This is a genomic window from Nocardia sp. MH4, from assembly GCF_019266065.1.
In the GTDB taxonomy this organism is placed as follows: Bacteria; Actinomycetota; Actinomycetes; order Mycobacteriales; family Mycobacteriaceae; genus Nocardia; species Nocardia canadensis.
The window spans coordinates 1-89,018 of sequence record NZ_LPNR01000120.1 but is presented as its reverse complement, the minus strand read 5'-3'; the positions used below and the strand labels follow the sequence as shown (position 1 = coordinate 89,018).

Annotated in this window: 84 protein-coding genes, 1 tRNA gene and 1 pseudogene; 41 read left to right on the top strand and 45 right to left on the bottom strand. The window is 70.1% G+C overall.

Features of this window, described 5'->3' with window-relative positions; translation table 11 throughout:
• Positions 1-233 precede the first annotated feature (233 nt).
• Positions 234-530 (bottom strand): hypothetical protein, encoded by a 297-nt coding sequence (locus ATM97_RS27370; RefSeq protein WP_218721073.1) that lies wholly within the window; start codon positions 528-530, stop codon positions 234-236.
• Positions 531-1,211: 681 nt separating this feature from the next.
• Between ATM97_RS27370 and ATM97_RS27365 the strand changes: the two genes are divergently transcribed.
• Positions 1,212-1,550, top strand: a complete 339-nt coding sequence (locus ATM97_RS27365; protein WP_218721072.1) for a hypothetical protein — start codon at positions 1,212-1,214, stop codon at positions 1,548-1,550.
• 564 nt (positions 1,551-2,114) lie between these two features.
• Here the strand turns inward: ATM97_RS27365 and ATM97_RS27360 are convergent.
• Together ATM97_RS27360 and ATM97_RS27355 are read right to left on the bottom strand one after the other, a co-directional pair.
• Positions 2,115-2,188 (bottom strand) — tRNA-Pro (locus ATM97_RS27360).
• A gap of 361 nt (positions 2,189-2,549) precedes the next feature.
• On the bottom strand, positions 2,550-3,788 hold the full coding sequence (locus ATM97_RS27355; RefSeq protein WP_218721071.1) for a CdaR family transcriptional regulator: 1,239 nt from the start codon (positions 3,786-3,788) through the stop codon (positions 2,550-2,552).
• 158 nt (positions 3,789-3,946) lie between these two features.
• Between ATM97_RS27355 and ATM97_RS27350 the strand changes: the two genes are divergently transcribed.
• From ATM97_RS27350 to ATM97_RS27335, 4 genes are all read left to right on the top strand, one after another.
• On the top strand, positions 3,947-5,455 hold the full coding sequence (locus ATM97_RS27350) for an NAD(P)/FAD-dependent oxidoreductase (RefSeq protein WP_218721070.1): 1,509 nt from the start codon (positions 3,947-3,949) through the stop codon (positions 5,453-5,455).
• 71 nt (positions 5,456-5,526) lie between these two features.
• Entirely contained in the window at positions 5,527-6,075 is a 549-nt protein-coding gene (locus ATM97_RS27345; protein WP_308248639.1) for a nitroreductase family protein, read from the top strand.
• 210 nt (positions 6,076-6,285) lie between these two features.
• Complete coding sequence (locus tag ATM97_RS27340) at positions 6,286-6,663, top strand: helix-turn-helix transcriptional regulator (protein WP_308248638.1); 378 nt, start codon at positions 6,286-6,288, stop codon at positions 6,661-6,663.
• Between the two features lie 73 nt (positions 6,664-6,736).
• Positions 6,737-7,195: an AAA family ATPase gene (locus tag ATM97_RS27335; RefSeq protein WP_218721069.1), complete on the top strand. Its 459-nt coding sequence runs from the start codon at positions 6,737-6,739 to the stop codon at positions 7,193-7,195.
• A 206-nt stretch (positions 7,196-7,401) separates the two neighbouring features.
• Here the strand turns inward: ATM97_RS27335 and ATM97_RS34915 are convergent, their stop codons facing one another.
• The 3 genes from ATM97_RS34915 to ATM97_RS27320 all read right to left on the bottom strand — a co-directional run bounded on the left by ATM97_RS34915 (position 7,402) and on the right by ATM97_RS27320 (position 9,000).
• Positions 7,402-8,577, bottom strand: coding sequence for a cytochrome P450 (locus tag ATM97_RS34915; RefSeq protein ID WP_218721068.1), 1,176 nt, complete (start codon positions 8,575-8,577; stop codon positions 7,402-7,404).
• An 82-nt stretch (positions 8,578-8,659) separates the two neighbouring features.
• Complete coding sequence (locus ATM97_RS27325; RefSeq protein WP_218721067.1) at positions 8,660-8,869, bottom strand: hypothetical protein; 210 nt, start codon at positions 8,867-8,869, stop codon at positions 8,660-8,662.
• Positions 8,854-9,000 carry a hypothetical protein gene (locus ATM97_RS27320; RefSeq protein ID WP_218721066.1) on the bottom strand — a complete coding sequence of 49 codons (147 nt, stop codon included), beginning with the start codon at positions 8,998-9,000 and terminating at the stop codon, positions 8,854-8,856. Before ATM97_RS27320 ends, ATM97_RS27325 begins: the two co-directional genes overlap by 16 nt.
• A gap of 164 nt (positions 9,001-9,164) precedes the next feature.
• Here ATM97_RS27320 and ATM97_RS27315 point away from each other — a divergent pair, with 164 nt between their 5' ends.
• From ATM97_RS27315 to ATM97_RS27285, 7 genes are all read left to right on the top strand, one after another.
• On the top strand, positions 9,165-10,379 hold the full coding sequence (locus ATM97_RS27315; RefSeq protein ID WP_218721065.1) for an MFS transporter: 1,215 nt from the start codon (positions 9,165-9,167) through the stop codon (positions 10,377-10,379).
• Between the two features lie 82 nt (positions 10,380-10,461).
• Positions 10,462-10,812 (top strand): Lsr2 family protein, encoded by a 351-nt coding sequence (locus tag ATM97_RS27310; RefSeq protein ID WP_218721064.1) that lies wholly within the window; start codon positions 10,462-10,464, stop codon positions 10,810-10,812.
• Between the two features lie 101 nt (positions 10,813-10,913).
• Positions 10,914-11,429 carry a methylated-DNA--[protein]-cysteine S-methyltransferase gene (locus ATM97_RS27305; protein WP_218721063.1) on the top strand — a complete coding sequence of 172 codons (516 nt, stop codon included), beginning with the start codon at positions 10,914-10,916 and terminating at the stop codon, positions 11,427-11,429.
• Positions 11,430-11,434: 5 nt separating this feature from the next.
• A complete protein-coding gene (locus ATM97_RS27300; RefSeq protein ID WP_374104910.1) occupies positions 11,435-11,926 on the top strand; it encodes an RNA polymerase sigma factor in 492 nt (163 codons plus the stop codon).
• Positions 11,923-12,537, top strand: a complete 615-nt coding sequence (locus tag ATM97_RS27295; RefSeq protein ID WP_218721061.1) for a methylated-DNA--[protein]-cysteine S-methyltransferase — start codon at positions 11,923-11,925, stop codon at positions 12,535-12,537. Before ATM97_RS27300 ends, ATM97_RS27295 begins: the two co-directional genes overlap by 4 nt.
• Complete coding sequence (locus ATM97_RS27290; RefSeq protein ID WP_218721060.1) at positions 12,534-13,265, top strand: 2OG-Fe(II) oxygenase; 732 nt, start codon at positions 12,534-12,536, stop codon at positions 13,263-13,265. Before ATM97_RS27295 ends, ATM97_RS27290 begins: the two co-directional genes overlap by 4 nt.
• The gene (locus tag ATM97_RS27285; RefSeq protein WP_218721059.1) at positions 13,262-13,528 is read left to right on the top strand and encodes an Ada metal-binding domain-containing protein; all 267 of its coding nucleotides are present in this window, start codon (positions 13,262-13,264) and stop codon (positions 13,526-13,528) included. The genes ATM97_RS27290 and ATM97_RS27285 overlap by 4 nt, the downstream gene beginning before the upstream one ends.
• Positions 13,529-13,532: 4 nt before the next feature.
• Here ATM97_RS27285 and ATM97_RS27280 read toward each other — a convergent pair whose 3' ends face one another.
• Positions 13,533-15,329, bottom strand: coding sequence for an FAD-dependent oxidoreductase (locus tag ATM97_RS27280; protein WP_218721058.1), 1,797 nt, complete (start codon positions 15,327-15,329; stop codon positions 13,533-13,535).
• 101 nt (positions 15,330-15,430) lie between these two features.
• Between ATM97_RS27280 and ATM97_RS27275 the strand changes: the two genes are divergently transcribed.
• Entirely contained in the window at positions 15,431-16,111 is a 681-nt protein-coding gene (locus ATM97_RS27275; RefSeq protein ID WP_308248637.1) for a TetR/AcrR family transcriptional regulator, read from the top strand.
• A gap of 15 nt (positions 16,112-16,126) precedes the next feature.
• On the opposite strand, the gene ATM97_RS27270 is transcribed toward ATM97_RS27275, so the two are convergent.
• A complete protein-coding gene (locus ATM97_RS27270; RefSeq protein ID WP_218721057.1) occupies positions 16,127-18,187 on the bottom strand; it encodes an AMP-binding protein in 2,061 nt (686 codons plus the stop codon).
• A gap of 516 nt (positions 18,188-18,703) precedes the next feature.
• Here ATM97_RS27270 and ATM97_RS27265 point away from each other — a divergent pair.
• Together ATM97_RS27265 and ATM97_RS27260 are read left to right on the top strand one after the other, a co-directional pair.
• Complete coding sequence (locus ATM97_RS27265) at positions 18,704-20,326, top strand: AMP-binding protein (protein WP_255588514.1); 1,623 nt, start codon at positions 18,704-18,706, stop codon at positions 20,324-20,326.
• Between the two features lie 191 nt (positions 20,327-20,517).
• Positions 20,518-21,021, top strand: coding sequence for a hypothetical protein (locus tag ATM97_RS27260; RefSeq protein ID WP_218721055.1), 504 nt, complete (start codon positions 20,518-20,520; stop codon positions 21,019-21,021).
• 6 nt (positions 21,022-21,027) lie between these two features.
• Here the strand turns inward: ATM97_RS27260 and ATM97_RS27255 are convergent, their stop codons facing one another.
• Both ATM97_RS27255 and ATM97_RS27250 read right to left on the bottom strand, forming a co-directional pair.
• Positions 21,028-21,789, bottom strand: coding sequence for a glucose 1-dehydrogenase (locus tag ATM97_RS27255; protein WP_218721054.1), 762 nt, complete (start codon positions 21,787-21,789; stop codon positions 21,028-21,030).
• Entirely contained in the window at positions 21,789-22,676 is an 888-nt protein-coding gene (locus ATM97_RS27250; protein WP_218721053.1) for an SDR family NAD(P)-dependent oxidoreductase, read from the bottom strand. Before ATM97_RS27250 ends, ATM97_RS27255 begins: the two co-directional genes overlap by 1 nt.
• A gap of 184 nt (positions 22,677-22,860) precedes the next feature.
• Between ATM97_RS27250 and ATM97_RS27245 the strand changes: the two genes are divergently transcribed.
• From ATM97_RS27245 to ATM97_RS27235, 3 genes are all read left to right on the top strand, one after another.
• A complete protein-coding gene (locus tag ATM97_RS27245) occupies positions 22,861-23,121 on the top strand; it encodes a hypothetical protein (protein WP_218721052.1) in 261 nt (86 codons plus the stop codon).
• Between the two features lie 83 nt (positions 23,122-23,204).
• On the top strand, positions 23,205-23,900 hold the full coding sequence (locus ATM97_RS27240; RefSeq protein WP_218721051.1) for a DUF2993 domain-containing protein: 696 nt from the start codon (positions 23,205-23,207) through the stop codon (positions 23,898-23,900).
• Between the two features lie 241 nt (positions 23,901-24,141).
• The gene (locus ATM97_RS27235) at positions 24,142-25,128 is read left to right on the top strand and encodes a hypothetical protein (protein WP_218721050.1); all 987 of its coding nucleotides are present in this window, start codon (positions 24,142-24,144) and stop codon (positions 25,126-25,128) included.
• Between the two features lie 9 nt (positions 25,129-25,137).
• Here ATM97_RS27235 and ATM97_RS27230 read toward each other — a convergent pair whose 3' ends face one another.
• Positions 25,138-25,533 (bottom strand): RidA family protein, encoded by a 396-nt coding sequence (locus ATM97_RS27230; RefSeq protein WP_218721080.1) that lies wholly within the window; start codon positions 25,531-25,533, stop codon positions 25,138-25,140.
• A 133-nt stretch (positions 25,534-25,666) separates the two neighbouring features.
• On the opposite strand from ATM97_RS27230, the gene ATM97_RS27225 reads away from it, so the two are divergent.
• Both ATM97_RS27225 and ATM97_RS27220 read left to right on the top strand, forming a co-directional pair.
• Positions 25,667-26,665, top strand: coding sequence for a YafY family protein (locus tag ATM97_RS27225; RefSeq protein WP_218721049.1), 999 nt, complete (start codon positions 25,667-25,669; stop codon positions 26,663-26,665).
• 140 nt (positions 26,666-26,805) lie between these two features.
• Positions 26,806-28,191 (top strand): DUF1214 domain-containing protein, encoded by a 1,386-nt coding sequence (locus tag ATM97_RS27220; RefSeq protein WP_218721048.1) that lies wholly within the window; start codon positions 26,806-26,808, stop codon positions 28,189-28,191.
• Between the two features lie 7 nt (positions 28,192-28,198).
• Here the strand turns inward: ATM97_RS27220 and ATM97_RS34595 are convergent, their stop codons facing one another.
• The gene (locus ATM97_RS34595; protein WP_255588507.1) at positions 28,199-28,366 is read right to left on the bottom strand and encodes a hypothetical protein; all 168 of its coding nucleotides are present in this window, start codon (positions 28,364-28,366) and stop codon (positions 28,199-28,201) included.
• Positions 28,354-29,151: a metallophosphoesterase gene (locus ATM97_RS27215; protein WP_308248636.1), complete on the bottom strand. Its 798-nt coding sequence runs from the start codon at positions 29,149-29,151 to the stop codon at positions 28,354-28,356. The genes ATM97_RS34595 and ATM97_RS27215 overlap by 13 nt, the downstream gene beginning before the upstream one ends.
• A gap of 135 nt (positions 29,152-29,286) precedes the next feature.
• Between ATM97_RS27215 and ATM97_RS27210 the strand changes: the two genes are divergently transcribed.
• Positions 29,287-30,051, top strand: coding sequence for a GTP pyrophosphokinase family protein (locus tag ATM97_RS27210; RefSeq protein WP_218721047.1), 765 nt, complete (start codon positions 29,287-29,289; stop codon positions 30,049-30,051).
• A gap of 10 nt (positions 30,052-30,061) precedes the next feature.
• On the opposite strand, the gene ATM97_RS27205 is transcribed toward ATM97_RS27210, so the two are convergent.
• Positions 30,062-30,628: a hypothetical protein gene (locus tag ATM97_RS27205; RefSeq protein ID WP_218721046.1), complete on the bottom strand. Its 567-nt coding sequence runs from the start codon at positions 30,626-30,628 to the stop codon at positions 30,062-30,064.
• A 46-nt stretch (positions 30,629-30,674) separates the two neighbouring features.
• Positions 30,675-31,589, bottom strand: a complete 915-nt coding sequence (locus tag ATM97_RS27200) for a D-alanyl-D-alanine carboxypeptidase family protein (protein WP_255588506.1) — start codon at positions 31,587-31,589, stop codon at positions 30,675-30,677.
• A 220-nt stretch (positions 31,590-31,809) separates the two neighbouring features.
• Between ATM97_RS27200 and ATM97_RS35095 the strand changes: the two genes are divergently transcribed.
• From ATM97_RS35095 to ATM97_RS27185, 3 genes are read left to right on the top strand one after another with little or no spacing between them, the layout of a single operon-like run.
• A complete protein-coding gene (locus ATM97_RS35095; RefSeq protein WP_374104909.1) occupies positions 31,810-32,097 on the top strand; it encodes a hypothetical protein in 288 nt (95 codons plus the stop codon).
• Between the two features lie 47 nt (positions 32,098-32,144).
• On the top strand, positions 32,145-32,750 hold the full coding sequence (locus ATM97_RS27190) for a bifunctional 2-polyprenyl-6-hydroxyphenol methylase/3-demethylubiquinol 3-O-methyltransferase UbiG (protein WP_218721045.1): 606 nt from the start codon (positions 32,145-32,147) through the stop codon (positions 32,748-32,750).
• A gap of 57 nt (positions 32,751-32,807) precedes the next feature.
• Complete coding sequence (locus tag ATM97_RS27185) at positions 32,808-33,086, top strand: hypothetical protein (protein ID WP_218721044.1); 279 nt, start codon at positions 32,808-32,810, stop codon at positions 33,084-33,086.
• 4 nt (positions 33,087-33,090) lie between these two features.
• Here the strand turns inward: ATM97_RS27185 and ATM97_RS27180 are convergent, their stop codons facing one another.
• Together ATM97_RS27180 and ATM97_RS27175 are read right to left on the bottom strand one after the other, a co-directional pair.
• The gene (locus ATM97_RS27180) at positions 33,091-34,464 is read right to left on the bottom strand and encodes an FAD-dependent oxidoreductase (protein ID WP_218721043.1); all 1,374 of its coding nucleotides are present in this window, start codon (positions 34,462-34,464) and stop codon (positions 33,091-33,093) included.
• Between the two features lie 39 nt (positions 34,465-34,503).
• The gene (locus ATM97_RS27175; RefSeq protein ID WP_218721042.1) at positions 34,504-35,127 is read right to left on the bottom strand and encodes a hypothetical protein; all 624 of its coding nucleotides are present in this window, start codon (positions 35,125-35,127) and stop codon (positions 34,504-34,506) included.
• A gap of 461 nt (positions 35,128-35,588) precedes the next feature.
• Here ATM97_RS27175 and ATM97_RS27170 point away from each other — a divergent pair, with 461 nt between their 5' ends.
• A complete protein-coding gene (locus ATM97_RS27170) occupies positions 35,589-36,137 on the top strand; it encodes a dihydrofolate reductase family protein (protein WP_218721041.1) in 549 nt (182 codons plus the stop codon).
• A gap of 96 nt (positions 36,138-36,233) precedes the next feature.
• Positions 36,234-36,686 (top strand): MarR family transcriptional regulator, encoded by a 453-nt coding sequence (locus tag ATM97_RS27165; RefSeq protein WP_218721040.1) that lies wholly within the window; start codon positions 36,234-36,236, stop codon positions 36,684-36,686.
• Between the two features lie 13 nt (positions 36,687-36,699).
• On the opposite strand, the gene ATM97_RS27160 is transcribed toward ATM97_RS27165, so the two are convergent.
• Entirely contained in the window at positions 36,700-36,867 is a 168-nt protein-coding gene (locus ATM97_RS27160) for a DUF4236 domain-containing protein (protein ID WP_218721039.1), read from the bottom strand.
• Positions 36,868-37,009: 142 nt separating this feature from the next.
• Here ATM97_RS27160 and ATM97_RS27155 point away from each other — a divergent pair, with 142 nt between their 5' ends.
• Positions 37,010-37,477 carry a hypothetical protein gene (locus ATM97_RS27155; RefSeq protein ID WP_218721038.1) on the top strand — a complete coding sequence of 156 codons (468 nt, stop codon included), beginning with the start codon at positions 37,010-37,012 and terminating at the stop codon, positions 37,475-37,477.
• Here ATM97_RS27155 and ATM97_RS27150 read toward each other — a convergent pair.
• Positions 37,437-38,444: an FkbM family methyltransferase gene (locus ATM97_RS27150; RefSeq protein WP_218721037.1), complete on the bottom strand. Its 1,008-nt coding sequence runs from the start codon at positions 38,442-38,444 to the stop codon at positions 37,437-37,439. The two genes, ATM97_RS27155 and ATM97_RS27150, sit on opposite strands and share 41 nt — an antisense overlap.
• Before the next feature lie 230 nt (positions 38,445-38,674).
• On the opposite strand from ATM97_RS27150, the gene ATM97_RS27145 reads away from it, so the two are divergent.
• Positions 38,675-38,944: a hypothetical protein gene (locus ATM97_RS27145; protein ID WP_218721036.1), complete on the top strand. Its 270-nt coding sequence runs from the start codon at positions 38,675-38,677 to the stop codon at positions 38,942-38,944.
• The gene (locus ATM97_RS27140; protein ID WP_218721035.1) at positions 38,941-39,090 is read left to right on the top strand and encodes a hypothetical protein; all 150 of its coding nucleotides are present in this window, start codon (positions 38,941-38,943) and stop codon (positions 39,088-39,090) included. Before ATM97_RS27145 ends, ATM97_RS27140 begins: the two co-directional genes overlap by 4 nt.
• 6 nt (positions 39,091-39,096) lie before the next feature.
• Here ATM97_RS27140 and ATM97_RS27135 read toward each other — a convergent pair whose 3' ends face one another.
• The 3 genes from ATM97_RS27135 to ATM97_RS27125 form a co-directional block, all read right to left on the bottom strand.
• Positions 39,097-39,726 carry a LysE family translocator gene (locus ATM97_RS27135; protein WP_218721034.1) on the bottom strand — a complete coding sequence of 210 codons (630 nt, stop codon included), beginning with the start codon at positions 39,724-39,726 and terminating at the stop codon, positions 39,097-39,099.
• A gap of 33 nt (positions 39,727-39,759) precedes the next feature.
• A complete protein-coding gene (locus ATM97_RS27130; RefSeq protein ID WP_218721033.1) occupies positions 39,760-40,620 on the bottom strand; it encodes a DNA/RNA non-specific endonuclease in 861 nt (286 codons plus the stop codon).
• Positions 40,621-40,730: 110 nt separating this feature from the next.
• On the bottom strand, positions 40,731-41,459 hold the full coding sequence (locus tag ATM97_RS27125; RefSeq protein ID WP_218721032.1) for a GntR family transcriptional regulator: 729 nt from the start codon (positions 41,457-41,459) through the stop codon (positions 40,731-40,733).
• A 174-nt stretch (positions 41,460-41,633) separates the two neighbouring features.
• Here ATM97_RS27125 and ATM97_RS27120 point away from each other — a divergent pair, with 174 nt between their 5' ends.
• Positions 41,634-44,927 (top strand): serine/threonine-protein kinase, encoded by a 3,294-nt coding sequence (locus ATM97_RS27120; RefSeq protein ID WP_218721031.1) that lies wholly within the window; start codon positions 41,634-41,636, stop codon positions 44,925-44,927.
• A 14-nt stretch (positions 44,928-44,941) separates the two neighbouring features.
• On the opposite strand, the gene ATM97_RS27115 is transcribed toward ATM97_RS27120, so the two are convergent.
• Positions 44,942-45,172: a LysR substrate-binding domain-containing protein gene (locus tag ATM97_RS27115; protein WP_218721030.1), complete on the bottom strand. Its 231-nt coding sequence runs from the start codon at positions 45,170-45,172 to the stop codon at positions 44,942-44,944.
• A gap of 47 nt (positions 45,173-45,219) precedes the next feature.
• Complete coding sequence (locus ATM97_RS27110; protein ID WP_218721029.1) at positions 45,220-45,576, bottom strand: LysR substrate-binding domain-containing protein; 357 nt, start codon at positions 45,574-45,576, stop codon at positions 45,220-45,222.
• On the opposite strand from ATM97_RS27110, the gene ATM97_RS27105 reads away from it, so the two are divergent.
• Positions 45,545-46,153: a DMT family transporter gene (locus ATM97_RS27105; RefSeq protein WP_218721028.1), complete on the top strand. Its 609-nt coding sequence runs from the start codon at positions 45,545-45,547 to the stop codon at positions 46,151-46,153. The two genes, ATM97_RS27110 and ATM97_RS27105, sit on opposite strands and share 32 nt — an antisense overlap.
• 345 nt (positions 46,154-46,498) lie before the next feature.
• Here ATM97_RS27105 and ATM97_RS27100 read toward each other — a convergent pair whose 3' ends face one another.
• Complete coding sequence (locus tag ATM97_RS27100) at positions 46,499-47,131, bottom strand: maleylpyruvate isomerase family mycothiol-dependent enzyme (RefSeq protein WP_218721027.1); 633 nt, start codon at positions 47,129-47,131, stop codon at positions 46,499-46,501.
• Between the two features lie 215 nt (positions 47,132-47,346).
• Here ATM97_RS27100 and ATM97_RS27095 point away from each other — a divergent pair, with 215 nt between their 5' ends.
• Complete coding sequence (locus ATM97_RS27095; protein ID WP_218721026.1) at positions 47,347-48,282, top strand: alpha/beta hydrolase family protein; 936 nt, start codon at positions 47,347-47,349, stop codon at positions 48,280-48,282.
• A 22-nt stretch (positions 48,283-48,304) separates the two neighbouring features.
• Here ATM97_RS27095 and ATM97_RS27090 read toward each other — a convergent pair whose 3' ends face one another.
• The 4 genes from ATM97_RS27090 to ATM97_RS27075 form a co-directional block, all read right to left on the bottom strand.
• Positions 48,305-51,814, bottom strand: coding sequence for an indolepyruvate ferredoxin oxidoreductase family protein (locus tag ATM97_RS27090; protein WP_218721025.1), 3,510 nt, complete (start codon positions 51,812-51,814; stop codon positions 48,305-48,307).
• A 12-nt stretch (positions 51,815-51,826) separates the two neighbouring features.
• Positions 51,827-53,491, bottom strand: a complete 1,665-nt coding sequence (locus ATM97_RS27085; protein WP_218721024.1) for an FAD-dependent monooxygenase — start codon at positions 53,489-53,491, stop codon at positions 51,827-51,829.
• Complete coding sequence (locus ATM97_RS27080) at positions 53,488-54,003, bottom strand: VOC family protein (RefSeq protein ID WP_218721023.1); 516 nt, start codon at positions 54,001-54,003, stop codon at positions 53,488-53,490. Before ATM97_RS27080 ends, ATM97_RS27085 begins: the two co-directional genes overlap by 4 nt.
• A gap of 90 nt (positions 54,004-54,093) precedes the next feature.
• Positions 54,094-54,663, bottom strand: a complete 570-nt coding sequence (locus ATM97_RS27075; RefSeq protein WP_218721022.1) for a TetR/AcrR family transcriptional regulator — start codon at positions 54,661-54,663, stop codon at positions 54,094-54,096.
• A gap of 102 nt (positions 54,664-54,765) precedes the next feature.
• Between ATM97_RS27075 and ATM97_RS27070 the strand changes: the two genes are divergently transcribed.
• Positions 54,766-55,632 carry a fumarylacetoacetate hydrolase family protein gene (locus ATM97_RS27070; RefSeq protein ID WP_218721021.1) on the top strand — a complete coding sequence of 289 codons (867 nt, stop codon included), beginning with the start codon at positions 54,766-54,768 and terminating at the stop codon, positions 55,630-55,632.
• Positions 55,629-57,512, top strand: a complete 1,884-nt coding sequence (locus ATM97_RS27065; RefSeq protein WP_308248635.1) for an acyl-CoA synthetase — start codon at positions 55,629-55,631, stop codon at positions 57,510-57,512. The genes ATM97_RS27070 and ATM97_RS27065 overlap by 4 nt, the downstream gene beginning before the upstream one ends.
• Before the next feature lie 93 nt (positions 57,513-57,605).
• Here ATM97_RS27065 and ATM97_RS27060 read toward each other — a convergent pair whose 3' ends face one another.
• A complete protein-coding gene (locus ATM97_RS27060; protein WP_218721020.1) occupies positions 57,606-63,071 on the bottom strand; it encodes a carboxyl transferase domain-containing protein in 5,466 nt (1,821 codons plus the stop codon).
• 284 nt (positions 63,072-63,355) lie between these two features.
• Positions 63,356-63,610: pseudogene (locus ATM97_RS27055) on the bottom strand (LysE family translocator); the annotation flags it as partial.
• Between the two features lie 152 nt (positions 63,611-63,762).
• Between ATM97_RS27055 and ATM97_RS27050 the strand changes: the two are divergent.
• A complete protein-coding gene (locus ATM97_RS27050) occupies positions 63,763-64,089 on the top strand; it encodes a co-chaperone YbbN (protein WP_305082665.1) in 327 nt (108 codons plus the stop codon).
• A 6-nt stretch (positions 64,090-64,095) separates the two neighbouring features.
• Here the strand turns inward: ATM97_RS27050 and ATM97_RS27045 are convergent, their stop codons facing one another.
• Positions 64,096-64,686 (bottom strand): TetR/AcrR family transcriptional regulator, encoded by a 591-nt coding sequence (locus tag ATM97_RS27045; RefSeq protein WP_218721018.1) that lies wholly within the window; start codon positions 64,684-64,686, stop codon positions 64,096-64,098.
• Positions 64,687-64,877: 191 nt separating this feature from the next.
• Here ATM97_RS27045 and ATM97_RS27040 point away from each other — a divergent pair, with 191 nt between their 5' ends.
• The gene (locus tag ATM97_RS27040) at positions 64,878-65,888 is read left to right on the top strand and encodes a DUF6670 family protein (RefSeq protein WP_255588504.1); all 1,011 of its coding nucleotides are present in this window, start codon (positions 64,878-64,880) and stop codon (positions 65,886-65,888) included.
• Between the two features lie 15 nt (positions 65,889-65,903).
• Here the strand turns inward: ATM97_RS27040 and ATM97_RS27035 are convergent, their stop codons facing one another.
• The 5 genes from ATM97_RS27035 to ATM97_RS27015 all read right to left on the bottom strand — a co-directional run bounded on the left by ATM97_RS27035 (position 65,904) and on the right by ATM97_RS27015 (position 73,378).
• Positions 65,904-66,461, bottom strand: a complete 558-nt coding sequence (locus ATM97_RS27035; RefSeq protein ID WP_308248634.1) for a TetR/AcrR family transcriptional regulator — start codon at positions 66,459-66,461, stop codon at positions 65,904-65,906.
• Positions 66,462-66,723: 262 nt separating this feature from the next.
• The gene (locus ATM97_RS27030; protein ID WP_218721015.1) at positions 66,724-67,821 is read right to left on the bottom strand and encodes a sorbosone dehydrogenase family protein; all 1,098 of its coding nucleotides are present in this window, start codon (positions 67,819-67,821) and stop codon (positions 66,724-66,726) included.
• A gap of 12 nt (positions 67,822-67,833) precedes the next feature.
• Complete coding sequence (locus ATM97_RS27025) at positions 67,834-70,416, bottom strand: LuxR family transcriptional regulator (RefSeq protein WP_218721014.1); 2,583 nt, start codon at positions 70,414-70,416, stop codon at positions 67,834-67,836.
• Positions 70,417-70,469: 53 nt separating this feature from the next.
• On the bottom strand, positions 70,470-71,564 hold the full coding sequence (locus ATM97_RS27020; protein ID WP_218721013.1) for a catalase family protein: 1,095 nt from the start codon (positions 71,562-71,564) through the stop codon (positions 70,470-70,472).
• Positions 71,561-73,378 carry a peroxidase family protein gene (locus tag ATM97_RS27015; protein ID WP_218721012.1) on the bottom strand — a complete coding sequence of 606 codons (1,818 nt, stop codon included), beginning with the start codon at positions 73,376-73,378 and terminating at the stop codon, positions 71,561-71,563. Before ATM97_RS27015 ends, ATM97_RS27020 begins: the two co-directional genes overlap by 4 nt.
• 220 nt (positions 73,379-73,598) lie before the next feature.
• On the opposite strand from ATM97_RS27015, the gene ATM97_RS27010 reads away from it, so the two are divergent.
• Complete coding sequence (locus ATM97_RS27010) at positions 73,599-74,354, top strand: hypothetical protein (protein ID WP_218721011.1); 756 nt, start codon at positions 73,599-73,601, stop codon at positions 74,352-74,354.
• Positions 74,355-74,357: 3 nt separating this feature from the next.
• On the opposite strand, the gene ATM97_RS27005 is transcribed toward ATM97_RS27010, so the two are convergent.
• Entirely contained in the window at positions 74,358-77,054 is a 2,697-nt protein-coding gene (locus tag ATM97_RS27005) for a hypothetical protein (RefSeq protein WP_218721010.1), read from the bottom strand.
• Between the two features lie 6 nt (positions 77,055-77,060).
• The gene (locus ATM97_RS27000) at positions 77,061-77,345 is read right to left on the bottom strand and encodes a hypothetical protein (RefSeq protein WP_218721009.1); all 285 of its coding nucleotides are present in this window, start codon (positions 77,343-77,345) and stop codon (positions 77,061-77,063) included.
• A gap of 221 nt (positions 77,346-77,566) precedes the next feature.
• Here ATM97_RS27000 and ATM97_RS26995 point away from each other — a divergent pair, with 221 nt between their 5' ends.
• Positions 77,567-78,523, top strand: a complete 957-nt coding sequence (locus ATM97_RS26995; protein WP_218721008.1) for a caspase family protein — start codon at positions 77,567-77,569, stop codon at positions 78,521-78,523.
• Between the two features lie 47 nt (positions 78,524-78,570).
• Here ATM97_RS26995 and ATM97_RS26990 read toward each other — a convergent pair whose 3' ends face one another.
• Positions 78,571-80,553, bottom strand: a complete 1,983-nt coding sequence (locus ATM97_RS26990) for a serine protease (protein ID WP_255588502.1) — start codon at positions 80,551-80,553, stop codon at positions 78,571-78,573.
• Between the two features lie 253 nt (positions 80,554-80,806).
• Here ATM97_RS26990 and ATM97_RS26985 point away from each other — a divergent pair, with 253 nt between their 5' ends.
• The gene (locus ATM97_RS26985) at positions 80,807-81,220 is read left to right on the top strand and encodes a hypothetical protein (RefSeq protein WP_218721007.1); all 414 of its coding nucleotides are present in this window, start codon (positions 80,807-80,809) and stop codon (positions 81,218-81,220) included.
• Position 81,221: 1 nt separating this feature from the next.
• Here the strand turns inward: ATM97_RS26985 and ATM97_RS26980 are convergent, their stop codons facing one another.
• Both ATM97_RS26980 and ATM97_RS26975 read right to left on the bottom strand, forming a co-directional pair.
• The gene (locus ATM97_RS26980) at positions 81,222-81,647 is read right to left on the bottom strand and encodes a hypothetical protein (protein WP_218721006.1); all 426 of its coding nucleotides are present in this window, start codon (positions 81,645-81,647) and stop codon (positions 81,222-81,224) included.
• 217 nt (positions 81,648-81,864) lie between these two features.
• Entirely contained in the window at positions 81,865-83,043 is a 1,179-nt protein-coding gene (locus ATM97_RS26975; protein WP_218721005.1) for a cytochrome P450, read from the bottom strand.
• A gap of 96 nt (positions 83,044-83,139) precedes the next feature.
• Here ATM97_RS26975 and ATM97_RS26970 point away from each other — a divergent pair, with 96 nt between their 5' ends.
• Complete coding sequence (locus ATM97_RS26970) at positions 83,140-83,952, top strand: SAM-dependent methyltransferase (protein WP_308248633.1); 813 nt, start codon at positions 83,140-83,142, stop codon at positions 83,950-83,952.
• Here the strand turns inward: ATM97_RS26970 and ATM97_RS26965 are convergent.
• Together ATM97_RS26965 and ATM97_RS26960 are read right to left on the bottom strand one after the other, a co-directional pair.
• The gene (locus tag ATM97_RS26965) at positions 83,949-84,794 is read right to left on the bottom strand and encodes an alpha/beta fold hydrolase (RefSeq protein ID WP_218721004.1); all 846 of its coding nucleotides are present in this window, start codon (positions 84,792-84,794) and stop codon (positions 83,949-83,951) included. The genes ATM97_RS26970 and ATM97_RS26965 overlap by 4 nt on opposite strands.
• A gap of 47 nt (positions 84,795-84,841) precedes the next feature.
• Positions 84,842-86,317, bottom strand: a complete 1,476-nt coding sequence (locus ATM97_RS26960; RefSeq protein ID WP_218721003.1) for a long-chain fatty acid--CoA ligase — start codon at positions 86,315-86,317, stop codon at positions 84,842-84,844.
• Positions 86,318-86,424: 107 nt separating this feature from the next.
• Here ATM97_RS26960 and ATM97_RS26955 point away from each other — a divergent pair, with 107 nt between their 5' ends.
• The gene (locus ATM97_RS26955; RefSeq protein ID WP_218721002.1) at positions 86,425-87,624 is read left to right on the top strand and encodes a CdaR family transcriptional regulator; all 1,200 of its coding nucleotides are present in this window, start codon (positions 86,425-86,427) and stop codon (positions 87,622-87,624) included.
• Between the two features lie 8 nt (positions 87,625-87,632).
• Here the strand turns inward: ATM97_RS26955 and ATM97_RS26950 are convergent.
• On the bottom strand, positions 87,633-89,018 hold a 1,386-nt coding region (locus tag ATM97_RS26950; RefSeq protein WP_218721001.1), incomplete at its 5' end, for a molybdopterin dinucleotide binding domain-containing protein.

Here is an 89,018-nt window from a genome sequence, read left to right as displayed (position 1 = left end):
CTTCTGCCAGCACAACTGAAGACTGAAACCATCAATCCGACCGGCCGGAGGGGTCAGAATTCAGGTGCCGAAAAGTGTTCAGCTTTCGCATGCCGTTGACACGTTTCGCGGGCCCCGATCCCACCACGAACCCCATCAGGCACATAGAGCATTAGGTCCTCTCAAATCGGGACCATGGTTCCCAAAAGCAAGCCTGCTGACCCTGGATTCTTCGCACACCATCGCGACTCCGACTACATTCTGAGCGCCACATTTTTCGCACACAGCGCCCAACACCCGGGTTCCCGATTTCCCTCCCACCCTTCTATGTTGGCAGAGATTCCATCAGACTCGAACGGGCCGAGGGGGGATCTTCGACCGCCGTTCTTGGGCACAGAATCCACCCAATCCAGCCCCACGCCGACCGATACCAGAAAAATAGCCGCGCTAATCATGAACTCTGCCCCAGTCAGACGATCATCCTCGACGGTCGCCACCATGCCGCACAGCGGTTCATCTATCCGGCAGAAGGTGAGATCTTCTTTAGCCATCGCTACCGCCCCTTGTAGATGTCGCAGTGTGCGAAGCCTGAGGATTCACAAGCGCGGACGGCTTCTGACTGTGTCGGCTAGTTCTCGTCGATAAGAGATGGGGCTGCTGCAGGATCGGGTGCCAGCGTGATCTGTCGTGCCGGCCCGGCACTGCTGGTGTACCCGTGCCCAAGCCCTACCCCAAAGAGTTCCGCGACGACACCGTCCGGGTCGCTCGCAACCGAGGACCAGGCCAATAGCTCAAGCCGATCGCCGCCGACTTCGGGATCAGCGAGTCCTGCCTGGTCAACTGGATCAAACAGGCCGATGTCGAAGACGGCATCAATCCGGAACCACTGCGACCGAGAACGCCGAACTACGCGAAGGACGGAAACGGATCCGATTGCTCGAGCAGGAGAACGAGATGCTTCGCCGGGCCGCAGCCTATTTGTCGCAGGAGACCCGGCGGGACATCAACTACCCACTCGTCCGCGAGCTGGCCGCAGACCGGATCGCCGTCGCGGCGACGTGTCGGGTCCTGATCATCGCGCGCCAACTGTACTACCGGGTGGCTCGCGGCCCGATCACCGACGTCGTACTCGAGCAGACATACCGGGCCAGCGCCTTGTTCGATGCCTACCGCGACGACCTCGAATCGGGTACCGATTCCTCGCCGACAAGGCCGCCGACGCGGGCCAGCCGATGGCTGCCCGGCCCGCGTGGCGGATCTGCTCGGCCAACAAGTGGTCGAGCAGTTTCGGCAAGAAGCGTGGTACCAAGGCCCCCCGATCGGGTCCACCGGTCCATTACGACCTCGTCGAACGGAAGCTCACGACCCAGCCGCCAAATAGGTTGCTGTTCAACGATATTCACGAGCATCATACCGATGAGGGGAAGCTCTACCTTTGCGCGGTCAAGGACGTGTTCTCGAACCGGATCGTGGGCTACTCGATCGATTCGAGGATGAAGGCTCCCTCGCTGTTGATGCTCTGCCGTCGGCGATGGCCCGACGTAGCTCGGACCGCGTTCGAGGCCAGCTGACCACTGAGAAGGTCTCTTACCGGCGGTCAGGCCGACCTCGCCCCTGCAGCGGCCGCTGTCTTCCTGGTCCGACCACTGGGGGGGTCGGCCGGACTGCTGGCCGTTAAGTCTTGCGTGTCTGCGCTGCCGCGAGATGGGTAGGCGTTCGCCCTCGTCTTCCTGGACGGTGTGTTCGTCTCGACCGGTCGACCGGTCGAGGCGAACCTTCCCCGTTCACTTTCGCGCCGCCGACACGTCGCGGGCTTGTCCACCCTATGCGGTTGGGCACTTGGATCGGGCGCGCCACGCTTCGGCCGCGACGCAGAGCGGGACGGAGCCTTCCCCTCGCCACTGCAACCGGCCCGAACAGATCGGCCCCGGATCGCTCTTCCGACCGCAGCCCACGGTGTAGCGCGATCCTCGACTGGCGAACGAAAGAACCGGCCAGACGAGGAGTATCGAACTTCTACTGGGACGGTCGATCAGATTCAAAAATGAGGGGTTTCTGTGGTGGCGGGGCAAAAAACGTCAAATCTCCGAAACGGAGAAACCCCCTCCGACCCAGGTCAGAGGGGGTTTCCACTGTCGGGCTGACAGGATTTGAACCTGCGACCACCTGACCCCCAGTCAGGTGCGCTACCAAGCTGCGCCACAGCCCGTTCTTGCCCCCGTCGCCGGGTGCTCGAAAAGATTACCGCACCACTCTGCGTAGGAACTAATCGGCTGGTAGATGGCTGTTTTTTGCAGGTTTCCGCTGCGGATCCAGTGGAGGTAGGGCGCGGGCGCCCACCCCTCCGAGCGGGTCGACGACTGGGCGTAGGCCGACGCCGGCGGATCGGAGGTTGTCGATGCTCGGGGCGGGGTCCGGAGGATGTTCGTCGAGCGGGGTGGGGATCGCGCGAACGGACCTCCGCCCCTCCGGATTTCGGGGGCCGCTGTGCACCACACTTTCCTCGGTCATCGGAGGTTGATCGTGGCAGGTGGATTCGGTGGCGTTGCGGGCCAAGGGGTTCGGCGGGTTCACCGTGTCCAGCGGAGTACCTCGAGGGCAGCGCCGATGGCGATCGTATTGCTCGCCAGTGGGCGGGGCAGCAGTTCGTCGGCGCGGGACAGGCGGCGGACGACGGTGCTGCGGTGGGTGTAGAGCCGGTCGGCGGTGCGGGTGGTGCTGCATTGTTGTTCGAGGTAGGTGGTGACGGCTTCGATCACGTCCGGTTCGGCGGTGACCAGGGCGCCGAGGGTGTCGGCGACGAATTCGTCGGCGCGGAGCGGGTCGGCGGTCAGGACGGTGACCAGTTGGACGTCTTCGTGGCGGGCCACTCGGCGGTGGGAGGTGAGGCGGGTGAGCATGCGCTGGGTTTCGAGGGCGTCGAGGTGGCTGCGCCGGAATCCGGGGATGCCGAGGCCGGGACGACCGATGGCGACGCGCACGTCCGGTGCGTCGGCGAGCCCGGCGTGCACCGGGTCCAGTTCCGGTGCCGCGTCGACCGGCAACCACAGCCACAGGGCGGCGGCGCCGGCCACGATCGTCAGGCGGTGGGCGGCGCCGGCGACTCGCAGGAGCAGTTCCGCCGCCGCTTCGAGCTGGTCGCTCGCGCCGGGTGAGGTCGCCCAGAGGACGGCCGCGGTGTGGGGTCCGGTCAAGCGGTAGCCGAGTTGGCGTTCGGCTTCTCCGCGCCGGATCGGCGCGCCTTCGAGCAGTAGTGAGACGGTGGCGCGGCGTTCGGCGTTGGTGCCGCGGGTCAGGTCCTCGCGTTCGGCCTTCATCTGCTGGGTGACGGCGGCGACGGTGTCCTCGACGTAGGTCGAGATCGACAGCGACGCCAGTTCCAGCAGTTCGCGGAGTTGAGCGGGGTCGTCGGTCAGCCCGAAGCAGATCTCCATGCAGCGGTTCCAGACAACGCTGTAGCTGGAGCGATAGGCGTCGAGGGAGGTCTCGTCCAGGCCGCGCCGGACCAGGTCACGGGCCGCGGAGAGGGCTTCGGGGCCCAGGTTCGGCGGGACCCGGCGACCGGGGTGCTGCACATTGGACCAAGCCCAATGGGTGATGTTGGCCAGGTTCGCGCGGCGCACCGCCGCGGCGAGGACGGGGTCTTCGGCGATCCGGCGCATGCGCTCGCCGGCGAGCGAGGCCGCGTGCAGTTCCTCCAGCCACTCCCCCGACGGCCGCAGTGCCGACTCGGCCGCCTGCCGGATGAGGGTGACGATCTCCGGACCGGGCTCGGGCCAGCGTGCGTCGCGTGCATCATTTTGCCGCATCAGTTGATGATGCTGCGTCGTTATGTCGTAGCGCAAGCACGTCGTGTTGCCCGACTCTGGACAACACACCCCGCCCCGGCGCAGTTCCGCCCGGCGCGGCCACGTACCTCGCCCTCCGCGCAGGCACTCGCGCAACGGAGCCGGACCAAGGAGCCGCTATGACATCCACGCCGACCGCCGCCGATCATGTCGACGTCCTGATCATCGGCGCCGGGATCTCCGGTATCGGCGCGGGCCGATATCTGCGAACGCTGCTGCCGCACAAGACCTTCACCATTCTCGAAGCCCGCGCGGGCCTCGGCGGCACCTGGGACCTGTTCCGTTACCCCGGTATCCGCTCGGACTCCGATCTGCACACCTTCGGCTACGAGTTCAAGCCGTGGCGCGACGAGCAGTCCATCGCCGACGGCGCGCGCATCCTGGACTACCTGCGCGAAACCGCCACCGAGAACGGGCTCGACGAGAGCATCCGCTACCACCACAGGGTCGTCAGCGGGTCGTGGTCCTCGGAGCGGGCGCGCTGGACGGTGCAGGTCGACCGCACCGATACCGGCGAACGCCTCGAGCTGACCGCGAGCTGGATCTTCTCGGCCGCGGGCTACTACCGCTACGACGAGGGATTCACCCCCGAGTTCACCGGCCGGGACCGGTTCCAGGGCACCGTCGTGCATCCGCAGCAGTGGCCCGAGGACCTGGACTACACCGGCAAGCGTGTCGTGGTGATCGGCAGTGGCGCGACGGCCGTGACCCTGGTGCCCGCGATGGCGGAGTCCGCGGCGCACGTGACGATGCTGCAGCGCACCCCGACCTACATTCTGCCGGTGCCGAGGAAGGACGCGATCGCCAACGCGATGAAGCGGGTGCTCGGTGACGAACGCGGCTACGCCCTGACCCGACGCAAGAACATCGCCCAGCAGAAGCTGGTCTGGAGCCTGTCGCAGAAGTACCCGAGCGTGATGCGGCGGATCATCCGGTGGACCAACGCCAAACAGCTGCCGGCAGGCTATCCGGTCGACGAACACTTCAACCCGCCCTACAACCCGTGGGAGCAGCGGCTGTGCACCGTGCCCGACGGTGACCTGTTCACCTCGATCAGGCGGGGCCAGGCCTCGGTGGTCACCGATCGCATCGACACCTTCACCGAGAACGGGATCCGGCTGGTCTCGGGCCGGGAACTCGACGCGGACATCATCGTCACCGCGACCGGCCTGAACGTGCGGGCGTTCGGTGGTATCCCGGTGACGGTCGACGGCCGCGCGGTCGACGCGGCGAACACGGTGGCCTACAAGGGACTGATGCTTTCGGGTGTGCCGAATCTCGCGTACGCCATCGGCTATACGAATTCCTCGTGGACGCTGAAGATCGGCCTGCTGTGTGAGCACTTCTGCCGCCTGCTGGCCCACATGGACGACAACGACTACCGGATCGCGCGCGCCGAGGTCGCGGACCCGTCGATGCCGACCCGGCCGTTCCTGGACTTCGCCGCGGGCTACATCCAGCGGGCCGTGGCCGAGCTGCCCAGCCAGGGCGACCGGATGCCGTGGCGGACGTCGATGAACTACCAGGACGATGTGAAGCTCCTGCGCGAGGCCGCCGTTCTGGACCCCGAACTGCATTTCGAGACCGCGCGTCAGCGGGCCCGGCGCACGGCGACGGTCCCCGCGTAGCCGCCACGTGCGACCGGCCCGCCGTCCGCGTGGTGGGCATAGGACTGCGCGGCGCGGGGTTGGCAGTGGACGTGTCTTCCGAACAGCCCCGCCCCACCCGCTTGCATCCCCTGCTGGCCGACCGCTACAGCCCGCGCGCGTTCGATCCGGCGGGAACCGTCGACGACGAGAGCCTCGAATTGCTGCTCGAGGCGGCGCGGTGGGCGCCCTCGGCGGGCAACTCGCAACCGTGGAGCTTCTATCCGGCTCGGCCGGGCGAGGTCGAGCACAAGCGGATCGCCCGGTATCTGGCGCCGAGTTCGGCGCGCTGGGCGTCCGCCGCGGGACTGCTGATCGTCACGCTGACCCGGCGATTCGTCGACGACACCGATCTGCCCTACTCGGAATTCGCCGACTACGACCTGGGGCAGGCCGTCGCCCACCTCACCGTGCAGGCCCAAGCGCTCGGGCTGGCCTGTCACCAGTTCCGCGCCTTCGACCGTGACGCGATCACGGCCGAGCTCGCCCCGAACCCGGGCTGGGTCGTGATGTCGATGATCGCGGTCGGTCGCGCCGCCGACACCGCGAGCGGACGCACCCGACACGACATCGCCCAGCTGCGCGCGGCACCCTGGCAGTGAGTCGGCGCCGCCAACGCTCCGCCTTGTCGCGATCCCGCTGGGCCGCTGGTCCCGCAGACCTTTCCGAGCTCCCCGGGTCCAGCGGTCGGCGCGGGGCAGGCGAACGACGAGTGCGATCGAGCCGGTCCGGGGGCCGCCACAGTCCGCGCCCGGCCGCCTGGCCAGGATGGCCGGACTCGTCCGCGCGACCGCCCACGCGGACGAGTTCGGGTGATCGAAGTCGTCAACCGGATGCAGGCGTCGAAGGAGGTGTTCTCGGCGACCTCGTCGGCGCTCACGCCCTGGTCTTCGACGCGCTGCAGGCCGGTGCCGGCGCCGCGGGTCACCCGCCGCCTCCTCGGGCAGTTGACCGCGCAGCGCCGGCTGCCGCGCCCGCGGATCGGCTGTCGGTGCTCACCCGACCGTGAACGCGAGGTCCTCGCCCTGGTCGGCCGGGGCATGAGCAACGACGAGATCGGGGCGGCGATGTTGCTCCGTCTCGCCACCGCCCGCACCCACGTCGGTCGCGCGATGACGAAACTCGGTGCCCGGGACCGCGCCCAGCTCGTGCTCGCCGACCAGACCGGACTGACGACCCCCGACGGGTGATCGGCGCTTTCGGCCGGTCGCTAAGGTGAGTCGGTGCAGCGGATTCTGGGCGGGGAAAACGACATTGGCGGGCGTGCTTGCCGAGCGGCTCGGGATACCCCGGCGGGAACTGGATGCGTTGCATCACGGGCCGGGATGGGTGAAGCGGCCGGAGTTCGAGGTAGAGGTCGAGGGGTTCACCGCGGGTCCGCGGTGGGTGACCGAAGACCAGAATCGCCGATGGCTGGGCGATCTGCTGTGGACGAGGGCCGATACCGTTGTGTGGCTGGACCTTCCGAAGCGGACGGTGATGCGGCGGGTACTGTGGCGTTCGTTCACGCGCGCGATCACCGGGCAGGAATTGTGGAACGGTAATCGCGAATCGTTCCGCAACTGGCCGGCTCGGGACCACCCCATTCGGTGGGCGTGGGACCAGTACGAGGCCCGGCGACTGCGCACCGAGGAGCTGATCGCCCGCTTCCCCGAGGTGACCGTGGTGCACCTGGCATCGGCCGCCGATGCGCGACGCTGGGTCCGCGGCCTGGGGTCGTGATGACGGAAACGTTCTCGACCCGTGCTGCGCGGTCTCCCGAGGCCCTGCTCGGCGATCGTGACAGCGTGAAGACCGCTCTCCCCTCTAGCCGCCTCCGCGCACACGACTCCCACCGACCTGCCGAGTGATCGGTCGGTGGGGCTGTTCGCCCTCGGGGCGCTGCGGCTCGGCACGGCGGCGCGGGGCTGACGCGGCAGCGGCACCGATCAACTCCGGACGCGGTCGAACTGGAGGTGCAGTTCGCGGGGCGCGCCGACGCTGATGCCTACCGAGCGAGCGATCTGGGTGCCTGGGGCGAGGCGGAAACCGGTGAGGCGGTCCAGGAGGCGGGTGATGCCGATGTCGAGTTGCATGCGGGCGAAGTGGCGGCCGACGCAGCGATGGATGCCGATGCCGAAGGCCAAGTGCGGGTTGTGGTTACGGTCGAAGTCGAGCTGTTCGGGATTGTCGAAGCGGACGGTGTCACGGTTGGCGGAGCGCCAGTGCACCGCGATCCGATCGCCCTTCACCAGGGGGACGCCGAGCAGGTCGTTGTCCTCGGCCACTACTCTGCCCATGACGCTCACGGTCGAGGTGTAGCGCAGGATTTCGTCGAGATCGCGTGTCGCCCAGTCGGGTTCGCGCAGTCGCGCTTCCAGGCCGGGCACTTCGGTGAGATATTCGGCGATATAGGCCAGGGCGCCGCGGGTGGTGTCCAGACCGCCCAGCAGGAGCACGGTGACGACTCCGAGCCGTTCTTCCATGGTGAGTGGACGGCCACCCTCGACCGTGGCATCGACGATGGATTGCAGCAGGTCATCGCGGGGTGCCGCGGCCCGCTCCGCCATGAGTTCGGCGGCCAATCCCGCGACAGCGGCGAAACTTTCGGGTGTGTTCTGCACCGAGACCTGGGTGACGGCATCGACCGCGCGGGCCAGCCTCTCCTCGTTGTCGTCGTCGAGCACGATCTTGGCCAGTGCGCCCGCGGTGAACGGGATGGCGAACTCGCTCACGAATTCGACCTGCCCGCGATCGGCGAATCGGTCGATGAGTTCGTCGGCAAGCTGCCGCAGCACGGGTTCGTACCGGCGCAGTGCGGGCTTGGCGAACGGGCCGTTCAGAAACGCCCGGAAGTCGTGGTGCAGTGGCGGATCCACGTCGATGGGCGGCAGCGCGACCGGGACCGTCGTCAGTCCGGGCATGGCCGAACTGAAGATCTTGGGATGCGCGGCCACCGTGACCAGATCCTCGTACCGCGTCACCACATGCATGCCACCGCCGAATCCGGTGTGCACGACCGGACAGTGCTCGCGCGCCCACGCCAGCTCCTCGTCCAACCTGGCACAGTGCCCCTCGTCGAACCAGTCGAGATGATCGAAAAACCCTTGGCGACTGACGTTCACGGCCAACCCTTCCCACCCCGAAGCAGCAACCCCACCGATGGTCCGCCCGCACCGTCACCGCGTCAACCCTCGGGTGCGCCGGTCAGGGCGCCTTGGAGTGGAAGACGCGCTCGATCAGGCCCCGCAACGGTCGATCCAACGGTTTTCCGCCCGTATCGAAGCCGGGAACGGGGTTGCCGCTGAATCCACCGATGAGTTCGCTGTTCCCGTCGGCCGCGGTGGCCCAGACCTCGGTGTCGGCAGGCCGCCAGAGGACCACCCCGTCGGGATAGTGGGTCAGTTCGGCCAGCATCGCGTCGGGCCACGGAAGACCCGGACGACCTTGCCCTCCGCGGGAAACCCGTAGGCCATCCCCTCCGGCTCGACCATGACGACGAACCGATGACTGTCGGGCCGAGCCGACATCGCAAGCTGGAACTCCATCCACCGATCATGCCGCGGTCGAGGCGAGTCGGGGGCAATCACGGGGGGCCGCTCGACTCGCGGCGCGTGGATCGGTGAAAGCTTGGCCGCGATAGGAGCTTTAGGGTCGCTGACCCTGGACGGAGTGGACGCCCCGAGACTGGGAGCATGCTGGGTGGGCCGCGATGAGCACCGGAGTCGATGTCGACGCGCGAACCGGGGCCGGGCCGCGGAATCTGACCGTCGCCCACCTGCTCGTCCTCACCATCGGCACCTTCACCCTGGGGGTGGACGGTTACGTGCTGGCGGGGCTGATCCCGGAGGTCGCCGCCGATCTGCACGTCTCGATCAGCACGGCGGGACAGCTGACCGCGCTGTTCGCGGTCGTGTACGCGGTGGGGTCGCCGGTGATCGCCGCGCTGACGGGTAGCTGGGATCGCCGAGTGCTGCTGGCGGGTGGAATGGTGGTGTTCGTTGCCGGGCTGGTGGTGCAGGCCGCGGGACCGAATTTCGCGACGGTGGCCGCCGGACGCGTGGTCGCGGCATTGGGGGCGGCCGCATATCAGGCGAACGCCTTCAGCACCGCGGGTCTGCTGAGTGACGACGCGCATCGCGCCCGGTCGCTGGCCATCGTCTCCGGCGGTGGTTCGCTCGCGCTGGTGGCGGGGCTCCCCTTCGGGATCCTGCTAGGCCAGGCCTGGGGGTGGCGGACCGCCGTGTGGATCCTGATGGTGCCCGCGGTGATCGCCCTGTGCGCGGTGGCGTTGCTTCCGGCCGCGCACGCGCCGAGACTGTCGCTGCGCGATCGGCTGCGGGTGCTGACCGATGCGCGGGTGCGGGCAATCCTGCTCGGCACCGTGACGGTGATCGTGCCCGCGTTCCTGCTCATCGCCTACCTGCCCGCGGTGCTGGAGGTCTCCGGCACGCTGGTCGTGGCGGCGATGCTGGCCTTCGGCGGCGGGCAGGTCGTCGGCACCACCGTCGTAGCACGACTCATCCGCCTGCGCGGTGCGCCGTCCACGCTGGTGCTCGGCGCGAGCGGGATGGCCGCCTGCGCGGTCCTGCTGGCCGTCGGCCGCACGAGCGCGCTCGGCGCGGTCGTCGCCATGACCGGGCTCGGCGTCGCCGTGGGCATCGCGATCGTGCCGCAGCAGCACCGCTTGTTCGCCCTGGTCCCGGCGCTCGCGCCGATCGCGATGGGCCTCAACGGGTCCGCGGTCTACCTCGCCGTCGCGCTCGGGACCGGCCTCGGTGGCGGCGCGCTGGCCCTGGTCGGGGCGAGCGCGCTGGCTCCCACCGCGGCCGTTCTCGGTCTGCTCGCTGTCACCGTCGGCCTCGCGGTCCGCCCCGAAGGACAAGGGTCGGCCGGAAACACTCGTGGTGTTCGGAGAGCGAAATGACCGGAATTGTGGGGCGACCGAGGCGCTTGTCGGGCTCGCATTACGATCACTGAGGACACAGCCCCTCACGAACAGGATCCTCATGGCGCGCAAAGTCGTTGTCACCCTCGTCGATGATTTCGACGGCGCCTCCGCCGCCGATGAGACCGTCTCGTTCGGCATCGACGGCGCGAGCTACGAGATCGACCTGTCCGAGACGAACGCGGCCAAGCTCCGCGATCTGTTCGATCAGTGGATCCCGGCGGCCCGCCGCACCGGGCGCGTCAAGACGAGCGGTCGCCGGTCCGAGGTGAGCGGTACGGCCGCCGCGCCCACGCGACGCAACGACCTGACCGCGATCAGGACCTGGGCCAGCAACAACGGCCACACGGTCTCGGCGCGCGGCCGAATCGCCGCCGACATCATCGCCGCGTACGAAGAGGCGAACGCCTAGAACACACCGCGGCCCGAAGGCCCCACCGGTTCCGATCGACAGTCGGATCTCACGTTTTCCCGATGCGCAACGTCTTCACGGTGTCAGCGAAAGGAAAGCAGATGAATACTCGACACCTCGTTGTCGATGCCGGTGTCCTCGGGCCGATCACCCTCGTCGCGTCCGGCGCCGCCGTGACGGGCTTGTACTTCCGTCACCACGTGCGCGGGCCCGCGGCCGAGACCTTCGGGCGCGCGGTATCCGGGACCGAGGACGAACTCCTGTCCGAGGCGGCCGCGCAGGTGCTGGACTATCTCGCGGGTCGCCGTCGGAACTTCGAACTGCCCCTGCACGCGACCGGTGACGAGTTCCGACAGGACGTGTGGCGGATCGTGGCCGAGATCCCCTTCGGCGAGCGCACCAGTTACGGCCGGATCGCCGAGCGGCTCGGCGATCGCCGGCTCGCCCAGGCGGTCGGCAAGGCCGTGGGCGCCAATCCGCTGTGCCTGTTCGTGCCCTGCCACCGGGTCGTCGGCGCGGACGGGTCGCTGACCGGCTACGCGGGCGGCCTCGCGCGCAAACGAGCTCTGCTCGACCTCGAGGAACCGGCCGCGGTCGGCGCCGGTCGCCTATTCTGACCGGGGTGCCCGTGAAGCAGCCTTTCGAGCAGGTCGTCACCCGGCACGGGCCCACCGTGCTGCGGGTGTGCCGGGTCGTCCTCGGCGTCCACGATGCCGAAGACGCCTGGTCGGAGACGTTCCTGGCCGCGATGCGCGCCTACCCGGACCTGCCCGAGGACGCGAATGTCGAAGCGTGGCTGGTGCGCATCGCCCATCGCAAGGCGATCGATGTGGTGCGCGCGGCCACCCGCCACCCACTGCCCGTGGACCGGCTACCCGACGCGCCGAGCCCCGTCGTCGACCCCGAGGACACCGAGCTGTGGACCGCGGTGGGCGGATTGCCCACCAAACAGCGCCAGGCGATCGCCTACCGCTATGTCGCGGGGTTGTCCTACGCCGAAATCGCCGAGGTCCTCGGCGGCAGTGTCGATGCCGCCCGGCGAGCCGCGGCCGACGCGGTGAAGACCTTGCGCAAGACCTACCCGGGCGCGAACCCGGAAGGAGCACCATCATGAGCGATACCCGTCGCGATGACGACATCGTCGCCGCACTGTCGGCGCCCGTGGACGCCGACGTGCTGTCGCGCCTGCATCGGCGGCTCGAACAGCGGGCCGACGCCGCCGGCCTCGTCGACGTCGCCTACACCACCATCGACTCCCCCGTCGGCGAGCTGCTGCTGGCCGCGACCCCGCGCGGCCTGGTGCGGGTGGCCTATGCCGGCGAGGACCACGACCGGGTCCTCGCGGTGCTGGCACAGAAACTGAGCCCGCGCATCCTGCGGGCCCCCCGCCGGCTCGACGACGCCGCGCGCGAACTCGGCGAATACTTCGACCGCCGCCGCCGGGTCTTCGATCTGCCCCTGGATCTGTCGTTGTCGCACGGCTTCCGGCAGCTGGTGCAGCGCCATCTGCCCGAGATCGAGTACGGCCACACCCGCAGCTACCGCGAGGTCGCCGAACTCGTCGGCAATCCGAAGGCCGTGCGCGCGGTCGGTACGGCGTGCGCGACCAACCCCCTGCCCGTGGTCGTGCCCTGCCATCGGGTGCTGCGGGCCGACGGCAGCCTCGGCGGCTACATCGGTGGCGCACAAGCCAAGACGACACTGCTCGAACTGGAGGCCGCGTGACCGCCGCGAGCCGACGCACCGATCCGTGGCGCGAGCGCGTGGACGCCGGCGATTGGACGGCGATCACGGCCGAGCTCGACGAGTTCGGCGGCGCGCTGCTGCCCGAGCTGCTCACCGCCGGCGAGACCGCGCGGATCCGAAACCTCTACCCCCACGACGAGCTGTTCCGCAGCACCGTCGACATGGGCCGGCATCGTTTCGGGCAGGGGCAGTACCGGTATCTGCGCGCGCCCTACCCCGAGCCCGTCGAACGCCTCAAACAGGCGCTGTACCCACACCTGCTGCCGATCGCGCGGGACTGGTGGGCCCGGCTCGGCAGGTCCGCGCCGTGGCCGGACACCCTCGACGAGTGGCTGACGATGTGTCACGCGGCGGGACAGCACAAATCCACGGCGATCCTGTTGCGCTACCAGACGGGCGACTGGAATGCCCTGCACCGGGATCTGTACGGCGACTTGGTCTTTCCGTTGCAGGTCGTCATCAACCTGAACGAACCCGGCGTCGATCACACCGGCGGGGAGTTCCTGCTGCTCGAGCAGCGGCCCCGCGCCCAATCCCGGGGTACCGCAACGCTGTTGCCGCGTGGACACGGCTACGTGTTCACCACCCGCGATCGTCCCGTCCGCTCCGCGCGCGGCTGGTCGGCCGCCCCGGTCCGGCACGGAGTGTCGGTTGTCCGTTCCGGACATCGGACGACCTTGGCGCTGGTCTTCCACGACGCGGCATGAGCACCCCGCTACCGTACGTGCTGCTCGACCGCGCCGGCCGCCCCTTTCGGTCCGCGAGCGCGGGCCGCTGGGGTGGCCATCGGCGGTCGAAGATCTACGGCCGCTTGGACTGCCCGTCGGCGCGGCGGGCGATCGCGCGCGGCGGTTACGTCTGCCACCGGGTGTTCTTCGCCGACGAGACCACCGCCGTCGCCGCGGGCTACCGACCGTGTGCGGTGTGCTGTCCCGACCGCTACCGGGCGTGGCGCAACGCCCGGCGCTGACCGATCACCCGAGATCGAACAGGTTGGGCTGACCCGCGCGGAAGCGGGCGGCATCGGCCAGGCGCAATGGTTCGAACGCCGGAATCGACTCCCGGGTGAACAACCGCGCGGGCGTGGCCGCCGAGCCCGCCGCGGCGAGCAGCGCGTTGGCGGCGCTGCGGCCCGCTTCGTTCGCGCCCTCCATGGTGGCCAGGTCGAAGTTGGTCTGCACGTAGTCGGCGGCCAGGAACAGGTTGGGGACGCGGGTCCGCGCGGTCGGCCGGTTGTCCCAGGAGCCGATCGTGTTCACCAGCAGCGGTTCGTCATTGGTGTTCTCGCTGCCGGTCCACACGATGCCGGGATCGATCATCCATGCGCGGACGATGCCGTCGGGCAACTGGATCCGGCCGTCGTCGTTGAGCGCGGCGGTCAACTGGGCCCAGGTCTCCTGGTAGATCTCCTCGTGGGTGCAGTATTTCGCGGGTTTGCCGAACAGGATGCCCGGGGTGTCCCAGTCGGCGATGTCGATGGTGAGGCCGTCGGCGACGGCGCCGTCACCGTAGACGGCGGGATAGTCGACGTCCCAGAACGCGCGCTGGGTGTAGGAGGTCAGCCGCCACGGCGCGTCGAGGTAGATGTTGTAGCCCTTGCCGAGGTCGAGTCGCTCGCTGACGAACATCTGCATGCCGTTCATCCAGTCCAGGTTCAGCGCGTCCATCCGGCCCAGCGCCGGATCCAGTTCCCGCAGTTCGGGTGTCCAGAGCGCGCGGGCCCGGTCGGTCGGCACGGCGCACACGTACCAGTCGGCCTCGATCCGCGTCGACCCGCCGTGCGCACCGCGGATCCGGGCACCACCGATCCGGCCGTCCGCGACCACGAGTTCCTCGAGCGCTTCCCCCGGCCGGAACCGCACCCCCATGTCTTCGAGCAGCGCGATCCACGGATCCAGCCAGGCCTGGTTGGTCGGCCCGTTGAGCACCTCGTAGACCTTCGGCCCGCCGGTGAGCTCGCGCATCAGCGCGATGAAGAACCCCTCCATCATGTTGCCCATGGTGCGGGTGCTGGCCACGTACTCTTTGGCGGCGACCAGCGCCCGCGTCAGGCCGGTCGCGGCGAGCGCCTGGAACTGCGCGGACCTGGTGCCCGCGCCGATGAAATCCCACCAGCTGACGTGCTCCCACTGCCCGAAGCGACGTTCCTCGCTCGAGGTCAGGTAGGTGACCACCCGCCCCGCCATGTGGATGGCCTCGGGCAGCGGGACGAGATCGTTCTTCATGAACACCTCGGTCAGAATCCGTTGCAGGCCCCTCGGTGTGAGCGCTTCGGCCGGATCGAAGTAGAAGCCGAACATCAGCGGGAAGCCGTCGGGCAGGTTGCCCGAACGCGGGTAGCGCGGATCGGTGACCGAGAACGGAATCAGGTTGTCGTAGACGGTCTTGCGCGTTCCCGGTACCGGGATGCGGCGCATGGTGTCGTGGACGTGGTGATAGAACGAGGTGAACCCACGCGCGCCGTGTTCGCCCGGCAGGGCCGCCCGGCCCCCGGCTCCGGTGCCCGCCATCGGGATCGTGCGCGACTTTCCGCCGAGTTCCTTGCGGTCGTAGACCGTCACCGCGAAGCCGCGTTCGGCCAGTTCGTGCGCCGCGGTCAAGCCCCCGATCCCCGCGCCGAAGATCGCGACGGTGGTGCCCGCCGGACCGTTGCGCCTGCGTGGACTCGCCTGCGCGGTACCGGCCGCCAGCCCCGCGCTCGCGGCCGCCGCGGCGGCTCCGCGCAGCACCGCACGACGGCTGACCAGGTGGTTCTGATGTCGAGCTGCCATTGATCGACCCCGTTCTCAATCTGACGATCGCGATCGTCACATGCTGACACAGAGTCAGCGCGCATGGGAGACAATGCCGACATGACGATCACGGTGACGCGGTGAGCACCCCGGCCCGGCCGGGCCGCACCTACGGTGGCATGGGCGCCCAGGAGCGGGCCGCCGCCCGACGCGAGAAGCTGCTCGCCGCCGGGCTCACGCTGTTCGGCACCCACGGCTACGCCGCGACCGGCGTGAAGGACCTGTGCCGCGAGGCCGGGCTCACCGACCGCTACTTCTACGAATCCTTCAGCGGCACCAGGGATTTGTTCGCCGCGGTCTTCGACCGTGTCATCGACGAGCTGTACCGCGCGGTGTCGGCGGCCGTCGCCGCGACCCCCGCGCGGGGCACCGACAAGCTGCGCGCCGGCATCGGCACCTATCTCACCGCCCTGGATCGCGATCCACGCACACTCCGGGTCGTCTTCGTCGAACCGGCGGGGGCGGGCGCCGAAGACCGTATGCGCGAGGCACTGTGGCGTTTCGCCCGGCTGGTCGCGGCGACCGGCACGAGTGCCCGGCCCGAGGAGCACCCGGCCGCCGAGGTGATGGACATCTTCGCGCTCTCGGTGGTCGGCACGCTGGAGCGGGTCATCGTCGAGAAGCACAGCGGACGGCTGGAGGTGCCGATCGCGGACCTGATCGACTACTGCGCCGCCTTCGCCGCGACGTCCCTGCGGGCGATCTACAGCGGCCGGATCGCCGTGCCCGGCACCGCGGGCGGTGAGGATCGGCCGCGCTGAGAGCTCGCCCCGGACTCAGCCCGCCAGTCCCTCCGGATCGACCAGCAGCCGCTTGAGTACCTTGCCGGTCTCCCCGCGCGGCAGCGAGTTGAGGAAGGTGACATCGCGCGGCACGGAGAAGCGGCTGAGCCGGTTGCGCACGTAGGTGCGCACCATGTCCGAATCGAGGCCGGAGCCCTCGTGTTTGACCAGGAACGCGGCCAACCGCTGCCCGAACTCACGATCCGGCACACCCACCACCGCGACATCGCTGACCTGCGGCAGGTACGACAGTGCCTCCTCGACCGGGCGCGGGAAGACGTTCTCGCCGCCGGAGATGATCATCTCGTCGTCGCGCCCGGCCACGAACAGCCTGCCTTCGGCGTCGAGATAGCCCAGGTCACCGGTGTCGAGCATGCCGTCGGACTCCTCCGGCGGGGTATCGCTGACATAGCCGTCGAACAGCATGTGGTTGCCGACGAAGATCCGCCCGATCATGCCGATCGGTACCGGCGAGCGATCGGGGTCGAGAACGGCGATGCGGGTGCCCAGCGGCGGCCGACCGGCCGTGGTGGGTGCGGCCCGCAGGTCCTCGGGGCCTGCCACGCTGGCCCAGGAGACCTCGGTCGAGCCGTAGAGGTTGTACAGGACGTCGCCGTAGTCGGTCAGGAAGCGGTCCACCGTGATCGCCGCCAGCGGCGCGCCACAGCTGATCACGTGCCGCAGGCTGCTCAGGTCGTAGCGGGCGCGGACCGCCTCGGGCAGGTCGACCATGCGCTGCACCATGGTCGGCACCGCGATCAGCGTCTGGACCCGGTGTTCGGCGATGCGGCGCAGACAATCCTCGGCGTCGAAGCCCTGGGTCAGCACCACGGTCGCGCGGACGGCGGTGCTCAGTTGCAGCGCGGACAGTCCCCACGTATGGAACAGCGGCGCGGGGATCATCATCGTGCTGCCCACGTGGATCGGAATCCGCGACAGCAGCGCGACGAGGGTGTCGAAGCCCTTCGCGTGCGGACGGCGCGCTCCCTTGGGGGTGCCGCTGGTGCCCGAGGTGAGCACGATCTGCCTGCCGGGCACCGTCGGCACCGGAAACTTGGTGCGGCGCAGAGCGATCAGGTCCTCGATGGAGGTCCGGCCCGGGTGCGCGGGTACGTCGTCGGTGACGAAGCGGGGCAGATCGCGGTGCAGGTACTGCACGAGATGGGCCAAGCCGGTGTCGACGAACAGTGCCGAGAGACGGTGCCGCTGCACGATCTCCTCGATGCGCCGTCCGGACAACCCGGCATTGAGCAGCGCCACGTCGACACCGAGCTTCCCGGCGGCGACCATGGTTTCGACCATGCCGCAATGGTTTCCGGCCAGCAGGCCGACCGCGTCGCCCGCGCGCAGGCCGACCTCGTACATCGCGCCCGCCAGCGCGGTCGTGCGCTTGTCGGTCTCGGCGAAGGTCACGGTGCTGACGTCGTCGAGCAGCGCGAGCTGGTCGGGGCTGTGCGCGGCGCCCGCGGCGTAGCCGCCCGCCAGGTTGAATCCCCACCGGTACAGCGACCGCAGTTGCCGGGCCGAGGTCAGCGGCGGGGCGACCAGGCCAGAGTTCACCCACCACCGCGCGATTTCGGTGGTGCGCCGGATCGGGGCCCGGTCGCCGTTGGCCACCACCGAGGTCCGCGCCCCGCGCACCAGGTCGGCCGCCCGGCGCAGACCGTCTTTGACCCAACCGATGACGGTGGCATTGGTCGCGCCTTTCAGCGCCGGATGCAGGCGGGGTGCGGCGAACACGGTCACGCTCACCGAGGTGCGGTCCTCGGCGCCGGTGAGCCGCACCATGGCGAAGCTGCCGGTCTCCGGATTGTGCAGTTCGAAGCTCTCGTACCAGCGGCCGATCGTCAGGGCCAGGCCGACGGTCCGGACGCCGAGGGCCGCGTCGCCGATCCTGACCTGCCAGACGGTGCCGCCGTCGGGGTGCAGAATCCGCTCGCACCCACCGATTCCGGTCCACAGGCGCGGATAGCTCTGCGGCTCCAGCAGCACATCCCACAGCGGCCGACGCGGGACGGCGAAGTCCACGACCACATCGACGACGTCACTCGGCATTTCTTCGCGCTTTCGCCGGCCCGGCCACACTGCCGGGAAGTGCCTCGTCGCCGCGGCCCCCGTGCCACGGCGGTGCCCGGTCGGCAGGCACTGCACCAGAACCCATCGTGGCGCGCCCGCTCGTGGGCGAATGGAAGATCTACGGATTCTTGCGACCCTACGAAACCAGACCGGTCGCGTTGGTGACAGTGACCAAACTTTCGTGGGCCGCGCGAGCGATTCCGGTCACCGTGGTGCGCGGGCCTCGATGAGATAGCGGGCGAGCCTAGCCCACGCCCGACTTCGGCCCGTGCCATCCAGCGGGACAACCGGGGTGGAAAGCGGCGGCGACCCGGCATGCTGCTGACAGTCTGGTCGACAGTCCCCGCCAGTGGAGGTGCCGAGATGGATGCGAACGATACCGCGCCGCCGCCGGGTGAGCTCGCCGCCGGACTCGCCGATCCGGCGTTGCTCGAGGTGGAGCTGTCGGAGGATCAGACGGAACAGCCGAGCCCGCACCGCGCGGATATCGCGACCATGCTGCTCGACCGGCTCGGCGATCAGCATCTCGGCCTGCGCACCCGCGACGCCGACTGGACCTGGGACGCGGTCGTCCGCGAGTCGGCCGCCCGTGCCGAACTGGCCCGCGCCCTGCGCCGCGCGGGTCCGTTCCACCTCGGCGTGCTGCTCGACAACGTGCCCGATTTCGTCTTCTGGCTGGGCGCGGCGGCCCTGGCGGGCGCCACCGTCGCCGGGCTCAATCCGACCCGCGGCAATGCACAGCTGGCCGAGGACATCCGGTACGTCGACTGTCAGCTGATCGTCACCGACGCGGCGGGGATGACCCGACTGCGGCAGCTCGATCACGGCCTCACCGAGGACCGGTTCCTGCTGGTCGACAGCCCGGACTACGCCGACCGCGTCACTGCCCACCGGGTCGAGCCCACGGCGCTGGGCGGGCCGGCGGATCTGCTGCTGCTGTTGTTCACCTCCGGCACCACCGGGACCTCGAAGGCGGTGCGGTGCACCCAGCGCCGTCTCGCGGTGGTCGGGTACGCGGCGGCGGCGAAGTTCGGGCATGTCCGTGACGACGTGGACTACTGCTGCATGCCGCTGTTCCACGGCAATGCCATCATGGCGCTGTGGGCGCCCGCGCTGACGGTCGGCGCGACGGTCTGCCTGACCCCGAAATTCTCGGCGTCGCAGTTCCTTCCGGATGTGCGGTACTTCGGCGCGACCTTCTTCACCTATGTCGGCAAGGCGCTGGGCTACCTGCTCGCGACACCCGAAACCGCGCTGGACGCCGACAATGCGCTGGTTCGCGGTTTCGGGACCGAGGCGTCGGTGGCCGACCAGCGCGAGTTCCGGCGCCGCTTCCGCGCGGAACTGCACGAGGGCTACGGCTCCAGCGAGGGACCGAGCCTGGCGGCGCTGGATCCGGCCGCACCGCCGGCCGCGCTCGGCAGACCCGCGCGTCCCGGTGTCGCGGTGGTGGACCCGGACACGCTGCGCGAGTGCGCGCGGGCCGAGCTCGACGAGTACGGCCGGGTCCGCAATCCCGACGAGGCCATCGGGGAGATGATCGACAAGGCGGGCGCGCTCGTCTTCGAGGGCTACTACAAGAACGAGGCCGCCGACGCCGACCGGATCCGCAACGGCTGGTACTGGACCGGCGATCTCGGCTACATCGACACCGACGGATTCCTGTACTTCGCGGGCCGCAAGGGTGATTGGCTGCGGGTCGACGGCGAGAACACTTCGACGCTGCTGATCGAACAGGTGCTGCGCCGCCACCCCGCCGTCATCGCCGCCGCGGTGTTCGGGGTGCCCGATCCGCGCTCCGGCGATCAGGTCATGGCCGCGGTCGAAGTCGCCGATCCGGACCACTTCGATCTCGACGAGTTCACCGCGTTCCTCTGCGCTCAGGACGATCTCGGGTCCAAGGGCATGCCGCGATTCGTGCGGGTCTCGGCGAATCTGCCGGTGACCGGATCGAACAAGGTCCTCAAGCGCGAACTCCAGGAGCAGGCCTGGCGCACCGACGAACCGGTCCACCGGTGGGCGGGCCGCGGCCTGCCGCGCTACCACCACATGACCGAAGCCGACAGAGCGGAACTGGCAGCCGAGTTCGCCGCCCACGGCAGGCAACGCCTGCTGTGAACGGGCGCCGAAAACCGCTGGCGTGCTGTGCTTCAATGGGCTGGTGACGATGACAGCGCAGGAGTGGTGGCCGCGATAGCGGCCGTCATCGACTGTGCGTGCGGCCGCCCTCCGAGCGGCCGCATCCCGTCCTCGCGTCGGACCCGCGCTCCGCGCCGGTCGGCGGCCCCGACGAGAACGGGGTACCGGCCATGACTTCCGACGACACCAGCGATCAGCCGTTCGGCGGCTTCCTGATCAGCTCTCGCTCGCTGAGCGAATATCGGTCGATGTTCGCCCTCACCGACGCCGACCTGCGCCGCCGCCTCCTGGACTGTCCGGGCGGCGCGGCCGGGTTCACCGCCGAGGTCCGCGGGCTCGGCGGGGACGTGACGGCCTGCGACCTGGCCTACGAAGACGACGGCACGACCGCGGTCGCCGCCACCGCGGTCAGCGAGGCCGTGCGCGGCAACGACTACGTCCGCGCGCATCCGGAGCAGTTCCGGTGGACGTTCTTCGCCGACCCGGCCGAGCACCTGACAGTCCGGCAGCGCGCGGCGGAGTTGTTCGGCGCGCACAGCCGCTACCGCGATCTCGACCGGCTCCGCGCGGATCTGCGCGAGCGCGGGGTCCGGACACGGATCGTCGATGTCGGATACGAATTCCAGGCGGGCGCCGATCAGATGCTGGTGTGCCGCCGCGCTGTTCGACGCTGAGTGCGGCTAGCCGTCGACGCGGACGACCGGCGGGCCCGCGGTCCAGCCGCCGTCGACGGCCAGCTCGGCGCCGGTCGTGTACGACGCGGCGTCGCTGAGCAGGTAGGTGACGGCACCGGCCAGTTCCTCGGGACGGCCCACCCGGCCCAGCGGGGCGTTCGGGAAACCGCCGTCCGCGAGGCCGATGCCGGTCGGCGCGGTCATCGGGGTGAGCACCATGCCGGGGTGGACCGAGTTCACCCGGATCCGGTCGCTCGCGAGTTCGATCGCGGCCACCTTGGTCAGCCCGCGCACGCCCCACTTGGCCGCGCCGTAGGCGCCCGTATGCGCCAGGCCGACGAGTCCGGCGGCCGAGGAGATGTTGACGATCGAGCCGCCACCGGCCGCCCGCAGTGCGGGCACCACCGCGTGGATGCCCATGTTGACCGAGACCAGGTTCACCTGGATCACCCGCTGGAAGGTCTCCAACGGCTCGTCGACCAGCGGAACGCCCGAGGCGGTCACTCCGGCGTTGTTGACCAGCCCGGTCAGCGCGCCGAACGCCTCCACCGCGGTATCGACCGCATGCTGCCACGAGGCCGGGTCGGTGACGTCGAGGTGCACGAAGCGGGCGCGCTCCCCCAGGTCCGCCGCGACGGCGGCACCGTCGGCGTCCAGCAGGTCACCGATCACGACGCTGCCGCCCGCGGCGACGATTCCGTGCGCGAAGGCCGCGCCCAGACCGCGCGCACCACCGGTGACCAGCACTACCTTGCCCGAAAGATCCATCACTGTTCCTCTTCTTCTCGAATGCCGAAGACCGCGCCGCCGCCGAAGGCCGCGCGATGCGAGACCGGTTGTCCACCGTCGATGTCGGTGATGCCGTAGTCGAGCGCCGCCTCGGCCGTGATCACCGTGGCGCCGCTGCGGTCGCCGATCGACGGATCGGTGGCCAGTGCCAGCACGACCCGCCCGACGAATTCGGGCGTCTCCGCGCCGGCGATCGGGAAACCCTCGATGTCCTCGACGCCGAGGGCCAGCACCTGCTCGGTGCGCACGATGCCGGGCCACAGCGACAGGGTGCTCACGCCGGTGCCGCGCAGTTCCACCGCCATATCGGCGGCCATCTTGTCCAGGCCCGCCTTCGACATCCCGTACAGCACCGAATGCAGGTAGCCGCGGGTGCCGAACGAGGAGATATTGGCGATGACGCCGCGACCGCGCGCGACCATGAGTCGTGCCGCTTCGACCGCGGCGACGTAGTGCGCGCGCAGGCCGACGCCGATCAGCGAATCCCAGTCGCCGACCGGTCGGCGCCAGAACGGATCGCTGAAACCGGCGAAACCGTCGGGATTGGCCCAGACATTGTTGACCAGCAGATCGAGGCCGTCCTGTTCGCCGGCGATGCGGGCGAAGACGGCGGCGATCTGCGCATCGTCGCGGTGATCGCAGCGCACGGCGATGCCGGTGCCGCCACGGGCACTCACCTCGGCGGCGGCCACCTCCAGCGGACCGCCGTCACCGGCGCTGCCCCGGCCGGTCAGGTAGACGGTCCAGCCCGCGGCGCCGAGCGCCAGCGCGATGCCTTTGCCGACGCCGCGGCTGGCACCGGTCACCAGGGCGACTCCGGGCACGACTGTGCTCGCCACGCCGTCGGAGTGCGATGTTGCTGTCATGTCGCTCACCGTAGGACCGGGCCCGCGCACCTGCCTGCGGCCCTTCCCGCTCATCGGGAACGGCGTCCGGTCCGGTTGCCTGGGGTTTCCTGTGCGCGGCCGGTGGGTAAGAAGACTCCGATACCCGCTCGCGAGACGGCGGCGGGACGCGGGTTTTCGCGATGGACACAACTGGAGACACACAGTGTTAGGTTTGCTCGGCGGCCAGCGCCGCAAGAACACGATCGAGAGTTGCCCCGGCGCCGCCACCTCGGCCGGACTGCTGCGCACAGGCGATGTCGTCCTCACTCCGCGCCGCAGCTTCCGGGTGATCAGCACGAGCTTCGTCGGTGGCGCCCATCACGCCGGACGGGTGATCGCCGACACGATCGACTTGGTCAACGGTCGGCTCCGGGTGATCGAATTCCCCAGCACCGACACCGTGGTGACCGTCCGAGCCAGCTAGCGGTTCCCACTTTTCGGTGTCGCCCTGCCCGCACTCGGGCCCGATCCACAGCATGATGGTGGGATGGCCGAGAGGGTGAGCGTATGCGCGCGTTGCTGATACTGATCGTCGTCCTGGCGATCGGACTGGTCGTCGGCGACCGGGTCGCAGTCGTGTTGGCGCAGAACGAGATCGGCCGCGCGATCGCCGCCGAGTACGACCTCGCCCAGCCACCCGAAGTCGAGATCAGGGGTGTTCCGTTCTTGACCCAGGCCATCGACGGCACCTACCGCGACATCGACATCCGCGTCGGCGACTGGCGCGGCCAGGACCTGTCCGTCCACGATCTCGATGTCGCCCTCGCCGACGTCTCCGCCCCGCTGGCCGACGTGCTCGGCAACCGCACCTCGAACCTCGTCGCCGCCACGGCGACCGCGACGGCCGTGGTCCCCTACGACGTCGTCCAGGGCTTCGCTCCCGCGGGTGTGGAGTCGATCTCCCACAGCCCCGAGGGACTGCGTGTCACCGGCACCTTCCCGGTCGCGGGCTTGTCGGTGCCCGCGACGGTCTTCGTCACCGTCGCGCCCACCGACAGTGGCATCGAAGTCACCCCGGTCTCGGTCCGCTCCACCCTCGGCGGCCCCACCGTCCCCCTCTCCCTGTTGCGCAGCACCCTCACCTTCGTCGTCCCCCTCCAGCAACTCCCCCTCGGCGCCCGCCTCACCGCCATCCAGCCCGCCGCCGACGGCCTCCACGCCACCGCCGTTGCCCACGATGTCCACTTCGCCGACCTCCCCTGATCAATTCGACGGCGAGACGTCCGACACAGGGCATCCATTGTTTTCGTTACGGAACCGATAACCCCGGTGACGATCTCCCCGGTCAGCTCGATAGGTGGCCGAGCGAGCGCGGAGCAATTTCAGGGTATTTGAAACGTTATGGGTTCGCTTATTCGATGGGGTCGACTTATGGTCGATTACGGCGCGTCTGGACGAGCGAATGACAAACGCGTGCCGCAATCCCGTCAGGAGGGATCGTGAAATGACACCGTTGATATTCGATGTGGATACGATGACCGCCGCCCTGGAGCTCGCGGTGAAGGCGCCGTCTGTGCACAACACCCAGCCCTGGCGCTGGCAGGTCGGCGACGGGCGGATCGACCTGTTCAGCGATTCCGACCGGCAGTTGCCGGTGGAAGACCCCGACGGGCATGCCATGGTCGTCAGTTGTGGCGCGGCCCTCCATCATTTGCGCGTCGCGCTCGCCGTCACCGGGTGGTCGGCGAGTCCCGAATTCCTACCCGACCCGGATGATCCGACCCATCTGGCACGGGTGACCGTTTCGCCGCGGCCGCCCGCCGATTCCGATATTCAGCTCGCCGCCGCGATTCTGCTGCGGAAATCCGAACGTCGCCGATTCGCGCCGCTACCGATCCCGGCGGGCGCCTTGCGCGCGTTGTCCTCCTCGGTTGTCGAATTCGGGGCGGTCGCCCGGAATATCCCCGAACAGATGCTCCCCCTGCTGGCCGAGCCGATGCGAGCCGCGGCGGCACGGCACCGCACCGACGCGGCCTATCTCCGCGAACTCGCGTCCTGGAGCGGGCACACCGGTCACGACGACGGCGTGCCCTCGCACACGACGGTGCTGCCGCGGCGGACCGACGCCATCCCGCTGCGCGCCTTCCGCGACCCCGGCATCGACGACCCCGGCGAGGGCCCCGACCATGCCGGCTGGGTCGTGATCTGCACCGCGACCGACGACCGCCGGGCCCAGCTCCGAGCGGGCGAGGCGACCAGTGCCCTGCTGCTGGGCGCCACCAGCATGGGCCTGTCGACTTGCATCCAATCCGAGCCGCTGGGCATCCCCGAACTCCGTGACACCATCCGCCGCACCCTGTTGCACGACTGCGCGCACCCCCAGGTCGTGGTCCGGGTCGGCCGGATGCACCACACCGCGCCCCCGGTCTCCCCGAGCCCTCGCCGTCCGCTCGCGGAGGTGCTGGAACGCCCGTCCCGCCGCGTCGCCTGACGCGAGCGCTCAGTCCACGGCGGTTCCCTCGAGTTCGACCAGCTGGCCGGGAATCGCCAGGCGGGTCACGCCGAGCATCGTGGTGGCCGGTGCCACCGCGGCCGCGCCCAGCCGGGCCGCCAGCACGCCGTAGTGCTGCAACAGCACGTCGACATCGGTCGTGTAGACGTTGAGGCGGACCAGATTCGCCAGTGACATGCCCGCCTCGGCGAGCACGGCCGCCAGATTGTCGAGGCTCAGCGCCAGCTGCGCGGCCATATCGCCGTCGTGCCGCGGCGTGCCGTCGCCGCTCATCGCCGTCTGCCCGGAGCAGTACAGGGTCCGGGTGTGCCCGGCGACGAGTTCGCCCTGGTTGAATCCCATAGCCACCGACCAGGTCACCGGGTTGACCGCAGTTCGTTCCAGTACCACTTCAGCTCCATTCGATTCGTCGAAGTACCGGCGCCCTCGGTCCGATGACCGATGTCCGTGCCGCCGTGGTGGTAACCCTCGCAAGCAATCACGACATCCTGTGTCGTGTATTCGGTAGGGTTTTCGGGTGCGCGCAGACCGGTTGGTGTCGCTGGTGTTGTTGCTGCGCCAGCGCGGTCGCCTGACCGCGACCGAGCTCGCCGACGAGCTCGAGGTGTCCACCCGCACCGTGCTGCGCGATATCGAGGCGCTGTCGTCCGCGGGCGTCCCGGTCTACGCCGAACGCGGGAGACACGGCGGTTTCGCCCTGCTTCCCGGCTTCCGGACCGAGCTCATCGGGCTGAACCACGAGGAGGCGCTGGCCCTGCTCGTCGCCGGATCACGGCGCGGCACACAGGCTTTCGGTCTCGGCTCGGCGCTGGCCTCGGCCATGCTCAAAGTTGTCGACGCACTGCCGGACACCTACCGTGATACCGCCGCCGAGGTGGCCGAGCGCCTGCTCATCGATCCGGAGACCGATCTGCTGTCGCGTCGGCTGGTCGACGACGAGGTCCCCGGCGACATCTCGGCCGAGGTCCGCCGCGCGGTGTTCGCCGGCCACAAGCTGCGCATCCACTACGCGGCGGTCGACCGGGCGCCTTCCTGGCGGACGGTGGACCCGATCGGCATCGTGATCGTGCGTGACCAGGCCTATCTCCTGGCCACCAGGTCCGGCGCGGACCGCACCTACCGGCTCTCGCGGGTGCTCGCCGCCCAGGAGCTGCCCGAACCGGCACAGCGACCGGACCGGGTCGATCTGGACCGGGCCTGGCAGGAACGCAGCACCCGGTTCCGCACCGGCGGTGACCAGATCGCCGCGCTGGTCCGGGTACACCCGGCGCGCAGAGAGGAACTGGTGCGCACCGCGCTGGCCGTCCGTTCCGAAGAGCCCGACGGCGACGGGCTGCGGCTGGAGGTGACCTTCCAGGACTCGCGGCACGCCGAATGGGCGCTGTGGCAGCTCGGCACCGACGCGGAGGCGCTGGCCCCGTTGTCGTTACGTGCTTCGCTACGTGCGCGCGCCACCGCCATCGCCGCCCGATACGGCGCGACAACGGCTCGGCAACCTGCCGGCGGGCCGGAGTGACCGCGCGAATCGGCCGACAGGCGAGGCGAGCCCAGCGGCACCGGAGCGCGTGGTTCATCCGTTTCGGGTGAAGCGTGCTGGTGCGCGCCTGCCTAACGTCGGCGACGAGGGGCCGATGCTGTCGACGAAAGAGGTCGGGCATGACTGCACCGCAGTACATTCGTGGCGGCTATCCCAGCCCGGACGCTGTCCGCCGCGCCTACGACGAACTGGACTACCACCGGGCGCTGGCGATGTATCGGTTCTTCTTCCCCACCGTCTCGCTGGAGGCCACGTGGCGCGAGTATCTCGCGGCGGGGGCGGTGCCGAACCGGGTGATGGCGCTGCTGGTCGGCACCCCGGATCAGTTCGCCTTCACCGCCGATTCCGATACGCCGTACGCCGGACTCACCATCGACCTGTCGGACGGACCGATGGTCGTCGACGTGCCGCCGGGCACGCTCATGGGCACCGCGAACGACCTCAACCAGCGGTGGGTACTCGATCTGGGGCTGCCCGGACCGGCGGGCGCCGAGGGCGGCAGACATCTGCTGCTGCCGCTCGGCTACGACGGGCCGATACCGGACGGCTGTTTCACCGGCACCGCGACGACCAACCGGGTGCTCGTGCTGGTGCGCGCACTGCCGCACGGCACCGAGGTCGACCCCGCGATCGAGCTCGTGAAGCAGGTGCGGGTATATCCGCTGGACGCCGACGCCGAGTCGAATCCCCTGGAGTGGGTGGATCTTTCGGAGCAGAAGGGGCTGGACTTCTCGCCGGTGCGGTGGGAGGAGACCCTCGACTACTGGCGAGTCCTGCACGAGATCCTGAACTCCGAGCCGCCCAATCCCGACTTTCACTACCAGTACGGCGAACTCGCGGCGCTCGGCATTCTGCGCGGCGCCCCGTTCGCCCCCGACCGGCGGATGACGGCCATCCTCACCGACGCGGCCCGCCGGGGTCATCTGCACCTGTGCGTGCAATCGTTCGCCGATCGTCGACCGGACAAGCAGGTGTGGCCCGACAGCCGGTGGGAATGGGCTGTCCTGCGCCCGGCGAACGGCACGTTCGACGCCGCGGGCTACACCGACCTGTACGCGCGCGGGAAGTGGTTCTACCAGGCCCAGATCGTGTCACCGGCGATGCTCGCGCGCAGTCCCGGCGCCGGCTCGCTGTACTGGCTCGGCCTGCGCGACTCCGCGGGGGCCTACCTCGAGGGCGCGGGCTACTACAGTCTCACCGTCGCGCAACCGGTTCCGGCGACACTGTCCTGGTCGATCACCGCCTACGACGCGCGCACGCGCAGCCAACTGCGGAGCCCGCAGAACCGGCCCGTGCTGCGCTCCCTGTACGAACTCGCCGATGTAGACACGACCGCGCCCCTGACCCTGTACTTCGGGCCGACCCCGCCACCGAACACGCCCACCGATCGCTGGATCCAAACCGTGCCGGGCACAGGCTGGTTCACCTACTTCCGCATCTACGGCCCCGACGGGCCGGCCTTCGACGGCAGCTGGCAACTGCCGGACTTCCGGCGTCACGGCTGAGCGTTCCTCAGCGGGCCCGCAACGTCACCACGGTGATGTCGGGCGGCGCGCCGACGCGGACCGGCGGGCCCCACGCGCCGATACCGCGCGTGGTGTACAGCTGCAGGTCGCCGATGCGGCTCGCACCGGCGACGGTGCCGTTGATCCAGCCGACCGGATACCTCAGCGGCCACATCTGACCACCGTGGGTGTGTCCCGACAGTTGCAGGTCGACCCCGCGCTCACTCGCCCCGGCGCCCTGCAGGGGCTGGTGGGCGATGAGCATCTGTTGCGCAGGGTGGTGAGACCGAGGGCGTCGTAGTAGTCGAGCCAGTTGTCCGGACGGTCCACGTACCCTTCGTGATTACCCGCGACGACGAACTTCCCGCTCTTCGCGCGCAGCCCCGCGAGCGGATCGATATCGGGGCCGACATGGACGACCGCGCCGTCGAGCAGATCACCGGGCAACACGATCACATCGGGCTGCTGGGCATTGACCAGCTCGACCACCCGCCGGGTGAAGTCGGCGCCACGCGCCGCGCCGACATGGATGTCGGCGACGACCGCGACCCGCAGCCCGTCGGCCGCGCGCGGCAGCTCGGCGAAGGACAGGTCGGTCTCGAGCACCCGCAGGTCGTTCGCCTCGGTGACGCCGTAGGCGACCGTCCCGAGGGAAGCCACGACCAGCACGCCCGAGGCCACCTGGATCAGCCCGCGACGGTGCCGGAACTCCAGCAACCGGGCCACCGCGAACACCACGCCGAGCACGGCCAGCCCGATCAGCAGGTAGAAGATCACCGCGAGCCAGACCTCGCCCCACCACACGATCGGCCGGATCGGCTGCGGCGAGTACGCGTTCCCCGCGCCGACCGCGACGACCGGGGGAATCCACAGGAGGACCAGCCCGACGGCGAGCGCACGGCGGGCGGTGCGGCCGAGGCCGGTGGCGACGCCGAGCCGCCGGTAGAGCAGCCAGTGCACGAGTCCGAGGATCGCACCGAGTGTCCCCGCCGAGGTGCGCAGCGTTGCCCGGCACGCACCGGGGACGGGCCCAGCGGCCCGTGACCCACCTCACCCCGCGGACCAACCCCTGGGGAGCAGGCACAATGGAGGGCGATGAAACCCTGGCAGCTCGACCTCAACGCCGACGACGGCCCGCCCGGGAACGGGGAGCGCGCCACCGTCGAAGACATCCGAGTCCTGCGCGAGCAGTTCGTCGACTTCATGCTCGGCTACAAGTTCGCGATCGACGAGATCACCACCAAGATCAACATCTTGCGCGAGGACTTCAACAACACCCACGAGTACAACCCGATCGAGCACGTCGGCTCGCGACTCAAGTCGCCCGAGAGCGTGCTGGAGAAGGTGCAGCGCAAGAACTACGCGATGAACCTGGCCGCGATCCGGGAGAACGTGCTCGATATCGCCGGTGTGCGGGTGGTGTGCAGTTTCATCTCCGATATCGGCACGATCCGGGACATGCTGGCCGGTCAGGAGGACATCACCGTCCTCGAGGAGCGCGACTACATCACCCATCGCAAGCCGAACGGCTACCAGAGCCTGCATCTGATCGTCTCGATCCCGGTGTTCCGCTCCGACCGCACCCAGCGGGTGCCGGTGGAGATCCAGATCCGGACCATCGCGATGGATTTCTGGGCCAGCCTCGAGCACAAGATCTACTACAAGTACCGGGGTGAGGTGCCGCCGAACCTGCGCAGCGACCTCGCCCAGGCCGCCGAGGTGGCGACCCAGCTCGACGAGAAGATGGAGGCGCTGCACCGGCAGATCGACCGCACGGCCCAGCCGCGGGCGCACCCGGCCGAGACGCTCGACCTCAGCGTGCTCTACCACGCCTTCACCGCGGGCGCCCCGCACCGCTGAGCGCGCCGGGCTACCCCATCATGGCCAGCAACCCCAGGTCCGGCGCGAGGGCGCCGTCCTGGCCGAGCGCGGTGAAGTCGGCCTCGACGTCGGCGCGCGCGAGTGCGCCCGCGCGCACCGCCCGATAGCGCAGATACGACCAGAGGAAGACGTCGAGGTTGTCGAAGCGGGTGCCGCCCTCGAGCACTTCCTCCTCGTGGAACCACACCGCGATCTGGCCGGTGGCGAGCACGACGTAGAGGTTGCCGCCGCCGTCCGCGCCGATCGAGAACACGTCGTCGTCGGTCAGCTCGGTGGTGTAGTCCGCGTCGAGGATGCCGCAGTCGTTGCCGGCGAAGTCGAAGGCGTAGGACCAGTCGAAGATGTCGAGGAACTGCGGCAGCCGACCGGAGCGGACCCGGCGGTCGAAGGCCGCGAGCGCGGCCGCGTCGGCGGGGGCGAGCCGGTCGAGAAGCGGTGCGACCGAACGGGTTTCGGCCGGGATGACGACGGGTTCGGCAGCCGGGAACCACCGGGCGAGATCGCCGTCGAGGTCGCGTTCGGTGTAGCCGAGGAGATCGGCGGGAGTGAGCGTCACGCCGGCCAGTGTAGGAACGCCGACCGACATCGGCGCGCTGTCGCCGTCAGGCCGGTTGCAGGACGCGCATGATCGGGTCGTAGGCCCAGTTCAGCAGCCGTTCGGCGTCTTCCTTGGCGGCGGCGCTGCTGTGCGCCGAGCTGTGCAGCACCACGCCGATCACCGGGATGCCCGCCCGGACCGTCTCGAACAGCAGGCAGTGCCCAGCGGCGTTGGTGCTGCCGGTCTTGATGCCGATGGTGCCGGGGTACTCCCGCAGCAGCCGGTTCGTCGTCTCCCAGCGGTGTTCACGGTTCCCCGGTCCGGCGGGCACGAAATAGTCACGGGCGGCGACGATCTCGCGGAAAACCGGCAGGCTCATCGCGCGCACGCCCATCGCGACCAGGTCCACCGGTGTCGAATGGGTGGAGTCGTCGGTGGGGTTCGGCAGGCCGCTGGGATCGGTGAATTGTGTTCCCGCCAGGCCCAACAGGCGCGCGGTGTCGTTCATCTTGGCGATGAACGCGTCCTGGCCGGGGCCGAACGACTCGGCGACGGCGTAGGCGGCGTCGCAGCCGGACGGCAGCATCAGCCCGTACAGCAGCTGCCGGGCGGTGAGCACCTCGCCGGGCGCCAGGCCCGCGGTGCTCCCGTTGTGCTCGGCGCAGTACCCGACCACCTCGTTCGGCACCGTCACCGGTCGCTCGAGATCGTTGCCCGCGATCACGACGATGGCCGTCATCACCTTCGTGATGCTGGCGATCGGGACCGGGGTGTGCGCGTTGCGCGACCACACCACCGTGCCAGTGAGGCCGTCGGCCAGCGCCGCCCCGGTGGCCTGGACGCCCTCCGGACCGACCGTCCAGGGCAGCTGATCGAGGGCGGCGCTGCCGGAGGGCGCGGCACCCGCGACCCCGTGACCAGCGGCGACGACCATAACTCCGGCGACAACAGCGTGCAACATCCCGGCAAATGTCCGCATGGCGACATTCTGTCCCACAAGCACGCCGAGTCGTGGGATTTGACCACCGCTTTTCCGCATCGGCCGGTTCCCTCGGTCGCGACACCGGCATAACGGTTGACTGTCCGCGCGCCGGGCTGCACTGTTGATAGCACTGAGCGTCGCGCGTGTCGGTGGTCCCACAGGATCGGCCCTGTTCGCAGGGGGTATCAGCGAGCTACTCGGAAACGGGAAGGACGCGATGACGATGAACGGTCGCCGGAATCGCCGCAATCGAGAGATTCGCGAAGTTCGAGAGATCCACGCTCGGCCGTCGCACCAGATCGCCAAGTTCGTCCTGTCGACGCTGATGCTGGTCTGGTTCGGGCTCGGGCTGCTGGCGGCGGCACAGCGCCAGTACTTCGCGAACCCGCCCACCGACTGCGGTGGCCTGGGCACGATCGGCGTCACCGTGCTCGCGGGCCCGCTCAACTATCTGGGCGCCAATCCCCGGATCGCCTCGTGCCAGCTGCCGGAGCCGAGCCGATGAGCATCACCGGCTAGGGTCGATCGGGTCGACCCGAGGAGGATCCGAGCATGAGCGCGTCGCCGAGCAAGCGCACCCCCAGCCGCTGGGATGAGCTCACCGCCGCCGACCCGGCGCATTCGACCTGGTATGTGGAGCGCTTCCGCTCCCTCGCCGCCGCGGGCGAGGATATCGTCGGTGAGGCGCGCCTGATCGACGCGATGCTCGGGCGCGGCCGGCGGGTGCTCGACGCCGGCTGTGGGGCGGGCCGCATCGGTGGCTACCTGCACGAGGCCGGGCACACCGTGGTCGGCGTCGACGGTGATCCGATTCTCGTCGAGGCGGCCAGAGCGGATCATCCGGGCCCGACCTGGCTGGTCGGTGACCTCGCCGAACTGGATCTGCCGACCCGCGACTTCGACGTGATCGTGTGCGCGGGCAATGTGATGACCTTCCTCGCCCCCTCGACGCGGTCGGCGGTGCTGACCGCCTTCGCCCGGCATCGCGGGCCGGGCGGCCGGGTGGTCATCGGTTTCGGCGCGGACCGCGGCTACGAGTTCTCCGAATTCCTGGCCGATGCCGAATCCGCCGGGCTCACCGTCGATCTGCTGCTGTCGACCTGGGATCTGCGCCCGTTCACCGACGACGCGGACTTCCTGGTGGCCGTGTTCTCCTGACGCGCGACCGGCCGTCGGTGGGACGCGCCGACGGCCGAGACCGGCTAGCCTCGTGGCATGCCCGACCCCGAGGTCTCGCCGCCCCCGCGCAACGGCGTGGGGCTGTCGGCGCTGGTGCTCGGCATCGTCGCCTTCGTGCTCTCGTTCATCCCGTTCGCCGGCGAATTCCTGGCGGCTCCGACCGCCGTGGCCGCGGTGACGGCGGCGTTCTTCGGGTGGGACCGCATCGAGCGCGGCGAGGCGACCAATCGAGCCGACACGCTGGTCGGCGGCATTCTCGGCGCCCTCGCCCTGGGACTGAGCCTGCTGATCTACCTGGCGACCCGCTCCGGCTGAGGCACTACTCGCCGCGCACCACCGCGCGGGCCGCGGCGCGCGCGGCGACCAGGATCGGGTCCCAGACCGGCGAGAACGGTGGCGCGTAGCCGAGATCGAGCGAGATCACCTGCTCCACCGTCATCCGCGCGGTGAGCGCGACGGCCGCGGTATCGATGCGTTTCGCGGCGCCGTCGCGACCGACGATCTGGACGCCGAGCAGCCGGCCGGTGCGGCGTTCGGCGAGCATCTTCACCGTCATGGGCGCGGCGCCGGGGAAATAGCCTGCGCGGCCGGTGGATTCGATGGTGACGGGGTGGAATTGCAGACCCGCGCGCACGGCGTCCTTCTCCCGCAGGCCGGTGCGCGCCACCTCCAGATCGCACACCCGGCTGATCGCGGTGCCGACGACGCCGGGGAACGTGGCGTAGCCGCCGCCCACGCCCGAGCCGATGACCTGGCCGTGTTTGTTGGCGTGCGTGCCCAGCGGCACGTAGCGCAGAGCGCCCGAGACCAGGTCGAACACCTCGACACAGTCTCCACCGGCCCAGATCTCGTCGTGCCCGCGCACACGCTGGGCGAGGTCGGTGAGCAGGCCGCCGGACTCGCCCAGCGGCAGCCCGGCGCGCCGGGCCAGGTCGGTGGCCGGGCGCACGCCGATCCCGAGGACCACCACGTCGGCCGGATACTCGGTGTCGGCGGTCGTCACCGCGCGGACCCGGCCGTCCGCGCCGGTCGGCAGACCCGTCACCTCGGCATCCGGCACGACCCGAATTCCCATCCCCTCCATGGCTTTCCGGACCAGTGCGCCCATGTCGGGGTCGAGCGAGGACATCGGTTCGGCGCCCCGGGTCACCATGGTGACCCGGAATCCGCGGGTGACCAGCGCCTCGGCCATCTCCACACCGATGTACCCGGCGCCGACGACCACCGCTTCGCGCCCCGGGGCCGCCGCCAGCCCGTCGATCAGGGCCTGCCCGTCGTCGAGGGTCTGCACGCCGTACACGCCGTCGGCATCGATGCCGGGCAGCGGCGGCCGCACCGGTGTCGCGCCGGTCGCCAGGACGAGCTTGTCGTAGTCGGTCCAGGACTGTGCGCCGGTGCCGAGATCACGCGCGCGCACCCGGCGACCGGCCGGATCGATGTCGAGCACTTCGGTCCGCAGCCGCAGGTCGATCCCGCGATCACGGTGCTCGGCGGGTGTGCGGGCGATCAGATCGTCGGCGGCGTCGACGTCCCCGCTCACCCAATAGGGGATGCCGCACGCCGAATACGAGCAATGGTGTCCCTTCTCGAACACCACGATCTCGAGGTCGTCAGCATCACGCAGCCTGCGGGCCTGCGACGCGGCGGCCATCCCCGTCGCGTCGCCGCCGATGACCACCACACGTTCGCCCATGCCGTCCACCGTACGGGCGCGACGTGTGATGGTCGGGGATCACACCATCTCGGGCACGCGCAGATGCGCGAATCCCAGCCGGAACTCGGCTACGTCGACGATCTGCGCACCCGTGACCCGGGTCGCCATCGCCCTGATCCGGTCCGCGTGCTCACGGCTGCTGTCCAGTTCCTCGCGACTCGCCCACACCGTCGAGCCGACGCCGCGGCCGGTGGCCCGGTCGACGAACAGGCTGGCGCTACGGAAACCGTCGAGCTTCTCGAACTCCGGCAGCAGTTGCGCCTTGAACGTCTCGATCGCGCCGTCGACAGCGGACGGGTCGACCTGCACCCACGTGCACCGCGTGCACGCGTTCGGGCCGGCCAGGTGGTCGCGGTGCATGACCGCCACTTCCCATTCCTCGACCTTCTCCACCGGTCCGTTCAGCGCCTGGGCCAAGCCGTCCCGCAGCATCTGGACGTGTGGCCTGCTGGCCTGCATCAACTCCTCGGATTCCCACGCGGTCGTCGCGATACAGCGTCCTGTCGCCCTGTCCACCATCAGCGACAGACCGACCCAGCCCTGGACTTCGGGCAGATTCCGCATGATGTCGTTGCGGAGGTATGCGATCCCGCCGTCGATCGACGACGGCTGGGCCGCGATTGTGCTGGAGCGTGCGTACACGAGCCACCTCCTACCTGGGTAAAGGCGGCGCCCCGGTGGGCACCACCGGACATACCCACTGTCCTCCACGCCCACCGCCGGCACAATGCCCATTTTCCGTCGTATTCGGGTAGGCGCAGGTATTGACACCGGCGAAATCCGGAGAACACTGGACATATACCGGAAAACCGGAAAAGAGCCGCACGGCCGAGCGGAGACGTCCGTCGACAGTGGCGACGATTTTCCAGGCTCCGGCCAGGCCCCCGGCAAGCAGATCGGACGACCAGGGCAGTCAGCGACGACTGAGGTTCATGGTGTCGGATCAACGCTACCGGGGACTGTTCTGTCCGGGGGTCCCGCGCACTGCCGAGGACGGTTTCGGTGCGCCCGCGCGCCACCGTAAACAAACCGTAAGGCGGTCCCGGCACGGTAGTTTTCGACAGCGAGACACCGCTGACGACAACCACCGAAGGGACATCATCATGGGCACCATCGCAGTACACGAATTCATCGCTCTCGACGGCATGTACGACGATCCGTCGTTCACCGTCGCCTACGGATTCGATCCGAAGATGGGCGAAACCCTCGGCGCGATCACCGGCGACGCCACCGCGATCCTGCTCGGCCGCAAGACCTTCGAGATGTTCGCCCCCGCCTGGTCGACGCGCACGGTCGAGGACGACCCGGGCGCCCCGTTCTTCAACGAGACCACCAAGTACATCGTCGGGTCGCAGGAGCCGAAGGAGCAGTGGGCCAACAGCGTCCGCCTCGGCGCCTACGACGTCGACGCGATCCGCAAGCTCAAGGACGAGACCGAGGGCACCATCTACATCAGCGGCAGCGGCACCCTGGTCCGCGCGCTGCTGCGCGACGGCCTCGTCGACCACCTGCACCTGTTCGTGTACCCCATCGCGCTGGGCACCGGCGAGCGGTTCTGGGTCGACGGCGAGCAGACCCCCCTCGCGCTGCTGTCGACCGACGTCTACGACAACGGCGTCATCCACCTCGACTACGGCCCGGCCGCGAGCTGAGCACCCTCGTCCCAGGCGGTGGTTCCGGGGGATCCGGCCCCCGGTCCCTGCCGATCGGTAGCCGTCGAGGCCATTTTGTTCGTAAAGTTCATGGGTATGACCACGCCTCTGCCGGACACCCGCGCTCTCGCCGGTGATCTCTCCCTGTCCACCGTGCGGCTCGCCCGGCGCCTGCGCGGCCGGCGCGCCGATCCGCACATCTCCCTGACGCAGCTCTCGGCGTTGTCCACGCTGGCCAGAGAAGGCGCGATGACACCGGGAACGCTGGCGGGCCGGGAATGCGTGCAGCCTCCGTCGATGACCCGTGTCATCGCGTCCCTCACGGATATGAACCTGGTCGAACGATCCCCGCACCCGACCGACGGGCGCCAGATCATCATCGCCGCTTCACAATCCGGCCTCGCCCTGCTCTCCGACGAGGCTCAGGCCCGCGAGGAATGGCTGACCGAGCAACTGTCCAAGCTCTCCGACGAGGACATCTCCGTCCTCACCCACGCGGTGGCCATCATGACCCACATCGTCAGCGAGCAGACACCGCTGGCAGGCTGACGACGTGGTTCGGTCAGCGCTGGCGCCAGCTCAGCGGACCCGGCAGGTCGACGCTGTTCTTCCGGGTGCGCGAGTTCCAGGTCCAGGGGCCGATCTTGATGCTCCACGAGGACAGACCGGATTCGGTGAAGTTGAATTTCAGCGGGCCGAACGACTTGCGCTGACGGAATCTGATGGGCATGTGAAGCCTTCCTGAGATCGGCTCCAGGATAACCGATCACGGCGGGTCGCACGGGACCCCGCGGTTCGGTCACCCGCCCTCGCTAGGCTGGCACCCGCTCGCGCACGCAGGTGCGCGCCGATCCGGGAGGAGAACCCGCGCCATGTGGCCGACCGAGTGGCCCGCACCGGCCCGCAAGATCGCGACCGCGATCGAGGCGGCCCTGCTGGCGGCGCAGGCCGCCGACGAGCCGGGATTCGCTTCCGCCATCGGCGATCTCGCCGAGTTGCCGTCCGATCAGGTCGACGTGGTGCTGGCGGCGATCGTGCGGGAACTGCTCGAGATCGCGCATCCGGACGGTCTCACCGGTGACGACGTGCGCGACGTCCTCGAGGCGGTGGTGCGACGGTCGGTGGTCTGGCTGCCTCGGCTGGACGCGGCCGCGGTCGTCAGCGCGCTGACCGGTGCGCTGGGCATCGACGAGGGCGAGGGCCGTCCGCCGACCGATCCCCGGCCCGCGGCGATTCTGCTGATCGATTATCTGGCCACGACCGCGCGGGTGCCCGCCCAGCAGTCGGTGCTGCGCGCCATCAACGAAGTCGCCAGGGCCGAAACCGTCGAAATGCCCTGAGCGGCATCGTCGATGGGTCCGGCCCGGCTCGGGAGAGCAGCAGGTCGGTCTGGCCGTCGAGCGCTCCGGTCGACGGCGTGAGCGGCGGCGGCCGTCGCAGCAACACCGGCGCGTCCTGCGGCGCGTAGGAGTTGGGTATCCGGTAGACCCGGAATCCGTTGCCGGTGAACGGTTCCAGCAGGTGTTCGACGGTGTGGCCGGTACCGGCGAGCCAGCGCGGCGTCAGCTCGACGAGGATCTCGCAGTCGGCCCGCAGTCGCGGGATCAGCGCGGCCAGGTCGGTCAGCACGATACCTTCGGCGCCCTCGACGTCGATCTTGATGATTCGCGCCCGGGCCAGCTCACGCGGACTCACGATGTCGGCCAACGGCGCACCGGGGACGACGATCTCGGCGATGTGACTGCCGGGCCGGATCGTGGTCGTCGCGCCCGCGTTGCCCCGATCGGGCACGTACAGCCGCACGGGTGCGGATTCGGCGGCGATCGCCACGGCGGCGACGCGGACGTTGTCGCAGCGGTTGAGCGCCAGATTCGCGCGCAGCTGCTCCTGTGCCGCGGGCGCGGGCTCCACGGCGACGACCGATCCGCTCGGCCCGACGAGGTGGGCGGCCGGCACCGTGTGCCAGCCGCCGGCCGCGCCGAGGTCGATCATCGTGTCGCCGGGCCGCAGCCGGGACACGATGACCGCCGTGACCACCGGTTCCCAGCAGCCGTGCAGGTAGATCGCGCGGGCGACGAAGTCCAGCGTCGTCGGGATGTGGAAACGCCGACCATGGCGGGTCCGTACGGTTCTGGCCACGCGCGGGTGCTGACGCAGGCCGACGTCGAGCCATTCACGCAGCAGTCGACGTTTGACCGCCACGCCCGGCCCGTAGCGCACCCACCAGCGGGCGGCGACCTGCAGGGGCGTCCACGGCGGCGGCACCAGCACGGTGTCGCGCCATGCCGCCGGATCCGACTCGACCATGCCTCACCCTAGAACCGCTTCGGGACGGTCGGGCCGAAGCCGGTGCTGCCCGCCCGTCGCGACCGGGCCCTGATGCCGTCTCGAAGACGCAGTCGCGGTGCCCGGCAGCGGGACTGCGGCGTTTGCGGAGTCCTACACTTGCCGGTACCCCCGTTACCGGATAACGTGGTGATGTCAGTGCACAACTGTTCACTCAATAGTCCGGCGGGGTGGCGACGATGAGGTTGCTGGTGTCAACGGTAGTAGGCGGGTGGGTCGAGATGGCGACGCAGGATCTGGCGGCGTTGCGTGAGTTCGCGCGCGAGGTGGGTGCCGCGGTGGCCGTCCATCAGCGGGAAGCCCGGCGCGCGGCCGCCGATTCGGGTCGCGATCTCGTCCGGGAGGGACGCTCACTGGCTTTCGATATCGCCGACTTGGCCGATGCCGCCAAGCGTGCGCGAACGGATCGGCTGCGCGGGGATCGTCGCGGCGGGTCGGCCGAGCCGGGACAGAAGTGGTGACACTGCTGGCCCTCATCGGCGGGCTCTGTGCTCTGGCCGTGGGCTCGCTGGTGTCGGGATACGCCGTGGTCGTGCTCAGCTATTGGCTGGAGCTGCACCGCGATCCGCCGCAGACGCAGACCCAGCCGGACGAACGAATCGTCTGAACGGGATCAGGATTCGGTCGCCAGGCGGACGCCGAACCCGACCAGCACCAGCCCGGTGAGCGCATCGATGCGGCGGCGGACGCGGGCGGTCCGCATCCAGGTCGAGATCGAGCCGGCGGCGACGACGAGCGCGGCGCAGTACAGCGCGGTCAGCGCGATGTACACCGCGCCAAGGCCCAAGGTCGTCCACACCGGCGAGTAGCCGTCGGGGACGAATCCGGGCAGGAAGCTGACGAACAGCACGCCGATCTTCGGATTCAGGATGTCGGTCAGCAAGCCGGCGCCGAAATTGCCCACCCGGTCCAGCGGCGCCGTCGACCCCGACGGATCGAGGATTGCCGCGTCGATCGGTCTGCGCAGCGCCTTCAGCGACTGCACGCCGATCCACACCAGATAGCAGGCGCCGACGATCTTCAGCGCCTCGTAGCCGACCTCACTGGCGCGCAACAGCGCGGACAGCCCGAGCACCGCCGCGACGACCCACACCGTCAGCCCGCACAGCACGCCCGCGGCCGTGCGGATCCCGGCCCGGCGCCCGCCCCGGACGAGACTGCGCACGACGACCAGCGTGTCCGGCCCCGGCAGCAGGACGAGTACGACCGCGGCGAGGGTGAACGACAGGACAGCACCAACCATCGCCCCATCGTAGAAGCGGGCGCGGCGCTGCCTTCACCAGGTGATGTCGGCGGTGGTGGTCAGCGGCACTTGCGGTCCGGCCGACTCGGTGAGCGCCAGGGTGTCGGCGGCTCGCACGGCGTCCGGGAAGCGGAGCCGGGTGCGCTGCTCGAGCTCGGTCACCGACACCTGGAAGACGCGGAATTCGTCGAGTTCGAGGGCTTCGAGGTGGTCGAGACGCTGGGTCAGCAGGAAGGCCCGGCACGTCAGCCGACCGTCCTCGACGAAGCAGATCACCTTCCAGTACTCGCGCGGCAGCGCCACGCCACGGTGCACGCGATCGTCGGCGGCGAACACCGGTCCGCCGAACACGCTCACCTTCAGGTCATCGATGTCGACGTCGGCGAACACGGCGTCCTCGAGCCTGCCCCACACACCGTTGCGGCTGCTCTGATTGAAGTCGTCCATCTGCGGCGTGATGTTGGTGTAGAAGAACGAGTCGACATTGGCCTGCTCGGCTTCGGGCATGCTCCCCCACAGCAGATCCGCGCGTCGCGCCAGATGCCCGCGATCGAGCCGATTGCGTTGGTAGAGCTCGTTTCCCACTTGCGCCTGAGCGGGCAGCCGGGCGTCCTTGACGAACTCGATGCCGGTCCGGTCGATCCGCTTCATCGACGCGCCGTCGATATTCCACCCCACCCAGCGGGCGAAGCGCCGCGAAGCGCTCAATACCAGCGAGAAGTGGGTGTACGGGATGACCGCGGAGCCGTCGAGGCGCACCGCGTCGGCGGCGATCTCGGCGTCGAGTGCGGGCACCTCGATCCTGGTGGCCAGGAATCCCGGCACGTAGCCGGTCCGAGGTACGGCATCGCTCGCCGGACTCACGGCTGTCGTCGGTGTGTGGATGGCGGTCATGGCGATCACTTCCCGGGGCCGGCGGTGCGATGGGTGTGCCCGCCATCGTCGTCGCCGGGCTCGGTGACCTCACGCGTAGTCGACTACCCGCATCACGCTCCGGATTCCTTTCACCGGGCGGTGGATTTCTCCGCAGGAAGTCGGTCCTGCTGCTCCAGCGTCGCGATCAGCGCGTCGGCTCCCGACATGATGTGGTCGCGCATCAGGCTGCTCGCCGTCTTCGCACGCCCCTTCCGCAGCGCCTCGAGCATCGCCGGTAGGAAGTCCAGCGAGTCGTCGGTGTCGCGGTGGAACCGGCTCGGCAGTTGCTTGGCGATCGAGCCGAGCAGTAACGCGAGCCGACGCGATTCGGCGGCCGACACGATCGTGCGGTGGAATTCGTCGCGCAGGGCTACGGTGCGGTCGGCCTCGGCACCATCGGCGACCGCCTTTTCGTGTTCACCCACGATGTCGGCCAGGCGGGCGAGGTCGCGCGGGGAGATGGATTTCGCCGCGCGCGCTGCCAGCTCGCCGGCCAGCGTGGCCTGCGCCCAGAACAGATCCCGCACATCGCGCGCGCTGAAGGCCGAGACCATGAATCCGCGCCGGGGCACCAGTTCGACGAACCCCTCACCGCTGAGGAGCAGCAGACCTTCTCGCACCGGCGTGTTGCTCACGCCGACCGCCTCGGCTATGGGCTCAGCGCGCAGGAACTCGCCCGATCGAACCCGTCCGGAGATGATCAGCTCCCGGACGTAGTCGGCGACGTCATCGGAGAGCTGCTGACGCTGCGAGTTCGCCCGCGGTGGCAGGTCTCGCGTCGTCGAGATCGGCGGGCGTCGGTCGGTGTCGTTCGACATGTTGTGCATTATGCGTCGTGCTCGGCGGTGCCCGCAGCACGACCCGGCGACGCGTGGTCCAGGGATGCCCGAAACGCGCCTGACGTCGTCGAACACCGACGGTTTCGGCGCTATCCTCGGTAGAGGCGAGCGCACCAGCGCACCGCCGACACGCCGTGACCGAATCGAGCCGAGATGGCCGACAACCTGCCGACTCAGCGCAGCTCGGCCTCGGGCATCGCGGCGGAACTCGCCGCCGAGGGCTTCGAGGACGCCGAGGAGATCGGGCGCGGCGGTTTCGGCGTGGTGTACCGGTGCGCCCAACCCGATCTGGATCGGGTGGTCGCCGTCAAGGTCCTCACCGCCGAACTCGACCCCGACGGGCTGCAACGGTTCGTGCGCGAGCAGCAGGCGATGGGCAGGCTGTCCGGCCATCCGCACATCGTCGCGGTGTTCCAGGCGGGCACCACGCATGGTGGGCACCCGTATCTGGTGATGCCGTATCACGCGCGGGGCTCGCTCGAGCAGCGCATCCATGCCGTCGGCCCGCTCGACTGGGCGGCGACGCTGCGGCTGGGTGTGAAGATGGCGGGCGCGCTCGAGACCGCGCATCGGGCGGGCATCCTGCACCGCGACGTGAAACCGTCCAACATCCTGCTCAGCGACTACAACGAGCCCGAGCTCACCGATTTCGGGATCGCCCGGATCCAGGGCGGATTCCACACGACCACCGGCGTCGTCACGGGCTCGCCCGCTTTCGCCGCGCCGGAGGTGCTGCGCGGCGCGCAGGCGACCACCGCCGCCGATGTCTACGGTCTCGGCGCCACCCTGTTCTGCGCTCTCACCGGCCATGTCGCCTACGAGCGGCGCGTCGGTGAGCAGGTGCTGTCGCAGTTCCTGCGGGTATCCGCGCAGCCGGGACCCGATCTCACCGATCAGGATGTGCCCGAGGAGGTCAGGGCTGTCATCGAGCACGCGATGGCCCCAGATCCCGCCGATCGGCCCGACAGCGCCGCCGCGTTCGGCGCGGAACTGCGCGAAGCCCAGCGCAGCACCGGCGGCGAGGTCGACATCTTGCGGATTCCGAGCACGGTGCGTCCGGCGACGGCGCCGGTCGCGGCGCCGCGCGTGCACGAACGAACCACCGCCCCACCGACACCCGCCACCAAGTACCGCCCGCCGACTCCCGCCCGCGCCACCCTCGCCAGGAAGCGTTTGCTCGAGCACTTGCGCACGAGCGAAGGCACCCGGCTCACCGCCATCCACGCGCCCAGCGGATTCGGCAAGACCACGCTGGCCGCGCAGTGGCACGACGAACTGATCGAGCACGGCGCGGCCGTCGCGTGGCTCACGCTGGACGAGGACGACGACAACGTCGCCTGGTTTCTCACCCACCTGGCCGAAGCCCTGCGGCCCGCCGTCCCCGACCTCGCCGACGAGCTCGACCGGCTGCTGGAAGCCGACCCCGACGATCCCACCCGCGCCGTGCTCACCGCGCTCGTCGACGGACTGCACACCCGCGACCGGCGGGTGACACTGATCCTCGACGACTGGCAGCGGGTCACCGGCACGGCCTCGGTGGCGGCCGTGCGGTTCCTGCTCGAGCACGGCTGCCACCATCTGCCGCTGGTCGTCACCAGCACCGCGCGGCTCGAACTGCCACTGAGCAGGTTGCGTATCCACGGCGAACTGGCCGAGATCGACGCCGCCACCCTGCGTTTCGACGCCGACGAGGTGCGTGCCTTCCTGGCCGAGGCCGGTGGCGTGCGGCTGACGGCCGACGAGGTCGCCGCGCTGGCCGGCGCCACCGACGGCTGGATCGCGGCGCTGCAGCTGACCGTGCTGTCGCTGCGCGCGGGCGAGGCACCCGAGCACCTGCTCGACAGCCTCGCGCTGCACCCCGATATCGGCGCCTTCCTCGCCGAGAACGTGCTCGACACACGGGATCCCGACACGCTCGACTTCCTCATGACGACCTCGATCTGCGAGCGGATCTGCGGTGGCCTGGCGACCGCGCTCACCGGCCGCGCCGACGCCGCCGCGCTGCTCGCCGACCTCGCCGACCGCGGGCTGTTCCTGCTGCCGACGGGCCCGGACCACGACTGGTATCGCTACCACCAGCTGTTCGCCGGCTACCTGTGTCGCCGCCTGGCCAAGGACCGGCCGACCGAAATCGCGCCGCTGCGGCAGAAAGCCGCGACATGGTTCGCCCGGCAGCACCTGCTCAACGACGCGGTCGAGCACGCGCTGGCGGCCGACGATCCGGAGCGGGCGGTCGACCTGGTCGAGGAGGGCGCGGGGTACCTGCTGGAACGCTCGAGAATGATGATGCTGCAAGGCATTCTAGCCAAGCTGCCCGCCGCGGTGTGCCGGACCAGACCGCGGATCCAGCTGTTCGGCGTCTGGATCGATCTGGTGCTGCGGCGTCCCACGGCCACCGCGGCCTCGCTCGCCCGCTTCGAGACCGCGCTGGTCGCGGCCGCGCCCGCCGAGCCGGATCGCACCGAGATGCGCACCGAGGCCGACGTGGCGATCAGCGTCGGCGAGATGTTCGCCGACCGGATCTCGGAGCTGGACGGCCTGATCGGCGACGCGCTGGCCCGTCCGGACGACTTCTCTCCGCGCATTCCCGGCGTGGCGGCCAATATCGCCACTTACGTGGCGATCCACCGTTTCGACTACGACAAGGCCCGCCGCCGGCAGCTGTGGGCGGCGCCGTATCACGAGCAGAGCGGTCCGTTCCTGTCGGTCTACGGGCGCTGCTACGCCGGGCTCGCGGCCTGGGAGCAACTCGATGTCGCCGGCGCCGAGGACCTGCTCACGACCGCGTACGACACCGCGCGGTCGACGATGGGTCCTGCCGCGCACGCCACCCGTCTGGCCGGCGCGCTGCTCGGCGCTTTGCGATACGAGACAGGCGATCCGGACACCGCCGCCGAACTCCTCGAACAGAGCAGGGAACTGTCCACCGAAGGGGGCGGCGGGGTCGACTTCATGCTGGCCACCTACGCCACCGGAGCCCGGGTTCGCGCGCTGCGCGGCGACCGGGACGGCGCGCTCGGCCTGCTCGACGAAGGCTTGGCCCACGCCGAACGACTGGGGCTGCCCCGCCTGGCCGCCCGTATCCGCAATGAACAGGTGCGGCTCGGTGTCGTCCTCGAGCCCGCGGTGGTCGCGGAGATCACCCGCCCGCGCTCGATCCGGCGCGAGGACGGAATCGCCACGGCCATCGACGAAACCGACGAGGACTCCGCGATCCGGTTGCTGGCCGCCACCGACCGCCACCAGCTCGCGGTCGAACGCGCGGAAACCCTCCTGGCCGGGATCGACGCCGAACGCAGGCCGTTGGCCGCGGTGCGCGCGGGCCTGCTGCGCGGCGCGACCCTGCGGCGAGCGGGCCGGGCGGCCGAGGCGGATCGTCTTCTCGCGCCGCTGGTGCGGCGCTGCGATCAGCTCGGCCTGGCACGCCTGCCCGCCGACGCGATGTAGGAACGCCACCCGCGTCAGGACGCTGTACGGGAGGCCGCGAAATCACCCGTGACTGCCGCGAAGGCGCGTATCAGCTCGGTCTCGGGGTCGGCGCGCCAGACGAAGGTCCAGCGGCAACGCGGGCCGTCGGACATCGGCACGTACACCACGCCGGGGCGGGCGTAGTACCGCACGCAGTGTTCCTGGGCCAGGGCGACGGCCCGGCCCGCGGCGATGGCGGCCAGCATCTCCTGGAAGGTGTGCACGCGGGGACCACGCGGGATCGGGCGACCCGCGGGCGTGCGGGGCGGGATCAGCTCGTCGGCCCAGTAGCCGGGTGCGCCGGTGCCGATATCGCACCGGGTGTGGTCGCCGAGGTCCTCGATCGGAATCGTCGCGCGCGTGACCGATTCGCTGCCTCCGGCACCGCGAGCCGGACCGGTTCGACGAGCACGGTGGGGCCGACGGTGATGTCGGGCTCGCGGACCGGCAGCCACAGCAGCTGGATGTCGACGGTGCCTGCGCGCAGCGGGCCGAAGGGGTCGGCGAAATGGGCTTCGCGCAGGACCAGCTCGACCCCGGGGTGGGCATCGGTGAACGCCCGCAGCACGGGGGCGACGACGTGGCCGAGCGCGCCCATGATGCCGACCTCGGTCGGCTTGTTCGTCACCGGGCAGATGTTCGCCTCCCTCGCGCTCGACGTCGGCGGGCTGCTCGGCGTCGAGCCGCGGCCGCTGGGACCGGGCATGCTGCTGGGCGCCGCGGTGCTGCTGGCCGGGATCGTGGTGGTGATCCGCAGCCAGCTCACCGGTGGTCGGGGCCAGACCTCCGCGAGGGCGCAGGTGGGCTGGATCGCGCTGGGACTCGGTGCCGGCGCGGCACTTCCGGTCCAGGGCGCGACCAACGCCGCGTTGCGCCGGGCGCTCGACGATCCGTTCGTCACCGGACTGTGGTCGTTCGTCGTGGCGACGGTGACCATCGCGGTGGCGCTGGCCGTCGTCGTGGTCACCGGCCGCACGCCGCGGCCGCGGCTCGCCCCGTTGCGGACGGTGCCGTGGTGGGGCCGGCTGGGCGGGGTCGCGGCGGCGACCTACGTCACCGTCATCCCGCAGATCGGCGCGGCCACCACCATCGCGCTGACCGTGACCGGCCAGCAACTGGTGTCGGCGGCCATCGACCACCGTGGCTGGTGCCAGCTGCCGAGCAAGCCCGTGACCAGCGCCCGCTGGCCGGGCTCGCTGCGCTGATCACCGGATGCGCGCTGGTGCAACGGAAGATCTCCGCGTTTGCCCGCGGCGTCGTCGTCGAGGAAGGCCACGCCGATTCGCCGGAGGCTGGACGGGAGCACCGCCGACGGGACGGCGAAGGCGGTGATCGCGGCCCATCGAGGGACGTCCGCCACCGGGGTATGCGCGGCCTGCCACGCGGTGCGCAGCCGCCCGGCGCGCACCGGCGTTCCATACGCCCGGCCACTTCGCTCGGGCCGATCGGCGGACGGTGCGCCGCGCACCACCGGCGACCCAGGTGCGGCGAGGTCGGCCGCGCCGGTGGCCGGTCAGCGTCGACGGCGGTTCACCGCGTGGGCGTCGCGCTCACCCGGCGTGCGGCAGGCCCGTCAGGGTCGTGGCGCCCGGACCGTCCAATTCGCCGGCCTCGAGCGGTCTTCCGGACAGCGCGAGCAGCAGCGCCAGGGCGGTGCCGCGCACCTGCGGACCGGCACCGACCTCGAGGTCCGCGTCGGTGGCCGTCAGGCGAAGGCCCTGTGCGCGTTCCTTGCCTCCGCCGACCTTCACCGAGGTGCCGAGCTGATGTCGCACCGCGGTAACGATCGGCGCGACGGGGTAGTCCCGGTGCAGGCCGAGGGGACGGCGGATGTCCTCGCCGTGGACGAACGCTTCGATCAACCTGGTCGCCTTCGGCGCGGGGGCACCGGTGGTCCGGTGGCTCGCCGCGCGGAACGCGGCCAACGTCAGCACCGGGTCCGCGGCCCGCTCCCGCGCGATGCCCGCGTCGTTGAAACGGTCGAAATCGAAACGGGCAGCGGCGAAGTGGACGAAGAATCCCAGGCGGGTGGTCTTCGCGTCGTCGGTCAGATGTGCCACGACGTCGTGCACGTCCCAGCCCGCACACAGCGACGGCGTGGACCACCGCTGCGCGGGCAGGTCCGTCAGGTCCGCGATCAGGGCAGCACGCTCGGCGTGCACCACCGGCCAGATCTCGTTCACGTCAGCCTCCGCTCCGTGGGTACCGACCCGCACAGTACCGCCGAGGCGCCCCCGCGTCGGTCCGACCACCGGCGCCGGGCGCGGGGAATGACGCGGATCGCCAGCGGAAGAGATTGTCGAACACTAGTATTCGCCGATGTGCCCAGCGCTCGGGTCGCGCGTCGACGCCGCCCGTGACCACCGCGGCGCGCACCGTCGATCGAGAGGACCCTCCGATGTTCGGACCTCGCCTATCCCTTGCCCTCGCAGCCCTGCTCACCGCCGTCGCCGCCACATTCACCCTGCCCGCTCCCGCGCAGGCCGCCGCGGGCACGGTGCGCTGGGAAACCAGGGTCAGTGACCGCATTCTCGACATCGGGATCTCCTCCCCCAACCTCGAAGGCCCCGGCTTCGCGGTGAAGGTCGTGCGGCTGTTGCTCCCGCCCGGCTGGTCCAAGAACGCCGGACGCACCTGGCCCACCATCTGGGTGCTGCACGGCGGGTTCGACGACCACAAGTCCTGGACCGACAAGGGCGACCTCGAAGCCCTCACCGCGGGCACCGAAGCGATCTACGTGGTGCCCGAAACCAGTTGGTGCAGCGCCTATTCCGACTGGTGGAACTACGGCGCCTACGGCGCACCCGCCTGGGAGAAGTACCTCACCGACGACGTGCGTACGATTCTCGAATCCGGCTACCGGGCGGGCACCACCCGGGCCGTCGCGGGCAACTCGATGGGTGGTCTCGGCGCGATGAAGTTCGCGGCGAAGTACCAGGGATGGTTCCGCTCCGCCGCCGCCTTCAGCGGCAATGTCGACCCGCTGCACGACTCCGGCGCACCCGGTGACCCCGACAAGCCGGGCCAGGGGTGCGCCGCGGACTGGAAGCGGGTGTGGGGCGACTACACCGCGCAGCGCTCGATCTGGGAGCAGAACAACCCGTACACCCAGGCGTCGAAATTGACCGGAATCCCGCTGTTCGTCTCCTACGGCAAGAACGATCCCGTGGAATCGCTGGCCTACGAACAGAACTACCGCTTCGTCGACAAGCTGCAGTCGCTCGGCGCGAATGTCGACGAACGCTACGTGCCGTCCCACGGCCACAACTGGGACGCCTGGCAGGTACAGATGCGCAACGCGCTGCCCATGCTGCTGTCCTCGGTCGGCGCCTAGGACCCGATGCGCACCCACCGCGTCATCGGGAACCTCCGCGCGACGCCGCGTCGGAGTATCCGGCCATCAGCTCGGCCATCCGGGCACGGTAGCGCGCGACGTTGTCCATCTTGATCGACTCGTAGCCGCGGACCATGTCCGGTAGATCGGCGATTTCGACCGCGAGCGGAAGGGTCTCGCTGCTCAGCCCGGCGAGAAGCTCGGTGACGGCCGTCCGGTATTCGGCGATCAAGGCACGCTCGGTCCGGCGAACCCCCGCGGCGCCGAAGGGATCCAGGCGGGTGCCACGGACTCGGCGCATCGAGACCAGACTCCGATAGACCGGACGGAACCACGGCCCGAGTTCGAGCTTGTTCTTCATACCCAGCGCACGCAGCACAGGCGGGTGCAGCCGGTAGGAGATGCGGGCGCCGCGACCGAATTCCGCCTCGACGGACGCGCGGATATCGGGGTCGAGCGAGAGGCGGGCGACCTCGTACTCGTCCTTGTAGGCCATGAGCTTGTACAGATGGCGCGCGACGGACTCGGTGAGGGCGGTAGAACCGGGCGTTCGCTCGGTCTCGACGAGGCGCACCTGTTCGACGAATGTGCTGAATTGCCGTGCGTAGGCGACGTTCTGGTAGTCGATCAGGTCGGGGATGCGCAGCGCGAGCAGTCGGTGGAGCTCGGATTCGGGTGCGGCGTGCACGGTCGCCAGCAGCTGGTCCGCCGAAGCCGAACGCGCGCGGGGTGTTTCGGCCGGGCCTGTCGCCTCGGCCAATGCCACGGCAAAGGCGTCGGGGTCGGCGACCGCCAGCCGGCCGTAGCGGAAAGCGGCCGTATTCGCCGCGACCTGCACGCCGTTGAGGTCGATGGCCGTTTCGATGTCGGCCGGCGCCAGCGGCAACGCGCCGGTCTGGACGGCGATTCCCGCGAGCAGCAGATTGGCGAACTGATCCGCGCCGAGCAGCGCGATCGCCACGCCGCGTGCGTCGAGGAAGCGAGCTTCGACCACGGTCGCCTCGATCGCGTCGCGGATCGGTCCGGCCGCGGGAAACGAGACGGCGGGATCGGTGACCATCTGCCCGGTCGGGACCTCGCTGGTGGAGACGACCGCCGCGGTCCGCGCGGGATCGGCGGCGACGAGATAGCGGGGATCGGCGGCGACGAGCAGGTCGCACCCGAGGTACAGGTCGCAGCCCCCGGCGATCGCCTTGCTGCCCTGGTCGATCGGCTCGCGGGAGACGGTGATGTCGGAGACCACCGCACCACCCTTCTGGGCGAGCCCGGTCTGATCCAGTGCCCGGACCCGGAGCCCACCCAGTGTGGCCGCGGTGCTGAGCAACTGTGCCAAGGTCACCACGCCGGAGCCGCCGACACCGGTGATGCGCGTGGTGTGAGTCGCGGGGAAGGTCGCGGGCGGCCGAGGCACATCGGTCGGACCGGCGGGCACCGCGGGCGCGCGGCGATGGTCCGGCGCCGGCACGACGGACAGGAACGACGGGCAGTCACCGGCCAGGCAGGAACGGTCGATATTGCAGGAGGACTGATCGATTCGGGTCTTGCGGCCGAATTCGGTGTCGACGGGCTGGACGGACAGACAGTTCGACTTCTGTCCGCAGTCGCCACAGCCCTCGCACACCCGTTCGTTGATCACGATGCGCTCGATCGGCTTCGGCGCGAGTCCACGCTTGCGTTTGCGCCGCAGCTCGGTGGCGCACTCCTGATCGTGGATCAGCAGGGTGACACCCGTGATCGTGGCCAGGGTCTCCTGGGCTTCGATCAGCCGATCCCGATGCCAGACCTGGACTCCCCTGGGCAGCGCGATCTTGCGGTACCGGCGCGGTTCGTCGGTCGTCACGATGATCCGCGCGACTCCCTCGGCGCGCATCGCCGCGCAGATCTCGGCGACGGACATGACCCCGACGGCCTGCTGACCACCGGTCATCGCCACCGCGGAGTTGTAGAGCAATTTGTAGGTGATGTGACTGCCGGCCGCGATCGCCGCGCGCACGGCGAGACTGCCCGAATGGTGGAAGGTCCCGTCACCGAGATTCTGGATCAAGTGGGTGCGGGCCAGGAACGGCGCCATGCCGATCCACTGCGCGCCCTCGCCACCCATCTGGGTGAGGCCGGTGACATCGCCGACCTGCGCGGGACTCATCAGCGACACCATTCCGTGGCAGCCGATGCCCGCGCCGACCGTTGCGCCTTCGGGTGTCTTGGTGGAGATGTTGTGCGGACAGCCCGAGCAGAAATACGGCGTCCGGGTGATCAAAGGCAGAGCGCGCGACAGCGTTTCGCTGCGAGCGCGCCCACGCCACGCGGCCACCGACGGGAATCCACCGAGCTGGGTCAGCCGGACGGCGAGCTTGGTCGCGATGATGTCGGGGTCGAGTTCACCGTCGACGGGCAGGAAGGCGGCGCCATCGGGCAGCTTCTTACCGGTGACCTGGGGGGCGTCCGGCTTGCCGTAGAGCACGTCCTTGATCGCGGTCTCGAGGAAGGGCCGCTTCTCCTCGACCACGATGATCTCGTCGAGCCCCTCGGCGAACCGCCGGACCACCGTCGGCTCGAGCGGATGAATCATCCCGAGGCGCAACAGGCGGATACCGCGTCTGGCCAATTCGGCGTCGTCGAGGCCGAGGCTGCCCAGTGCCTGGCGCACATCGAGTGCGGTCTTGCCCGCGGCGACGATCCCCAGCCGGTCGTCCACGCCACGGTGGGTGATCCGGTTGAGGTCGTTGGCCACGGCATAGCGCCGCGCGATCTCCAGCCGCGCGCCCTCGCGGCTGCGTTCGAGCACGCCGAGGGTCGGCTGCAGCACGTGTGCGGTCACCTCGTGCCGGTAGACGGTGCCGTCGACGGTCCGGTCGGGTTCCACCGGGCGGACCCGGTCGGGGGCCAGGTCCACCGTGCCCGATCCGTCGGCCACATTGGTCGCGATCTTCATCGCCACCCACAGCCCGCAGGCCCGCGACATCGCCACGCCGTGCAGCCCGAAGTCCAGGGCCTCCTGGGGATCCGCCGGATACAGGGTCGGCAGGCCGAGGTCGGCGAGCAACGCCTCGGACGCGCCGGGCACGGTCGACGACTTCGCGGCCGGATCGTCACCGACGAGGGCGAGTACGCCGCCGTCGGGGTGGGTGCCCATCATGTTCGCGTGCCGGATGGCGTCGGACGCGCGATCCAGCCCGGGCGACTTGCCGTACCAGAGCGCGACGACCCCGTCGACGCGCTTGTCGTCCTGGACCGACGCCAGCTGCGTGCCCTGGACCGCGGTCGCGGCCAGTTCCTCGTTGACGCCGGGCTGGAAGACGATGTCGTGCTCGGTCAGCAGCGCGGCGTTGCGGGCGAGTTCGGTGTCGTAACCGGCCAGCGGTGAGCCCTCGTAGCCGGAGACGAATGCGGCGGTGCGCCTGCCCGCCCGCAGATCGGCGCGGCGCAGCTCCAGCGGCAACCGCGCTAGGGCCTGAATGCCGGTGAGGTGCACGGCACCGGTCAGCTGGGTGTACCGGTCCGACAGTGCTACCGGCGCGGGGTGTTCGGTCACATCGATGGCTTTCTACGAGGTCTGTCGGGACGCGGATGCACAGATGCCGAGGGCACCGCGCAGGGCGAGGGTCAGGTCGGTGACCGGTGTCTCGGACGCGCGATCGGTCAGCCAGGCGATGTGCCCGTCCGGCCGCACCAGGACGGCGCCCGTCGTGCCGATACCGAGCCGGCCGGGGTCGAGATCGAGCTCCCGACCGACCACGAAGGCGCGGATCGGGATCTGCCCGGCGGCCTCGGCTGTCGCTGTCGCCCAGGACGATCCGGCCGCGCCGGCGATCACGGTGAACCATGGCCCGAGCAGATCGAGGGTCGAGATCGTCGCCTGGTCGTAGCGGGTCCACACGTGCGGCAGCCGGGCACCGACGACGGCGGTGCCGAGCGGATCGGTGGCGACGCCGTCCGCGTCGTAGACATAGGCCAGTTCCTGGTCGAGGTCGTCGAAGTGCGCGCGGTGCTGCGGGATCGCGGCGGCCAGCCGGTCGCGTTCCCGCTGCGCCACCTCGGGATCCGGGCTGTCGAGCCGCTGGGCGATCTCGACGGTCAGCGGGCCGACCCCGGCATCGACCATGCGCAGCGCGTTGCCGACGCTGTGCTCGGTATTGCTGACCGCGACCGCGCGGCGCTCGGTCTCGTAGCTGTCCAGCAGGGCGTCCGGCGCCCAGCCGCCGAGGACGGCGGCGAGCTTCCAGCCCAGGTTGTCGGCGTCGGCGAGACCGGTGTTCATGCCGAGCCCGCCGGTCGGCGGAAACTGGTGCGCGCTGTCCCCGGCGAGCAGGACCCGCCCGGCGCGATAGCTCGCCGCGGTCCGGGCCGCCATCGTCCATGTCCCCACCGACCGGATGTCGACGGCGAGATCGGCGCTCCCGACCGCGGTGCGCACCAGGTCGATACAGCGCTGCGGGGTGTAGTCCGACAGCGATTCCTGTGCGGGGTCGAACGGCCGGTTCAACGTCCAGCGGTGGTCGCCGTCCATGCCGATGAGCACACCGGGCGAGTGGGCGTTGATCAGCCAGATCAGCAGCGCGGGGTCCGCCTCGGTCCACGGTGCGAGATCGGCGTGGAAATAGATGTTGAGCTGCTGCCCCAGCTCGGGCACGCCCGCCATGCCGATGCCGAGATCGTCACGCAGAGTGCCCGCGGCACCGTCGGACGCCACGACGTAGCGCGCCTGCACCGTACGGCGCCTGCCACCGGATTCGAGCTCGACCGCCACGTGATCACCCACGTCGGCGACACCGCGAACCTCGGTCTCGAAGGCCAGCGTCGCCATGCCCTGTGCCCGCAGCGCGTCGAGCAGTCGCTGCTGGACGCGATCCTGCGCGCACGAGGTGATCATCTCGGGAGAAGCGCCCGCGCGGCGCAGGATTCGGTCCTGTCCGCCATCGGCGAGGTCGATCCGACCGAGCGCGGAGCCGGCCAGGGTCTGCTTCCAGACGATATTGCGCATCCACTCCGGCGCGACGGCGTCGCCGGTGACCGCGTCGGCGATGCCCCAGGAGCGCAGCAGTTCCATCGATCGGGTGTTGACCACATGCGCGCGGGGATGCGGATTGATCCCGCCGAACCGCTCGCAGACGAGGCTCGCGACACCGTGCCGACCCAGCACATACGCCGTCGCCAGGCCGACGGGTCCCGCGCCGACGATGAGCACCGGCGTCCGATCGGGCGCGCTCACGGCCGCCGCACCAGGTTGGCGAACGACTCACCCGCGCCGAAGCGCGCGACGAGGTCGTCGGGATCGAATTCCACGCCGATCGGGTTGGCGGCGAAGGCGCCGGACTCGAAGAAGTCGGCCAGCTCCGCGTCGGTGGCGAAGTTGTCGATCTGCAGCTCGATGTGATTGCCGTCGGGGTCTTCGTAGTACATCGAGGTGGTCGGGCCGTGGTTGATCGTCCAGAACGGCCGCACCTCGAGCGCCTTCAACCGTTCGTAGGTGGCGAGCAGGTCGGCGAGCGTGTCGTAGGTGAAGGCCACGTGATGCAGGCCCGAGTGCGCGTCGGTCGGGCGCTGCGAGGCGCCGGTCGCCAGGAAGGCGACGCGGTGGTGTTCCTCGTCGTAGGTCACGAACGCCAGCAGGTCGGTGCCGAAGACCAGGCGTCCTTCCAGGACCTGGACGTACCAGTCGACCATCTCCGATAGCCGACCGGTCCGCAGGACGACGTGCGCGAGTTTTGCCGGTGATGCCATGAGCGGACTCTCCTTCGAGCCGAGAACATCTCTTGAATGCGATACAAGAGAAGCTAGGCCCGCTCATGAATGAAAGTCAAGAGGTCGCGGTCATCCCGCTTTCGCGGCGGCGGCGACGAGGGTGGCGATCAGCAGATCGATCAGCTCGTCGGTCGGCCGATCCAGGCGGCGCACGCTGACCAGCAGCCCCTCGAACAACACGTGGGCGAGGTCGGCGACCGAGGCGAGATCGGCACCGTCACCGGCCCGCTCCGACATCGCCGCGAAAAGCCGCTGCTCGAGCCAGTCGCGCATCTGCTCGTAGACCGCCCGCAGGGTCGCCGTTTCCTCCATCCGCTCGTAGGCGACGCGATGCAGCGCCCGATAGGGCTCCATCCGCACCAGCAGGGCGACCAGTTCGGCGCGCGGATCCCCCGACAGGGTCGCGTCGGCCTCGACCCGGGCCCGCTCCGCCTCGAAGATCGAGGCGATCACCGCGGCGAAGAGGTCATCCTTGGTGGGGAAATACCAGTGCACCGCCGCGGGCGCGATACCGGCCGCCCGGCCGACCGCCGCCACGCTGGTGCCGCGATAGCCGTTGCCGACGAAGAGCTCGCGCGCCTGCGCGACCAGTTCGGCCTGACGTTCGGCCTTGGGGATCTCCTGACGATTCTTGGGCATGCGACCACTCTATGCCCGCTCTTGACTGAGAGCTAAGACATGCTCTTAACTGACACTCAAGAGAACGGGCCGGTGGGTAGCCGGCGAACAAGGAGGTTCGATATGCGTCTCTACGCCCTCGACAGCGGACTCGCCAGGGAAGACCGGGCCGGCGTGCTCGCCGTGCTCGATCTGCCGTATCCGGACGTGGGCGCGCTCCTGCGCGGTCCGGGCGTCGACGCCGCCCGGACCGCGCCGGTGCTGCGGGAACAGCCGCTGACGCCCGCGACGCTGCGCTCCCCCGTGTCGCGGCCCGGCAAGGTGTTGATCGTCGGGTTGAACTACGGCAGCCACGCGAGCGAGGCGCTGGCGATGTTCGCGGCGCTGGGCACACCGGATATCACGCTCCCGGACGAACCGAACCTCCAGGTCTGCGCCGGGTCGGCGGTGACCGGTCCCGCCGATCCGATCCGGCTGCCCGCGGTGGCGGCCGAGTACGTCGACTACGAGGGTGAGGTCGCCGTCGTCATCGGCACGACCGCCACCGCGGTGACCGTGGACGAGGCGTGGGCGCACGTGGCCGGGCTGACGATCGTCAACGACGTGTCCGCGCGCGATATCCAGCGCCGGGCGATGACCGGGGACCCGACCGCATCGATCGGCGTCGCCAAGAGCTTCGACACTTTCAAACCGCTCGGCCCCTGCTTGGTCACCGCCGACGAGTTCACCGATACGCCGGATCTCGGCCTCCGCACCCGGGTGAACGGGCACCTGCGCCAAGAAGATCGGACCAGCGGCTTCCTGCATTCCATCCCGGAGCTGATCGCGTATCTGTCGTGCTATCAGACCCTCGAACCCGGTGACGTGATCTGCACCGGCACACCGCGCGGCGCCGGGGTGTTCTCGGAACGCTACCTGCGCGCCGGCGATCTGGTCGAGGTGGAGGTCGAGCGGATCGGCGTGCTCGGCAATCGGGTGGTCAGCGCGTGAACATCGTGCCCACCCCGCCCGACATCGTCGCCGTCGCGGAACTCGCGCGGCTCGAGTCGATATCGCCGGCCGAGCGCGCGTGGCCCGACAGCACCTACGAACTGCTCGCGGCCGCCGCTCGCCGGGCAGGCGACCGTCCCGCCCTCCACCTGCTGCGGGGTGGCCGAGGGTGGGATCGGCCCGAAACCTGGTCCTACGCGGATCTCCTGCTCCGGGTGAACCGGGCGGCAAACCTGTACGCGGCGCTCGGTCTCGAGCCCGGCGGGGTGGTGGGCCTGCTGTTGCCCAACACCGGCGCCACGTACGCGGCGCTGTTCGGCGCCCAGGCGGTGGGCATCGCCAATCCGGTCAATCCGATGCTCGCGACCGAGCACATCATCGATATCTTCCGGCTCACCGAAGCGCGGATACTCATCGCTGCCGCACCGGAACTCGACCCGGGGATGTGGCGGACGGCGTGCGAGGTGGTCGCGGCGCTGCCCGGATTGCGGGCGCTGATCACGGTCGGTGGCGAAGTGGCCGAACCGCCCGCACAGTGGGTCGGCGACTTCGACGCGCTGTCCGCCGGTCAGCCCGCGGAGCTCACGACAGATCGGCTGCCCCGGCCTACGGATGTGGCCGCCTATTTCCATACCGGCGGAACGACCGGCACGCCGAAGGTCGCGGCCCACACGCACGCGAACGAGGTCTCTCTCGCGTGGGCGCTGGCCCAGCACGAGATCTTCGGCGAGGACGCGGTCATGCTGGCCGGACTGCCGCTGTTCCATGTGAACGCGGTGCTCGTCACCGCGCTCGCACCGTTCTACTCGGCACGGTCGGTGGTGTCGCTCGGACCGCTCGGCTATCGGGACCGGACCGCGATGGCCGATTTCTGGCGGATCGTGGAACGCTATCGCGTCACCGGCTTTTCGGCGGTTCCCACGGTGTACGCGGGGCTGCCCGCCGTTCCGGACGGCGTCGACATCTCCAGCCTGCGGGCCGGAATCGTCGGTGCGGCCCCGCTTCCCAGCCGAGTCCGAAGCGATTTCGAAACCGCGACCGGGGTACCCATGCTCGAAGGGTACGGACTGACCGAAGCCACCTGCGCCAGCGTGCTCGCGCCGGTGCGCGGCAACCGTCCCGGCGCGCTGGGACTGCGGCTGCCCGACCAGCAGATCAAGGCGGTCCGGGTCGACGACGCCGGCAGGCCGGTCGCTGACTGCGCGCCCGGGGACACCGGGGTCCTTGCCGTGCGCGGACCCAGTGTCTTTCCCGGCTATCTCCGCGCGGGTCCCGGCGGCCCCACGCCCGACCCCACCGGGATCGTGGTCGACGGCTGGCTGATCACCGGCGATCTGGGACGGGTCGACGCCGACGGATTCGTGACGCTGGCAGGCCGAGCCCGCGACGTCATCATCCGCGGTGGGCACAATATCGACCCGCGGCTGGTCGAGGAGTCGCTGCTCGCGCATCCGGATATCGAAGCCGCCGCGGTGGTACCACGACCGGACAGCCACGCCGGCGAAGTGCCCGCGGCGTATGTCGTCCTGCGGCTCGGCGCCTGCGCGTCACCGGCGGAGTTGCTGTCCTGGGCCGGCTCCCACGCACCCGAACCGGCGGCCGCACCGAAATTCGTCCATATCGTCGAGGAAATCCCGGTCACCACGGTGGGCAAGGTGCACAAGGTGCCGCTGGTCCACGATGCGGTCCGGCGGGTGGTGATGCGGGAAACCCACGACGCCGGGCTCCGCGGCGATGTGGAGGTCAGTTCGCGAGACGGTCGCCCGCACGCGCTGCTCCGAGTGCGGGACAACGCCTCGGCCGGTGACATCGAGGCCCTGATCGGGCGGCTCGACGCCTATGCCTTCTCGTGCGCGATAGACCGAGGGCCCGATTCCTGAGCATCACCCGGGACGATCGCCCACCCGACGAGCCGAGAAATGAAGCCGCCCACCCTGGTTCGACAGGGTGGGCGGCTTCGTTTCGGCTCGAATCTACTCCGGCAGGCCGGTCTCGATCGCGGCGATGATGCGCGGGCGCAGATCGCTGACGCTGACGATGGCGTCGACCGAACCGACCTCGACGGCGCGCTGGATGTTGTGGACGCGGTCGAACTCCGCGGCCACATCGCCCAGCTTCTCCGCGCGCACCGAGGAGCGGACCTCGTCGAGTTCGGCGGTCAGGGTCGCGCGGTCGGTGCCGAACGCGTTGGCGGCCTGGGTCTCCAGGTCGCGCACGCGCGGGTCGGCCGCGGTGCGGGAGTTGACTTCGCCCGCGAAGACCACCGCGGCGGCGGGGGCGCCACCGAGGACCGAGGCGAACGAGCCCTCCAGGGCGAGCACGGTCATGTTCGGGTTCAGCGCCTTCGAGAACACCACGAACGCACCGCCGTGGTACCGCGAGATCACGGTGAACACGATCGGGCCCTCGAAGTTGACGATGGCGCGACCGATCTCGGCACCGTACTCGAGCTGCAGCTTGCGCATCGACTCCGGCGAGCCGTCGAAGCCCGACAGGTTCGCCAGCACCACCAGCGGACGGTTACCGCTGGCCGCGTTGATGGCCCGGGCGGCCTTCTTCGACGACCGCGGGAACAGGGTGCCCGCCGTGTAGGTGTCGGGACCGTCGGTCGACGGGAAACCGCGCCGCGGCACGCTGCGCGACTCGATCCCCAACAGGCACACGGGGATACCGCCGAGGTGCGCGTCCTGCACCACCGCGGTCTCGGCGTCGGCCATGCCCGCCCAGCGCTCCAGCACCGGGTGATCCTGGTCGGCCAGCGCGCGCATCACGGTCCGGATGTCGAAGGGCTTCTTCCGATCCGGGTTCGCGGCGGCGGAGAAGATCTCGCCGACGGTGGCGAAGGAGCTGTCGGCCAGCACGTGCGGGAAGCTCGAGATGTCGCGGTCGCTGGGGTCGACGGTCTGCGCGCGGCGCGGCGACTGCTCGCCCGGCGCGACGTAGGTGTGGTCGTAGTGCGCCATCAGCACGTCGCGGGCGGCGGTCAGGTTCGGCGCCCAGTACTGCGCCTGGCCGTTGGGGCCCATGACGCGGTCGTAGCCACCGATGCCGAAGTTGTCCTCGGCCGAGACGCCGCCGGAGAAGTCCAGCGACTGCTTGCCGGTCAGCACCATGGCCGAGTCCGGCGTCATCACCAGCACGCCCTTGGTGTGCATGAGCATGGTGGCTTCGGCATTCCAGTACGGCTGCGCGCCGACATTGATGCCGGCGACCACGATGTTGATCTCGCCGCCGTCCTGGGTGAACTCGACGATCCGCTTGAGCGCGGCGGCGACCCAGTCCATGTTCTCGGTGCCGGACTCCATCGAGATCCGGGCGCCGGAGGACAGCGCGTACCACTCCAGCGGCACCTGCAGGCGTTCGGCGAGATCGAGCGCGGCGATCACGCGGCGGCACTCGGGCTCCGAGAGCGCGCCCAGCGACTTGGTCGGGTCACCGAGCAGCAGGACGCGGGTGACGCCCTCGGGGTGCTGGATGGTCGGCGTGCTGATCACACCGGCGACGATGGCCGCGGTGTTGCGGCCCTTCGGCCGGTCGACGGGGACCAGGGTGTGGTCGGCGTCGAGGTCGTACTCGGCGAAATCGCCCAGCACACCGGTCAATTCGTACGGGTACACGGTGTTGCGGCCCGCGGCGCGCAGCACCTTCTGGCGGTACTCGTCGAGCGGCTCGACCGGCTCGTCGGTCAGCTCGCCGACGGTCACCTGGGAACCGCCGGTCGCGTCGATCGCGATCCGGACGCCGACCTTGGTCAGCTCACCGGTCTGCGGATCACGCTGACGCGCGATGAGCAGGATTTCCTCCAGCCCGGCGCCGACGGCGGTCGGCAGCACGTGTCCGCCGATCGTGGCCAGTTCCTCGCTGGTGACGTCCATCGGCGGCCAGATGTACATCACGATGCGGTTGGTGTTGAGCCGCTTGGCCGAGGGCCGCCGCGACTGCGCCCGACGGATCGAGTCGACACAGGTCGCGATCGTGCTCTCGGCGGTGGGCAGGGCGAGCAGCCTGCCGTCGTGTTCACGCAGCGCGGCCAGGTCGCGGACCTGGGCGAAGGCGATCAGGCGGTCGTCGGACGGATTGCCCTTGGCGACGCACCGGAACAGGTAGACCTCTTCGTCGTCCGAGGACGGCAGGCGGGTCAGGTCGAACTTGCGCAGCCGTTCCATCTGCATCCGCTGCGCGATGTAGGGGTGCAGGCCGCGGATCAGCCGCTCCTCCGCCATGCCGGTGGCCGACGGACGGAAGGTGAAGTGGTGGTGCATGACCGCGCCGTTGCTGCCCGCCACGGTGGCGGTGATCCGGTGCACCTGCTGCGGCAGCTGGTAGCCGCCGAGGACCTCCTGCAGGGCCGCGGCCATGGCGTCGAAGTCCTCGGGCTGGGCTTCCCAGCTGAGGTAGATGTCGGCGTCGATCGAGGCGGCGCCGTTGGCCAGCTCGCCGAGGCCCTGCAGCGCGGTGCCCAGCTCGTCGAAGCTCACCGCGGCCGAGACCAGGCTCGCGCCGTCGCGCTCGGCGACGACGAAGGACGTGCCGCCGACCTGCTCGGTGTGCACGCCGGTCAGGCCCTTGTTGCCGTAGTAGCGGCGGGTCAGCACCTCGAGCAGGACGGTGTGGTCGGGCTTGTCGCGCTCGAGCCGCTGGCCGAGCAGGCGCACCAGCGGTTCGGTGCTGCGCACCATGTCGGCGATGCGGGCGGCGCGATCGGCCGAGTCCGGGTGCGCGTCCAGGTAGGTCAGGTGCTTGCGGACATTGGTGTAGACGCGGGCACGGTTGCGGCGCAGCAGCGGCTGGCCGTACCAGCCGTAGACCAGCCCTCGGGTGAGGTCGGCGATCACCGGGAAGCGCACCTGCGTGGCCGCGACCAGGCGCTCGAGCGCCAGGCCGACGGGCTCGCGCAGCACCTGGTCCGGCATCGGCTCCCGCAGCCACTCGCGCAGCAGCGTGGTGATGACCTCGACGGTGTCGGTCGGGCGCTGCTGGGCCAGGAAGATCCGGAACACCGCGGCCTCGAGGTCCGGGGTCCGATCCAGCTCGGTGACGCCGTAGTGGCTCAGCGCCTGCGCCAGCTTGGCCTGGTACGCCTCGGGCAGACCGGCCCGCTCGACGTCGAGGCTCTGCAGGTAGGTGTGGAAGTACTCGCGCGCACTGTGCAGGTGGTCCGCGCTGTGCTCGTCGTCGGCCGCGCGGTTGTGGCTCAGTTCGGCCAGATCGGCGAAGACCTGGACGAGTTCGAGTTCCTCGGCCAGCGGACGGTGATCGCCGGCGACACAATCGCGGCGGGCCGCGAGGTACTCGTCGAGGACGCGGCGGTCGTCGTGCGGGTCGACGTCGAAGCCGAGCAGCAGGCTGCGCAGATCCTGCAGGCCGCGCGCGAGCCGCTCGTGCGGCTGGCGCGGGGTGGGCTCGGTGGGCAGGTCGAGCTCGACCGTCCCGACCGCTTCGGTCTCGCCTGCCTCGTCGTCGTCGGCGAGGGGCTCGAGCCGCAGCAGCGGCGCGCCGGTCTCGACCTGGGTGCCGACCGAGACGTTGCATTCCTTGAGCCGGGCGCGGAACGGCGCGCGCAGCACCGTCTCCATCTTCATGCTCTCCAGCACGAGCACCGCGGCGCCTGCCTCGACCTCGGCACCGACCTCGAGCGGGGTGCCGACGACCAGGGCGGGCGCGGGCGAGCGGACGACGCCGCCCTCGTCCCGGCTGATCCGGTGGGTCACGCCGTCGACGTCGACCAGGTGGGTCGGTCCGTGGGTGCCGGTGATCAGGCGGTAGCGGGTGCCGTTGACGACGATCTGCCCGGTGTGCTGGTCGAAACGCTCGAGATCGACGTCGGCGGTGGTCAGTTCGGCGCCGGCCTCGATGCCGACGCGGAACCGGTGCGCGCCGATGCGCGCCACCCGGACCCGGTAGCTCGCGCCGCGCAGCTTCAGGTCGAGCGGGCGGCCGCTCTCGTGCTGGACCTGCGGACGGCCGCCGGAGGCGGTGGACAGCAGGCGGTGCCGCTCGGCGCGCTCGTCGTCCTCGTAGGCGTCGATCGCGGCCGCGGCGAGCGCGATGGCGGAGTGCTGGTGGGTCACCAGGCGGCCCTCACCGCGCACCCGGTCGATCCAGCCGGTGTCGGCGCTGGCGTCGATCACCTCGGGCTGCTCGAGCAGGTCGAGGACGAAGCTCTTGTTGGTCGCGCCGCCCTCGATGACCACCCGGGTCTGCGCCATGGCCCGGCGCAGCCGGCCGAGGGCCTCGTTGCGGTCGCGGCCGTAGGCGATGATCTTGGCGATCATCGAGTCGAAGTCGGCGGGGATGGTGTCGCCCTCGCTGACGCCGGTGTCCACGCGGATGCCCGGGCCCGCGGGCAGGTCGAGCCGCACGATGCGGCCGGGGGCGGGGGCGAAGTCACGGTCGGGATCCTCGGCGTTGAGCCGGGCCTCGATGGCGTGGCCACGCTCGACCGGCGGGGTGCCCTCGAGCTTGGTGCCGGAGGCCACCGACAGCTGCGCGTGCACGAGATCGACACCGGTGGTGCACTCGGTGATCGGATGCTCGACCTGCAGGCGGGTGTTCACCTCGAGGAACGCGAACAGCTGTTCCCCCGGGTGGTACAGGAATTCGACGGTCGCCGCGCCGCAGTAGCCGACCGCGACGGCGAGGCGCTCCGCGGAGGCCTTCAGCTCGGCGGTCTGCTCCGCGCTGAGCACGGGCGACGCGGACTCCTCGATGACCTTCTGGTTGCGCCGCTGCACCGAGCAGTCGCGGACGCCGAGCGCCCACGCCGTGCCCTGTCCGTCGGCGATCACCTGGACCTCGACGTGGCGGGCACCGGTGACCAGACGCTCCAGGAAGACCACACCGCTGCCGAAGGCGCGCGCGGCTTCCTGCTTGGTGCGCTCGTAGGCGTCGACCAGTTCGGCCTCGTTGGTGATGACGCGGATGCCGCGGCCGCCACCACCGGCGGTGGCCTTGAGCATCAGCGGGTAGCCGATCTCGGAGGCGGCCTCGATGGCGTCCTCGACGGTGTCGACCGCGCCGCGGCTCCACGGCGCGACCGGGACCCCGACCTCTTCGGCGAGCAGCTTGGCGCCGATCTTGTCGCCCAGCTTGCGCATGGCCTCGGCGCTGGGGCCGATGAAGGTGACGCCGATGTGCTCGCACAGTTCGGCGAAGGCCGGATCCTCGGCGACGAAGCCCCAGCCGACCCAGGCCGCGTCGGCCTTGGTGGCCACCAGGGCCTGCTCGAGCACCTTGAGATCCAGGTACGGGCGGGCCGAGGCCGGGCCGAGGTCGTAGGCGACATCGGCGGCCCGGACGAACGTGGCGTTTCGGTCGACGTCGGTGTACAGGGCGACCGTTTCGATCGGTAGCCCACTCGCCGCTGCCAGATCACGGACGGCATGGATGAGCCGCATGGCGGCCTCTCCCCTGTTGACGATGGCGATGCGGCTGAACACTCGCCGACTCCTTTCCAATACCGAGTTGTGTGGCCCGGACGGGTACGAATTCGAACTCCGGTTCCAGGGCAGTGTGCACCTCTACTCCGTATATGTGAACAGCGTCCAAGGGTTACCCGCACGTATTAATGAAGTCGGCCGCACACGCCCCGGTCAGCGCGGGGTCTCGGCGCGCCTCGACGCGCGCCGACGGCACGGCCCGGACGCGATGTCTTCAGTGTCCTCCGAATCGCGCGACCGGCCGAGAGTAGTGCGCTACCCGGCGCGTCCCGGCCTGGTTCGTTTCACTTGACGGCGCCGGTGAGCGCGACGGAGGCGCCGAGCCCGATGATCATCGCCCCGCCGGTGGCGCCGACCGCTTCCAGGCGGCGCGGCGAGCGGGCGAACCAGCCGCGCGCGGTCCCCGCGACCAGCGCCCAGCTGCTGTCGAGCACCAGCGCCGGCACCGCCATGATCGTCCCGAGCACCACCAGCTGCGCGACCATCGATCCGGCCGCCGGATCGACGAACTGCGGCAGCACCGCCGCCGCCACGAAGGCGAGCAGATCCGGAAGCGGAACCATCGACCGACCGTACGGACCGATCGGCCTGCCCGGCAGGGGTTTCCCGCCTCGGGCTTGCCTTGACCTCGGCGTCAATCCCTAGCGTGGTCGACCCGGGGCGAGGTGCCCCGCCGACCGAGGGAGAGAACATGACCCACGCGATGACCGCGGTGACGGATGCGACGTTCGCCGGCGCGGTGCTCGCCGCCGAGGTACCGGTGCTCGTCGAGTTCACGGCGTCGTGGTGCCCGCCGTGCAAGATGATCGAGCCGATGCTGGGGGAACTGGCCCGCGAGGAGGCTGACCGGATGACGGCGGTCCAGCTCGATGTCGACGCCAACCCGCGCACGACCGCCGACTACGCCGTGCTGTCGATGCCGACGCTGATGCTGTTCCGGGACGGCGAGCCGGTGCGCACGGTCGTCGGCGCGCGGTCCAAGCGGCGGCTGCTCGACGACCTGGCGGACGCGCTCTGAGTCCGATCAGAACAACGCGCCCATGAGCCGGGTGCAGCGGGCGATCATGGCCTCGGCGCTTTCCTCCGGGTGCCGCAGCCACCAATTCACCAGTGCCGTCACCACACCCATCCAGACGTCGGTGAGCGCCGACAGGTCGGCGGCATCGGTGATTCCGCGTTCGGCGAGCAGGGCGGCCGCGCCCCGGTAGGCCTGCTCGGCGAGGCGGCATTCGGCGCGATGTGACGCGTCGGCCGCGATGCCGTCCGGCGGATAGGACCGGTCCAGCAGCACGTTCCAGTCGTGGGGCCTGCGGGCCAGCGCGGCGATGACGACTTCGAGTGTGTGCTCGGCCATCTCGATTCCCGGGGTGCCGTCGAAGACCGGCTCGATGGCGCCGCACACCGCGTCGGCCGCCCGCTCCACGCACGCGGCATAGAGGCCCTCTTTGCTGCGAAAGTAGTGGAACACCATGGGTTTCGAGACCCCGGCCGCGCTCGCCACGCCGGCCGGGGACAGCCCGGCGTACCCCACCCGGCTGATCTGCTCACCGGCGATGTCGAGAATCTGCTGTTCCCGCTCGGCGCGCGGCACCCCTTTCGTTCCCGCCGTGCCCATCACGCCCTCCTTCCGCTGGTTGACCGTGCCCGGCCACCAGGTAATTTACCGCCTCGCCAGTGCCGGTCAATTGGTCGGGCGTCCACGTCGACGGGCATCCACGGACTGGTTGACGACGAATTGACCAAACGGTAATTTTCCTATCGGTCAGCTCGATGTCCGTCCAGCGAAAGGCGCCGGTTTCCATGGCGATGACGACTCCCCTGCTCCACGGCATTCAACGCACCGTGTCGAGTTCCCACGCGGTGAACGGCACCCCGTACGACCCGAACACCCCCTTCCATCCGCCCCGTGGGCGCTACCGGACCGTCCACTACGGCCTGATGTTCCCCGGCCTGCCCGCGCCGCTGAACTTCCTGGACTTCATCACCGTGATCGGGCAGCCGAAGGTGCGGGCGTTCCGCAACGCGCATCTGATCGAGACCTCGGCGGCCGACACCGCGAACCTGCTGGCGGGCACGGCGGTGCGATTCCCCGGCCAGTTCCGCGGCTACCAGGTCGCGCGCGATCTGGAACTGGCGCCGGACGCGAGCCTGATCCGGTTCGGCGAGGACTTCGCCCTGCGGGGCAGCTACCCGAATTTCCTGGTCACCTACCGCAATCCGGAGTTCCGGGCGGATCTGCGGGTGCGCGCCACCGACAAGATCGCGCATTTCGCCAAGCTGCGCGGCGGGCTCTACGACCACTGGTCACTGCTGTGCGAGTACGAGGGCACCGTCGACCACCAGGGCACCCGGTACGACCTGTCCGGGCTCAGCACGCTCGAATACGCCCGCGCCGTCGCGGTCGACCTGTTCCTCACCTTCTTCACCTATCAGATCATCAACATCGACGCCGACACCCAGGTGCTGATGGTGGAAGTCCGTGGGCCACTGGGCATTCCGCTCCAGCAGACCGTCTACGTGCGCTCCCGCACCGACCACGGCGGCGCCTACGAGAACGGCTACCGCTATCGCGTCGCCGGGTACGAACACACCCCGCGACACACCCCCGAGGGCCGGGACATGACCCTGGCCACGACGTTCGCCTGGGCCGTCGACGACGACAACGGCGACCCCCTGATCCAGATCGACGCCGTCGCCAACGACGACTATGTCTACGGCATGACCGGTGGCTACGTCGGCAGCTACCGCTACACCGGCACCTTCCGCGGCCGTCCGGTCACCGGCACCGGCTACGTCGAACAGATCGGCACACCGTAGCCGCGCGCCGCCGAGCTATGGCGAATGCGGCAGACCGGCCGCGTCGCGCATGGCAGCACGGCCACGCCGCGCGGCGGACGCGTCGCCGAGTAGCTGGATTTCCTGGTTGACCGCCATCGAAATGCCGATGAGCACGGTGTCGATCTGCTCGGGTGGCCGCTGCGCGGCGGGGGTTTCGCCTTGCGCCGCGGCGATTTCGGCGGTGAGGTGGGCGCGCCAGTCGGCGACGACCACCCGCAGCCGGTCCCGCAGTACGCCGGGCCGTCCATCGAGTTCCGACGATGCCGCGGTGACGAAACACCCTCCCGGAAAAGGACATTCGGCCAGGTAGTCGATCCAGGCATCGATCAGTCGCGCCAGCCGGGCCGGGCCCGGCGCCAGGTGCGACAGTGGCGCCAGGACGGCGGCCCGAAAGATCTGACCGGCCCGCTCGAGGGCAGCGGCCTGCAAGTCCTCCCGGGATCCGAAGGGGCCGACGACCCCAGCCTTGCTCATCGCGAGCCGGGAGGCGAGCGCGCCGACCGTCAGCCCTTCCAAACCGAGACACGATGCCTCGTCGACAGCGGTCCGCACGATCCGATCCCGGGTACGGGCCGCTTCGGCGACGGAGCGACGGGGAGACATCGACCGCTAAAAAGGATGTCTCCGAATGAGTGAACTGCTCCGACTCGACGCGACGGCGACCGCGCTGATCGCCCACGATGTGGCCACTGTCGCCGACGCGGAGATGGACGCGCCGACCCCGTGCGCGGGCTGGACCGTCGCGCCCTGCTCGGCCGTGATCCCCACTGGGTCAGCCGCCGCGACGGTGGTCACTAGCGCGGCCGGAGGCGGGTCAGCGGGCCGGGAAGCGCAGGATGCGGTCGTCGCCGGTGCGGGGGTCGCCGCGGCCGTCGGTGTTGGAGGTGGTGAGCCACAGGGCGCCGTCCGGGGCCACCGCGACGGTGCGCAGGCGGCCGTAGGTGTCGCGGAGTAGATCCACCGGAGCGGTCGCTTCGCCCTCGGACAGCGTTGCAGTCCAGAGCCTTCGGCCACGCAGGGCGGCCAGGTAGAGGGTGTCGCCGGCGATGGCGAGCCCGGAGGGCGAGGACTCGGCGGTCGACCAGGACAGCAGCGGGTCGGTGAAGCCGCGGTCCGCGCCACCCGCGCCTTCGACGGTGGGCCAGCCGTAGTTGTGGCCCGGTTCGATACGGTTGAGCTCGTCCCAGCGATTCTGGCCGAACTCGGCGGCGTAGAGGGTGCCGGCGCGGTCCCAGGCCAGGCCCTGCACATTGCGGTGGCCGAGACTCAGAATCGGTGAGCCTGCGGTCGGATTGCCCGGTGCCGGTGCGCCGTCGGGGGTGAGCCGCAGGATCTTGCCGTTCGGGCTCGCCGGGTCCTGCGATCGTGCGCTGTCGGCCGCGTCACCCGTGCCGACGTAGAGCATGCCGTCGGGTCCGAAGGCGATCCGGCCGCCGTTGTGGTTGCCCGCCTTCGCGATTCCGGTGAAGATGACCTCCGGCGTCGCGCCCGGCCGCAGGCGCACGATGCGGTTGTCCTCGGCGGCGGTGAGATACGCGTACACGTATCCGGTGTCGGCGTAGTCGGGAGCGACGGCGAGACCGAGCAGTCCGCCCTCCCCGCGCGCCACGACACCGGGCACCTGATCGACCATCTCGGGCGCGCGGCCGGGCGTCACGCGCAGGATGCGGCCCGAATCCCGCTCGCCGACCAAGGCGGCGCCGTCCGGCAGGAACGCCAGTCCCCACGGCACGTCGAGGCCGTGCGCGATCTCCTCGGCGGCGCCCAGATCGGGACGGCCCGCGGGCAGGCTCGGCACGGTCGAGGTCACGGCGGCGGGCGCGCTCCGGTCCGGCTCGTCGCTCGCGCAGGCGGTGACCGTGAGGGCGACCAGCGCGGCGCCGAGGACAGCTCGTGGGCGACCGGTCGTCACCCACCCATGGTGTCAGATCAGCTTGGCGAGCTGGTCGCGATCGGTGGCGTCGAGCTTGATGCACGCGCGATAGATGTGCCCTTCGACGGTGCGGACCGAGACGCAGAGCCGTTCGGCGATGGCCCGGTTGGACAACCCGCGGCCGATGAGGGCGGCGATCTCCCGCTCGCGTTCGGTGATCGGCAGGGGACGGGCGGCGGCCGTGATCGCCGGTGTGCAGGCGCCGTCGCAGCGGGCGGCCAGCGCGGTGGCGCGGGCCGCGGCCTGGGCGCTGGGACGGCGCTGACCCGCGTGGTCGAAGATCGGGACGGCCTGAGCCGCGGCGTCGGCCGCCGCCAGCAACAGCCCGGCGTCCTCGAACTCGACGCTGACCGCCGCGAGCGCCGTGGTGTCGGAGTGGGCCAGCGCGGCCGCGTGGCGGGCGTAGATGCCGGCCGCGGGTCCCTGCACCCGGGCCGCGACGGCGGCGAGCCGGGTGGCCAGGGTCCGGTCACCGAAGCGGGCGGCGTGGTGCAGCGCCTCGGCTTCCTGCGCGTACTGGCCGGTGCGGTGGGCCAGGTCGGCCGCCTTGCGGGCCAGGTCGATCGCGGTGTGCTGACTGTGCTCGGCCGCGGCCACCCAGGCGCGCGCGATCATCCGCTGCGGCTCGTGCAGGGCCATGTGGGGGCCGCTGTGCTCCTCGGCGTCGGCGAGGACCCGTTCGGCCTGGTCGACCTCGCCCACCGCCGCGTAGGCGCGGGCCAGCACCAGCCGGGCGGGCAGCTGCCAGGGCAGGGTGCAATCGGCGTTGAGCGCGGCCAGCGCCTGCTCGAAGGCGGCGATCGCGGCCCGGAACCGGCCGCGATAGGTCGCGACGACGCCGATCGCGATGCGGGCGATCGCCCAGCCGGCGAACTGGCCCGCCGAGGAGAACTCCCGGTATTCCGAGGCCCGCTGTTCGGCCAGGTCCAGGTCACCGATCATCGTCAGGGCGACCACGTCGCCGTAGCGCACCATCACCCGGATCAGGCCGTCGGTGGATTTCTGCTCGGCCGTGATCCGGGCGGCGATGGGCGCGAAGTCGGCGCCGCGACCGACGTACGGCAACGCCAGGCCCAGCGAGAACGCGGCGAAATCGGCGGCCTGCCGGGGCGAGTCCGGATCGGCGAGCACGCGCTCGGCCTCCGCGACGCCGACGCCGAGCCGGTTCTCGTGCACGGCCATCGCCGCGCGGACCGCGTCGACCAGCAGCCGCAGCGACGGATGCTCGACGCGCGCGGCGACCAGGTCGATGAGCTGGTGGGCCCGCGCGACATCGCCGAGCGACCAGAACTGCAGACTCGCGCGCGGCAGCCCCCACTGCACCACCTGCAGCGGATCGAGCCGGTCGGGGTCGAACCGGGCGAGGATCTCGTCGGCCTCGTGCGGTTTGCCCTGCCACAGCAGCGCCCGCGACAGCAGTTCGGCCGCGCGCAGGCCACCGCAGCGTTCGCAGGCGGCGCGCGCCAAGCGCTCCCCCAGCGGCAGGTTCGCCAGCGCGATCGCGTCCTTGGCGGCATTGATCAGCAACACGATGTCGATCGGCTGATCGCTGTCGACGCACAGCTGGGCCAGCCGGATCCGCTCGGCCGGGGTGTCCAGCGGCCGGTCGCGCAGCGTCTCGACGATGCGACCGCGCCGCGTGCGGGCCGCGGCGGTGCCGATCCGACGGCGGACCACCTCGCCCAGCAGCGGATGACTGAACCGGGCGTCGACCGAGCCGCCATGGCGGCAGACCCGGATCAGGCCGCTGAGCTCGGCGGCGTCGACGGCCTCGACGCCGACGAGCTCGGTGAGGATGTCGATGTCGAGCGGCTCGTGGACCGACAGCATCCGCAGCGCGTCGAGTACCGGTTCGCCCGCCCTGGACAGCCGCTCGTCGAGCAGATCCACCAGCCCCGACGGCACGGCGGTCGGACCGCGCAACTGCCAGACCCCGTTGACATCGGTGAGCGTGCGCGCCTCGACCGCGCCTTCGACCATGTTGCGCAGGAACAGCGGGTTACCGCCCGAGGCCTCCCACATGACGTCGGCGCTGAGCCCCTCCAGGGTCCCGCCCAGCACGGTCTCGACCAGGGTGGTGCACTGCGTCTTGGACAGCGGTGTCAGTTCGACGCGCGCGAGGAAGCCGTCCTTCCACAGTGAGGTGATCGCGTCGGGCACGTGCTCGCCGGAGCGGACCGTGGCCACGATGCGCGCGCCGCGGTCGGCGGCGATCTGGTGCACCAGGGTGGCCGACAGGGTGTCGAGCAGGTGCGCGTCGTCGACGCCGATCACCGTATCCGGCTGGGCCAGAACGTTTTCCCGTGCCGAGTGCAGCAGGGCGAGCGGATCACGGGAGGCCGACGCGGCGATCCAGGGGGCGAACGCGCCGAGCGGAATGGCTTGCGACGAGGCGGTGCACGCCACCCAGCGGACCGGGTCCGTGAGCACCGAGGTGACCAGCCGGGCCAGCGTGGTCTTGCCGATGCCTGCGGCGCCGACCAATATCACTCCGCCGCTGTTCCCATTCGTCAAAGCCGTACGCACGGTGTCGAATTCGGCGGGGCGATCGAGCAGTTGCCACAATTCGCCCATACGCCACAATTCTAGTTCGCGACCGGCTCCCCCACAACGGACCTGCGCGGTGGTCATGGCGGCAATTCGGTCGCGTCACGGGGCTCGAGCCGCGGCGCGTTGTTGACGTCGTGGCGATAGTCGCTCGACGCCTCGTAGACCCGCTTTTTCAGCCGGTTGATCGACCCCAGCGGACGGTGCGCGTCCAGGCCGCGCCAGGAGTTGAACGACAGCACGTCGTCACCGTAGGCCCGCCGCTGCGGGGTGTAGGGATCCTGGACGTCGAACCGGATGGTCGCGACCGTGCGATGCGGAGACGCCTCCTCCGGCCACGGCACAGTCGCGTCCTCGATCGGCATCGTGGCCACGTCCGTGCACAGCTGCGCGCGCAGTTCGTAGGTGGCGCTGTGCGCGGCGAAGAAGTCGACGACGGCGTCCTGATGGGCATTGACCCCGGCCCCCGTGCTCACCGGTTGTCCTTGCAGCGCGGCGACTTCCGGCGACACCGGGACATAGAGCAGCTTGGCGACATAGTCGCCGTAGCGCACCGGCGCCGAGGTGTAGAAGGTCTCGCCGAGGATGTGGGTGTTGGGCGCCACGAACACGCCCAGATTCGGGGGCACCCGCTTGCCGATGCGCCGCAGCACGTGCTTGTCCAGGGCCGCGACGAGATCGCTGCCCGCGCGAAGCACCTCGTCGGGCAGCCGGGCCAGCACCCAGGCGGTCGGCATGCCCCGGGTGAGGTAGGCGTGCGCGTCGGCGAACAGGAACTCCCGGTGGGTCACCATGATGAAGTCCTGGGTGGTGGCCTCGTCGCCGGGCATCGCCCGCGGACCGTGCACGCCCAGCACCTTGATGCCGAGGCCGCGCACGCCCCGCAACTGATCGCTGCGGATGACCCCGGAGGTGCTCGACAGCCGGGCGATGACCGGATAGGTCGCCGGGGTGGCGAACAGGCCCTGTGCCAGCTCGGGCGGCAAGCCGGCGGGCACGGTGAGCTCGCCGCGCAGGATGCCGTGGCTCTTGGCGTGCGCGTCGCGCAGTCCGCGCTGGTATTTGCGGTAGGCGCGTTCGTTGTTGTCGCGCAGCACCGCGATGATCTTGTCGATGATCTGTTCTTCGTCGGGGCGCGGCTGTTCCAGGTCGTCGCGGAAGCGCAGGTAGGTCATCGCGGAGTCCTCCACGGCGCGAAGGGATTCGCGACGCCCGCGAGCGCGGGCGCCAGCGTGGGGAAATGGCGCAGCAGCACGGTGCGCATGCTGTTGTCGCGCACCCAGGCCATACCGGCCTCGGTGTAGATCTCGGGCCGGAAGTCGGTGGTGAAGAACCGGTCGGCCGACAGCCGCCGCGACGCCATCAGCACGAAGATCCGGAACGCGGTGTCGCTGAAGCCGAAACCGGGAGGCTTGGGCTCGGCGTAGAGGCCGATCATGAGATCGACGTCGTCGACGTTGCCGTAGACCTGTTCGAGTTCACGCGCCCACCGTGGATTGTCGGTCAGCTCGTCGAACGAGGCGGCGGGCCGCAACCGCAGTTGCCGCCGGAACTCGTTGTAGCGCGGCACCCCTCGCTCGCGGACCCGCAGGATGTCGATGGTGGCGAGGTCGATCAGCGGCTGCCCCGGCCTGGCGAGCTGCTGCAGATGGCGCGGATAGTTGTGCAGCGTCAGCGCGCCGGGGTTGGCGCGGCCGAAGGAATAGAACAGCGTGTCCATCGGCGTCTCGCCGAGGCGCTCACGGATGTGAGCGACGCCGAGCTCGGGGAACGGATACTCGGCCAGTACGCGGTCGTCGGTGAGACTGCGCACCACCAGATCGTCGGGGATCAGCGGGTGCATCCGGTACACCGAGACGAATTCCTCGGTCAGCGCGTACGGCACGCCGTGGTCGTCGACCGCGGAGCCGGGGATGCCGGAGAGCACCTCGTTGCCGACGAGCCTGCCGAACCGGCGCGAGATCCGTTCGCCGAGGACGCCGAACCAGTTGGCGCGCATGGCCGCGACGGTGGTGGGGTGGGCGATGATGGCCGGGGTCCAGTCGACGGTGTGGATCTTGGCGATCAGCGCGGCGTTGATCAGGCGAGCGGTGTCGTAGAGCTGCTGGTCGTCGAGGTCCGGATAGCGCCGCGACAGGCGGCGGCAGATCGCGTTGTGCTCGCGCAGGAACAGTGAATGCAGCAGCGCCAGACCGACCCAGGCGTTGGCGGCCGCGTCCGAGAGCGCCAGCAGGGTGGCCGCGTCCAGCGGCGGCAGGCCGAGCTCGTCGATCACCAGTTCGCCGTTCTTGCCCGAGCGCAGGGCGGACGCGAAAGCCGCTGTGCTGCCGTAGATCTGGGAGGCGTCCCACCAGTGCGAGTCCTCGGTGACATGGCTGGGCGGGTCGCCGGGCCCGGCCCCGGGGACGGTGGCGGTGCGCTGGATCGTCATCGGCCGTTCGGGCCAGGTGTCGTGCTCGTCGAGCGTCACCCGGAACGGCTCGCTGTCGGTGCGGGTATGGCTGAACCAATCGTGCACCTCGAACTGGATCCAGGCCGCGGCCAGCAGGTTCAGGGTGGTGGCGGGCTGGAAGCCGTCGCGGGCCAGCAGGCGCAGGCTGACCTGGCGCGGGTTCGGTTCCTGGATTCGGGCGGAGTCCTCGGGGTAGCTGTGCTCGGGTGCGAAATTGCGCCCGAACCGGCAGCCGACCGACCCGGTGCGCGGATCGGTGGCGCTGTTGTACGAACCGTCGATGGTGCGCGCGGCCCGGTGTTCGCCGGTCGTGTCCGGCGGCAACGGTCCGGCCGGATGTCGGCCGGTGTCGAACAGATTGCGCGAGCGCAGCCTGCTGCGCAGGCCGACCAGCACGGCCAGCCCCAGCGGGGTGGGTAACCGGAACCAGCCCACGCGCCGGTCGAGCGCTTCGGCGGCCTCGACGGCGGCGCGGGCGACGAACGACCGGTGGGGCGGCGACGACTGCGGCGGAATCGCCGGCTGTGCCTCGACCATCGAGAACCTCCACGTAGCTGACTGGCTCGAACCGCGGTGTACGAGAAGTGGTCGCAGATCAGTGTCCGGCACCGGGTGATCTATGTCACGAGTAGTGCACTACTCGGTGCCCTGACCGGCCCGTGTTCCGGCGGCCGTGATGTCGCCGCGGCCCGGCCCACGGCAATCGAGTAGCGAATTACGCGCGCCGAACGGCGGGGGCATGGGCGACGCTGCTCGGGTGACTACTCCGATCGAAATCAAGGTCAATCTCGACGGTGACCTCCTCGACGCCCAAACCCGGCTGGGGTGCACCAATGCCGCCGCGATCAGCCGGGACGTGTGGTTCGCCGAACCCGCCGTTCCCGGCGCGCGCGGCGCACCCGCCTTGCTGGCGGGCCGGATCGCCATCCGGCTGCGCAGTGGCGACCACGACGACCTCACCGTCAAACTGCGGCCCTGCGCCACCGCGCAGCTGGTGGGCCGCTGGGCGACGCCGTTCAGCGAACCGGGGATGCAGTACCGCATCGAGGGCGACTGGTGCGGCGAACGCCGGGTGCTGTCGGCCTCGGTGGTGAGCAGACGCCCGGCCGGTTCGCTGCGGGTGGCGGCCCTGTGCGGCGAGGACGTCACCGACGCCCTCGACTCGGCCCAGCGCCAGTTCCTGGTCAGCTGCACGCCTCCGGGTGTCGTGGTCGATCATCTACGCGCGATGGGTCCGGTCGCGTCGACGAAGTGGACCAACATCGCCGTCGGCGATCTGGCCGCCGACGCCGAGCGGTGGACGGTCGACGGGCTCGACCTGTTCGAGCTCACGCTGAAAGTGACGCCCGCGCCGGGCGAATCCCCCACCGCCCTGCACGCGCGCGCCCTCGACGTGCAGCACCGGCTCCATGCCGCCGTCCGCGGCTACGGTCTGTCGATCTCGACCGAGCTGACCAAGACCGAGCGGGTACTCACCACGCTGACCGCCGCGCGATCGGTCGTCGGCGAGTAGGCGCTAGCGGGCCAAGACCGGTGCGCCGGTCTCGCCGTCGGACTCCGGCGCTCCGGCGCCGGGCGCACCGACCAGCCCGGCGAAGACGGGATCCGCCAGCGCCCGCTCGGTCACCTCGTGCCCGAGGGCGCGGTAGGCCTCGAAATCCCATTCGCTGTAGAGCTGGTCGCCGGTGGAGGTGTACGGGAAGTCCGGATGTGCCCTGCTGTAGTTCTCCAGGTCCCAGCTCAGGTCGTCGATCAGCTGGGACCGGAGGTAGTAGATGTCGGTGGTGGCGCCGTCGAGATGCCGGGCGACACCGTGTGCCCACGCCTTGTGGGCGCGCTTGCGCTCCCCGCGCAGCATCTGCCGCAGGTCGATGGTGATCTCCACGCAGTGGTCCATGCGCGCCGTCGCGATGGCTTCGGCCAGCGCGCAGAACCGGTCGTCGGGACTGCCGCTGGCGTCGAGGACGAGCACCGTCGCCGGCCGCCTGCGCAACGCCTCCACCAGCCCGAGGTTGTCGTAGTGGCCACCGTCGGTGACATAGAGCCAGCGGTCGTACAGCGACGGATTGCCGAAGGCCTCGCGCAGCAGCCGGTACGGTCCCGGTTTGTCGGCCCAGCTGTAGGCCGCGGGCAGTTTCGCGGCGAGCCTGCCCTGGGGGACCGGCCGCCAGTACGGATTCGGCAGCCACACTCCCAGACGCGCGTTGAGCAGGGCGAGCAGGATCCGGACCGGCCGGGTGCGGGCGCTCTCGCGGCCGGTGAGCGGGCTGAACGCGGCGCCGCTGATCGCCATCGCCGCGGGCACGGTGACATCGCGATACCGGTAGTCGGCCACCTGCTCGTAGGGCGCGGTCGGACGCAGGCCGTCCTGGGTGAGCGCGCGGTCACCGACGACGCCGATCCGGTCCGGATCGAAGACGAACGGCACGCAGCCGCGCCGGGTGGGCACGAAGGCGACGTCGTTGGCGTTGGCGGCCGCCGCGATGACCAGCCGCGGTCCGTGCCCGACCGGCTTGCCGTAGTCGGAGTAGCGCAGCGCGGTGCTGTAGGGCAGCGGCACCGCCTGGTGCGACCGCGGATCCTTCTCCACGAGAAAGGCTTTCGACAGCGCTTCGCGGTAGTAGGTGTGCAGCGAGGTGCGGTTGGCGTCGGTGAACACCTTGATCGCGACGGCGACGCCGATCATCCACCAGGCCAGCGTCCAGTTCGCGCGCGCGTGCGCGTCGGTGGCGAAGACCGTCGTCCAGCGCAGCAGCAGCACGACGGCGACCGCGACGATCAGCGCGCTGCCCAGCCACGGGGCGAGCTGCTTGCGCACCACCGCGAGCACGCGCCCGTACCAGCCGCTCGCCGCGTCGCCCGTGTGCAGCCCCTTCCACGCCGAGCGCCCGAGCCCGATCACCGCGACCAGCGTCGCGCCGAAGGTGAGCGCGCCCTTCGCGCCCGGGTCGACGAGCCCGACGAGCAACGTGGTCGGCGCGCCGGCGGACCCGTCGGTCACCCTGCTCAGCACGTACAGGGCGACCGGGACCCCGACGAGCAGCACCGCCAGCGGCGCCCCGATCCCCAACAGCACGGAGGACCCCTTCGCGAGTACGTTGCGCATCCGGTCCGGCACCATGGTCAGCCGATCCCAGGCCTTCTCCACCACGAACGCCGCCAGTGCGAGCGCGAACGGACCGAGCGCGATCGCCAGGTACCAGTACCCGCCCGCGGGCACCAGGTGCAGTTCGAGCCGATCGCCGTCGCGGGTCAGCACGTCGATGTCGTCGAGCAGCCAGCCCAGCCACCACGACACCGCCAGCAGCGAGATCCCGACCAGCGTCGCGTTCACGGCGATGCCGTAGAGCAGGGAGAACACGGCGCGGAACTTGTCGGTGCCGCGCGGCATCAGGTAGCGCGTGCGGCGGCGCAGATAGGCCAGCTCCGAGGATTCGAGTGCGTAGGGATCAGTGAAGTTGCGGTGCAGGATGTGCATGGCCGCGGCGATGTAGCCGCCGCCGCTCACCCCGACCACCGCGGTCGCGCTCTGGTAGCGTCCCCGGTCGCGCAGTACCTGGAGCGCGCCGAGGCAGAACGACGCGGACCGGATGCCGCCGCCGGAGCAGCAGATGATCAGCCCGCTCGGCGCGGGGGCGGTGGTGGGGGTCGGCGCGTACTGCGGTTGCGACGGATCGTCGCCGGCGAGGCGGTGCTTGGTGCCGAGGTACCAGATCATGGCGGTGACCACGAGGGCCAGCAGCAGGAAGAACAGGTGCAGGCCCGCCTGGGCGCGCAGCAGCGTCACCGTGGCGCCGCCACAGGACGCGGGCTCGCCGGTCAGCCGGATCGCCAGCGCGAGATCGGCGCCACCGTCGAGCACCGACAGCAGCAGCGAGCCGGCGAAGACCAGCTTCGCGAACTGGGCGTACTTCGGGTCCAGCCGCAGCGAATAGATGTAGACGTAGTACCGGTAGGTCGCCGTCGGCGCCGCGATCGCCATCATGGCGCCCACCAGCAGGGCCAGCAATCCCGCGGTGTGGCATTCCTGGGCCGTGCGCGCGCCGAGCGGAAACGCCATCGTCGCCTGCACCGCGACGAGGAAGACCACGATGCCGGTGGTGGACGCGAAAACCTTGCCACGCCCGACCTGTTCGATGGTCGCCAAGCCCGAGGTGACGTGATCGCCGCTGGCTCGCACGGGCGATCCGGCGTGCTGTTCCGCTGTGGTCATGGCCGGTCAGTTCACGATGATGGAGTTGCGCAGCATCCGGAGCTCGGCGTCCCGGCCGACGGGGTACCGCACCGTCATGGTGCCGTCGGCGTGCGGGACGCCATCGAGGACCCGCATCGTCGCGGGTCCGAGGAACAGGGTGCGGTCGGCGTCGACCTCGGTCCGGTCGATTCCCCTCGTCCCGACGCCGTTGTCGGGCCTGCCGGCCGGTGCTTTCGCCGCTTCGAACCACTCTTCCCCGGTGTCCGGGCTGGCTGCCAGGACCGCGTCCTCGATATCCGAATCGAACATCTCCCTGTCCTTTCGAATCGTGGGGAGATTCCCACCCCGATATCGTCGCGCACCGGGTACCCGTGCCGAACGCGTAATGCACTACTCCACCTCCGCCGGGCGATTCGCCGGATTGGGGTAGTGCGGCACGCTATCGAGTCCGGCACGGCCGCCGAAGAATTGATCCGCGCCGGACTCCCCCGGCACCCCCTGATCGGACATCCCAGACGGAGGGAACGACAGTGAGCGGATACTCCTTGCACATCGGACTGAACCGGGTCGATCCCACCGCCTACGGCGGCTGGGACGGCGCGCTCGCGGGCTGTGTCAACGACGCGAATGCCATGGCCGCGCTGGCGGCCGCGCAGGGTTTCGCCGGCCCACGCGTGCTGCTCGACAGCGCGGCGACATCGTTCGCGATCATCGGCGAGATCGCCCGGCTCGCCGGCGCGGCGCGAGCGGGCGATCTGGTGCTGGTCACCTACTCCGGCCACGGCGGCCAGACCAGCGACGTCGACGGCGAGGAGGACGACCGCCGCGACGAGACCTGGGTGGTGTTCGATCGCCAGATCGTCGACGACGAGCTGTACCGGATGTGGTCGCGGTTCGCGCCCGGCGTGCGGGTCGTTGTCTGCTCGGACAGCTGCCACAGCGGCACGGTGGCGCGCGACGCCTTCACCCGCGAGACCCGCACGGCGATCGTCGATCTGGCCGCGCGCGACGATCCCGGTGGCGACCTCGGCACCGTGGTCCACGGCAGCGCCAAGGCGATGCCGCTGGAGGTGCAGACCGAGGACAACAAGCAGCGCGCGGCCATGTACGCGTTCGTCCAGCAGCTGGCCGGACCGAACTCGCGGGCCGCCATCGAGGCGGGCGTGGTGCTGCTGGCCGGCTGCCAGGACTCGCAGCTGTCCTACGACGGGCCGGTCAACGGACAGTTCACCGGCGCGCTGCTGCAGGTGTGGGGCGACGGCGCCTTCGACGCCGGCTATCGGCAGTTCCATCAGCGGATCATGAACGCGATGCCACCGGACCAGGTTCCGAACCTGTTCACGNTGTGGGGCGACGGCGCCTTCGACGCCGGCTATCGGCAGTTCCATCAGCGGATCATGAACGCGATGCCACCGGACCAGGTTCCGAACCTGTTCACGATCAACGCCGATGCCGCGTTCCTGGATCAACGTCCGTTCACCCCGTGACCACGGCGCGGCGGGCGCGGCCCGGGCCGCGCCCGCCGCGCCGGTGCTCAGTCGGTCAGCATGCGCCCGATCGTGGCCGCGACCGCCGGGTGCGCGAGGTACTCGGCGATATCGTGCGCCCGCTCCTTGGGGTTCTCGACGGGCAGATCGAGCAGGTCGGGTCCCCATGCCTGGCGCAGCGGGCAGCCGATGGCGATCGGGTCGCCGGCGTACCAGGTGTTGAGCCAGTCGCCGATCCGGTCCGGCCGGTGCGGCCCGCCGGTGAGCAGCTTGCCGTAGACCCCGTCCAGGCCCAGCGGACTGCCCGCGGTGACGAGCAGGCGCACGGTCAGCTCCCTGGGCAGCTGGGTGAGCAGATCCATCGCCACCACCGTGCCCAGACTGTGGCTGACCAGCACGAGCTCACCGCTGGTCGGCATGTCGGCGAGCACGGTGTCGAGTACTCCCTTGCGGACCCTCTCGTCGTCGAGATAGGCCGCGACGTCCTGGAAGATCGCCCCGATGAGCAGCGAGTCCAGGCCACTGCGCGCGGCGATCCAGCCGAGCTGGTCGCGCACCCGGCCGAGGACGACCGAACCGAACCCGAAGCCCTCCTGGGCCATCGGGTCGCCTGCCTGCGCGGCGGTCGGCATGCCGAGGCGCTGGGCGGTCTCGGCGACCAGGCTCTCGTAGAGCTCCGATCGGGTCGCCACGGCCGCTTCGCGGGCGCCCAGGCTCGCGACGAGCTGGTCACCGTAGAAGGGGAAGTGGACGTCGGCGGGATCGATCGGGCTCAGGTCCGCGAGAGTGAGGCCCTTGTTCAGGCCCGCGGTCCAGCTGCGGCGCAGCTCGGCCGGGTCGCGGCCCTCCTGCCTGCGACCGTGCAGGAACACGACGCTGCGGTTGCCACCGAACGCGCTCGGCCTGCCGTGCGGACCGCGCACGATCGTCTCCGCCACCGAATCCGGTGGTGGCGCGGCGGCTGTCGGGTCGACGACCACGGCGTCGGCCGCCAGGCATGCGGCGGGGCCGAGTTCGTCGAGCAGCGCGCGCTGCCCGGGATCGAAGGTGCGGGAGCCGAGATCGCGCAGCAGCACACTCACGCGGATGCCTTCGTTGGCGACCCAGCGGATGGCGTCGTCACCGTCGCCGCCCTGCCACGGCTTGCCGTCCTTGCGCAGTACCCGGCCCTTGTCGTCCTTCTCGGGCACGCCGGCGTGGTGCAGGGCGACGATCTCCCATTGATCGTTGAAGACCGGCGACCCGGAGTTCCCCGGCTCGGTGTCGGAGGTGTAGTGCAGGAAGTCGTCGAGCTGCAGATCGAGCCGGTTGTCGCGGATCGAGATCTCCTTGAGCCTGCCCAGCGGATGACCGACGACGTTCATCGCCTCCCCGATGACGATCTTGCCCGGCTTGGCGATCAGCGGGTTCCAGCCGAAGGTGTTCCCCGGGGCCGTGCCGTCGGCACCGGGCGCCACTCGCACGAGGGTGTAGTCCAGGTGCCGGTCGGTGACGAAGAAGTCGCCCGGCGCGAGATCGAAGCGCACCGTCTGGGTCGGCACATTGTCGATACCGGCTTCCGCCGCGAATTCGATGATCACCGATTCGGCGACATCGACGCTGGGCAGCACATGGTTGTTGGTGAGCAGCAGCTGCGGCGAGACCAGCGACCCGGTGCCGATCGGCACCCGGCGGCCGTGGTCGGACAGCGAGATCCGGGCGACGGCGGCGGCCGCGCGGGTGCCGCGGGTCAGGAAGTTGACGGCCTGCAGTTCGTTGGCGAAGCCGATGACCCGTTCCAGCGAGCCGATGCTGTCGAGCGGGTCCTGCCTGCCCAGCTCGATGACCGCCTGGGCGGGCACCTCGCCATTGCCCAGCAGCCGGTCGGCGCGGGCGAGGATCTGTTCCTCGGTGTCGACGACATCGGATTCGGACGCCTCGCGTTTGCGGGTCACCTCGTCGCGCTCGGTCGCGCTGTCGGCGAAGCGCCGCGACGCGGCGTTCATCTGCTCGCGCCATGCGGCGGTGCGGGTGTCGCTTTCGGTATCCATGGGTCACCTCGCCCGGAGAAGGATGCAGCTGGTTCCCTCAGCGTGGGCTGGTGATCCGGTGCCGGACACGAGTAGCCGACCACTCGATTTTCGGCCTACCGCGCCCACCGGGAGGAGCAAGGCGGCCGCACCACGAATCCGTTGATCCTGCGGACGCGGGCGACCATACTTCGAGAGTAGGCCGCGCGGCATGTCGCCCGGCCCAGCGTGGGCGCCCGACGTGCATCCGGATCGTCACGATCAGGGAGTTCTCATGACCACCAGCGCATCGTGCGGACGACGGTCCCGGCGGCGCACCGGCATCGTTGTCGCGGTTCTCGCCGCGGCCGCGCTCGCCGGGTGCGGCACCAGTACCGAACCGTCCGATCCGACCCGCCCCACCCCCACCCAGATACCGGAGATCGGCACCGCTGCCGCCGATCAGCTGTGCGACATGCTGCGCGCCGAGATCGACAACTGGCGGCAGCAGGGCACCGCCGTCGCCCGGGTGTCCTACAACGGCACCGTGCACAACTGGGCGTTGCGCAACGGCGCCATCAACACCGCGATCACGCTCAACCGCGGCGCGATCGACACCGTCACCATCCAGCGTTGCCCGGATGTCCGTGACCAGGTGCTGGCCACGCTCGACATCAGCGATCTCGCCTCCGGTCTGGCCGGATTCTGACTCAGACCGCGGCGCCGGTGCCGAACCACTGCTCGGCGAGCTCCGCGGAATCGGTGCCGAGCACGTGCCCGATCGACTCCCAGGACGCGCCCGTCGCGCGGACGAAGCGCACGGCCTCGACGAGCCGCTGACGCGCGGACTCCGAGTCCTGGAACGCCAGCCGCACCGGCATCAGCGCCCGCATCTCGAACTGATGGCACTCCCAGTCGTCGAGGACGAGCCGGGTCAGGGTGGGGTCGAGCCTGCCGGACGGGCTGTGCAGGCGGCGATCGGCGGGCGCGTGGCCGAGCGGATGCGGCGAGCGCCGCCAGGGCCGCCCACGCCATCGGCCGCAGGAACACTGCGCGCGCCAGCCGATCGGGTCGCGCGCGTCGTCGTCGACGATGTCGACGACCCATCCGTGATGACACTCGAACACAGCATTCATACCGACTCCGATGTCGATTCCTACCGACTCGGCCCACAGAATCCGACCGACTGGTGTGTGAGACTGGTCTTCCCAGGTACTCACCATCGACGTCTTCGCGGCACGGCGCAACCACCCCACCCCGATATTGGGACCAATCACACAACCGCGGGACCGGGCATGGGATCACCGGTACGATCCGGTCGCCGCACCGGCGGCACGGCGACCGGCCGCGGGATCAGCGCAGCGTGACGGTGGTCGGCAGCGCGGCGAAGCCCCGGTTGTTCGACGAGTGGATGCGCACCAGGTTGTCGGTGTCGATCTCGTAGTCGGCCACCGCGGCGACGATCTCCTGCAGCGCCACCCGCAGCTCCAGCTGGGCCAGGTTCATGCCCAGACAGTGGTGGCGGCCCGCGCCGAAGGCGAGCGAGGCGCTGGTATCGCGGTCCAGATCGAAGCTGTCGGGGTTGTCGAAGACCGCCTCGTCGCGATGCGCCGAGCCGGTCAGCAGCAGGATGCGGGCCTGGGCCGGGATCTCGACGCCGTGCAGCTCGATCGGCGTCGTGGTGGTGCGCAACTGGGCCTGGGTGGCCGGGTCGTAGCGCATGGACTCCGCGATCCAGTCGTCGACGCGGCCGTCGAAGGCGGCGCGGCGCTGATCGGGGTGCAGCGCGGCGCTGTGCCAGGCGTTGCCGAGGGTCAGCATGACTGTCTCGATGCCCGCCCCGACGAGCAGGATAAGCACCCCGACGATCTCCTCGGGCGTGAGCCGGTCGTCGCCGTCGGCGGCGTCGAGCAGACCCGAGAGCAGATCGTCGCCGCGCTGCTGACTGCGCGCGATGGTCAGCTCCGTGTAGTACCCGACCAGCGCCCCGATCGCGGCCATCGCCTCCGGCCGTAGATCGGTCGACTCGGCGTCGGTGTACATGATCTCCATGCCGAGCTTGCGCAGCAGTTCCCGATCCTGTTCCGGCACACCGACCAGTTCGGAGATGACGTCGGTCGGGAAGGGACCGGCGAAGTCGGCGATCAGGTCGAAGCTGCCGCGCTCGAGCAGCGGCCGCAGGGTGCGCCGGGCGATCTCGCGCAGGCGCGGCTCGAGGCTCTGCACCCGGCGCTGGGTGAACGCCCGGACGACGAGTTCGCGCATCCGGGTGTGCTTGGGCGGGTCCATCGCCACGAACGAGAAGAACTTCTCCGCCTGCGGTCCCCAGAACGCCGGCTCCATCCGCAGGCCGTTGGCGCTCGAGAACCGCTCCGAATCGCGCAACGCCGCCCGGACGTCGGCGTGCCGCGACAGGGCCCAGAAGTCGTCGGTGTCGTTGCGGTAGACGGGGGACTCACTGCGCAACCTGGCATAGTACGGATACGGATCGGCATGGACAGCGAAGTCGTAGGGGCTGAACTGCAGGGGCATGGCCGTGCCTTTCGCGGCGGCGGGACCAGCCACGCCACCACCGGTCTCGAGTCGGGCTGACAGGGACGACCGTAGTCGAGAGAAGGGAAGTGCGCCGTGGACTTCGAGGCCGCTGCCGACCGGGTGGACGTCACCAAACCGCACCCTGCCCGCCGGTACGACTACTGGCTGGGCGGCAGCGCCCATTTCGAAGCGGACCGCAAGTCGGCCGACGCCGTCGCCGAGGCGTTCCCCTCCATCCATTTCGCCGTCCTGGAGAACCGCAGTTTCCTTCGTCGCGCGATTCCCTACCTCGTGCAGACGGTGGGCATCCGCCAGTTCCTCGACATCGGCACCGGACTGCCGACCGCGGGCAATGTCCACGAACTCGCCCAGGAGATCGCCCCGGAAGCCCGCGTCGTCTACGTCGACAACGACCCGATCGTCCTCTACCACGCCCGCGACCTGCTCGACAGCTCCCCGAGTGGCGCGACCGCCTACATCGACGCCGACCTGCGCGACCCCGCCTCGATCCTCGAGCATCCGGCTCTACACGGCACCCTCGACCTCGACCGGCCGGTGGCCCTCATGCTCTGCGCGGTGCTGCACTTCCTCACCGACGAGATGCACCCCTACGAGATCGTGCGCGAACTCTGCGCGGCCCTGCCCTCGGGCAGCTACCTCACCATGACCCACGCCACCGACGACCACCTGTCTCCCGAGGACCTCGCGGCGAACGTCGCCGCCAACGAGCGCAGCGGCGTCCCGTTCCGGCTCCGCTCGACCGCCGAGTTCACCCGTTTCTTCGACGGCCTCGAGCTCGTCTCACCGGGCATCACCTCGGTGATCGACTGGCGGCCCACCGAATGGCGCCCGCACCCGCGCAAGGAAGCGGTCTCGATGCTGTGCGGGATGGCCCGGATCCCCTAGCTGGCGCGCGAGATCCACGCGAGGAGTTCGTTCTCCACCTCGTCGCGGTTGATCTCGTTGAGGATCTCGTGGCGGGCGTTCGGATAGACGCGATAGGTGACGTCGGTGAGCCCCGCGTCGCGATACCGCTCGACCTGCAGAGCACTCAGTCGCGCACCGACGGTGAGCGGATCGCGGTCACCGACCATGACATACAGCGGCAGGTCGGTCCTGATGCCGCGCGGCCGGGCCAGCCGTTCGGTGCCCGCCCTGGCCAGCAGCGCCATGTTCGCCGCGTCGATTTCGAATCCGCACCACGGGTGGGCCAGGTAGGCGTCGACCTGGGCCTCGTCGCGGCTGAGCCAGTCGGCGGTGGTGCGCACGGGCTGGAATTCCCGGTTGAACAGGCCGAGCAGATCGCCGTCGGCGGCGGCGATCTCGATGAACAGCTCGTCGACCGCGGTGGTGCCGCACAGGACGGCGGCGTCGACGAGCGCGTCGTGATCGAGCAGATACTGCTGGACCGCGAACGAACCGAGGCTGTGCCCGAACAGCACCACGCGGCGCCCGGGATGGGTCTCGCGCAGGATCGTGGTCAGCGCGGCCATGTCCTCGACGAGCAGGTTCCAGCCGTTGTCGCCCAGGTCACCGGGCACCCCGGTCATGCTGTGGCCGTGTCCGCGGTGGTCGGCGGCGTAGACCGCGTAGCCGAGCCCGGCGAGACGCTCGGCGAGATGGCTGTAACGCGCGGCGTACTCGCCCATGCCGTGCGCGATCTGGACCACGCCGGTGACGTCGTCCCCGGCGGGCAGCCAGGAGCGGACGTGGATGGTCGTGCCGTCGCTGCTGGTGTAGGTGAACATGGATCACTCCTGTGTGATGTGCGGGAAATGTGGTGCGGGAGCGGGTTTCACGGCCGGGCGATGGCGCGTTTGAGGATCTTGCCGGTCGGCCCGGTGGGCAGCGCGTCGAGCAGCCACACCTGGCGCGGGTACTTGTAGGCGGCGACCCGGACCCGGACGAACTCCTGGATCTGCGCGCCGGTGCTGGTCGCGCCCTCGCACAAGGCGACCGCGGCCACGATCTCCTCGCCCAGATGCGCGTCGGCGATGCCGATCACCGCCGCCTGGGTGATCTCGGGATGCTCGTAGAGCACCTCTTCGATCTCGCGCGGATAGACGTTGTAGCCGCCGCGAATGATCATGTCCTTCTTGCGGTCGACGATGTAGAGGTAGCCGTCGTCGTCGCGGCGGGCGAGGTCACCGGTGCGGAACCATCCGTCGGGAATCGCGGCGGCGGTGTCGGCGGGGCGGCCCCAGTAGCCGAGCATCACGTTCGGGCCGCGCACCGCGATCTCCCCGACCCCGTCGATCCGATCGACGAGCTCGACCTCCACATCGCGGATCGGCGTACCGATCGATCCCGGCTTGCGCACCCGCCCCGCGTGGTTGAACGCGACGACCGGACTCGTCTCCGACAGCCCGTAGCCTTCGAGAATCACACAGCCGAAACGCTTTTCGAAGGCGTGCAGCAGTTCCATCGGCAACGAGGCGCCACCGGAGACGCAGCGGCGCAGGGTCGACACGTCCGCCGCGGCGGCTCCGGCATCGTGCAGCAGCGCCGAATACATCGTCGGCACACCGGCGAAGACGGTGACGCCGTCGCGGGCGATCGCCTCGAAGACCGCGCCGGGCTCGAAGCGCGGCACCAGCGTCAGGCAGGCGCCGCTGCGGATCGCGGTGTTCATCGCGCAGGTCTGGCCGAAGGTGTGGAACAGCGGCAGACACCCGAGGATCACGTCGTCGGCGCCGATGTCGAGCACGGTCACGGCATAGACGTCGGCGTTGTGGATCAACCCGGCGTGCGACAGCGCGGCGCCCTTGGGCGTCCCGGTGGTGCCGGAGGTGTAGAGGATCACCGCGGGGTCGTCGGCGGCGACCGGGCGATCGTCGCGGTCGGGGGCGTGCCCGGCGAGCAGTTCGGCCAGGCCGTCGGTGTCGATGGTGAGCACCGCCGTCTGCGCCTCGCGCGCCCCCTGCGGCCCTTCCCCCGGACCGCCGGCCCAGTCCAGCAGCAGCACCGCGGCCGAATCCCGCAGGTAATAGGCGACTTCGCGCGCCTTCAGCAGCGGGTTCATCGGCACGACGACCGCGCCGGCGCGCAGGATGCCGTAGTACAGCACGACGAACTCCGGCACGTTCGGCAGCATCAGCGCCACCCGATCCCCCGGGGCGATGCCGCGATCGCGCAGGAACGCGGCCACCAGGGCGGTGCGTTCGGCGAGTTCGTCGTAGGTGAGCACGGTCGCGCCGGCGCGCAGCGCGGGACGGGTCGGATAGCGGTGCGCGCAGCGCAGCAGGTTCTCGCTCAGAGCGGGCGTCGGCATGCGAAAAATCGTCGCACCGCTGTGACGCCGATCCCATGGATCGCCGGACAACATCGCCGCGACACCGTTGTCCGTGGGAACAATCCCACCCCCGGTAAGCTGCGGAAATGGTTCGAACCTCGCCTCCGGGCCCGATCGTCGACGTCGCCGCGGCACTGCTCGCGCGTATCGACGATCTCGGGCTGCAGCTGGCCCGGCGCTTCGTCGCCGAACTCGACACCTACCGCGACGAGAACCTGGTGCCGTTCGCGACCATCCACACCTCCTGCACCCGCAATCTGACGCTGATGGTGCAGCACTTCACCACCGACGAGCCGGTGGATCCCGAGCCGCCGAAGGAGACGGGCAGGCTGCGCGCCCAGCAGGGGGTGCCGCTGGCCGAGACCCTTCACGCGTTCCGGATCGGGTTCGAATTCCTGTGGTCGGAGCTGGTCGCCGAGGCCAGGCGGCATCCGGCGGTCACCGACGCGGTGCTGGTCGATCTGGGCGCCGAGGTGTGGGCGCTGGCCGGGGAGTACTCCGTCGCCGTCGCCGCCGCGTACCGGGAGAGGAGCTCGGAGCTCATGCTGCAACGCGAGCACGAGCGCTCGGTACTGGTGGAGGCGCTGTTCACCGGCGTCATCGCCGATCCGGCCACGCTCGGCGAGGCGACCCGCATCCTGGGCCTGCCGCCGCGCGGCCGCTACGTCGTGGTGGCCGCGGAGGTCAGCGCGGCGGGCCGGGAGGCGCTGCCCGGCATCGAGTCGACCCTGCGCCACGCCCGGATCACCTCGGCCTGGCGGCTGCAGCCCGATCAGCAGATCGGCGTACTGGCACTGCCCGCCGACCGCGAGCCTGCCGCGCTGGCCGCCCTGCGCAAACACCGGGCCCGCATCGGTATGAGCCCACCGTACGAATCGCTCACCGAGACCCCGCAGGCGTGGCACTTCGCGCGCTTGGCGCTGGTCGGCCTCGCCGATCGCGCGTCCGGTGTCGCCCGGTTCGACGACAATCCGCTGGGCATGGTGGTCGCGGCCGCGCCGGTGGAGGCCGCGCATATGGTCGACATGCGCCTGCGCGAGGTGCTGGCCCTTCCCAACGACGAACGCGGCCGACTGCTCGAGACCCTCGAAACCTGGTTCGCCGCAGGCGGTTCCGCGACCAGGACCGGCGAACGGCTCTATCTGCACGCCAATACGGTGCGCTATCGTCTGCGGCGCGTCGAGAAGCTCACCGGCCGATCCCTCGCCGATCCCGCCGCCGTCCGCGATCTCGGTGCGGCACTGCAGGCATGGCAGGTCCTGGCGACGGTGCGCGCGCAGCGCTGAGCCGCGCGCTACAGCGCTTCCAGGCGCGCGGGCACGTGCTTGTGCCACGGCGTGCCGGCGAAGGCGTCCTTGTGGGCGGTGCTGGTCAATTCGTTCGGTGACACCCCCGCGCTGGTCGTGGTGCCGTCGCCGGCGGGGAAGTCCAGACCGTGCCCGTTGGGCAGCGCGATATTGCCCGCGCGCATCATGTCGCTGATCTCGACGGTCACGGTGGCCGTTCCGGTCTCGGTGACCAGCCGGGCCCGATCTCCGTCGGACACGCCGGCCGCGGCGGCGTCGTCGGCACTGACGCGCAGGTGCCCCTCGCGGTCGCGGCGGCGCCAGTCCGGGTTGCGCAAGATGGTGTTCGCAGTGAAGGACCGGCGTTCGCCCGCGGCGAGGACCAGCGGGAATTCCGGTGTGGTCCACGCTGTCCGCGCGGTGGGCAGCGCGCGGACCTGGTCGAGCAGGGTGTCGACGTCGAGGGTGAACCGGCGATCCTCGCGTTTGACGTAGTGCCACACGTCGTCCCAGGTGTCCTCGGTGAACACCACCCCCGACGGCGATGCCAGGATCGTGTCGAACAGCTCGTTCCCCGGCGTGAGGCCGCCGCCGGTGAACCCGGCGCGGCCGACGGCCTTCGGATTCGACAGCGCGCACAGCTGGCTCACTCCCCACAGCACCGCGGCGCCGCGCACCGCGGGATCGAGGGTGGCCCCGAGCGTTTCGTAGAGCAGGAACGGCACGACCTTGCCCAGCGCGGGGTTGGCGGCGACGGTCGCCAGGAAACTCGCGCCGAAGGTGGCGCGGCCGGTCTCGGCCGCCCGCCGCAGCCGGGTGATGGTCGCGTCGTCGACCACCCGCAGCCGGCGCAGCAGCCGCGCGTAGATCTCCGGCTCGGGCAGCGTGCCCGCGAGTGGTTCCAGCAGCGGCTTGCGCAGGTGGAAGACGTTGCGCGGGAACTCGAAATTGAAGAACGTGGCCTCGGGCTTCTCGAACTGGCTCGCGGCGGGCAGCACGTAGTCGGCCTGCCTGGCCGTCTCGGTGAACGCCACGTCGATCACGACGGAGAGCTCGGTGGCTCGCATCGCGTCCCGGAAACGCTGCGAGTCCGGCAGCGAATGCGCCGGGTTCGACGAGTCGATCCACAAGGCGCGGAACCGTTTCGGGTGCTCGGTGAGGATCTCGTCGGCGATCGAGTTGCACGGCACCAGCCCGCCGATGATCTTCGCCCCGGTGACGGGTGTGACCCGGTTGCCACCACCACCGCCGCCACCACCTCCGGCGAGCAGGCCACCCGCCAGCGGCACCACGGCGTCGAGCAGCGCGGACGCGCCCGCCTCGACGCCGGGTCGCAGCGCACCGACCCGGGCCAGCGCGGGCAGCGTCGTCCCGACCGTGGCCGCGACCGCGGT

Coding starts and splice junctions, on each gene's coding strand:
- ATM97_RS27370 (WP_218721073.1), bottom strand. CDS start 530: ATGGCTAAAGAAGATCTCACCTTCTGCCGGATAGATGAACCGCTGTGC.
- ATM97_RS27365 (WP_218721072.1), top strand. CDS start 1,212: ATGGCTGCCCGGCCCGCGTGGCGGATCTGCTCGGCCAACAAGTGGTCG.
- ATM97_RS27355 (WP_218721071.1), bottom strand. CDS start 3,788: ATGCGGCAAAATGATGCACGCGACGCACGCTGGCCCGAGCCCGGTCCG.
- ATM97_RS27350 (WP_218721070.1), top strand. CDS start 3,947: ATGACATCCACGCCGACCGCCGCCGATCATGTCGACGTCCTGATCATC.
- ATM97_RS27325 (WP_218721067.1), bottom strand. CDS start 8,869: ATGCTGGCCGAACTGACCCACTATCCCGACGGGGTGGTCCTCTGGCGG.
- ATM97_RS27320 (WP_218721066.1), bottom strand. CDS start 9,000: ATGGAGTTCCAGCTTGCGATGTCGGCTCGGCCCGACAGTCATCGGTTC.
- ATM97_RS27315 (WP_218721065.1), top strand. CDS start 9,165: ATGAGCACCGGAGTCGATGTCGACGCGCGAACCGGGGCCGGGCCGCGG.
- ATM97_RS27310 (WP_218721064.1), top strand. CDS start 10,462: ATGGCGCGCAAAGTCGTTGTCACCCTCGTCGATGATTTCGACGGCGCC.
- ATM97_RS27305 (WP_218721063.1), top strand. CDS start 10,914: ATGAATACTCGACACCTCGTTGTCGATGCCGGTGTCCTCGGGCCGATC.
- ATM97_RS27295 (WP_218721061.1), top strand. CDS start 11,923: ATGAGCGATACCCGTCGCGATGACGACATCGTCGCCGCACTGTCGGCG.
- ATM97_RS27285 (WP_218721059.1), top strand. CDS start 13,262: ATGAGCACCCCGCTACCGTACGTGCTGCTCGACCGCGCCGGCCGCCCC.
- ATM97_RS27280 (WP_218721058.1), bottom strand. CDS start 15,329: ATGGCAGCTCGACATCAGAACCACCTGGTCAGCCGTCGTGCGGTGCTG.
- ATM97_RS27270 (WP_218721057.1), bottom strand. CDS start 18,187: ATGCCGAGTGACGTCGTCGATGTGGTCGTGGACTTCGCCGTCCCGCGT.
- ATM97_RS27265 (WP_255588514.1), top strand. CDS start 18,704: ATGCTGCTCGACCGGCTCGGCGATCAGCATCTCGGCCTGCGCACCCGC.
- ATM97_RS27260 (WP_218721055.1), top strand. CDS start 20,518: ATGACTTCCGACGACACCAGCGATCAGCCGTTCGGCGGCTTCCTGATC.
- ATM97_RS27255 (WP_218721054.1), bottom strand. CDS start 21,789: ATGGATCTTTCGGGCAAGGTAGTGCTGGTCACCGGTGGTGCGCGCGGT.
- ATM97_RS27250 (WP_218721053.1), bottom strand. CDS start 22,676: ATGACAGCAACATCGCACTCCGACGGCGTGGCGAGCACAGTCGTGCCC.
- ATM97_RS27240 (WP_218721051.1), top strand. CDS start 23,205: ATGCGCGCGTTGCTGATACTGATCGTCGTCCTGGCGATCGGACTGGTC.
- ATM97_RS27235 (WP_218721050.1), top strand. CDS start 24,142: ATGACACCGTTGATATTCGATGTGGATACGATGACCGCCGCCCTGGAG.
- ATM97_RS27220 (WP_218721048.1), top strand. CDS start 26,806: ATGACTGCACCGCAGTACATTCGTGGCGGCTATCCCAGCCCGGACGCT.
- ATM97_RS34595 (WP_255588507.1), bottom strand. CDS start 28,366: ATGTGGCCGCTGAGGTATCCGGTCGGCTGGATCAACGGCACCGTCGCC.
- ATM97_RS27210 (WP_218721047.1), top strand. CDS start 29,287: ATGAAACCCTGGCAGCTCGACCTCAACGCCGACGACGGCCCGCCCGGG.
- ATM97_RS27200 (WP_255588506.1), bottom strand. CDS start 31,589: ATGCGGACATTTGCCGGGATGTTGCACGCTGTTGTCGCCGGAGTTATG.
- ATM97_RS35095 (WP_374104909.1), top strand. CDS start 31,810: ATGACGATGAACGGTCGCCGGAATCGCCGCAATCGAGAGATTCGCGAA.
- ATM97_RS27190 (WP_218721045.1), top strand. CDS start 32,145: ATGAGCGCGTCGCCGAGCAAGCGCACCCCCAGCCGCTGGGATGAGCTC.
- ATM97_RS27185 (WP_218721044.1), top strand. CDS start 32,808: ATGCCCGACCCCGAGGTCTCGCCGCCCCCGCGCAACGGCGTGGGGCTG.
- ATM97_RS27180 (WP_218721043.1), bottom strand. CDS start 34,464: ATGGGCGAACGTGTGGTGGTCATCGGCGGCGACGCGACGGGGATGGCC.
- ATM97_RS27170 (WP_218721041.1), top strand. CDS start 35,589: ATGGGCACCATCGCAGTACACGAATTCATCGCTCTCGACGGCATGTAC.
- ATM97_RS27165 (WP_218721040.1), top strand. CDS start 36,234: ATGACCACGCCTCTGCCGGACACCCGCGCTCTCGCCGGTGATCTCTCC.
- ATM97_RS27160 (WP_218721039.1), bottom strand. CDS start 36,867: ATGCCCATCAGATTCCGTCAGCGCAAGTCGTTCGGCCCGCTGAAATTC.
- ATM97_RS27155 (WP_218721038.1), top strand. CDS start 37,010: ATGTGGCCGACCGAGTGGCCCGCACCGGCCCGCAAGATCGCGACCGCG.
- ATM97_RS27150 (WP_218721037.1), bottom strand. CDS start 38,444: ATGGTCGAGTCGGATCCGGCGGCATGGCGCGACACCGTGCTGGTGCCG.
- ATM97_RS27135 (WP_218721034.1), bottom strand. CDS start 39,726: ATGGTTGGTGCTGTCCTGTCGTTCACCCTCGCCGCGGTCGTACTCGTC.
- ATM97_RS27130 (WP_218721033.1), bottom strand. CDS start 40,620: ATGACCGCCATCCACACACCGACGACAGCCGTGAGTCCGGCGAGCGAT.
- ATM97_RS27125 (WP_218721032.1), bottom strand. CDS start 41,459: ATGTCGAACGACACCGACCGACGCCCGCCGATCTCGACGACGCGAGAC.
- ATM97_RS27120 (WP_218721031.1), top strand. CDS start 41,634: ATGGCCGACAACCTGCCGACTCAGCGCAGCTCGGCCTCGGGCATCGCG.
- ATM97_RS27105 (WP_218721028.1), top strand. CDS start 45,545: ATGATGCCGACCTCGGTCGGCTTGTTCGTCACCGGGCAGATGTTCGCC.
- ATM97_RS27095 (WP_218721026.1), top strand. CDS start 47,347: ATGTTCGGACCTCGCCTATCCCTTGCCCTCGCAGCCCTGCTCACCGCC.
- ATM97_RS27080 (WP_218721023.1), bottom strand. CDS start 54,003: ATGGCATCACCGGCAAAACTCGCGCACGTCGTCCTGCGGACCGGTCGG.
- ATM97_RS27075 (WP_218721022.1), bottom strand. CDS start 54,663: ATGCCCAAGAATCGTCAGGAGATCCCCAAGGCCGAACGTCAGGCCGAA.
- ATM97_RS27070 (WP_218721021.1), top strand. CDS start 54,766: ATGCGTCTCTACGCCCTCGACAGCGGACTCGCCAGGGAAGACCGGGCC.
- ATM97_RS27050 (WP_305082665.1), top strand. CDS start 63,763: ATGACCCACGCGATGACCGCGGTGACGGATGCGACGTTCGCCGGCGCG.
- ATM97_RS27045 (WP_218721018.1), bottom strand. CDS start 64,686: ATGGGCACGGCGGGAACGAAAGGGGTGCCGCGCGCCGAGCGGGAACAG.
- ATM97_RS27040 (WP_255588504.1), top strand. CDS start 64,878: ATGACGACTCCCCTGCTCCACGGCATTCAACGCACCGTGTCGAGTTCC.
- ATM97_RS27025 (WP_218721014.1), bottom strand. CDS start 70,416: ATGGGCGAATTGTGGCAACTGCTCGATCGCCCCGCCGAATTCGACACC.
- ATM97_RS27020 (WP_218721013.1), bottom strand. CDS start 71,564: ATGACCTACCTGCGCTTCCGCGACGACCTGGAACAGCCGCGCCCCGAC.
- ATM97_RS27015 (WP_218721012.1), bottom strand. CDS start 73,378: ATGGTCGAGGCACAGCCGGCGATTCCGCCGCAGTCGTCGCCGCCCCAC.
- ATM97_RS27005 (WP_218721010.1), bottom strand. CDS start 77,054: ATGACCACAGCGGAACAGCACGCCGGATCGCCCGTGCGAGCCAGCGGC.
- ATM97_RS27000 (WP_218721009.1), bottom strand. CDS start 77,345: ATGTTCGATTCGGATATCGAGGACGCGGTCCTGGCAGCCAGCCCGGAC.
- ATM97_RS26990 (WP_255588502.1), bottom strand. CDS start 80,553: ATGGATACCGAAAGCGACACCCGCACCGCCGCATGGCGCGAGCAGATG.
- ATM97_RS26985 (WP_218721007.1), top strand. CDS start 80,807: ATGACCACCAGCGCATCGTGCGGACGACGGTCCCGGCGGCGCACCGGC.
- ATM97_RS26980 (WP_218721006.1), bottom strand. CDS start 81,647: ATGAATGCTGTGTTCGAGTGTCATCACGGATGGGTCGTCGACATCGTC.
- ATM97_RS26975 (WP_218721005.1), bottom strand. CDS start 83,043: ATGCCCCTGCAGTTCAGCCCCTACGACTTCGCTGTCCATGCCGATCCG.
- ATM97_RS26965 (WP_218721004.1), bottom strand. CDS start 84,794: ATGTTCACCTACACCAGCAGCGACGGCACGACCATCCACGTCCGCTCC.
- ATM97_RS26960 (WP_218721003.1), bottom strand. CDS start 86,317: ATGCCGACGCCCGCTCTGAGCGAGAACCTGCTGCGCTGCGCGCACCGC.
- ATM97_RS26955 (WP_218721002.1), top strand. CDS start 86,425: ATGGTTCGAACCTCGCCTCCGGGCCCGATCGTCGACGTCGCCGCGGCA.